General features: G+C 38.0%; 89 protein-coding genes. 61 read left to right on the plus strand and 28 right to left on the minus strand.

Annotated elements, in window-relative coordinates; all coding sequences use genetic code 11:
- The first annotated feature begins 570 nt into the window (after nucleotides 1–570).
- The gene (lon, locus tag ACFSQ0_RS00010; RefSeq protein WP_379042336.1) at nucleotides 571–3,021 is read left to right on the plus strand and encodes an endopeptidase La; all 2,451 of its coding nucleotides are present in this window, start codon (nucleotides 571–573) and stop codon (nucleotides 3,019–3,021) included.
- A 76-nt stretch (nucleotides 3,022–3,097) separates the two neighbouring features.
- Here the strand turns inward: lon and ACFSQ0_RS00015 are convergent, their stop codons facing one another.
- Both ACFSQ0_RS00015 and ACFSQ0_RS00020 read right to left on the minus strand, forming a co-directional pair.
- Nucleotides 3,098–3,400 (minus strand): hypothetical protein, encoded by a 303-nt coding sequence (locus tag ACFSQ0_RS00015; RefSeq protein WP_379042339.1) that lies wholly within the window; start codon nucleotides 3,398–3,400, stop codon nucleotides 3,098–3,100.
- A gap of 78 nt (nucleotides 3,401–3,478) precedes the next feature.
- Nucleotides 3,479–6,115 (minus strand): valine--tRNA ligase, encoded by a 2,637-nt coding sequence (locus tag ACFSQ0_RS00020; RefSeq protein ID WP_379042342.1) that lies wholly within the window; start codon nucleotides 6,113–6,115, stop codon nucleotides 3,479–3,481.
- A 133-nt stretch (nucleotides 6,116–6,248) separates the two neighbouring features.
- On the opposite strand from ACFSQ0_RS00020, the gene ACFSQ0_RS00025 reads away from it, so the two are divergent.
- The 3 genes from ACFSQ0_RS00025 to murB all read left to right on the plus strand — a co-directional run bounded on the left by ACFSQ0_RS00025 (nucleotide 6,249) and on the right by murB (nucleotide 8,971).
- Nucleotides 6,249–6,641 (plus strand): DUF1573 domain-containing protein, encoded by a 393-nt coding sequence (locus tag ACFSQ0_RS00025; RefSeq protein ID WP_379042345.1) that lies wholly within the window; start codon nucleotides 6,249–6,251, stop codon nucleotides 6,639–6,641.
- A 118-nt stretch (nucleotides 6,642–6,759) separates the two neighbouring features.
- On the plus strand, nucleotides 6,760–7,953 hold the full coding sequence (locus ACFSQ0_RS00030) for a pyridoxal phosphate-dependent aminotransferase (RefSeq protein ID WP_379042348.1): 1,194 nt from the start codon (nucleotides 6,760–6,762) through the stop codon (nucleotides 7,951–7,953).
- Between the two features lie 4 nt (nucleotides 7,954–7,957).
- Entirely contained in the window at nucleotides 7,958–8,971 is a 1,014-nt protein-coding gene (gene murB / locus ACFSQ0_RS00035) for a UDP-N-acetylmuramate dehydrogenase (RefSeq protein WP_379042351.1), read from the plus strand.
- Nucleotides 8,972–9,026: 55 nt separating this feature from the next.
- On the opposite strand, the gene ACFSQ0_RS00040 is transcribed toward murB, so the two are convergent.
- Nucleotides 9,027–9,623, minus strand: coding sequence for a fasciclin domain-containing protein (locus ACFSQ0_RS00040; RefSeq protein ID WP_379042354.1), 597 nt, complete (start codon nucleotides 9,621–9,623; stop codon nucleotides 9,027–9,029).
- A 150-nt stretch (nucleotides 9,624–9,773) separates the two neighbouring features.
- On the opposite strand from ACFSQ0_RS00040, the gene ACFSQ0_RS00045 reads away from it, so the two are divergent.
- The 6 genes from ACFSQ0_RS00045 to ACFSQ0_RS00070 all read left to right on the plus strand — a co-directional run bounded on the left by ACFSQ0_RS00045 (nucleotide 9,774) and on the right by ACFSQ0_RS00070 (nucleotide 15,500).
- Entirely contained in the window at nucleotides 9,774–9,971 is a 198-nt protein-coding gene (locus tag ACFSQ0_RS00045; RefSeq protein WP_147861279.1) for a membrane or secreted protein, read from the plus strand.
- A gap of 3 nt (nucleotides 9,972–9,974) precedes the next feature.
- Nucleotides 9,975–11,105, plus strand: coding sequence for a glycosyltransferase (locus tag ACFSQ0_RS00050; RefSeq protein ID WP_379042357.1), 1,131 nt, complete (start codon nucleotides 9,975–9,977; stop codon nucleotides 11,103–11,105).
- Between the two features lie 6 nt (nucleotides 11,106–11,111).
- The gene (locus ACFSQ0_RS00055; RefSeq protein WP_379042360.1) at nucleotides 11,112–11,666 is read left to right on the plus strand and encodes an RNA polymerase sigma factor; all 555 of its coding nucleotides are present in this window, start codon (nucleotides 11,112–11,114) and stop codon (nucleotides 11,664–11,666) included.
- 121 nt (nucleotides 11,667–11,787) lie between these two features.
- Entirely contained in the window at nucleotides 11,788–12,660 is an 873-nt protein-coding gene (lipA, locus tag ACFSQ0_RS00060; protein ID WP_379042363.1) for a lipoyl synthase, read from the plus strand.
- Between the two features lie 4 nt (nucleotides 12,661–12,664).
- Nucleotides 12,665–13,672, plus strand: a complete 1,008-nt coding sequence (gene gap / locus ACFSQ0_RS00065) for a type I glyceraldehyde-3-phosphate dehydrogenase (RefSeq protein ID WP_379042366.1) — start codon at nucleotides 12,665–12,667, stop codon at nucleotides 13,670–13,672.
- Nucleotides 13,673–13,742: 70 nt separating this feature from the next.
- The gene (locus tag ACFSQ0_RS00070; protein WP_379042369.1) at nucleotides 13,743–15,500 is read left to right on the plus strand and encodes an ATP-binding response regulator; all 1,758 of its coding nucleotides are present in this window, start codon (nucleotides 13,743–13,745) and stop codon (nucleotides 15,498–15,500) included.
- Here ACFSQ0_RS00070 and lpxK read toward each other — a convergent pair.
- A complete protein-coding gene (lpxK, locus tag ACFSQ0_RS00075) occupies nucleotides 15,470–16,501 on the minus strand; it encodes a tetraacyldisaccharide 4'-kinase (RefSeq protein ID WP_379042372.1) in 1,032 nt (343 codons plus the stop codon). The two genes, ACFSQ0_RS00070 and lpxK, sit on opposite strands and share 31 nt — an antisense overlap.
- Nucleotides 16,502–16,547: 46 nt before the next feature.
- Here lpxK and ACFSQ0_RS00080 point away from each other — a divergent pair, with 46 nt between their 5' ends.
- The 3 genes from ACFSQ0_RS00080 (at nucleotide 16,548) to msrA (ending at nucleotide 19,220) form a co-directional block, all read left to right on the plus strand.
- Nucleotides 16,548–17,642 (plus strand): Nif3-like dinuclear metal center hexameric protein, encoded by a 1,095-nt coding sequence (locus ACFSQ0_RS00080; RefSeq protein WP_379042375.1) that lies wholly within the window; start codon nucleotides 16,548–16,550, stop codon nucleotides 17,640–17,642.
- 2 nt (nucleotides 17,643–17,644) lie between these two features.
- Complete coding sequence (locus ACFSQ0_RS00085; protein ID WP_147861271.1) at nucleotides 17,645–18,424, plus strand: zinc ribbon domain-containing protein; 780 nt, start codon at nucleotides 17,645–17,647, stop codon at nucleotides 18,422–18,424.
- Between the two features lie 112 nt (nucleotides 18,425–18,536).
- On the plus strand, nucleotides 18,537–19,220 hold the full coding sequence (gene msrA, locus ACFSQ0_RS00090) for a peptide-methionine (S)-S-oxide reductase MsrA (protein ID WP_379042378.1): 684 nt from the start codon (nucleotides 18,537–18,539) through the stop codon (nucleotides 19,218–19,220).
- On the opposite strand, the gene ACFSQ0_RS00095 is transcribed toward msrA, so the two are convergent.
- Entirely contained in the window at nucleotides 19,210–19,563 is a 354-nt protein-coding gene (locus tag ACFSQ0_RS00095; protein WP_379042381.1) for a DUF4870 domain-containing protein, read from the minus strand. The two genes, msrA and ACFSQ0_RS00095, sit on opposite strands and share 11 nt — an antisense overlap.
- A gap of 89 nt (nucleotides 19,564–19,652) precedes the next feature.
- Between ACFSQ0_RS00095 and mnmE the strand changes: the two genes are divergently transcribed.
- The 8 genes from mnmE to ACFSQ0_RS00135 all read left to right on the plus strand — a co-directional run bounded on the left by mnmE (nucleotide 19,653) and on the right by ACFSQ0_RS00135 (nucleotide 27,129).
- Entirely contained in the window at nucleotides 19,653–21,050 is a 1,398-nt protein-coding gene (mnmE, locus tag ACFSQ0_RS00100; RefSeq protein WP_379042384.1) for a tRNA uridine-5-carboxymethylaminomethyl(34) synthesis GTPase MnmE, read from the plus strand.
- A gap of 165 nt (nucleotides 21,051–21,215) precedes the next feature.
- Nucleotides 21,216–21,638: a helix-turn-helix domain-containing protein gene (locus tag ACFSQ0_RS00105; RefSeq protein WP_379042387.1), complete on the plus strand. Its 423-nt coding sequence runs from the start codon at nucleotides 21,216–21,218 to the stop codon at nucleotides 21,636–21,638.
- 7 nt (nucleotides 21,639–21,645) lie between these two features.
- Nucleotides 21,646–22,740 (plus strand): phage integrase SAM-like domain-containing protein, encoded by a 1,095-nt coding sequence (locus ACFSQ0_RS00110; RefSeq protein WP_379042390.1) that lies wholly within the window; start codon nucleotides 21,646–21,648, stop codon nucleotides 22,738–22,740.
- Nucleotides 22,740–23,723, plus strand: a complete 984-nt coding sequence (locus ACFSQ0_RS00115; protein ID WP_379042393.1) for a DUF6617 family protein — start codon at nucleotides 22,740–22,742, stop codon at nucleotides 23,721–23,723. Before ACFSQ0_RS00110 ends, ACFSQ0_RS00115 begins: the two co-directional genes overlap by 1 nt.
- Before the next feature lie 185 nt (nucleotides 23,724–23,908).
- Entirely contained in the window at nucleotides 23,909–24,211 is a 303-nt protein-coding gene (locus ACFSQ0_RS00120) for a helix-turn-helix domain-containing protein (RefSeq protein ID WP_379042396.1), read from the plus strand.
- Nucleotides 24,208–24,504, plus strand: coding sequence for a helix-turn-helix domain-containing protein (locus tag ACFSQ0_RS00125; RefSeq protein WP_379042399.1), 297 nt, complete (start codon nucleotides 24,208–24,210; stop codon nucleotides 24,502–24,504). Before ACFSQ0_RS00120 ends, ACFSQ0_RS00125 begins: the two co-directional genes overlap by 4 nt.
- Nucleotides 24,505–24,673: 169 nt before the next feature.
- Nucleotides 24,674–25,399, plus strand: a complete 726-nt coding sequence (locus ACFSQ0_RS00130; RefSeq protein ID WP_379042402.1) for a BT4734/BF3469 family protein — start codon at nucleotides 24,674–24,676, stop codon at nucleotides 25,397–25,399.
- On the plus strand, nucleotides 25,396–27,129 hold the full coding sequence (locus ACFSQ0_RS00135; protein ID WP_379042405.1) for a DUF3987 domain-containing protein: 1,734 nt from the start codon (nucleotides 25,396–25,398) through the stop codon (nucleotides 27,127–27,129). The genes ACFSQ0_RS00130 and ACFSQ0_RS00135 overlap by 4 nt, the downstream gene beginning before the upstream one ends.
- A gap of 37 nt (nucleotides 27,130–27,166) precedes the next feature.
- On the opposite strand, the gene ACFSQ0_RS00140 is transcribed toward ACFSQ0_RS00135, so the two are convergent.
- Nucleotides 27,167–28,771, minus strand: coding sequence for a reverse transcriptase domain-containing protein (locus tag ACFSQ0_RS00140; protein WP_379042408.1), 1,605 nt, complete (start codon nucleotides 28,769–28,771; stop codon nucleotides 27,167–27,169).
- A gap of 490 nt (nucleotides 28,772–29,261) precedes the next feature.
- On the opposite strand from ACFSQ0_RS00140, the gene ACFSQ0_RS00145 reads away from it, so the two are divergent.
- The 10 genes from ACFSQ0_RS00145 to ACFSQ0_RS00190 all read left to right on the plus strand — a co-directional run bounded on the left by ACFSQ0_RS00145 (nucleotide 29,262) and on the right by ACFSQ0_RS00190 (nucleotide 44,803).
- The gene (locus tag ACFSQ0_RS00145) at nucleotides 29,262–29,558 is read left to right on the plus strand and encodes a helix-turn-helix domain-containing protein (RefSeq protein WP_379042411.1); all 297 of its coding nucleotides are present in this window, start codon (nucleotides 29,262–29,264) and stop codon (nucleotides 29,556–29,558) included.
- 18 nt (nucleotides 29,559–29,576) lie between these two features.
- The gene (locus ACFSQ0_RS00150) at nucleotides 29,577–31,652 is read left to right on the plus strand and encodes an N-6 DNA methylase (protein ID WP_379042414.1); all 2,076 of its coding nucleotides are present in this window, start codon (nucleotides 29,577–29,579) and stop codon (nucleotides 31,650–31,652) included.
- Between the two features lie 32 nt (nucleotides 31,653–31,684).
- On the plus strand, nucleotides 31,685–33,094 hold the full coding sequence (locus ACFSQ0_RS00155; protein ID WP_379042417.1) for a restriction endonuclease subunit S: 1,410 nt from the start codon (nucleotides 31,685–31,687) through the stop codon (nucleotides 33,092–33,094).
- Complete coding sequence (locus ACFSQ0_RS00160) at nucleotides 33,094–35,310, plus strand: restriction endonuclease subunit S (RefSeq protein ID WP_379042420.1); 2,217 nt, start codon at nucleotides 33,094–33,096, stop codon at nucleotides 35,308–35,310. Before ACFSQ0_RS00155 ends, ACFSQ0_RS00160 begins: the two co-directional genes overlap by 1 nt.
- Before the next feature lie 79 nt (nucleotides 35,311–35,389).
- The gene (locus ACFSQ0_RS00165) at nucleotides 35,390–36,418 is read left to right on the plus strand and encodes a virulence RhuM family protein (RefSeq protein WP_379042423.1); all 1,029 of its coding nucleotides are present in this window, start codon (nucleotides 35,390–35,392) and stop codon (nucleotides 36,416–36,418) included.
- A 64-nt stretch (nucleotides 36,419–36,482) separates the two neighbouring features.
- Complete coding sequence (locus tag ACFSQ0_RS00170) at nucleotides 36,483–38,570, plus strand: Piwi domain-containing protein (protein WP_379042426.1); 2,088 nt, start codon at nucleotides 36,483–36,485, stop codon at nucleotides 38,568–38,570.
- 2 nt (nucleotides 38,571–38,572) lie between these two features.
- Nucleotides 38,573–40,291, plus strand: coding sequence for a UvrD-helicase domain-containing protein (locus tag ACFSQ0_RS00175; RefSeq protein WP_379042429.1), 1,719 nt, complete (start codon nucleotides 38,573–38,575; stop codon nucleotides 40,289–40,291).
- Nucleotides 40,284–41,432, plus strand: coding sequence for a hypothetical protein (locus ACFSQ0_RS00180; RefSeq protein WP_379042432.1), 1,149 nt, complete (start codon nucleotides 40,284–40,286; stop codon nucleotides 41,430–41,432). The genes ACFSQ0_RS00175 and ACFSQ0_RS00180 overlap by 8 nt, the downstream gene beginning before the upstream one ends.
- Before the next feature lie 1,325 nt (nucleotides 41,433–42,757).
- On the plus strand, nucleotides 42,758–43,771 hold the full coding sequence (locus ACFSQ0_RS00185) for a hypothetical protein (RefSeq protein WP_379042434.1): 1,014 nt from the start codon (nucleotides 42,758–42,760) through the stop codon (nucleotides 43,769–43,771).
- Nucleotides 43,772–44,161: 390 nt separating this feature from the next.
- Nucleotides 44,162–44,803 (plus strand): DUF6266 family protein, encoded by a 642-nt coding sequence (locus tag ACFSQ0_RS00190; RefSeq protein WP_379042437.1) that lies wholly within the window; start codon nucleotides 44,162–44,164, stop codon nucleotides 44,801–44,803.
- Between the two features lie 373 nt (nucleotides 44,804–45,176).
- On the opposite strand, the gene ACFSQ0_RS00195 is transcribed toward ACFSQ0_RS00190, so the two are convergent.
- The 4 genes from ACFSQ0_RS00195 to ACFSQ0_RS00210 form a co-directional block, all read right to left on the minus strand.
- A complete protein-coding gene (locus ACFSQ0_RS00195) occupies nucleotides 45,177–45,980 on the minus strand; it encodes a DUF1206 domain-containing protein (protein WP_379042439.1) in 804 nt (267 codons plus the stop codon).
- A 135-nt stretch (nucleotides 45,981–46,115) separates the two neighbouring features.
- A complete protein-coding gene (locus ACFSQ0_RS00200; RefSeq protein ID WP_379042442.1) occupies nucleotides 46,116–48,017 on the minus strand; it encodes a cystathionine beta-synthase in 1,902 nt (633 codons plus the stop codon).
- A gap of 152 nt (nucleotides 48,018–48,169) precedes the next feature.
- A complete protein-coding gene (locus ACFSQ0_RS00205) occupies nucleotides 48,170–50,200 on the minus strand; it encodes a TonB-dependent receptor (RefSeq protein ID WP_379042445.1) in 2,031 nt (676 codons plus the stop codon).
- A 117-nt stretch (nucleotides 50,201–50,317) separates the two neighbouring features.
- The gene (locus tag ACFSQ0_RS00210; RefSeq protein WP_379042448.1) at nucleotides 50,318–51,556 is read right to left on the minus strand and encodes a PQQ-dependent sugar dehydrogenase; all 1,239 of its coding nucleotides are present in this window, start codon (nucleotides 51,554–51,556) and stop codon (nucleotides 50,318–50,320) included.
- A 387-nt stretch (nucleotides 51,557–51,943) separates the two neighbouring features.
- On the opposite strand from ACFSQ0_RS00210, the gene ACFSQ0_RS00215 reads away from it, so the two are divergent.
- On the plus strand, nucleotides 51,944–52,138 hold the full coding sequence (locus ACFSQ0_RS00215; protein WP_147861263.1) for a cold-shock protein: 195 nt from the start codon (nucleotides 51,944–51,946) through the stop codon (nucleotides 52,136–52,138).
- Between the two features lie 133 nt (nucleotides 52,139–52,271).
- Here the strand turns inward: ACFSQ0_RS00215 and ACFSQ0_RS00220 are convergent, their stop codons facing one another.
- From ACFSQ0_RS00220 to ACFSQ0_RS00230, 3 genes are all read right to left on the minus strand, one after another.
- The gene (locus tag ACFSQ0_RS00220) at nucleotides 52,272–52,814 is read right to left on the minus strand and encodes a hypothetical protein (RefSeq protein WP_379042451.1); all 543 of its coding nucleotides are present in this window, start codon (nucleotides 52,812–52,814) and stop codon (nucleotides 52,272–52,274) included.
- 88 nt (nucleotides 52,815–52,902) lie between these two features.
- The gene (locus ACFSQ0_RS00225; RefSeq protein ID WP_379042454.1) at nucleotides 52,903–54,186 is read right to left on the minus strand and encodes a MutS-related protein; all 1,284 of its coding nucleotides are present in this window, start codon (nucleotides 54,184–54,186) and stop codon (nucleotides 52,903–52,905) included.
- A gap of 50 nt (nucleotides 54,187–54,236) precedes the next feature.
- Entirely contained in the window at nucleotides 54,237–55,055 is an 819-nt protein-coding gene (locus ACFSQ0_RS00230; RefSeq protein ID WP_379042457.1) for a metallophosphoesterase, read from the minus strand.
- A 144-nt stretch (nucleotides 55,056–55,199) separates the two neighbouring features.
- Here ACFSQ0_RS00230 and ACFSQ0_RS00235 point away from each other — a divergent pair, with 144 nt between their 5' ends.
- On the plus strand, nucleotides 55,200–56,414 hold the full coding sequence (locus ACFSQ0_RS00235) for a serine hydrolase domain-containing protein (protein WP_379042460.1): 1,215 nt from the start codon (nucleotides 55,200–55,202) through the stop codon (nucleotides 56,412–56,414).
- On the opposite strand, the gene ACFSQ0_RS00240 is transcribed toward ACFSQ0_RS00235, so the two are convergent.
- Nucleotides 56,411–57,022, minus strand: coding sequence for a sigma factor-like helix-turn-helix DNA-binding protein (locus ACFSQ0_RS00240; RefSeq protein ID WP_379042463.1), 612 nt, complete (start codon nucleotides 57,020–57,022; stop codon nucleotides 56,411–56,413). The two genes, ACFSQ0_RS00235 and ACFSQ0_RS00240, sit on opposite strands and share 4 nt — an antisense overlap.
- Nucleotides 57,023–57,435: 413 nt before the next feature.
- On the opposite strand from ACFSQ0_RS00240, the gene ACFSQ0_RS00245 reads away from it, so the two are divergent.
- The 3 genes from ACFSQ0_RS00245 (at nucleotide 57,436) to ACFSQ0_RS00255 (ending at nucleotide 59,510) form a co-directional block, all read left to right on the plus strand.
- On the plus strand, nucleotides 57,436–57,981 hold the full coding sequence (locus ACFSQ0_RS00245) for a hypothetical protein (RefSeq protein ID WP_379042466.1): 546 nt from the start codon (nucleotides 57,436–57,438) through the stop codon (nucleotides 57,979–57,981).
- A 10-nt stretch (nucleotides 57,982–57,991) separates the two neighbouring features.
- Nucleotides 57,992–58,579, plus strand: a complete 588-nt coding sequence (locus ACFSQ0_RS00250; protein ID WP_379042468.1) for a hypothetical protein — start codon at nucleotides 57,992–57,994, stop codon at nucleotides 58,577–58,579.
- A gap of 520 nt (nucleotides 58,580–59,099) precedes the next feature.
- On the plus strand, nucleotides 59,100–59,510 hold the full coding sequence (locus ACFSQ0_RS00255; RefSeq protein WP_379042470.1) for an HU family DNA-binding protein: 411 nt from the start codon (nucleotides 59,100–59,102) through the stop codon (nucleotides 59,508–59,510).
- A gap of 47 nt (nucleotides 59,511–59,557) precedes the next feature.
- On the opposite strand, the gene ACFSQ0_RS00260 is transcribed toward ACFSQ0_RS00255, so the two are convergent.
- The gene (locus tag ACFSQ0_RS00260) at nucleotides 59,558–60,553 is read right to left on the minus strand and encodes an endonuclease/exonuclease/phosphatase family protein (RefSeq protein ID WP_379042473.1); all 996 of its coding nucleotides are present in this window, start codon (nucleotides 60,551–60,553) and stop codon (nucleotides 59,558–59,560) included.
- A 346-nt stretch (nucleotides 60,554–60,899) separates the two neighbouring features.
- On the opposite strand from ACFSQ0_RS00260, the gene ACFSQ0_RS00265 reads away from it, so the two are divergent.
- From ACFSQ0_RS00265 to ACFSQ0_RS00355, 19 genes are all read left to right on the plus strand, one after another.
- Entirely contained in the window at nucleotides 60,900–61,313 is a 414-nt protein-coding gene (locus tag ACFSQ0_RS00265) for an HYC_CC_PP family protein (RefSeq protein WP_379042476.1), read from the plus strand.
- A gap of 107 nt (nucleotides 61,314–61,420) precedes the next feature.
- Nucleotides 61,421–65,221 carry an efflux RND transporter permease subunit gene (locus ACFSQ0_RS00270; protein ID WP_379042479.1) on the plus strand — a complete coding sequence of 1,267 codons (3,801 nt, stop codon included), beginning with the start codon at nucleotides 61,421–61,423 and terminating at the stop codon, nucleotides 65,219–65,221.
- A gap of 18 nt (nucleotides 65,222–65,239) precedes the next feature.
- A complete protein-coding gene (locus tag ACFSQ0_RS00275) occupies nucleotides 65,240–66,526 on the plus strand; it encodes a TolC family protein (protein WP_379042482.1) in 1,287 nt (428 codons plus the stop codon).
- 5 nt (nucleotides 66,527–66,531) lie between these two features.
- Nucleotides 66,532–67,269, plus strand: a complete 738-nt coding sequence (locus ACFSQ0_RS00280; protein ID WP_379042485.1) for a heavy-metal-associated domain-containing protein — start codon at nucleotides 66,532–66,534, stop codon at nucleotides 67,267–67,269.
- An 18-nt stretch (nucleotides 67,270–67,287) separates the two neighbouring features.
- Entirely contained in the window at nucleotides 67,288–67,779 is a 492-nt protein-coding gene (locus ACFSQ0_RS00285) for a DUF305 domain-containing protein (protein ID WP_379042488.1), read from the plus strand.
- On the plus strand, nucleotides 67,769–69,529 hold the full coding sequence (locus tag ACFSQ0_RS00290; protein ID WP_379042491.1) for an efflux RND transporter periplasmic adaptor subunit: 1,761 nt from the start codon (nucleotides 67,769–67,771) through the stop codon (nucleotides 69,527–69,529). The genes ACFSQ0_RS00285 and ACFSQ0_RS00290 overlap by 11 nt, the downstream gene beginning before the upstream one ends.
- A gap of 22 nt (nucleotides 69,530–69,551) precedes the next feature.
- Nucleotides 69,552–69,992 carry a heavy-metal-associated domain-containing protein gene (locus tag ACFSQ0_RS00295; protein WP_379042494.1) on the plus strand — a complete coding sequence of 147 codons (441 nt, stop codon included), beginning with the start codon at nucleotides 69,552–69,554 and terminating at the stop codon, nucleotides 69,990–69,992.
- Nucleotides 69,993–70,369: 377 nt separating this feature from the next.
- Nucleotides 70,370–70,732 (plus strand): hypothetical protein, encoded by a 363-nt coding sequence (locus ACFSQ0_RS00300; RefSeq protein WP_379042497.1) that lies wholly within the window; start codon nucleotides 70,370–70,372, stop codon nucleotides 70,730–70,732.
- A 181-nt stretch (nucleotides 70,733–70,913) separates the two neighbouring features.
- On the plus strand, nucleotides 70,914–73,511 hold the full coding sequence (locus ACFSQ0_RS00305; RefSeq protein ID WP_379042499.1) for a type I restriction-modification system subunit M: 2,598 nt from the start codon (nucleotides 70,914–70,916) through the stop codon (nucleotides 73,509–73,511).
- The gene (locus ACFSQ0_RS00310; RefSeq protein ID WP_379042501.1) at nucleotides 73,504–74,778 is read left to right on the plus strand and encodes a restriction endonuclease subunit S; all 1,275 of its coding nucleotides are present in this window, start codon (nucleotides 73,504–73,506) and stop codon (nucleotides 74,776–74,778) included. The genes ACFSQ0_RS00305 and ACFSQ0_RS00310 overlap by 8 nt, the downstream gene beginning before the upstream one ends.
- A 181-nt stretch (nucleotides 74,779–74,959) precedes the next feature.
- On the plus strand, nucleotides 74,960–75,358 hold the full coding sequence (locus tag ACFSQ0_RS00315; protein ID WP_379042503.1) for a GxxExxY protein: 399 nt from the start codon (nucleotides 74,960–74,962) through the stop codon (nucleotides 75,356–75,358).
- Between the two features lie 113 nt (nucleotides 75,359–75,471).
- Nucleotides 75,472–77,316: a DUF262 domain-containing protein gene (locus ACFSQ0_RS00320; protein ID WP_379042506.1), complete on the plus strand. Its 1,845-nt coding sequence runs from the start codon at nucleotides 75,472–75,474 to the stop codon at nucleotides 77,314–77,316.
- Nucleotides 77,317–77,320: 4 nt separating this feature from the next.
- Complete coding sequence (locus ACFSQ0_RS00325) at nucleotides 77,321–80,665, plus strand: type I restriction endonuclease subunit R (RefSeq protein WP_379042509.1); 3,345 nt, start codon at nucleotides 77,321–77,323, stop codon at nucleotides 80,663–80,665.
- Entirely contained in the window at nucleotides 80,665–81,345 is a 681-nt protein-coding gene (locus ACFSQ0_RS00330) for a M48 family metallopeptidase (RefSeq protein ID WP_379042512.1), read from the plus strand. Before ACFSQ0_RS00325 ends, ACFSQ0_RS00330 begins: the two co-directional genes overlap by 1 nt.
- Nucleotides 81,346–81,368: 23 nt before the next feature.
- A complete protein-coding gene (locus ACFSQ0_RS00335) occupies nucleotides 81,369–82,046 on the plus strand; it encodes a methyltransferase domain-containing protein (RefSeq protein ID WP_379042515.1) in 678 nt (225 codons plus the stop codon).
- A gap of 29 nt (nucleotides 82,047–82,075) precedes the next feature.
- Nucleotides 82,076–82,981: an endonuclease/exonuclease/phosphatase family protein gene (locus ACFSQ0_RS00340; RefSeq protein WP_379042518.1), complete on the plus strand. Its 906-nt coding sequence runs from the start codon at nucleotides 82,076–82,078 to the stop codon at nucleotides 82,979–82,981.
- 48 nt (nucleotides 82,982–83,029) lie between these two features.
- Nucleotides 83,030–83,449 carry a PH domain-containing protein gene (locus ACFSQ0_RS00345; protein ID WP_379042521.1) on the plus strand — a complete coding sequence of 140 codons (420 nt, stop codon included), beginning with the start codon at nucleotides 83,030–83,032 and terminating at the stop codon, nucleotides 83,447–83,449.
- A 29-nt stretch (nucleotides 83,450–83,478) separates the two neighbouring features.
- Nucleotides 83,479–84,144 (plus strand): hypothetical protein, encoded by a 666-nt coding sequence (locus tag ACFSQ0_RS00350; RefSeq protein WP_379042524.1) that lies wholly within the window; start codon nucleotides 83,479–83,481, stop codon nucleotides 84,142–84,144.
- A 123-nt stretch (nucleotides 84,145–84,267) separates the two neighbouring features.
- Nucleotides 84,268–85,014 (plus strand): flavodoxin family protein, encoded by a 747-nt coding sequence (locus ACFSQ0_RS00355; RefSeq protein WP_379042527.1) that lies wholly within the window; start codon nucleotides 84,268–84,270, stop codon nucleotides 85,012–85,014.
- Nucleotides 85,015–85,051: 37 nt separating this feature from the next.
- On the opposite strand, the gene ACFSQ0_RS00360 is transcribed toward ACFSQ0_RS00355, so the two are convergent.
- The 3 genes from ACFSQ0_RS00360 to ACFSQ0_RS00370 form a co-directional block, all read right to left on the minus strand.
- Complete coding sequence (locus ACFSQ0_RS00360; RefSeq protein ID WP_379042530.1) at nucleotides 85,052–85,636, minus strand: DUF1989 domain-containing protein; 585 nt, start codon at nucleotides 85,634–85,636, stop codon at nucleotides 85,052–85,054.
- A gap of 17 nt (nucleotides 85,637–85,653) precedes the next feature.
- Nucleotides 85,654–86,328, minus strand: coding sequence for a guanitoxin biosynthesis heme-dependent pre-guanitoxin N-hydroxylase GntA (gntA, locus tag ACFSQ0_RS00365; protein WP_379042533.1), 675 nt, complete (start codon nucleotides 86,326–86,328; stop codon nucleotides 85,654–85,656).
- A gap of 96 nt (nucleotides 86,329–86,424) precedes the next feature.
- A complete protein-coding gene (locus ACFSQ0_RS00370; RefSeq protein WP_379042536.1) occupies nucleotides 86,425–86,688 on the minus strand; it encodes a SemiSWEET family sugar transporter in 264 nt (87 codons plus the stop codon).
- Nucleotides 86,689–86,857: 169 nt separating this feature from the next.
- Between ACFSQ0_RS00370 and ACFSQ0_RS00375 the strand changes: the two genes are divergently transcribed.
- Together ACFSQ0_RS00375 and ACFSQ0_RS00380 are read left to right on the plus strand one after the other, a co-directional pair.
- Nucleotides 86,858–87,001 (plus strand): hypothetical protein, encoded by a 144-nt coding sequence (locus ACFSQ0_RS00375; protein ID WP_379042539.1) that lies wholly within the window; start codon nucleotides 86,858–86,860, stop codon nucleotides 86,999–87,001.
- A 25-nt stretch (nucleotides 87,002–87,026) separates the two neighbouring features.
- Entirely contained in the window at nucleotides 87,027–87,485 is a 459-nt protein-coding gene (locus ACFSQ0_RS00380; RefSeq protein WP_379042542.1) for an MgtC/SapB family protein, read from the plus strand.
- A 12-nt stretch (nucleotides 87,486–87,497) separates the two neighbouring features.
- Here the strand turns inward: ACFSQ0_RS00380 and ACFSQ0_RS00385 are convergent, their stop codons facing one another.
- The 5 genes from ACFSQ0_RS00385 to ACFSQ0_RS00405 form a co-directional block, all read right to left on the minus strand.
- Nucleotides 87,498–88,052, minus strand: a complete 555-nt coding sequence (locus ACFSQ0_RS00385) for a hypothetical protein (protein WP_379042545.1) — start codon at nucleotides 88,050–88,052, stop codon at nucleotides 87,498–87,500.
- 6 nt (nucleotides 88,053–88,058) lie between these two features.
- Entirely contained in the window at nucleotides 88,059–88,670 is a 612-nt protein-coding gene (locus ACFSQ0_RS00390; RefSeq protein ID WP_379042548.1) for an FMN-binding negative transcriptional regulator, read from the minus strand.
- A gap of 2 nt (nucleotides 88,671–88,672) precedes the next feature.
- Nucleotides 88,673–89,197 (minus strand): DUF421 domain-containing protein, encoded by a 525-nt coding sequence (locus ACFSQ0_RS00395; RefSeq protein ID WP_379042551.1) that lies wholly within the window; start codon nucleotides 89,195–89,197, stop codon nucleotides 88,673–88,675.
- A 108-nt stretch (nucleotides 89,198–89,305) separates the two neighbouring features.
- On the minus strand, nucleotides 89,306–90,148 hold the full coding sequence (locus ACFSQ0_RS00400; protein WP_379042554.1) for a YqiA/YcfP family alpha/beta fold hydrolase: 843 nt from the start codon (nucleotides 90,146–90,148) through the stop codon (nucleotides 89,306–89,308).
- On the minus strand, nucleotides 90,145–91,059 hold the full coding sequence (locus ACFSQ0_RS00405; RefSeq protein ID WP_379042557.1) for a helix-turn-helix transcriptional regulator: 915 nt from the start codon (nucleotides 91,057–91,059) through the stop codon (nucleotides 90,145–90,147). Before ACFSQ0_RS00405 ends, ACFSQ0_RS00400 begins: the two co-directional genes overlap by 4 nt.
- Nucleotides 91,060–91,238: 179 nt before the next feature.
- Here ACFSQ0_RS00405 and ACFSQ0_RS00410 point away from each other — a divergent pair, with 179 nt between their 5' ends.
- Nucleotides 91,239–91,391: a YqaE/Pmp3 family membrane protein gene (locus ACFSQ0_RS00410; RefSeq protein ID WP_147861234.1), complete on the plus strand. Its 153-nt coding sequence runs from the start codon at nucleotides 91,239–91,241 to the stop codon at nucleotides 91,389–91,391.
- 397 nt (nucleotides 91,392–91,788) lie between these two features.
- Here ACFSQ0_RS00410 and ACFSQ0_RS00415 read toward each other — a convergent pair whose 3' ends face one another.
- The 3 genes from ACFSQ0_RS00415 to ACFSQ0_RS00425 form a co-directional block, all read right to left on the minus strand.
- Nucleotides 91,789–92,253 carry a hypothetical protein gene (locus tag ACFSQ0_RS00415; protein WP_379042560.1) on the minus strand — a complete coding sequence of 155 codons (465 nt, stop codon included), beginning with the start codon at nucleotides 92,251–92,253 and terminating at the stop codon, nucleotides 91,789–91,791.
- 27 nt (nucleotides 92,254–92,280) lie between these two features.
- Nucleotides 92,281–92,511, minus strand: coding sequence for a hypothetical protein (locus ACFSQ0_RS00420; RefSeq protein WP_379042563.1), 231 nt, complete (start codon nucleotides 92,509–92,511; stop codon nucleotides 92,281–92,283).
- Between the two features lie 61 nt (nucleotides 92,512–92,572).
- Nucleotides 92,573–93,049, minus strand: a complete 477-nt coding sequence (locus ACFSQ0_RS00425; protein WP_379042565.1) for an Hsp20/alpha crystallin family protein — start codon at nucleotides 93,047–93,049, stop codon at nucleotides 92,573–92,575.
- 525 nt (nucleotides 93,050–93,574) lie between these two features.
- Between ACFSQ0_RS00425 and ACFSQ0_RS00430 the strand changes: the two genes are divergently transcribed.
- Both ACFSQ0_RS00430 and ACFSQ0_RS00435 read left to right on the plus strand, forming a co-directional pair.
- A complete protein-coding gene (locus ACFSQ0_RS00430) occupies nucleotides 93,575–94,072 on the plus strand; it encodes a hypothetical protein (RefSeq protein ID WP_379042567.1) in 498 nt (165 codons plus the stop codon).
- Between the two features lie 25 nt (nucleotides 94,073–94,097).
- The gene (locus tag ACFSQ0_RS00435) at nucleotides 94,098–94,643 is read left to right on the plus strand and encodes a DUF1697 domain-containing protein (RefSeq protein WP_379042570.1); all 546 of its coding nucleotides are present in this window, start codon (nucleotides 94,098–94,100) and stop codon (nucleotides 94,641–94,643) included.
- A gap of 56 nt (nucleotides 94,644–94,699) precedes the next feature.
- On the opposite strand, the gene ACFSQ0_RS00440 is transcribed toward ACFSQ0_RS00435, so the two are convergent.
- The gene (locus ACFSQ0_RS00440) at nucleotides 94,700–95,089 is read right to left on the minus strand and encodes a winged helix-turn-helix transcriptional regulator (RefSeq protein ID WP_379042573.1); all 390 of its coding nucleotides are present in this window, start codon (nucleotides 95,087–95,089) and stop codon (nucleotides 94,700–94,702) included.
- A gap of 87 nt (nucleotides 95,090–95,176) precedes the next feature.
- On the opposite strand from ACFSQ0_RS00440, the gene nfsB reads away from it, so the two are divergent.
- Nucleotides 95,177–95,842 (plus strand): oxygen-insensitive NAD(P)H nitroreductase, encoded by a 666-nt coding sequence (nfsB, locus tag ACFSQ0_RS00445; RefSeq protein WP_379042576.1) that lies wholly within the window; start codon nucleotides 95,177–95,179, stop codon nucleotides 95,840–95,842.
- A gap of 71 nt (nucleotides 95,843–95,913) precedes the next feature.
- On the opposite strand, the gene ACFSQ0_RS00450 is transcribed toward nfsB, so the two are convergent.
- The gene (locus ACFSQ0_RS00450) at nucleotides 95,914–96,831 is read right to left on the minus strand and encodes a DsbA family protein (RefSeq protein WP_379042579.1); all 918 of its coding nucleotides are present in this window, start codon (nucleotides 96,829–96,831) and stop codon (nucleotides 95,914–95,916) included.
- Between the last annotated feature and the right edge of the window lie 755 nt (nucleotides 96,832–97,586).

The raw sequence follows: 97,586 nt of genomic DNA on the forward strand, positions 1-97,586 counted from the left end.
CGCAGATGGTACTGCTATTTTGTGGGAGAGTATGTCGCCGCCTTTTTTTAAAGCACTTATCGAAAGATAGGTGCTTTTTTTTTGTTTATAAAAGTAAGTAGTTCCCGAATCGTTTTAAGCTCTTGGGGCTCATATCCACTGGTTTTTCATACTACGTCTTAGTGGCTTGTGCTTAAAGGAGGTTATAGAATAAATGACCAGCTTTTTTTAAGTGCTAAAGGATCATTAGCTTTAGCCCAGCTTAGGCTTAATACTTAATAAACCGATAACAATAACGCAGCTGTTGTGTATGGCTTATAAAAACCGACTAGGTTGAATGATGCGTTTGTAATTTTTGCGTTAGGGATAGAGCGGCTTGTTTAAGCTCTTGCGGGGCCTATGCCCGCAAAGCGAGTAGCGATAGCCCGACCTTTTTTCTATAAAAAGGGAACGCCATTATAAGAATTACCTCAATTTTATAAGCTGGCATAACAATTGAATATTATAGGTATAAAAGCTATAAAGCTTTTCTTAAGAGAAATTTTTGTACAATTCGAACTGCAATACTGACAGTTTGACCAAATATATACTATGGGAAAATCAAATATTTTTAGTTTAGACAATTTGTCACTACAAGATATTAATGAAGATGCAGAATTAATACCGCTTATGACCTCTGAGGATGAGGATGAAATTGAGCGTGAAAGTTTGCCTGAATTTTTACCAATTTTACCTTTAAAAAATACTGTATTGTTTCCAGGTGTGGTGATTCCTATTACCGCTGGACGCGATAAAAGTATTCAACTTATAAATGATGCGAATAATGGGGATAAAGTGATTGGGGTTGTTGCCCAAAAGGATTTGAATACTGAAAACCCGGGAAGTAAAGACATTTATAACTTGGGGGTGGTAGCAAAGATTTTGAGGGTGTTAAAGATGCCCGATGGTAACACAACTGTAATCATACAAGGTAAAAAACGTTTTGAAATTGAAAAGGTTGTAAAAGAAGATCCCTATCTTATTGCACAAGTGAGCCCGGTTGTAGAGGCTAAACCAGCCGATGGTAATGCCGAATTTAAAGCTATCGTAGATGCTATAAAAGAATTAAGTTTAAAAATTATTAAGAATAGCCCTGCCATACCTTCAGAAGCTTCATTTGCCATCAAAAATATTGAAACACCTTCTTTTTTAATCAACTTTGTTTCTTCAAATATGAATTTGAGGGTGAAGGAAAAACAAGAGTTGTTAGCTACAAATGATTTGAAGGAAAGGGCCTTGTCTACTTTGAAATTCATGAATATTGAATATCAAAAATTAGAATTGCAGAATGATATTCAATCTAAGGTGCAAAGTGACATGAGTCAGCAACAGCGTGAATACTTTTTGCACCAACAAATGAAAACCATTCAGGAAGAGCTTGGTGGTGTTTCTGCAGAAACCGAAATTGAGGAGATGCGTCAGCAGGCCAAGGCTAAAAAATGGGAAGATAAAATTGCCAAGCATTTTGAAAAGGAACTGGGTAAACTTCAGCGAATGAATCCGCAAGTTGCAGAGTATTCTATTCAACGTAATTATTTAGAGCTTTTTCTTGAGTTGCCTTGGAATGAGTTTAGTAAAGATAAGTTCGATTTAAAACGAGCTCAGAAAATTTTGAATAGGGATCATTATGGCTTAGAAGAAGTGAAGAAACGTATCATCGAATATTTAGCCGTTCTAAAACTACGCAATGATATGAAATCGCCCATTTTGTGTTTATATGGTCCTCCTGGAGTTGGTAAAACTTCTTTAGGTAAGTCGGTAGCCGAAGCTTTAGGGAGAGAATATGTACGCATTTCGCTTGGAGGCTTGCGCGATGAAGCTGAGATCCGCGGTCATAGAAAAACCTATATTGGTGCTATGCCGGGAAGAATTATTCAAAGTTTAAAAAAAGCGGGAACCAGCAATCCAGTGTTTGTATTGGATGAAATTGATAAACTGGGGCAAAGCCATCAAGGTGATCCTTCCTCGGCACTTTTAGAAGTGCTAGACCCCGAACAGAATAATGAGTTTTATGATAATTTCTTGGAAATGGGTTTTGATTTGTCAAAGATCATGTTCATTGCAACAGCAAACAGTCTAAACACTATTCAGCCGGCACTAAGGGATCGAATGGAGATTATTAATATGACTGGGTATACCATTGAAGAAAAAGTTGAAATTGCAAAAAGGCACTTAGTACCAAAACAGATAAAGGAACATGGGTTAAAACCAGATCAAATAAAATTGGGAAAAGCACAAATAACTAAAATTGTTGAAGGATATACACGGGAATCGGGTGTGCGTGGTCTTGAAAAACAGATTGCTAAGGTAGTTCGCTATGTTGCTAAAAGTATTGCGCTTGAAGAAGAATATAATGTGAAGTTGAGTCAAGCTGATATAGCGTCTATTTTAGGAGTAGCTAAACTCGAGCGTGACAAATATGAAAATAATGATGTTGCTGGTGTAGTTACTGGCCTAGCTTGGACTAGCGTAGGAGGTGATATTCTTTTTATAGAGTCTATTTTATCAAAAGGCAAAGGTAATTTATCGATTACTGGAAACCTCGGTAAGGTGATGAAAGAATCTGCTACTATTGCCATGGAATATATCAAGGCTAATGCCGAAGAATTTGGTATAGATGCAGGTATGTTTGAAAAGTATAATGTACATATTCACGTTCCTGAAGGGGCTACTCCAAAAGACGGACCAAGTGCTGGTATTACTATGTTAACTTCCTTGGTTTCTCTTTTTACTCAGCGTAAGGTGAAAAAGAATCTAGCTATGACGGGCGAAATAACACTACGAGGTAAAGTATTACCGGTAGGCGGAATTAAAGAAAAGATTTTAGCGGCCAAGAGGGCGCATATTAAAGAAATTATTTTATGTGAAGATAATCGCAAGCATATTGAAGAGATAGATGATACTTATTTAAAAGGATTAACCTTTCATTATGTAAGCGATATGAAAGAAGTGCTACAAAAAGCTATTACCAAGCAGAAGGTAAAGAATGCCAAGACTTTATAAATGCTTATGAAATTTATAAGTATAAAAAAAGCCTCGCAATCGCGAGGCTTTTTTGTTCTTAAAGGGGAGAAATAGCTTATTCTTGGTCCACTTTTCTTTTAACTACTTCGCCATCTTCCATTTTTACTTTTACTTCTTTTTCTTCAGTCTCAATTTTCTTTTTTTCGATGTTGCCATCTTCATCTTTTTTAATTTTCACTTCAGTATCACCGTCTTCAATTTCAATTTTTTCACCATCATCGCTAACTTCAATTTCGGCATCATCGCTAACTTCAACGCCTTCAATTGTTTTGGTGTCTTTCTCTTCTTGATCGCGGCAGCTATATAAGCTACAGATTAAAACTAAACCTAATCCTAAATGTTTAAAAGATACTTTCATAATACTTATTGTTTTAATCAAATATCATAAATGTTTCAGATATTGCAAATAATTTAAGATTTTAATAAGATACAATTATTATTTTTTTAGACTTTCAAGACTTTGCTTAAGGGTTTCTATTTTAGCCATAGCATCGACTTGTTTTTGCTTTTCCATTGCAACAACTTTTTCTGGTGCATTATTAACGAATCGTTCGTTGCTTAACTTTTTTTGTACAGCTTTTAAAAAGCCTTCGTTATATTTTAATTCATCCTGTAGCTTAGCAATTTCGGCATCTACATCGATAGCACCCTGCATAGGAATAAAATATTCATTGGATTTTACACGGAACGATAAGGCATTATCCAGTTGCTGTTTTACATAAGAAAGCTCTTTTATATTTCCTAACTTTTTTATGATACTGTCGTAAGTATCGCTAAGTTGCTCAGAGTTTATTAGACTTAAATCTATGGTTTCTTTAAATGATATATTTTTATCTTTACGGATATTTCTTATTCCTGAAACGACTTCTCTAACCATTTCAAAATCCGCAATAAGCGACTCATCAAAAGTTTTTTGTTCAGGCCATTTTGCAACAATCAAAGCCTCATCCTTTGATCTTGTTGCCATACTTTGCCAAATTTCTTCGGTTAAGAAGGGCATAAATGGATGAAGAATCTTTAAGTTTTCTTCTAATAAGTGCAGTACATCTTGTTTGGTTTGCTGGTCAATAGGCATTTGATATCCTGGCTTAACCATTTCTAACAACCAAGAACAAAATTCATCCCAAATTAATTTATAGGTGGTCATTAATGCATCTGAAATACGATATTTGCTAAAATGATCTTCAATTTGGGCTAAACTTACCTGAAATTGATTTTTATACCAATGTATTGCTTTTTGAGCATACTCTGGTTGTTCTAATTGTGCATCGACCTCCCAGCCATCAATCAGTCTGAAAGCGTTCCATATTTTGTTACCAAATCCTTTTCCTTGTTGGCAAAGGCTTTCATCAAACATTAAATCGTTACCTGCAGCGCTACTAAGCAATAACCCTACTCGCACTCCGTCTGCGCTATAATCTTCTATCAATTGCAAAGCGTCAGGTGAATTGCCTAAAGATTTAGACATTTTTCTTCGTTGCTTATCACGCACCAATCCAGTTAGATAAACATTGTTAAATGGTTTTTTACCGGTATACTCATATCCTGCAATTATCATACGTGCAACCCAGAAGAATAAAATATCTGGACCAGTAACCAAATCGTTGGTAGGATAGTAGTAGTTAAATTCCTTGTTATCGGGTTGACAGATACCATCAAAAACACTCATCGGCCATAGCCAAGAAGAAAACCAAGTGTCTAATACATCTTCATCTTGTCTTAGGTCTTCTAATTTCAAATCTATTTGTCCAGATTTCTCTTGCGCTAGTTTTAAAGCTTCTTCTTTAGTTTCGGCAACCACAAAGTCATTTTTCTTGTCACCAAAATAATATGCAGGTATGCGATGTCCCCACCAAAGTTGTCTAGAAATATTCCAGTCCCTAATGTTATTCATCCAATGGGCATAGGTATTTTTAAATTTTTCAGGAAACAACTTTATTTCTTCGGTTTCTAAAACGGCTTTGATAGCGGGCTGAGCAATTTCTTTCATTTTAAGAAACCACTGGTCAGATAGTCGAGGCTCGATTACCGCTTTAGTACGCTCAGAAGTACCTACTTTATGAATGTGGTCTTCTATTTTTACTAAAAAGCCTTTTTCTTCAAGTTCTTTACGGAATTGTTTTCTTACTTCAAACCTGTCTTGGCCTTGGTAGTGTAAACCTTGCTTATTTAAACTTCCATCTAGGTCAAAAATATCTATCATTTCTAGGTTATGCTTTTGTCCCAAAGCATAATCATTCTCATCGTGGGCTGGGGTAATTTTTAAACAACCCGTACCAAACTCTAAATCTACGTATTCGTCAGCTATGATAGGAATTTCTCTATTTACTACAGGCACAATAACTTTTTTACCATGTAAATGCTGGTAACGCTCATCATCGGGATGTACACAAATTGCGGTATCTCCAAATATAGTTTCAGGTCTAGTTGTAGCTATAATCAAATGATCATCGCTTCCTACAATAGGGTAAGCCACATGATAAAGATGGCCTTGTTTTTCTTCATAAATCACCTCTTCATCAGAAAGGGTTGTTTTGGCTTCGGGATCCCAATTGACCATTCGGTAACCTCTGTAAATATGACCTTTTTTATATAAATCTATAAAAGACTTAATTACCGAAGCCGAAAGCTGCTCATCTAGCGTAAACTTGGTTCGATCCCAATCGCAAGAAGCACCTAATTTTTGAAGTTGATTGAGAATAACTCCACCGTAATTTCGGGTCCAGTCCCAAGCGTGTTCCATAAATTCTTCGCGAGACAAACTCTTTTTGTCTATACCTTCTTCTTTTAATTTAGCTACCACTTTGGCTTCGGTTGCAATTGAGGCGTGATCGGTTCCTGGTACCCAGCAGGCGTTATATCCCTGTAGTCGAGCCCTACGAATAAGCACGTCTTGTATAGTATTGTTGAGCATGTGCCCCATATGTAAAACTCCGGTTACGTTAGGCGGGGGAATAACAATAGTGTAAGGCTCTTTTTCGTTGACTTCAGAGTGAAAATAACGGTTCTCTAACCAGTATTTATACCATTTTTCTTCTATTTCTTTAGGGTTATAATTGGCAGCGATGGGCATTTTGGTCTGTTTTTTGATTTACAAGAGACAAAAGTAGTTATTAAGGCTTGATTTTAAAAGATTATAAAATGTTATTCTTATTTTTTTGCAATCAAGCGATTAAAGTTTAATTTAGTAACCAAATTTTTATACAATGAAAAAAATATTTTTAGTAGCCGTTGTCTTAATGACCAGTTTTGCAATGCAAGCACAAGCAGAAATTGCTTTTGAGCAAGAAACTATAGATTATGGTAATGTTGCCTACAATAGTGATGGTTTAAGAACCTTTGTTTTTACCAATACCGGTGATGAACCCTTAGTTATAAGTAGAGTTTCCTCTACTTGTGGGTGCACGGTTCCAGAAAAACCTAAAGAGCCTATTTTACCAGGAAATAAAGGGGAGATTAAGGTTAAATACGATACGAAAAGACCAGGGCCTATCCGTAAAACGGTAACGGTATATTCGAATGCACAAAATTCTCCCACGCCATTAAAAATTAAAGGCTACGTGGCAAAAAAAGACACAAAAAGTGTTTTAGAAAAATAGAGTTTAACCACACTTATTTGGTATAAAACCTCTTTCTGAATAAGAAAGAGGTTTTTTGTTGGATCAAAATTGAATTGCCCCATTTATTTTTCGCATTTTTGCACAAAAATTTTGTAGTATGCCAAATATTTCAGCCAAGGGGCAAGCTATGCCCGAATCGCCTATACGTAAGTTGGTTCCTTATGCAGAGAAAGCAACTGAGCAAGGAAAAGAAATCTTTTACTTGAATATAGGTCAACCCGACATTAAAACCCCTCAAGTAGCTTTAGATGCTGTTAAAAATAATGATTTAGAGATTATCTCTTACAGCCATTCGGCTGGTTTTGCTAGCTATAGAGAAAAACTTGCTGGTTATTATCAAAGGGTAAACCTGCCTATTGAATCAGAAGATATTATTATTACTACCGGAGGTTCCGAAGCCCTGCTTTTTGCCATGGGTAGCATTACAGATCCAGGAGATGAAGTGATTATTCCAGAACCATTTTATGCTAATTATAATGGTTTCGCAACCTCTGCAGGGGTAGAAGTGGTGCCGGTGCAGGCAAAATTTGAAAACGGTTTCGCTTTACCTCCAATTGCCGAGTTTGAAAAGCTGATTACCGATAGAACCAAAGCCATTTTAATTTGTAATCCAGGTAACCCAACAGGTTACTTGTATACTCAAGAAGAAATTGAGCAATTGAGTGCCTTAGTAAAAAAATACGATTTATTTCTCGTAGCCGATGAAGTATACCGTGAGTTTGCCTATGAGGGTTTAAAACACTTTTCTGTAATGGCTCAGGAAGGCTTAGATGAACATGCAATTATGATTGATAGTGTATCTAAGCGTTACAGCATGTGTGGTGCCAGAATAGGATGTTTGGTTTCTAAAAATAAAGCGGTGATGCAAACAGCTATGAAATTTGCACAAGCTAGATTAAGTCCGCCAACCTTTGCACAAATTGCTAGTGAAGCGGCTTTAGAAACCCCTCAGTCTTATTTTAACGAAGTAATTGAAGAATACGTTCAAAGAAGAGATACCTTAATCCAAGGCTTAGAGAGTATACCTGGAGTAAAAGTAGCAAAACCAAACGGTGCCTTTTATTGTATTGCAGAATTACCTGTAAGCGATGCAGAAGATTTTGCAAAATGGATGCTAGAAGATTTTGATTATAATGGTCAAACCATTATGGTTGCTCCTGCTCAGGGCTTTTACTCGACTCCTAATACAGGGAATAATCAAGTGAGAATTGCCTATGTTCTAGAACAAGATAATTTAAAAAAGGCAGTAGAAATATTACGAAAAGGATTAGAGAAATATCAAGCCAAATAAAATAATGGAGATACATGCCAACTTCTCTTTAAAGACTTTGAATACTTTTGGGATAGATGTGCCGGCTAAGCAATTTGTTAAGGTGCAAACCAATTCAGAGTTGCAAGCCGTATTACAACAGTTTTATGCCGACGAAATTTTGATTTTGGGAGGAGGTAGTAATATTTTACTTACACAACCCATCAATAAAACGGTGGTTCAACTATCTACTAAAGGAATTGAACTAGTTAAGGAAGATCAGGATTTTGTGTGGGTAAAAGCCCAAGCTGGCGAGAATTGGCACGAATTTGTGTCTTGGTGTATTAGTCAAGGTTTTGGCGGACTAGAAAATCTTTCGCTCATTCCTGGTAATGTAGGTACAAGTCCTATTCAAAATATCGGCGCTTACGGGGTAGAGCTAAAAGATGTATTTGTTTCTTGTGATGCGATTCATAGGCAGAGTCTTTCAAAAAAAACCTTTTTAAAAGCAGATTGTAATTTTGGTTATCGTGACTCAGTTTTTAAAAACAAATATAAAGGCACTTATATCATTACAAGTGTGCTTTTTAAATTAACAAAGCGCAAGCATAGGCTAAAAACCGATTATGGCGCCATTCAAAATCAATTGGATAAAGCGGGAATAATAAATCCTGGTATAGCCGATGTTGCAGCGGCGGTAATCGCTATACGCTCTTCAAAACTTCCCAATCCTAAGGAGATCGGGAATAGCGGTAGCTTTTTCAAAAACCCTGTGATCAAAAAACAATTGTTTGATGCATTACGTGGCGAATTTAAAGAAATGCCTTTTTATCCTGTTTCAATTGATAGCATTAAAATACCAGCAGGATGGCTTATCGAGCAATTAGGCTTTAAAGGAGTGCGCCGTGGCGATGCGGGCGTGCATCACAAACAAGCATTGGTATTAGTGAATTATGGAGAAGCAAGCGGGGCAGAAATTTTGGCTCTAGCCAAAGAAATTCAGCAAACCGTACATCAGAAATTCAATATAATGTTAGAGATGGAAGTGAATATTCTATAAATAAAAAAGGGCTTTAATTTATTTGAAGCCCTTTTTTATTGTTGATGTCTAAAATTTATTCGCGCATTAAAACACCATCTATAACGTGTATATAACCATTTGACCCTTCGCGATCTACATCGGTAACTTTTATTTCGGTTCCGGTATTATCGGTTAATACCACAGCATTATCTTTAATGGATGCTTTTAATTTACCATCATTTGCCGTTACCAATTCATAACTGCCCGATCCGCTTTCTTGAATTAAACTCGTTAACTTATCGGCAGAAATCTCACCCGGTACCACATGGTAACTCAAAATACCCTCTAAGGTTTCTTTTTGCTCGGGTTGCATAAGTTCATCTAGCTTCTCTTTAGGTATTTTATTAAACGCTTCATTAGTTGGAGCAAAAATAGTATAGGGTCCTTCAGATTTTAAAACAGCTACCAATCCTGCACTTTCTAATGCCGAAGCCAGCGTAGTGTGTTGATTCGATTGACCAATTACTGCTACGAGATCTTCTTCTTTTTTGTCAGATTGTTCATCTGTAGTTATTACTTCTTCTTTATCAATACTAATTTCTTTCTCCTTTTCCTTTTCATTTTCGTTTTTGCATGCGGTTAAACCGATTAGGGCAAAGGCCGCTAGAGCAATTGTTTTTGTGATTTTCATAAAATTTAATTTTGGTTTTATAAAGCTAATATACTATGCAAAAGCTGATATAAATCAGTAAATAAAATAAAATATCGTTAAATTATGTAAACGAAATATTAATTCTAAAAAAAGCTTTTTTCTACCCGTGCTTAATTGTATTTTTGCAGTATGAAATTACTATTTATATCTCTTATATTACTAGGATTAGCGGTTGCCGGTATTGCGATAAAAATATGGGCAAAAAAAGATGGTAAATTTGCAGGAACTTGCGCCAGTCAAAGTCCGTTTTTAAATAAAGAAGGCGAGGCTTGCAGTATGTGTGGTAAGTTGCCAGAAGAAGCAGAATGTAAGTCAGAAACGGCTTAAATTATGCTAAACCTATCTCTGTGGTTGTTTGTTGGTTTCGCACTGATAAACCTATTCTTTTATGCTTTTTTTGCAGGGTTTTTATGGCGGCGTAAGTTGATTAAGCCTAGCGGAAAAACTTTAACGCAACCACTTTCTGTTATTGTTTGTGCTAAAAACGAAGCGCAAAACCTAGAGAAGAATATCCCTCATATTCTAAGTCAAGATTATCCGAATTTTGAACTCATTCTGGTCAACGACTCCTCTAAAGATAATACATTGGAGGTAATGGAGGAGTTTGAAAAAGCCGATTCTAGAGTGAAAATTGTAAACGTACTCCCCAACGAGCATTTCTGGGGAAACAAAAAATACGCTTTGACGCTGGGTATTAAGAAAGCTAAAAATGATTTTTTAGTTTTTACCGATGCAGACTGTCACCCAGAGAGCAACTTGTGGTTACAATATTTAGCTACTGCTTTTAATTCGCAAAAGCAATTGGTGCTGGGCTATGGAAAATACAAGACCCAAAAAGGACTTCTCAATAAATTTATACGCTTTGAAACATTGTTAACGGCAATTCAGTATTTTGCTTACGCCCATTATAAATCTGCCTATATGGGGGTTGGCAGAAATTTAGCCTATACCGCAAAGTTGTTTTACGAACATAATGGATTTGTTAACCATATGAACGTCCTATCGGGTGATGACGATTTATTTGTTAATGAAAGTGCTAATAGAGAAAATACCATTTATTGTACAAATAAGGAATCTTTTACCTTAAGTGATCCAAAAAATACTTGGCAAGATTGGATGTTTCAAAAGAAAAGACATATAAGCACGGCCAAACATTACAAAGTCCGACATAAATTTCTCTTAGGTCTTTTTTATACTAGTCAATTGGGTATGGGGCTTTTTTTTCTGCTCACCAACATTTTATTGATTTTTAAATTTGAAATGGATATACTCCAAGTGCTTTGGTTGGTGATGTTGGTGCGTTACCTCGTGGTTATGCTTGTTTTTGCCAAAGCCACAAGTGTTTTTAATGAAAAAAGGCTTTTGCCCATACTTCCGTTACTAGAATGGGGGCTGGTTACGATACAAATGCTTATATTCGTTAGTAACCAAAACAAAAAGCCTACTACCTGGGCGCGATAAGTAAGTTTGCCAGATTATACCAAGTACATACAAGAAGCGAAAGCTGGCCAAGAGCAAGCTTTTAAATACTTACTCGATCTTTTTTGGCGAGATGTTTATCGGTTCCAATTAAAAAGAACAGGTAACGAGTATGAGGCCGAAGAGATAACTATACAAACTTTTAGTAAAGCTTTTGAGAAAATAAACACTTTTAAAGAATCGTATAGTTTCAAGACTTGGCTTATCGCCATATCAAAAAACATTCAAATTGATCTGAGTAGGATTAAATCGGCAACGACCGCTAGCATGATTGATTTAGAAGAATACGAGGCGCTAGTAGATGAAAACGATACCGCCGAGGATCAAATCATAAAAGAGCAAAACCTAAATATTTTATTGCATTATCTCAAGCAACTTAAACCTCATTATGAGCAGGTTATTCGGTTGCGTTACTTTCGTGAAATGAGTTATAAAGAGATTGCACAGCAGTTAGATGAGCCGCTAGTCAACGTCAAAGTAAAGCTTTTACGAGCCAAAAAAATGCTAGCCGATAAAATTAAAAATACACCAAAATCGGTATAACTTCTTTTAAACAAGCTTTTCTAAAAAGTTAAAAATAAAAGCAGTGGTTAATATACTATTCTAAAAATAGGGTAGCGCATTGCAATTTTTTATATTTGTTTTTGAAAAAAATACTTTATTGATGACTCCTCAAGTTCTTGAAAATAAAACAACCATAAAAAAACCAAAGTGGTTGCGCGTAAAGCTACCTACTGGTAAAAAATACACCAATTTAAGAAAATTAGTAGATCGCTACGATTTGCATACCATTTGTACTTCGGGCAGCTGTCCTAATATGGGTGAGTGTTGGAGTGAAGGCACAGCAACTTTTATGATTTTAGGAAATATATGTACCCGTAGTTGTGGATTTTGTGGTGTAAAAACCGGGCGTCCAGAAACTTTAGATTGGGATGAGCCCGAAAAAGTGGCGCGTTCTATAAAGTTAATGGATATCAAACACGCTGTGCTAACGAGTGTAGATCGAGATGATTTAAAAGATATGGGATCTATAATGTGGGCCGAAACTGTTAAAGCAGTAAGGCGCATGAATAAAAACACCACCTTAGAGACTTTAATACCAGATTTTCAGGGTATAGAAAAACATCTCGACCGTATAATTGCGGTTAAACCGGAAGTAGTTTCGCATAATATGGAAACTGTTCGGCGACTAACGCGCGAAGTGCGCATACAAGCCAAATATGATCGAAGTTTAGCTGTGCTTAAATATTTAAAAGAACAAGGCATTAGCAGAACCAAATCGGGTATAATGTTAGGCTTGGGAGAAAAAGAAGAAGAGGTAATACAAACGCTTAAAGATTTACGTGCCGTAAACCTTGATATCGTTACCATTGGACAATATTTACAACCTAGTAAAAAGCATTTGCCAGTAAAACAATTCATTACTCCAGATCAATTTAAAAAATACGAAGAAATTGGATTAGATTTAGGTTTTAGGCATGTTGAAAGCGGCGCTTTGGTACGCTCTTCATACAAAGCACAAAAACACCTAACCTAGCATAATGGCAAATAAGATAAAAATAGGAATAAACGGTTTTGGCAGAATAGGGCGAAGCTTGTTCAGACTTTTAGATGCGCATCCACACATAGAGGTGGTAGCCGTAAATGATTTAGCAGATTTAAAAACCTTAGCCCACCTGTTGAAATATGACAGTATTCACGGTAATTTCTTGACCAATTTTGAGATTCGGAACAATACTTTAGTTGCCGAGAATCAGCAAGTGGTTTTTTCACAAGAGGCCAAAATTGAAAATATAAAGTGGCCCCAAGAAGTGCAACTGGTGGTAGAAGCAACGGGTAAATTCAAGACCCGTGAAGAAGTAGAGCAACATCTCAGCAAACACGTAAAAAAAGTAGTGTTAAGTGTGCCACCGATTTCAGAAGATATTCCTATGGTAGTTTTAGGCGTAAACGATCATATCATTCAAGAAAGCGATACTATCATTTCTAATGCTAGTTGTACCACCAATAATGCCGCACCTATGCTACAAGTAATGCATCAGCATTTTGGGGTTAAACAAGCCTATATTTCTACGGTACATTCGTTTACTAGCGATCAAAACTTACACGATTCGCCACACCGCGATTTGCGCAGAGCGCGTGCCGCCACACAATCTATTATTCCTACCACTACAGGAGCAGCCAAGGCGCTTACCAAAATTTTCCCAGATCTTGCTCAGGTTATTGGGGGTTGTGGTATTCGAGTACCGGTACCCAATGGTTCTTTAACCGATATGACCTTGCATCTAGAAAAAGAAGCCAGTATAAACCAAATTAATGATCTATTTAAGAAGGCCGCAGCAGGTCACTTAAAAGGAGTTTTAGCATATACCGAAGATCCTATTGTATCTATAGATATTGTTGGTAATTCGCATTCCTGCGTTTTTGATGGTTTAATGACTTCGGTTATCGACGGGCATTTGGTTAAACTTATAGGCTGGTATGACAATGAGCGCGGTTATAGTAGCAGAATTATCGATTTGATTATAAAACTATGTGATATTAAATAGTATATTTATACCATCAGTACGGGCTTCTATGAAAATACACATTTTTTTTCTGGCTTTTAAATGCTGCTTTTTGCTTTTTGTAGAAAGCAGTCAAGCTGAAGTAAGCCAGCAAAAAGATTGGATTCCTAAGCAACACGAACAAGCTGCGCCATCAAATCAGGCTGCAATAAAGCAAGAAAAAAAAGAAGACTCCCTTCATAACGCTTTACTGGTTAAATTTAATAAAGCCTTGTTTAATTTTAACCAAGGTAATATAGCCAATGCAGTAGAGTATAGTCTCAAATTAAAAGGCTATGCACGCGATAATGCCAATTTAGATTATGAGATAAAGGCCTTAAAACTGCTCAGTGAAATTCACGCCAGTCAAAATAACTATAAAAAAGCCCTTCGGTACCGTCAAGAGGCAGATTCGATATTAAACAATACGGTAAACCTTGATATATCGCAACATTGGGCATCAAATGCAGCTTTTAATACAGCTTACAATAAATTACAAGAGGAAAAAACTGCCCAGGAAAAAAAGTTGAAATTCAATCAATTAGCAGTTGTGTTAAGTGTATTGTTAATATCGATTTTATCATTGTTTACTTTGGCCTTATATAAAAACAACCGTCTACGCGCAGGCGTAAATAATTTATTGAAAACTAAAAACAATGAGTTATTAGCGGCTAAAATGAAGGCCGAAAAAGCCAATGAAGTAAAAGATCAATTTCTTTCTACCATAACCCACGAATTAAGAACCCCTATATACGCTATTAATGGTTTTGCCTATTTGCTCAAACAAGAAAATCCTAGGCCTGAGCAACTAGAGCATATCAAAGCGCTTAACTACAGCGGTGAACATTTACTTTCTTTGGTCAACAATATTCTTGACTTAAATAAATTGGCGGCAGGAAAGGTGACCAAAACAGAGAGCTTTTTTGAGGTAAAATCGGTAATGGAAGAACTAACCTATTCCTTTAAAAATGCGGCAGAGGCAAATGCGGTAACTTTACATCTGGAAATAGATGAAAAAGTACCTTCAAAATTATTTGGCGATATCCTTAAGCTTAAGCAAATTTTAATTAATTTACTTTCTAATGCCATAAAATTTACTGAAAACGGGGAGGTATGGTTGAGCATTACTTGCTTAAATTTAGAAACAAACCGCAGTAAGATTCGTTTTAGCATTCGGGATACCGGTAGAGGAATTAAAGAAGAATTTCAACAAAAAATATTTGATAATTTTCATCAAGGAGAGAGTTCTACTTCTTCCAATTATAGAGGAACCGGTCTAGGGCTTCCTATCGTGAAAAGTTTATTGGAGTTTTTTGATTCAGAAATAAATTTAGAGAGTACTTTCGGTGAAGGAAGTACCTTCTATTTTGATATTGTTTTTCATCAGCCAAAAGAGGAGAATGGTAAAAACCAAATTCAAGTGGCTTTAGATGATCCGCGGAGCATGGATGAATTTTTTAAAGGTAAAAAAGTACTTATTGCCGAAGATAACATCATCAACCTAAAATTAACCAATAAAATTCTATTGCGTCGTGGCTTTGAAACCGATTTGGTCAAAAACGGCTTAGAGGCGATTAATAAAGCAGTTGAAAAAGATTACGACTTAATCTTGATGGATATTAATATGCCAATCCTAGATGGCATACAGGCTACAATAGAAATTAAAAGCCATAAACCTAAATTACCCATTATCGCATTAACCGCAGTTAGTCTAGACGAATCTTCAGAAAAGTACATAAAGCAAGGATTTGTGGCGGTGATCCCTAAACCTTATAAAACTGAAATGTTTTACCAAAAGATTTATGAGGTACTACTTCGGTCGCAGGCATAAGCTTGCACATGCTTTTTGATGCGCTGGTCAAAAGAAGCTGCATCGGCTATAAACTCCATTTTTATTGGTAAATAAAATAATTTTTCGGGAGAAATATAATCGCGTAAGCGCACAAAATCTTTTTCTGTAGTGATAATAAAAGGCTCTGCTTCTAATGTCTCAATTTCTTGCCGACTAAAATTATGATGGTCTTGATATTGTTTGTGATTTACGCTAAAACCTTTAGCTTTTAAAAATTCAACCAAAGGTTTGGGCTTAGCAATACCGGTAACTAGGGTAAAGGTATCCTGAAGTACCTGTAGGGGTATGTGTTGTTTCCCATTGGTTACTTGATCTGCATAGGTTATAGAACTAAAAAAAACCAGCTGATCGGGGTTTGGTTGTATTGCCCGAATAATGTTTTGACGCTCCGCTTTACTCAAATCTACCGGGCATTTGGTCACCACAATAAGTTGAGCTCTTCTTGCTCCGACTTTAGGTTCGCGAAGGTTACCGGCAGGTAAAACGCAATCCTGGGTGTATAAGTCGTTATAGGCACTTAGCAATATAGATAAATTTGGTTGCACGCGGCGATGTTGAAAAGCGTCATCTAATAAAATTACTTCAGGGGTTTTTTGTCGCTTTCGCATTTGTTCAATTCCCTTTCGTCTATCTTCGCAAACCGCTACCAATAAGGATTCAAATTTGCGCTTGAATTGCAAGGGTTCGTCACCCACTTCGAGTGCGGTATGAGCTGTGCTTACTTCTACAAAACCCTTGGTTTTTCTTTTATAACCGCGCGATAGAGTACCCAAGCGGTAATGCGTAGCTAATAAACGTACCAGATATTCTATCATTGGCGATTTACCTGTGCCACCCATACTCAAGTTTCCTACGCAAATCACGGGGAAATCGTAAACCCTTGATTCTAATATTTGTTGATTATATAAATAATTTCTTAACCGCAAAATACCTCCGTAAAGCAAAGAAAACGGGTATAGAATTTTTCGTAATTGACGCATTCCACAAAAGTATAATTTTTATATTTACCTTTTAAGGATTCAAGTTATGAAAATAAAAGAAGTAATCAAGCAAATAGAAGAAAGTGTACCCCTAAGTTACGCCGAAGATTTTGACAATGTAGGCTTATTGGTAGGAGATGATACGCGAGAACTCACCGGTATTTTAGTGGCATTAGATACGCTAGAAGATACCGTTGACGAGGCTATAGCACAAGATTGTAACCTAATAGTAGCTTTTCACCCTATTATTTTTAGCGGACTAAAAGCACTAACGGGTAAAACCTACGTAGAGCGTGTGGTGCAGAAAGCAATTAAGCATGACGTGCAAATATATGCTATTCATACAGCCTTAGACAATCACCTTCATGGGGTGAATTTTAAAATGGCTGAGGTGTTAGGTTTAACCCAAACCCAAATATTAATTCCGCAAAAAAACACCTTGATGCAGTTGAATACCTACGTGCCTTTAGATCATTATTCGGCTGTACAGCAAGCCTTATTTAATGCCGGAGCAGGAAGTGTAGGTAATTATGATTCTTGCAGTTTTGGCTTACTGGGAGAAGGGAGTTTTAAGCCCAACGATCAAGCACAACCCCATACTGGCAAAGCTAACCAGTGGCATGTGGGACAAGAAAAAATGCTGCACGTGGTGTTCGAAAAACACAAGCAGCAAAAAGTATTGCACGCAATGTTTGAATCGCATCCTTACGAAGAAGTGGCTTATGAGCTTATACCCATAGCCAATGAGAACCAGCAAATAGGTATTGGTATGCTAGGTGAATTACCCCAAGCCAAAACTGAGAAAGAGTTTATAAATCAATTAAAAAATGTGTTTGGTACTCCGGTAATTCGGCATTCTGCTTTAAGGCAAAAACCTGTAAAAAAGGTAGCTGTATTGGGAGGAAGTGGTGCATTTGCCATTTCGGCTGCAATGGCTAAAGGAGCCGATGTTTTGGTCACCGCCGATTTGAAATACCACGATTTTTTTAAGGCAGAAGACAAAATTCTATTAACCGATATAGGGCATTATGAAAGTGAGCAGTTCACAAAAAACTTATTACATGCGTTACTTACAAAAAAATTCCCTAATTTTGCCATCGTTTTATCAGAGAAAAGTACCAACCCCATTCAATATAGTTGATTATGGCCAAGAAAAAAGAAATTAGCGTAGAAGAAAAGCTAAGAACATTATTTGATTTACAATTAATAGACGCCCGCATCGATGAGATTCGCAATGTACGTGGAGAATTGCCTTTAGAGGTAGAAGATTTGAAGGATGAGGTAGCTGGTTTGAACAAGCGTTTAGAAAAATTAAATATTGATTTAGAAGGGCTTAACCAAAATATAGCCGATAAGAAAAATGCTATAGAAGAATCAAAAGCGCTGATTAAGAAATACAACGAACAGCAAAAAAATGTGCGTAACAATCGCGAATTTAATGCTATTTCAAAAGAGATTGAATTTCAGGAATTAGAAATTGAATTGGCCGAAAAGCATATTCGAGAATTTAAAGCACAGATAGAGCATAAAAATGAGGTGATTACGGCCACTCAAGAAAAAATTGAAGCTAGACAAGAGCACTTAAAGCATAAGCAAGACGAGTTGGATGAAATTTTAAGCGAAACCGAACGCGAAGAAAAAGCGCTAATAGAAAAGTCTGAAGATTTTAAGAAAGATATTGAAACTCGTTTGGTTACCGCATACGAACGTATCCGCGGAAGCGTAAAGAATGGTTTGGCTGTTGTACCGGTTGAACGTGGTGCTTCTGGAGGTTCGTTTTTTACCATCCCGCCACAAGTACAGATGGAAATCGCTTCGCGTAAGAAAATAATCACCGATGAGCACAGTGGACGTATTCTAGTTGATTCACAGCTGGCCGAAGAGGAACGCGAAAAGATGAATGAATTGTTCAAAAAATTCTAAGACAACAAGACGTAATATTCAAACCCTTTAGAACATTTGTTTTAAAGGGTTTTTTTATGATTTGTTTAAAAATTTTTGCGGCATAAAAGTTTACCTTTATCATAAAAAAACGATGAAGAACTGGGGATTTTTATTAGGGCTTATCTTTTTTTGCTATAGTTGTGAAAATAAAGCCCAAGAAAAATCAAATCAGCTGCCAAAGGCGAATAAAGCAAATAATCAAAAAGTCAATACTTTTAGTTTAAATGAAGCTCAAGATCGATATGCTACCGCATATTTTGCAGGTGGTTGCTTTTGGTGTGTAGAGGCCATTTATGAAGATGTTATTGGGGTAGAGGCGGCAATTTCGGGTTACGCAGGTGGGCATACCGCAAATCCTACTTATCAACAAACCAATACAGGTGCAACTGGTCACGCCGAGGCGGTAAAAATTATTTACGATCCTAACTTTATTGATTTTTCTACGCTGCTAGATATTTACTTTAAAACCCTTAATTGGTCTCAAGAAAACGGTCAAGGACCAGATTTTGGAAGCCAGTACAGGTCGATTGCCTTTTACAATAACCCCCAAGAAAAAAAGCTCATAGAGAATTATATTAAACGCCTAGAGCAAACTACCAATCAACCGGTAGCCGTTGAGGTGGAAGAATTTGATAAATTCTGGGTGGCAGAAGATTATCATCAAGATTACGAAGCCAATAACCCCAACAATCCATATATTCAAAACGTATCTAAAAAGCGCTATGAAATGTTTAAGCGGCAGTTCCCTGATTTAGTAAAACCAACTAACGAATAAATCTTATGGTTAATGGGTAACGAACTTCCTCGCCGGCTTTTGACTTGTTGGCCTGCAATATAGGCGTTACAATCGCAACAATTGCTACAAAGCCAATGAACACGAATCCTACTAAAAATACAATCATTATCGCGCTAAGTATGAAATAAAGAAATATGCTTATTTGAAAATTTAATATTTCTTTGCCTTCATAATCTAAATTTTCAATTTCGTCTCGTTTTAAAAGCCAAATAATAAGCGGAACAATAAAGCCACCCATACCGGTAACCAAGTTGAGTAATTGAGAGAGGTGCATTAAATATAGCAACTGACTGTCTTGCTTTTTTTCGCTGATAACTTCCATAGTATTCGTATTAAAAATGCAAAAATACATCAAGTTTTTATAAGCCGCTAGATTTAGGCAAAATTTGATTACTTTCTTACCTTTGTGCTATGATTTTAGATGATACCATAGTAGCCTTGGCCAGTGCCCCAGGAGCGGGAGCAATAGCGGTCATCAGAGTGTCGGGACCCGATGCCATTGAAAAAACAAATCCGGTTTTCAAAGCTAAAAATAAGGTTCCGCTCACTCAACAACCTACGCATACCCTGCAATTGGGTCATATAGTAGATCAAGAACGGGTAATTGATGAAAGTTTGGTGAGTGTTTTTCACGGTAAACGCTCCTATACGGGCGAACCTACCGTAGAAATATCCTGCCATGGAAGTCCATACATTCAGCAAGAAATCATTAATCTGATGCTTAAACAAGGCTGCCGAATGGCGAAACCTGGAGAGTTTACGATGCGTGCCTTTCTCAATGGAAAAATGGATTTGAGTCAAGCCGAAGCTGTAGCCGATTTAATTGCCAGTGATAATGCGGCCAGTCACCAAATTGCTATGCAGCAAATGCGAGGAGGCTTCGCTTCAGAACTGCAACAATTAAGAGATGAGTTACTCAATTTTGCCTCCTTGATTGAGTTGGAACTCGATTTCTCGGAAGAAGATGTAGAGTTTGCCGATCGTGCAGAATTCCAGCGCTTGGTCAACCGAATCCAAAAAGTATTGAATAAATTAATCGATTCTTTCGCAGTGGGTAATGTATTAAAAAACGGTATCCCGGTAGCCATTGTTGGAGAACCTAACGTAGGAAAATCAACTTTGTTAAATGCACTGTTGAATGAAGATCGAGCCATTGTGAGCGATATTGCGGGTACAACTCGAGACACCATCGAAGATGAAATCGCTATTGGCGGAGTAGGATTCAGGTTTATAGATACTGCAGGTATCCGAGAAACCACCGATACTATTGAAGGCTTGGGTATTCAAAAAACCTTTCAAAAAATCGAACAAGCTCAAGTGGTATTGTATTTATTTGATGCCAGTAAAATCAAAAACGATCAACTGAGTATTAAGCAAGTAAAAACCGAAATTGAAAAGATTAAAAATAGATTTCCAGGTAAACCCTTACTAATAATCGCCAATAAAAAAGATAGTCTTACCCAAGAAGAGCAAACTGCTTATAAAAAGGCGATAACCGATTTGCATTTGATTTCGGCCAAAGAAAAACTGGGCGTAGAAACCATACAAAACCGATTGTTAGATTTTGTAAATACAGGCGCTTTAAAGAGTAATGATACTATTGTAACCAATTCAAGACACTATGAGGCTTTGCTAAAAGCCCAGGAAGAAATCAATAAAGTTCAAGAAGGGATGCAAATGGGATTAACAGGCGATTTGTTGGCAATAGATATTCGTCAAGCCTTATATCATTTTGGGGAGATCACGGGGCAGGTGTCAAATGACGATATACTCGGTAATATTTTTGCAAACTTCTGTATCGGAAAGTAATTACTTTTCCTTTTATTAGCTTTTTCTTGTTATACAAGGGTTTATACGTTAGTTATTACTTCTTTTTTGTTGCCTTTTTGCTTTTTTAAAGCTATATTTGTTGTGTATCTGTTGCCTGTTAGAGGTATTTGTTGCCTAATTATCAGGTTTAGGAAACAAGGCGAAATGATGCACCATATTGCCCCACGTTGCACCATAACGCTACATAATGTACCATTTATGAGCAGTAATCTTTACATCCCAAAAACCTGTCAGCATTGTGGTAATCTCTTTACAGCACGTACAACCGTTACCAAATACTGTGGCGACAGTTGTGCTAAGAAAGCTTACAAGGCACGAAAGAGAAAAGAGAAAATTGATGCTGCGCTTCAAGAAACTAAAGCAAATCAAGAAGCACAAGATTCGGTAACGATTTCAACAGACAGTTTATCCAACAAGGATTTTTTAAGCATCACCGATGCATCTAAACTGATAGGTGTTAGCAGATGGACCATTCAAAGAATGATTAAGCGTGGCCAGCTTAAAGCTGTGCCATTTGGCAGAAAACATATTATTGCCCGTCACCAGATAGAAAACCTTTTTAATTAGTAGCCTTATGAAAGTCACACTCAGAGAACGCAAGAAAAACGGAAAAATAGCCTTATACCTCGACTACTACAACAAAGGCAAACGCAAGACTGAGTACCTCAGCTTGTATCTCATTCCAAATCCGAAAACGAAAAATGAGCGCACCGTTAATAAGAAAACACGCGCGTTAGCGGAAACTATCTGGGCGCAACGCCAAGTTGAAATTCAGCAAGGTCAATATGGCTTTAATGACATTGAGAAGCTTAAAGGCAGTTTTACAACCTACATCACCGCTTTGGCAGAAAAGAAAAACACAAGTTCAGGTAATTATGGTAATTGGTACAGTATGCTTAAACACTTCAAGGCGTATCGACCAACAGACATTACGTTTCAAGACCTCGATAAAGAGTTTGTAGAGGGCTTTAAAGACTATCTGGATAAAAAAGCAATCGGTAGAGCAAACAAACCGCTATCCCAAAATTCCAAGTATTCTTATTATGGTAAGTTTAATGCAGCTTTAAAGCAAGCCGTAGCAGATGGCATCTTAAAATCCAATCCTGCAAATGGTGTTTCTAATTTCAAACAAGGTGAACCACAGCGAGAGTTCCTTACGCTGGAAGAACTTCAAAAAGCAGTAAATACTGAATGTGAATTGCCACAACTCAAAAAGGCATTCATTTTCTCTGCTCTTACTGGCTTACGCTGGTCTGATATTGAAAAGATGAAATGGTCAGAAATACAGCATTCCAAAGAAAGAGGTTACTATGTGCGATTCAGACAGAAAAAAACCAAAGGAGCAGAAACCCTTCCTATCTCAGACCAAGCTGTTGAATTATTAGGCGAGCGCGGTAATGATGATGATTTAGTATTGCCTGGCTTACATTATAGTGCGTGGACAAATCTAAAGCTACAACAATGGATGATGAATGCAGGAATAAGTAAAACGATAACGTTCCATTGCGCTCGTCATACGTATGCAACCTTACAACTCACTTTAGGAACAGATATTTATACAGTTTCCAAGCTATTAGGGCATAAAGAATTGCGCACCACGCAGATTTATGCTAAAGTTATCGATGATAAAAAGCGTGAAGCGTCTAACCGTATTAAACTCGATTTATAATGATAAAAGACATTTTTGCATCACTAATATCGATCACCAAAGGTCTTCATAGGGATAAACGAACTGATAGAGAGTTCAGGGGTTTAGTCTGCAACCAAAATGTAAAGATGCAGTACAAGGAAGCGCCACTTTTTATGATTGAGTTTCCAGAAAGAGCTTTAGGCGACAAACGCAAATACTACAAGAACTTAATCGACCAGGAAGCCAATAAAAAATTTAATGAGATCATTTCAAGCTTTCCTGCGAGTGCCACCGAACCAGAACACATCTTTAATTATAAAAGGCTGTTCAATCAGCATCATTCAAACCTTGAACGGGTAAAAAGCTACATAGATAAATACGAGCATTCGCGGGAGTCCATCCGCAACGAGGATACGTTTATAATTCAGTATTTAAAGGCTAATATGATTTGGCTCTATTTAGAACTTCAGGAACGTTTTGGAAAATATGGCGATGAAGATATTTTAACTACTGAGGAAATCTACCAATATCATTTTAATGAAGTTTTGGATGAACTCGAAATTAAGCCTTCGGAAATCGGCAAAACTGCAATCAAAGAAAGAACAGTTGAGCCAGCATTCAATGCAATCGAAAGCGACTTGCCTCACAGACAACCAAAAGATAAGGTAATTGCCTATAAAGATATTGTGCAGCATTCAAAGAGTCTAGCAAGAGCGGAAGAAATGATGTTCGAAGCCGACATTATCGACAAGGATTATAATTTCATATCCAATACTAAGCGTAAAAACAAATCGGTATTGGGTGTGCTCTATTTCCTGTTTATAGAGAAAGACTACTTCAACAAGGTAAAAACTGATCCTTTTAAACGGATTAAATCGACTGATATAGTACGATTCCTAAACCATCGCTACAATACCGATGCTCGCAAGCAATTTAAAACTTTTGAGAACAATGATGCAGAGCGCAATGACTTAATAAGTACCGAATACATCCTAAAAAACCTACCAAATAAAATTCGGTAATTCATTGGTTTAGTTCCAATTATCATTTCCATTTTAAATTGTAAGCCGTTGTTTTTCAACGGTTTATTTGTATTTCCATTTCCGCAATTCATATCCGTTTCTATTTGAATTACCTATGTACTGTCCTTGACGAGCAAGGGCGACATTAGCGCTGATGTCCTTTTTCAATTTAATCCATAAAGAAGATGGACACGAATATTAAAGAACAATTAAACCGCATTGAAAAACTGTTGACGGAACAACAGACAATGCAAAAAACGGTACTCAATTTTAATGAAGCTTGTGCTTATTTAGAATTATCGCAATCGCACTTGTACAAACTCACAAGTACGAGCGCAGTACCTCATTACAAGCCTAACGGCAAAAAAATTTATTTCCAACGAGAAGAACTTGACCAATGGTTGCTACGCAACCGTATGGACTCAAGGGATGAAATCGAGCAGCAAGCTGCCGATTATCTAATAAAGAAAGGAAAGGTGCAGTTATGAAAGAGATAATCGACCTCATCCTGGCGCTCTCACAGGAAATAAAGTACATAAAAGCCTATATCCAGCTTTTAAAGCAATCACGAGCAGAGCGATTAAAAGACTCGTGGATTGACAACCAAGATGTTTTGCAAACCTTGCACATAAGCAAGAGAACGTTGCAAACATTTCGCAAAAACGGCACCTTGCCTTACAGCAAGATACAAGGTAAATTCTACTACAAAGTTTCCGATATAGAGAAACTACTTCAAAGCAATTACTATAACCCAAATTTTAAGTGTGATGGAGTTAAGTAGAAAGAACATTTTGGCAAAAACACATTATGGCATAAAGATATATGCCTATGTGTTGAGACAATTCTATCCCGATACAACCGTCCTTTCCCTTTCGGGAAGGACGTGCGGGATAACGCGTAACCCTTTTAATGCAGATAAGGAAACCTTATCGATTCGTATTGAGGACGGTATGGCTCTTCATAGTGATACAGAATACAAAAGTTTCTCAGGCGATGCCTTCGACTTTGCACAGTTCTATTTTGAAACCAAAACAGAAGACGAATTACTGAACAAGATTAACGATGCCTTGCATCTCAATCTTTCAGTTGAGGAAGAAGATGAACTAAGCTGGTTGGATGAACCGGATAACACTTGGTACACAGACTGTAGCTTTTTCAAAGCGCCAGTACGCAATGTATTTCCTTCGAAAACCTTGCGTTTGGGCAAAATTCATCAACTGATTGTTAGCGATAAGTACAAAGCCATAACCGAGGAACTTAGGGCAATCGAGGATAGTAAGGAAAAACGGAAATTCAAAGCTAATCGCTTTGATTACGTCACATTCTCAGGAGTATTTGAACGCAGAAATGATAAGTTTCTGCAAAAGCATTCCAACCTTATCACACTTGATTTTGACCATTTGCAAGACATAGAAAAAGTCAGGCAACAACTACTTGATGATGAATATTTCGAAACCGAAATGCTTTTCATTTCACCATCTGGCAATGGCTTAAAATGGATTGTTCGCATTGAGCTGGGAGAATTCACGCATCAAGAGAACTTCTTGGCAATTACAAATTACATCAAACATACCTATAACCTTGAGGTTGACGCATCGGGAAAAGACGTTTCCAGAGCCTGTTTTTTACCGCACGATGCCAATGCCTACTTACATAAAAGACATAGACTACTATGAAAAAGAACTTCAATCCTAAAGACTGGTTGCATCAACCTAAGATTGCAGAGCAACCTATAGCAACCCCAAAAGCAACCCCTGCGGTTGGCATTGATAACAATGACATTGAAACCTACATCACGGCCATTGAACAATCTGGAATAGATATTACTGGCGATTATGCGCGCTGGCGTGATATTGGTTTTGCTTTTGCGGAAGCGTACAATGAACAAGGCAGAGAGTACTATCACAGAGTCAGTCGCCACTATACTGGTTATGACCAAAAGGAATGTGACGAACAGTACACAAAATGCCTGAATGCCAAAGGGCACGGCATCACGATTGCAACATTCTTTCATTATGCACATCAGGCAGGAATAAAACCGCAACGATCACAACCACAGGTTGCAACCTTGCCAGTTGCAGAAGCAACCAAAGAGCAACTACCTACCTTTCCAGATAGTCTCTACGACACGATACCTGATTTTCTAAAGCAGGTAATTGTGCCAGCAAACAGTAATGAAGAAAGAGACATTATGCTTTTGGGTGCGCTTACCGCTTTTAGTGCCTGTTTCCCTAATCTGTTTGGGATTTATGATGAACGCAAGGTGTACAGCAATCTGTACCTATTCGTAACCGCACCAGCAAGCGCAGGAAAGGGAAAGCTTAACCAAATCAAAAAGCTGGTTTCACCCATCCACAAGCTACATCGGGAACAAGCCAAAACACTGAAACAACAATTTGAAAGTGAAATGGCTACATACAATATGAATAAGGGTAAAAATGAAAACCTTGAGAAACCGGGCAAACCGCCAGAACGTATGCTTTTTATTCCTGCAAACAATAGTGTGACTGGGGTTTATCAATTAATTTCAGATAACAAGGGAAAGGGCTTAATGTTTGAAACCGAAGGAGACACTTTAGCGCAAGCCTTTAAAAGTGATTACGGTAATTATAGCGATGGATTTAGAAAAGCATTTCATCACGAAACAATTAGCTATTACCGCAGAACAGATCGCGAGTATGTAGATATTGAAAACCCTTGTTTATCTACGGTGTTATCAGGTACACCTAAACAAATAGCAGCATTAGTTCCTAATGCAGAAAACGGCTTATTCAGCAGGTTTATATTCTACTATATGAACATCAAACCAGTCTGGAAAGATGTATTTGCCAAACGTGCCAAAGTCGGTTTGGAAGAACATTATGAGCAACTGGGCAAGGTTTTTTTAGGACTATACAGAACCCTCAAAAACAATCCGCCTATTGAAGTGACGCTTTCGCGGAAGCAACAGCAGCAATTCAATGAGTTTTTTGCAGCCTTGCAAACTAAATATATCAACTTGCAACCTGAAGAATATATTGCAACGGTAAGACGCTTAGGCCTAACCGCGTTTCGCTTCACAATGCTTTTTACAGCCTTGCGAATTATGGAAGATGGCGATGTAAATAAAATTAAGAAGTGTGAAGATGTAGATTTTGAAAACGCTATTGCGATGATTGAAATACTAGTAAAACATAGCAGTAAGGTATTTAATGATTTACCTATAGAGCCTAAAACACAAAAGCGACTTAACAAAAAAGAAAGGTTTCTAGAGCAATTAGCCATAAAATTTACGAGGCAAGATTATTTAAAAGTAGCGAGCAAGCTTAAAATTCCGCATAAAACAGCTGAGGGCTACATTACAAATTTTGTAAAAACAGGACTTGTACATAGGGATGCTCACGGCAAATATGAAAAGCCATCTTAAAACAAAACCGAGGGAATACCTCGGTTTTACTTTGTAATTATCTGCGCTTAGTCGGTTTCAATTTAGTTTTTTTATTTCTAATCAACCTGTGAAAATTACTTTCAAATTTTCTAGTTTGCTTGTTTATCGTATCTTCATTTTCATTCAAATCTTTCATTACAGAATTAGCTTTCATTAAATAGCTAAAGTAATTCCCCCAATTATAAGTCTTCTCAGGATCTGGAAGATATTTATTAGGACGTTTAGGATCAGGTATTCGTTTTAAAACTCGCTTACCACCTAGTATGGTAAAACGTTTAAAAAGTTTATTCTTAAAAAGCCCTTTGTGTTTATGATGTTTTTTATTGGCATAAAATTTACCGCGTTTGATACTGCGTATCATACTACGGTAATATTTTGAAATCCCTTGTGCTTTAACATAAACCCTTTTACCTGTATATTCAAAACCAAGATACTCTAGTTGATGGTAGGTATTAACCTTATCTTCAGGACATACTAATCCGCCTTTATAATAACCGTCAATAAAAGAATACCTGTAGAGTTTAGTTTTATCTGGGTGAATATTAAGATTACAACTATTCGTATCCCTAATAGCATCAAGCATAGTTTGATGAATAAAATTTTCAGACTCTCTCGGACAAATCAATATCAAATCATCACTATAACGCTGATAAAAGCCACCTACAGATGTAATAGCATTATACATAGCTTCATCAAAACTAAGCATATAGATGTTCGCTAAAGTAGCACTCATAGGGCTACCTTGTGGTATCCCTTTTTTAGAAAAAGAATTTTTGTGTTGTTTTAGCCCTTTCTCACCACGTCGCTCAGAGTATACCAACTGACTGTGATATTTATAAAAATCTTTCTTTTTACAAAATGCTATAACACGTTCTCTTTTAAAGTTCACACGTTTAGATACTTTTTTCTGCTTCCAGATAATCTTTTTAGGGTTATTAGGTTTATTGCGTTCAACCCACAATCTATCATAAAAAGTATTATGCAGTTCATTAATTTTTACATAACGTTTTTTAGTGAGTGCTTTAAATACATTGTAATGGTCGTCAGGCATCGTTAGCCTATTCTTATCATCATATTTATTTAAAACCAACTTCCAATGATGATGTAAAATTTTATGGTCTAACTCATCAAAGAAATTAGATACATCTGCCACAATAATACTTACAGGTTTACCCTTAAAATTATTTATAGCAGAAAATGCATCGTGAGCAAACTCAATGTTAGATTTATTACCTTTTGCTTTATTCCCTTTTCTTATTTTTCTATAAGCTACAGGGCAATCTTTATAAGTTTTTCTTCTCAAATAACATTCATACATAACACTCAAATAGTAACTGTAATAACTGAATATTAGAGAATCTAAATGGGATGCATAAAGTATAGGACGTTTTTTGGGTGGGTCTTTAGGTTTACGTATACGCTTTCCATATACATTTTTATCTGAGTTTTCAGGTCGAAACTTACGTTGTATTATTTCACGTTTTATAAATGGTGTAAACCTGTGTTTTTTTATTCTATCTGGATCTTTTACGTACTCAACTAACCAAGATTTATCTCTAGGTTTAAAAGGAAGACCAATATGTGGATATTGTTTTAGTTTGTACCAATCTTTTACAGCCATAATAAAAAAATGAGCTGACCGGGACTATATTTTCGCCTATATGTGGTAGTACATCCATTGCTATTTTATTGCAGAATTAAATCCGCTCATAGATAGCGTCCCTACGCTAATTAGAATACTTATTGCTGTATTAATTATTATTATAAATATATCAAACAATATGACACATTTACTCATTAACAGCTTATTACAGTTCCTTGTAAGGTTACTGCTCTCTTTCCTACTAAAGGGAAGAGATACAATGCCTCACTTTGGAATGTTCAATCAAACTATGGACAACCCATAGTTGGGTGTATTCCAACTCTTCAGCTAGAATACCATAAGAAAACGTACATACCGGCTAGCCAGCTCTTTTCCCAAATATATTAATATTTATATTCCTACAATATTTTATTTTTCAAATTGTTAAAAATTGTTCTCTTCTTTTTATCAGTTCTTTATTTCTTTTTCTTACATTAGACAAATATTGACAAGTCAAACTTCCCCTATAATGACCTTTGGTGAACATATAAGAAATTTACGAGAACAAAAGCAATTATTGTTGCGTGAGGTCGCATCGCAAATGAATATCGACACAGCCTTACTAAGCAAAATTGAACGCAACACACGAATAGCAAGAAAAGAGCAAGTACAAGCTTTAGCAGTAGCTCTCAATGAAAATGAAACGGAGTTATTAAAAATCTGGATGGCAGATAAAATAACAGAAATGCTAAAAGACGAAAAGAATAGTACGGAAATCCTCAAAATTGCTGAAGAAAAAATTAAGAACTTTAAAGATTTAGAATAAAATAACATCATCATATAAATGACACTTACCGAAATATTAAAAGATTCCAACTACAAGTTAACCCAATTTCAACCTGAACAAATAGAGCGTTTAGAGGCTACTATTTTTACCAAAGATGTAAGAGGAAAAGAAACCCCATATATTAAATGTTTAGTACGCAATAAGGATATAAAGTTAACCCCAGAAGAAGCGGTTAGACAACTATACTTAATGGTACTAAATGAAGTATACGATTATCCATTTGATCGTATGGAGTTAGAATATGCAGTAAGTTTTGGTCGCGAAAAAAAACGTGCTGATATTGTCGTTTTCGACAAAAAAGATACAAGGGCTATTTATTTAATGGTAGAGCTTAAAAAGCCAAAGTTAAAAGATGGTAAAGAGCAATTAAAATCCTATTGTAATGCCACAGGCGCACCCATTGGAGTGTGGAGTAACGGAGATTCTATTTCTTACTATCACAGAAAAGACCCTAACTATTTCGAAGATATTTCAGCAATACCAAACGCCAATGAAAAATTATCAGACATACTTTCTGAGCGTTGGACGATAGATGATCTTATCAAAAAAGACAAACTTGTTACAGAGAAAAAATCTCTAAAAGATTTGATTCTCGAAATGGAAGATGAGGTATTAGCAAATGCAGGTGTAGATGTATTTGAAGAACTCTTTAAACTCATTTTTACCAAGTTGTATGATGAAATGGAAAGTGGTAGAGATAAAACCAGGCATTTAGTATTCCGTAATTATGGAGATACAGAATCTGAATTAAAAGAGAAAATTCAAAAGCTCTTTGAAAAAGCCAATAGCAAATGGGAAGGCGTATTTTCTGAAGATGCTAAGCTAATGTTGACACCCTCGCACTTATCGGTTTGTGTGTCATCCTTACAGGATGTAAAACTATTCAATTCAAACTTAGATGTAGTAGATGAAGCGTTTGAATACTTGATTAATAAAAGTAGTAAAGGCGAAAAAGGACAATACTTTACACCGCGCTATGTTATTGATATGTGTGTAAAAATGATGAATCCACAAGAACACGAAACTATTATTGATACGGCAGCTGGGAGTTGTGGGTTTCCTGTACATTCCTTTTTTCACGTAAAAAATCAAATTCACAAGGAGGAAGGTATTGTTGATGATGAATTAATGACAACCAAGCCACCGATACCAAGAGTTCAAGATTATGTACAAAACAATGTGTTTGCTATAGATTTTGATGAAAAAGCGGTACGTGTAGCCAGAACATTAAATTTAATTGCTGGTGATGGTCAAACCAATGTATTGCATCTAAATACATTAGATTATGAGCGTTGGGATGAAAAAACAGATGATGAAAACTGGCAAGATACCTATTACACAGGCTGGAAAAACTTAAGAAAGCAAAGAGCTAGTAGTAGCTCTAACAGAGATTTCAATTTCGATGTATTAATGGCAAATCCACCATTTGCCGGAGATATTAAAGAAAGTAGAATATTAGCTAAGTATGAATTAGGGAAAAAACCAAACGGCAAATACCAAACTAAAGTAGGTAGAGACATTCTGTTTATAGAGCGCAATCTCGATTTCTTAAAACCTGGTGGGCGTATGGCAGTAGTATTGCCACAAGGTAGGTTTAACAATAGTAGTGATAAAAACATACGCGATTACATTGCAGAGCATTGCCGCATATTAGCAGTAGTAGGTTTACACGGTAACGTATTTAAACCACATACAGGTACTAAAACATCCGTGTTATTTGTACAAAAATGGGATGATACATTATGCCCTAAGGTAGACGATTATCCTATTTTCTTTGCAACAATGCAAGAGCCAAGTAAAGATAATAGTGGCGAAAAAATCTTTGTCAAGAAAAGTGAATTTCCAAAGGCTACAATAGCTAACAAAGATGCAGATGATGATGCTGTTGCAGAGCCAGTAGATCATTATGATGAAAATCCTTTAAATCTTGATGAGTATTTATTAGATACCCACGGTCACCTTATTGTAAAACACGACTTATACAATCACGATGGATTAACTAAAGACGGTATAGCAGAAGCCTTTATAGAGTTTGCTAAAAAAGAAAAACTGTCTTTTGTGGGAAAGCTTTAAGCCCTTTTAACGAAACCCGTTATAGGGAACTGTTGGAAGGGCTGGAAATAAGGGAGAAATTGTTGTCTAATTCTTATGAAAATAAAGACTTCAGAATTGATAGTCAGTTTTTCACTCAAGAGCCTTATCATAATCCTAAATTAAAATATGATAGTATAGGGAACTTAATAAAAAGGGCACAGTATGGTATTTCTATTGCAATGAATGAAGAAGGTATTGGTTATCCTATTTACAGAATGAATGAAATACATAATATGTTATGTGATTCAGATGTATCAAAATCTGCTGACATCTCTAAAGAAGAATTAGAAACATTTACTTTAAATGACAGAGACGTTGTTTTTAATAGGACTAATTCATTCGAATGGGTAGGAAGAACAGGATTATATAAAAAGAAAAATTCAAAGAATTATGTGTTTGCATCTTATTTAGTGAGGTTTATACCAGATGAAGATGTATTACTTCCTGAGTATTTAACTGCTTTTCTTAACTCAAAGTATGGTGTGCAAGATATTAAAAGAAGAGCTAGGCAATCTATAAATCAAACCAATGTTAATCCAGAGGAAGTAAAAGCGATTGATATTCCATTATTATCTAAACCTTTTCAAAATCATTTAAAGAGCGCTTTTGATATCTCTCATAATTGTATAATTAAATCTGAAGAAAAATATAGACAAGCAGAAAAACTTTTAATTCAAGAAATAGACTTAGAAAACTTTACACCAAGTACAGAAGGTGTGAATATAAAGGTACTAACAAATAGTTTTGGTAATTCAGGTAGATTAGATGCAGAGTATTACCAACCTAAATATGATGATTATTTATCAAAAGTTTATACATATGAAAATGGCTATGATAATATAATATCTGCTTGTAGTATCAAATTAAAAAATTTCAAACCAGAGGATAATAAGAGTTATAAGTATATAGAGTTATCAAATATTGGTAAAACGGGAGACATAACGGGTTGTACTATTGATTTAGGTAAAGAATTACCATCTAGGGCTAGACGTAAAGTTAATCTTGGAGATGTAATTGTAAGTTCTATTGAAGGTAGTTTAGATTCCTGTGCTTTGGTAACCGAAGAATATAATAATGCATTATGTTCTACAGGGTTTTATGTAATAAATTCCAAAAATATTAATTCAGAAACTTTATTAGTATTATTCAAGTCAGAACTAATGCAAAACTTGTTAAAACAGAATTGTTCCGGTACAATATTAACATCACTCAATAAAGATGATTTTTTAAACATTCCAATCCCATTGATTGACAATGAAGTCCAAAAAAATATTAAAAACTCAATAAAAGAAAGCTTTGCACTAAAAAAACAAAGTGAACATTTATTAGAAGTAGCCAAAAGAGCAGTAGAGATAGCTATTGAAGAAGGGGAAGATAAAGGGTTAGAATATATTAATGTGAATACTAAAAACCTTAATTAATGAATTACATTCACAACAGGGATTTTACATCGGGTTTAGAACACTACGCTACAGTACTAGAGGAACTAACAAAATCTAACAATGAAGATTATAGAGAATCCTTCTTTGAAAATATCAAAGAAGATAGGCAATTGTATATGCACTATACACCCAATCAATTCTCTTCTTTAATTACAAATTCTGTATCAAAAACACCTAATACCGTTTTAGATCCTTGTTGTGGCTTAGGTAATATCTTGTATTTTCTTCATAATAAATTTGATGAAGCCAAACTTACAGGTATAGAAATTAATACTACTATCGCCAAAATAACGCAATTACTCATTCCTGATGCAGAAATTAACAGTGCAGATGCTTTAACATATACAGGTTATAGCACATACGACCTTATAGTAGCGAACATACCTTTGGGGTTACGGCTAAATTATCAAGGTAAAAAAATGTCTTCGGAAGAAGCGTTTACACTTAAAACACTAGAGTTACTTAATGAGACAGGCGAAGCTTTTCTCTTTTCTAGTAATGCATTCCTTACTACAACTTCATCGGCAAATGTTAGAGAAAGTATTATGCCAAACATAAATGCTATAGTAGCCTTACCTGTTGCTAATCCTTCATATTCAAGTGTCAAACGCTATCTAGTGCATCTTACAAAAACATATACAGAAAATATGCACTTTGGGGTAATAGATAAAATGAAAGATATTAAAAATACTATTACAGATCATTTGTCATTAACATTACCCAAAAAAGACCTTGAAAACCGCCTTAACCCTGAATATTACTTAAGTCTTAATTCAGGTAAATATGATTTTATAGATGAATTTGAAACTAAAAACTTAGAAGACCTTGCTGAAATTATAAGAGGGGCATACATAAAGCAGGATAGAAAAAAAGCTCAAGGTAATTATCTGTTAATTAGACCAATTGATATAAAAGATAATACCGTTCTTGTGAGCGAAAAGTCAAGGTATATAAATGTGCTTGATAGTAAAGCTGAAGAAAGAGCGTTAGCACAACCAGGTGATATACTTATTTCAACTGTTTTTAACCAAGGTAAAATATATAGAGTAAAGCAAAATGATCCACCAATCGTAGTATCTAATAATATGGTCATTTTAAGAGGTACAGATAATGATTACCTCAAAGTATATTTTGATACAGAAAAAGGGAGAGAAATATTCAAAACCCAAACAGAAGATTTACAAACAGGAGCGGTAATTCCCCAAATTTCTATTTCAAGTTTAAAAAGAATTAAAATTCCAATATTTCCAATTGAGGATATTAGTAGTTGGGGTGATGATGCTATAGAACACGCAGACAAAGAAGAGCTAGAACAACTTAAAGAGCAAGTAGAGTATTATAAAGCAAAGCTAGAAGAGCATAAACGTAATGCCATTTCAATAGATGGGTTCAAGCAAATACTAGAGAATAGAGACAAAAAGATTTTAGACGAATTACAAAAAATAGGTACTAAGCTCGATTCTATTTTAGAAGTACTAAATACATTACAGGATGATTTTACAAGAATCAAGTCCAACAACAGAGATGATGAAGAAAAAATTTTCTTACTGCTATCATCTTTAGATAGGCGCATTAAATCGGTTTTAGATGAAAAGCGCGAAACCATTGAAGAATATGAATTGCTTACACAACGCTGGCTTCATTTATGGGAAGAACTGCATCCATCATCAAAGAAATTCTTACCCTTAGCAGAATTTTTATATGATGAATTAGTCAATCTCAAAGAACCTGACTTTTCCCCTTTTGTATTACAATATTGCCGAACATTAGAAAATGAGATATTAATAAAACTATTTCAAAAATATCATTCAGAAGGTTTAGCTAATGTAAATATTGAAGAGCTTGTAACCTATGACATAGAAAATCGTACAAAAGCAGCAAAATTTGCTCTATATGTTAAAAGAAACAATACACATTATCCTTTAGGAGATATGCATTGGATTTTAAACTTAATGAAGCCAAAAGGGAGTACCTATAAAAAAAGTCTGTTACTACAACATTTCAGAGCATTTTGCACAACCTATTTTCAAGAAGAAATTACAAGTGAAGACTTTTTGAACCAAATTCAGACAATTCAAAAAGAATATAGGAATAAAGCGGCACACGTCAGCACTTTAGATTTAAAATCAGCTGAAGAATGTAGAGATTTATTAAGAAAAAGTTTGAATCAATTTTTAGAAATGAAAATTTCTTAAATAACAGAATAAATGATTAACATTATAACGTACAAAAGCAGGTTAATAATTCGTAAAATAAATTGAAATAACTAGTAGTATGGCAAACCAATTACCACAAGAAAGCGAGTTTTTACTCTACACAACACCGCAAGGCGAGGTAAACTTGCAAGTACTTATTTTAGACGAAACCGTTTGGCTCACCCAAGAAGGGATGCAAGAATTGTTTGGCAGAGCAAAATCTACCATTAGCGAGCATATTTCTAATGTATTTCAAGAAGGTGAACTCATAGAAGAAGAGGTTGTTCGGAATTTCCGAACAACCACAAAACACGGTGCTATAAAGGGTAAAACACAAACACATACCACCAAATTTTACAATCTAGACGTTATTATTTCTGTGGGCTATCGTGTAAAATCGCTTCAGGGTACACAATTCCGTATTTGGGCTACAAAAACCTTACGCGAGTATATTATCAAAGGCTTTGCTATAGACGATAACCGTTTAAAACAAGCACAAAGCACATTCGGAAAAGACTATTTTAGAGAGTTACTCGATAGAGTACGCTCTATACGGGCTAGTGAGCAACGCATTTACCACCAAGTAACACAAATATTTGCAGAGTGTAGTATAGATTATAATCCTAAAAGCGAGATTACAAAAAACTTTTATGCAATGGTGCAAAACAAGTTTCATTTCGCTATAACAGGACAAACAGCAGCCGAAATTATTCATAAAAGAGCAGACAGCAAAAAACCAAAAATGGGCTTAACCACCTATAAAAATGCACCAGACGGCAGAGTCTTAAAAACCGATGCTAAAATCGCAAAAAACTATCTCGAAGAAGACGAAATTAAAGAACTAGAGCGCAACGTTTCTGGCTACTTCGATTATATAGAAAACCTAATCAAAAGACGTAACACCTTTACTATGCAAGGTCTTGCAGAAAGCGTAGACAAGTTTTTAAACTTTAACGAATATCAAATATTAGAAGGTAAAGGACGTATTTCAAACAAACAGGCAGTTGCAAAAGCAGCTAAAGAATATGATACATTTAATAAAACCCAAAAAATCATTTCAGATTTTGACAAACATCTAAAACAAGCAAAAAACTCAGGAAATAATTAATAACGAAGTATAATAATTATAAAAAACCCCAAGCCCAATATGTAAACTAAAAAAATAATATGTTATGAAAGAACACATCAAATTCAACATACTTAACTTCAATTGGCCTCGTAAGCTTTTAACTTTTTACGTGTCACTCAATAAAGAAGAAGGTGTAGACACCATTCATTACAGAAAGTTTCCGTATAACATTACCGATGTGTTCAGTAAGGAAGAATTAGAGGGGAAAGAAGAAATTTATACCACTTTTACAACACCCAAAAAAGACTTCAAAGCTTTAAAAGTAGATTGTAACAATGCCAATCTAGACCTGTACAAGCAGTTTCTTAACACTCAAATAAGAAAGTATTTTGATAGCCTAAACATCATTAATCGCAAAAACGGTGTGCTTAAAGATAGACAAGTTTGGATAGTAGATAAAGATAACTATCATAAAGATTTTCACTATTACGATAGATATACGCTTAAAATTCAAATAGGCCAAGTTTCAAAACACCCCGAGTTGGTCGTGTCTTACAATGGTACATCAAAAATTTTAAAAAAATCAATACTAGAACTAGAAGATTCACATCTGGCAACCAAGGCTATTTACAGAAATAGAGTAGTAAATCTACAAGTTGATAAAGATACACCTGAAAAACAAGAATTCTACAACAGTTTGATTTTAGAAGAAGTGTTCCCGCGTTTAAATCCTAAACTTCAAAGAGCGCTCAACATTCCTTTTAAATTTGAAAAAACTGAAAACAGATATACCCAATATCTTGAGAAAATTGAAAAATTCACCAAAGAATACCTTTATACCGAAGATTTTAAAAAGATATGCGATTTTAGAAGTCAAGAATTTATAGATGCTCCATTAAGCCGCATAGGTCATATACCTAAAGACAAAGGTCTATTAGAATATGGTAAAAATGCTCAGGGTAATAAGCAAACTGGCATCACACCAAAATTAGAACTCAATAGATACAGACCTTATTTTAGGCCACCCAATCCAAACATCAAATTCTTTTTTATTTATCACAAAGAACACGAGGCAACCATAAAAAAACTATGGGGGTATCTTAAAAAAGGGACAGGTAAATACTACCAAGGTTTAAAAAAATTCATCGATATTCCTGTCAATTCAGCACCAAAGCACTTCATAGAATTTGAAAATAAGAAAAACCCAATTCCTGAAATAGAAGAAAAACTTGGCGATTTAAAATGGGATCCATCTGTTGCATACCTCGCATTTTACATTAGCCCATACACCCGTTTTGAATCCGACCCCGAACTAAAGAATATTTATTATCAGTTAAAAGAATTATGTCTTAAAGAAGACATTATGACCCAAGCTATAGATTTTGAAGATTTACAACGCAACATCAATAACTATCAATGGCACTTAAACAACATTTCACTGGCCATTCACGCTAAATTAGGCGGTAAACCTTGGAAACTCGCGCTTACTGAAAAGAAAGAATTGGTTATTGGTGTAGGCGCATTTACTAATCAAGAAAAAAATCACCGTTATGTAGCAAGTGCATTTAGCTTTCAAAACAATGGTATTTTCAATAGGTTCAATTGTTTTTCAAAAACAGAAACTGAGGTATTAGCAGGAAGCATCGTTACAGCAATCCGAACATTTTTTAACCAGACCGAAGCAGATAAGATTGTGATTCACTTTTATAAGGAAATGAGTAAAAAAGAAATGCAACCCATTCTTGAAGGTATGCATAACCTTAACTTGGAAAACAAGCCTATTTACATTCTTAATATCAATAAAACTGAAACTAAAGACATCATAGCATACGACACAGATTTTGTAGATAATCTGATGCCTTATAGCGGTACATTCATACGCTTAGGCGAGCGTAAATTTTTATTATTTAACAACGGTAGATTTGAAGGCGAACGCTTTTATGATTCTGATGGCTTTCCATTTCCAATTAAAGTCAGTATGAGTAGCCCTAATGAAGATGCTTTTGAAGATGAGAATGTAATTACTGAGTTGCTAACACAAGTATTTCAGTTTAGTAGATTGTACTGGAAATCTTTAAAACCTCAAAATGTACCTATAACAATTAAATACCCTGAAATGGTTGCACAATTAGTACCACGTTTTAAAAACGATATTGATGAGGAAGCAAAAAATAAACTTTGGTTTTTATAGCTATGAAATTAACTAAAGAACAAAAAGCTATAATCAATTCTGAAGGCAACATTCGTATTAACGCTATTGCTGGTTCGGGCAAAACGACTACAGTAATTGAATATGCTGCAAGCAGACCCAAAACAGCTAAAATTCTATACTTGGTATTTAATAAATCTGTTAAAACAGAAGCAATACACAAGTTTAAACAAAAGGGCTTATCCAACGTCAAGGTAGAAACTGCTCACTCTCTGGCACATCGTTACATAGTTAGGAAACACAATTATAGAGTCTGCCAAGGATACAAGTCACACGAGTTAGTACCAATATTAGGTTTATTCGAAGATTCACAACGTCACGGTGCGTACATATTAGCAAATCACATCAACAAGTTAGCATCATATTACTGTAATAGTGATGCTGAAAGAGTAAGCGATTTAAAATATTTGGAAACACTAACAGACCCAAAGGCAAAAGGTTTTGTTTCAAAGTATTTAGACACCATAGTTGAAAAAACAGAATACTTCATCGAACGAATGGATAAAGGTGAAATAGATATCATACACGATTTCTACCTCAAAAAGTACCAACTCTCTTTTCCTAAATTAAAGTATGATTACATACTATTTGATGAAGGTCAAGATGCCTCAGCAGCTATGCTCGATATTTTTATGAGCCAAGAGGCAACCAAGGTAATTGTAGGTGATACGCATCAACAAATATATTCTTGGCGATATGCGGTAAACTCTTTAGAAAAAACACAGTTTAAGACATATAACTTATCTACCAGCTTTAGGTTTAATCAAGATATTGCAGATTTAGCAAAAAGCACATTAGACTTAAAACGAAATGTAGTGGAGTACAATGCGGTTTCAATTCAAGGCAAGGGAAATTGTGATACAATTCAAACAAAAGCAATATTAGCACGAACAAATTTAGGCTTATTAGTCAATGCAATAGAATATGTTGTTGAAGAAAATAAAGCATCTAAAATTTACTTTGAAGGCAATATCAATTCTTATACTTATGCTGAAGATGGGGCATCACTTTACGATATTTTAAACCTACATCAAGACAAAAAACATCTGATTAGAGATACACTGATTAAGGGGATGAAGGATTTAGAGGATTTAGAGGATTATATTAAGAAAACCGAAGATGTTCAATTGGGCCTAATGGTAGAGGTAGTAAAAAAATACGGCGATAAAATTCCTACCATTATTAAGGAAATTAAAACAAAGCACATCAATAGCGATAGAAAGGATGAAGCAGAAATCATCTTTTCAACCGTGCACCGCAGTAAAGGTATGGAATATGATGCGGTAAAGTTGGCAGCAGATTTTATTGATAAAGATAGAATACAGCACCTACAAGACGAATACGAAGGTTTATTAGCAGATAGAATAAATGAAGAAATAAATCTCTTATATGTAGCCATAACAAGAGTGAAGAATACATTGGTAATTCCAGAAAATTACATTCCCGATTATTTTAAATCATCCCCCAATATAAAACCTATTGCCGTCCCGGTAGAAGAAGATCAACAGATCGATGGAAATTCCCCTATTGCAAAAGAAATTCAAAAAAAGTACCCAAATGCCTTTACACCTTGGACGTTTGAACAAGACCAAATACTAAAACAGGGGTTACGTGATGGTATTACTATCAAAGGGATCGCAACAACCCTAGAACGCTCAACCAAATCAATTAGAGCAAGAATGAAAGTTTTATCAATTGAATAAGTCTATAATGTCAAATAAGTCTTTAACCAGAAAACAATTATATGATTTAGTTTGGAGTAAACCAGTTACCCATATTGCTAAGGAATATGGGTTTTCTGATAATGGTATACGTAAGATTTGCAAAAAGTATAACATTCCATTACCTAAAAATGGGTATTGGTCTAAAATTAAATTCAATAAAAAAGTAACTAAAACAAAACTGCCTAAGCAAGACGATAATCCCCAAATCACTTTAGAGAAGTCTATCTCTGTCGTTTCTGGTGGCAACCATATCAATTCTCAGATGGCTTTAAGGAAAAAGGAACTTAAGGAAATAGAGGATTTGACGTTTACAGTTCCAGATCGCATATCAAAACCGCATAAGTATGTAACGGCCACCAAAGAGTATCACAAACAGTTGAAGATAATACGAAAACGAGGTGGCTGGAGTAGCGATGTGGATTCATCAGATGCTTTGAATATAAATGTGTCAGAAAGCTTAGTCCCAAGAGCCCTCAGAATATTTGATACGTTACTTAAAGTTTTTGACAAAAGAGGTTACAAGATTTCCTCAAATAAAAAGACAGAAGTAACCATAAATGGGCAATCCTACTCAATACGCATCACGGAGAAATCAAAGAGAGTAAAACGAGAAGACAATCGAAGTTGGGACTCTTACGTTTTTGTTCCCACGGGTAGATTATGCTTAAAAATTGATGATTACTCACCTATAAAAGAATGGGCAGATTCAAAAACTAAACAATTAGAAGAAAGAGTTCTTGATATTCTTTCTTGGTTAGAAATCAGGGCCAAAAAAGATGAGGAACAAGCAATCCAAAGCGCTCTATGGCGTAAAAAATTTGAGGAAGAAAGAGAAAGAGAAAAGCAACTACAAGCCTTAAAGGATAATGAATTGAATCGTTTTCAACAATTATTTGATACCGCATCTAGATGGCATAAATCCCAATATCTGAGAAACTACATCAATGAGTTTGAAAAATATGCACTTGATTCAAAAACGCTTGATTCCGATAAACAAGAGTGGGTTAAATGGGCAAAGGAAAAAGCAGATTGGTACGACCCCTTTATAGAAAAAGAAGTCGATCTGCTAAAGGATATTGATAGAGATACGTTAAAACCTAAAAAGAGAAACTATTGGTAGTAAAGAAACACACTAAAAGCCCCACCTTCGGCACTTACTCGTTCATTCGTTCCGCGCGCTTCACTCATTCAGTCGCAAAAGCCTACGGTTCCGCGCAGCACCAGCAATAGTTTTATTAGGCATAGGATTTTTTAAAGAAACGAAGTTCAAAACTATTGCTCGTGCTTCTTGCCTTTGCCCTCGGGTTTTCTCTTTCAATTAAACAGCAGTACAAACAATAAACATTCGGGAAGGCAGGTAATAAGGTGTTCGTCAGTTGTTCCATTTAGTTCCATAAAACATATCTGCAAGCCAGCATCGATTTTCCATTGTCACCTCGAGCGCAGTCGAGAGGTCTTAAATACAAATAACACTTTTACAGGTATGGCTTGCATATACCATAAATAGCCCCACTGCGGCGACACGTCCTCGCTGGCACTATTTATTTGTTTTATTACACACACTTCACGCCTTCCTCACCCGTAGCTACTCTTGTCCCTTAAAATCCCAATAAAGTCAGCGCGATGCGCTGTCATAATAATTAAGGGTCAACCGCTACTTAATGCTTTGCGAGCCTGCGGGTCGCTTCGGGCTACGACCTAAACCCCATAGCAGAATTTCGTTATGAGAAGGTCAAAACGCTAAGAAATCAATCTTTAAGATACAAGAGCATAGTGATAACTACGCTTGCAGGATTTTAAAGAAGCAAAGCGATTGAGTTCGACGCGTTTTTTGACTTAAGAATAGGTAGTCTGCTATGAGGTTTAGGTCTACAGGCTGTCACAGTTTTTGAGTACATCCAAGTCACAATATGAAATCACCGCAACCATTTCAAAAAGCTGTATTGCAATCATAAACCAACCACCTTTAAACGACATTTAAACCATAATTAAACAGCGGATGATTACATATTGCAACCGCTCACAAGAGCAGCTCATTACGTCAGCAATTTAAGCCAACGCACCACGGCAGGTTATACATCTCATATAGGAATGTCAATCACAAATCATCTATTTCCTCAAAATCCGCAATTCCTTAAATCACCTTTTTAAGAAAGATGATAACCTACCGCCACCGAAATAAATTGCTTCCTACAATCACTGCCCTTGCCTTTCCCACCGCATCAAAAAACTGCGCCAGCCTTGTGTATAAACATAGCCGTGAGAGCCTTCCGCTCGAATTTAACAAACAGCCGTAATATACTCAAACAGTAGAAACCCAATTGAACAAACTCGCTACAGGCTATCACTCACAGCACCCTCGCTCATCTCGCAGTCGGCTCGCGCCTTTTGATTACCTGCTCAACAAATATTTTGAACTACCAGTTATTTAAGTAACTTTATAGAATGAATAAAATATTCCGTACTTATAACACATTAAACGCTTCCATATTTGACCTTATAAGCGGTACAACCGAGGTAAAGCAAACATTAGGTTTAGCATTTCTACTATCACAAGACAAAAAAACTCTACAAGCATTCCTAAAGTTAGACGAGATAAAAAGAGTTACAGGAAACATTAATCTAAGCAAGTTCAGCAAAGTAATCGTCCATTCTGAACTTATTTCAGAATCAGGTAAAAGAGCAGATATTGTAATTCAACTCTATAAAAACAATGAACCCGCAATAGCTTTAATAATTGAAGCAAAGACAGCTTCTAAAAGCGTTAAGGGTAAAATGGTCATAGACCAATTACAAGCCTATTTAAAGCCAGAAGAATTTCCTTTACTATCTCAATTTAACACTTACGGTTGCACCTTGACGAAGAACGATGTAGTAATAAACCATCAGAGTATCACGGCAGTTTCTTGGCATCGAATCTTCGAGTTCTTAAACAAACAAAAAGGGCTTGCTCAACAATTTTTATCTTTCATTTCAAACATCAAAGGAACTATGAAATTTTACGAAAAAGAAGTTTATTCAATTCCAGCAGGAGGTAGCTTTAAATATCAATATGATCATCCATTTATTTATGAATGTCCAAATGAAGGACACCAATATACCTCAATGAAAAAACCACTGTATTTAGCTTTTAGAAAAAGTCCTGGTGGGATTATGGAAAAACTTTTTGGAGTTGACGACGTTATCATTATGAATCCTCACACAGATTTTGAAGCCTTTTGGAATAATAAAGCCTACACTAAAGAAGTTAAAGACCGTGTGAAGTACTATTGTGATAATGTATGGAAAGGCCGTTACTATGATAATAATGAAAAGCAATTTTTCATTCTTTCAAAAACAAATCAAATAGAATTACCACACCATCCAAAACCATTGAAGAACAATTCTTTCAGGGCATATTACAAGTTGTCAGACATTCTTGATAGAAGTACTAATATCGTTGAGAAAGATAGAGATTAGCGAAAGAGTAAAAAGAAGGCAAATATAGATGGCTTCCACCGCCTACCGCTATATTCCAGTAAAGCTCAAGCCACAAGGGTTTTGAAAAAAATAGTACGCTACAAAATGGCGTACTTTTTTTAAAACCCTATCCAAGCGCACGATTTTTTCCAAAAAGCTTGACAGAAATGCCACGCCATCAGCAAAACGGCTTTCTTTTTTCTCTTTTTCTTTTAAAAAAATGTGTTCATTTTCTTAGTTTAATGCAAAACACAGCAAAAGTCTGCAACCGAAACTGATAACATCTATTTGCACAGAAGTTGCCATATATTACGCAGAACTGGTATTGCTTCAGGCCAAAGCCGTACCAAGTCCGAATCAAATTTTGTTTAACCCCAAAAAATCAGAACAATGGGTAAAATAGCACAAGGAATCTTAGGTGGGCTTTCAGGTAAGGTTGGAAACGTTATCGGTGGAAGCTGGAAAGGAATTGACTACATCAGAATTAAACCTTCAAGTGTAGCCAATCCTCGAACTGAAGGTCAGGTAAACCAACGAAACAGGTTTACTGTGACTTTGGAATTTTTACAGGCAATTAAGCCGTTTATCAAACAAGGATACAAATCGCTTGCGATTAAGAAAACCGAGTTTAATGCGGCTATGTCTTACATCTTGAATAATGCAGTAATCGGTACTGCACCAAACTTTAACATCAATTACAATGATGCTTTAGTTAGCCGTGGAGGACTTTCAGGCGTTCTAAATGGAACAACTGATTTAACCAACCCTGGCGAAGTAACTTTCGACTGGGATGATAACTCAGGAGAAGGAAATGCCAATACGACCGATAAGGCAATGCTATTGGTTTACAATCCTGCAAAGAAAGAATCTATTTCTGTGATTGATGGTAACCTCAGAACTTCAGGAAGTCAAACCGTAGTCATACCGGCTACTTATGCAGGAGATACTGTAGAGCTGTTTGCAGCCTTCATTACCGCAGATGGCAGTCAAGTATCTAACAGTACTTATTTAGGCTCTGGAACCGCTCAATAAGTCTTAGGATTGAAGTTAGGAAACCGCTCTTTGTGAGCGGTTTTTTTATGCTCTATTCATTAAATTTTCTATCTTAGTGACCTAATAATGATAGTTTACCGTTTGTGTTTATTTGCTGTGAATTATCCCTTTTCTGAATTATTTTGTATGCTATTTGTTGCCCAAATGCTCTAACCCTAATAAATATAAGGTAAGTTACATATTGTATCGGGAAGTAAAACCCCTTAAAGAATTTTTAAGTTAACTTTTGTTTTTTTGCATTTATAATACGCCTTTATTTAACGGCTAATGAAGCATTAGCGAGGTACTTCATAATATGAATTCGAGCAAACTATAGCTAAAAGCCTGTGGGCGGTTGCCCCATGCTGGGCTATTAGCTAGGTTGTTCTGATGGCTTAGCTTGTTCTGATTGAAAACGCCTGTATTTCGATAAAAATATAAAAAATGCTCCGTAGGCTATAAACCCCACTGCGGTAAGAATCATTAACAAACGGCTCCAAGAAGTTTGTTCTAAAAAAGCAAAGGCATCCTGAATTCCTTTAATTTCTCGGTTGCCCGAATAAAAGCCGGCACGCAAAAAGAAATAGGCAATGATTAAAACCACAAAGGCACGGGCATAAAAACCAAATTTTCCCATCGCTCTGATGAGCCTATAGTGTTTTTGGCCTTCTAAATTAAATTGATCGAGTAGTCCGCCACGAAAAGCGCCGCGAATGAGCACTATGCCTTGCACCGCTAAGATTATACCAATCAAGATAAAGCCGTAAGTCAGAGCGGTAGAACCGATAAATTGCGCATAAGAAGTGCTTTGATCTCCTGTATAATCTTGGGTGAATAAATGATAAAAGGCCAATGCGGCCACTCCGGTGTACACTAGACCAGTGGTAAATAATCCGAACCGCTTTAATATGGCTTGGCGTTCTTTGCCCTTTTGTTCAGGATCATAAATACTTTGAATAAACATCCAAACCGAGTAGCACACCAAACCGCTGCCCAATAAAAAGAGGAGCGTACGTCCAAAGGCTTGTTGCTTTAAAAAAGATAAAGCTTGATTGGTACCCGAGCTTTGTCCGCCTAATTCTAGCGCTGCCAAAAGTGATAAGACACCAATAATAACGTAGATTAATCCTTTCGATACAAAACCAATAGCGGCTAAAACTTTAAAAGATTTTTTCAAGATAATTATAGCTAAGGCCTAATAAAAGTTTCCTGTTTACTACAAATGTAATCAAATTTTGACTGGCGTTTAGCATTCTAACCCACACAAATGCTAAAGCTTGAGATTAAAAAAAGAGGCTTTCGCCTCTTTTATTTAAATATGTTTTTGCACAAAATCGCTAAAAACCGATTGGTGGCGTTCCAAATCCAATTCGGGAGCTAAGGAAACACGTACAATATAATCTTTATCGGTTTCTTTGGTAGTTCCTTGGGTTGAGGTGGCTGGGATAGTCCAATAACAACCTTTCAACTGCCCATAACTCACACAATATTTGCTTTCCTCAGGAATTTGCGTGATCATCATTTGTATCAGCTTATGGTTTAATGCTCTTTTATGGGTTTCACGTTCTTGATGCGTATCGCCTTTGGTAGGCAGATCTAATGAAAATACCGATGGGGTAAATCCGCGTTGCGCTAAATCCTCAGAAACAAAATTAATTTTGGCTTCGGGTAACTCTTTTTCAATAAACGCAACAAATGCACGGGTATTTTTATAAGCTTTCTCAATACGCTCAAGCATACTGGGTAGCTGTTCGGCTAACTTGGCATATTGTCTGGCGGTAGCCTCATTGTCGCACAGTGTCAAATGCGTGGCTATTTTACTCATCATCGCTTGAGACTGCTGGTTGCCCACACAATAACCGGCTGTACATTTTCCTCCACTAGGGAATTTAGATCCGCTGGCATAAGCCAAGGCATAGCCTTCTGCTAGAATATTATTGTTATTTTCATCGCTTTGCTGACTTAAAAAGGGAACATTCGGACAAAACGTTTGGTCCAATATAAAAACGGGAGCGATGGCAGCCGTGCCGCTTGGGGTTTGTCTAGATTTTCGTAAAGCTGCGGCTAAACCTTCTAAATTAGGTACTTCTACTCTTGGATTGGTAGGAATTTCGGCAATGATATAAGGTACTGCGTCTTCTTTCGATAGTTGACTCAAAACCTGTTCTACACTGCTTACCATGTCATTATCTCCATCAACGGGTAAATCTACAATACTAACCTGATCTAAACTTTGGGCTAACCTGCGCGCTTGATCATTGGTGCCGCCATAGCAATTTGGGGGTACGATAAATTTTATCGGTTTGCCCGGATGTTGTTCTTGAGCATAATCCACCAATCCCATCATAATGGCGTATTGCATCGATAATCCAGATGAGGCAACCAGAACTTCTCCCTTTGTACCCGTTATTGACCGAATGTTATCGGCTACCTCTTTTTGATTAGAAGCTTGGTGAATTTCGGCTTGTTCTAAAGGTTCATTTGCCAATCGTTGTAGTCCGCGGTAAGCGTTTAACGGAGTAATGGCTACAGTTTCGCGTCTTCTAACATGCTGTATTGCCCCTATGCTCGACTCTTCTTGATTAGGCCCAATATATAGAACGCTACCTAGTGCGGCATCTAATCCTACCAGGTAATCTATCGGGCTATCAGTAGCGGTTAAAACCGACTGTTGTGCCGTCCAATCAAAATTGCTTTCAACATAAACCAAACTTGCTGATGCTTGATAACCAGGGGTGTCTTGAATTTGGCTGGGGTCTTTTACCGGCAACCACTCTATTTGGTAATCGTAAACTTTTTTTATTAAGTCTTGATCCAGTGCGGGGGGTAAGGCTCCACTATAAGCGATTTGGGTAACTTTACCGGCCAGACTGTTGGTGCGGGCTATAGCTAAAAGCGGCATACTTAAAGATTGAAAACAAATCACTCGATCTGCCGATAGTCCTTGTAACTGTGCCAAACTCCACTCCAATACACTAGACAACGGATGCCCCAAGCGAATGTAATCATAAGCCGTTGGCAATTGCGCCAGCCTTTCGGTAAATGCTGCTCCACTAATTTCTGAGTTCATTAATTCTTCAAAGGCTTGCAAAAACTGTGTTTTAGCCTGATTTTCTTGATAAATATCTAGCCGATGCGTAGTTAATTTTAACCAATCTTCGGGTGTATGGGTCAGTATGTGTTTTAATTGTTGTTGTATATTTTTTTGCTCCATTTTGTGCTGCTTTTCTTTGTGCTGCAATTTACAATAATTGCCTTGTTCTATAAAACCATTGCACTGTAGATAGGCTTAACAACTTGTTAAAGTGCCTTAATATGTTAAAGGGAATTTTGCTAAATCTAGTAGTTTTTGCTTACTGGGTTGCCTTAAAACCTCCAATGTAGCCCTGCATAGAAGTTGCGCTCGGGGGCTGGATTGAAATAGCGTTTTCCAAAAGCATTGATGTCGTTTCCTAAGCTATAGCGCTCATTTAATAGATTATCTACCCCTGCAAATAAGCGAAAACGCATTGCGTATCCTAAGCTTTGTTGCCAATTCAGTTGTAATTGAACCAAATGAAAGGCCTCGCTAAAAACGGTATTGGCATCGTTTAACGGGTAGCTCGAAGTGTATCTATGGTTAAGCGCCATACTCCAAGGTTTTCCCATCGCTAAGTTTAAGCTGTTGGCGAGCATCCAGTCGGGTACAGAAGTTACGGGATTACCGCTATAATTGTTTTCTTTAACGATGTAACGCTCAAATTCATGTTGATTATAGGTAAGCGCCGTATGCCATTGCAAATTATGCAATAACCGAGAGCTGTCTTCAGCCAAGAGCCTAAACTCACCCGTTAATTCAATTCCGTTTTGCTTTAATTCGCCTGCATTGACAAAATACTCATTTCCAGCGGCATTGAGCTGCCTTACAATTCCCGATTGAATAGGGTAGGTGTAGGCGCTTAAGTCTAGCACCAACCATTGTTTAGGGTGTTGAAACCTAAAACCTAACTCATAATTTACACCTTCTTCGGCCTTTAGATCGGTGTTGATTTTATTGGTAGAAGAACGAACTTCGGCCAGTGTGGGCGCAGAAAATCCTTTGGCTACAGACGCACGCATACTCCATTGCCGATCAAAGGTATAACGACCCGCAATTCTGGGCATCCAAATAGCATCATACTTTACTTCGCCTTGGGCACGAGCGCTAGCAGGAAAATACGTGGTATAGCCCAAAGTAAAGTTATGGTAACCCAGAGAAGTTTCTAGGCTGAGCTTTTCTTTCCAGCCGATTTGTGTACGTAAAAAATAGTTTTGCCTGCTATTGGTTAGATCATCTTGTGCCTGTAAGCCTTGTGGCTCTCCTTGGTTGTTGTCAAAATTTTCAAGCGCATACCAACCTTTTTGCCCTTCGTAACCTAGTTGTGCCTCAAAATGCCAAGTAGTAGCGATTTGATTTTGGTAAGAAAGATAAGTGCGCAAGCCAATATTTTCTTCTTTACGGAATTCATAATTGGTGATAAACGGATTTTCGAAGTCGGTAGAAGAACCAAATAAACTGACTTGATGTTGCCAATGTTTGCTGATGGTGATCTGATGGGTGATGCCGCCAAGCAGACTTCGGTTTTGAATGCCGGCTTCCTGAGCTTCGGCTGATGGAAATCGGCTCGATGCGGGCCGGGCCATACGCCGTTGTTCCTCTAGTTGCTCCCGCGTCAAGCCTCCAGGCGTTTCATAATGCAAATCGGTATACAAAAGTAAAAAACGCAACTCACTATTGATCGCATATTGGTAGCGATGGGCGGTTTGTATACTTTTTTTACTTAGCGCAGTATGGTCTCGGTAACCGTCTGATTGTTGATACATTTGATCGATAGAAAAAGAATACCGCTCATAACTTCTTTGCAGACTAAAGTGCTCTCGAAACAAGCCATATGCTCCACCACCCAAACTTAATTGTTGTTTGTTTTCGCGAACATTAAAGCCTTTGGGCTCAAGGCGAATCACCCCACCCGAATTGGCTCCATATAAAGAGGCATTAGGACCTTTTAATACTTGCAATTGAGCGAGTGCCGCAGCGTCAATTAAATTGATATAGGTGTTTCCACTGGCATCGGTAAGCGGAAAATCACCGAGATAAACCTGTAAATTACGCACCCCAAAAGGCGAACGGATTAAATTTCCGCGTAAAGCGATGCGATAACTGCCTGGTGAACGCTCTTCCATTCGCAAACCGGCAACCTGGTTCAAAGCGGGTACCAAACTACCGGTATAAGTAGCCGAAAGCTGAGGTTGCCCAACGATCTGTGCCGTAGCATTTAACTGCTGCAGCGGCTGTTGTGGGTTATGGGCAATAATATGCACGCTATTAAGAGCATCAACGGCGGTGCTGTCTTGATTTTGGGCGCTCGCGCTCTCCAATCCTAAAACGTTTAATCCGCCGAGAAGAACGAAAAATTGTATCGATGGTACAGAACGAGAAGTAAAATAGCTTGCTAGACGCTTTACTAACAGATTAGAAGAGACGGTATACAAGATTTATTTCTTTTGAATAACAAATAACTTTCCGCTTTGGCTTATCGCGTATAATTTACCATCCTTAGCTTCGGTAATCGCTCTAAACCGTTCGCCTTTGTCGGCTAACAGACGTTCTTCGCCCACCACGCGATTGTCTTCTAGTACCAAACGCGCAATGTGTTGGCTGCTTAAACCGGCCAGAAAAAGGTTGTTTTTCCACTCCGGAATTGCATCGCCAGAATAAAAGCTCATGCCACTAGGAGAGAGCACAGGATCCCAGTAATATACGGGTTGTTCCATGCCTTCTTTTTGTTGTATCGGCGGATCGCCAATTTCGGCGCCACTGTATTCTACCCCGTAGGTAATTACGGGCCAACCGTAGTTTTTTCCGGGCTCAATAAGATTGAGTTCATCACCACCACGGGGTCCAAATTCATTGCTCCACAGCGCTCGAGTCTCTGGGTGAATGGCTAAGCCTTGCGGGTTGCGGTGCCCGTAGCTGTAAATTTCGGGTAAAGCTTCAGGTTGATCCACAAACGGATTGCTAGCTACTGCCTGCCCATCTCTTGTAATGCGAATGATTTTTCCGAATGAAGTGCTTAAATCCTGAGCTTTTACTCGGGTTTGTTTATCGGAACGTTCTCCGATGCTCACCAATAAATTTCCCGCATCGTCAAATAGTATTCGTCCGCCATAATGCAAACGCCCATCGTAGGTAGGGCTGGCACGGTAAATAACTTGTACTTGTTCTATTTTATCGGCGCCTTGAGGCAGTTTTCCTTTGGCTACGGCCGTATGATTACCATCGGCTACCCGCTCGGTAAAGGTCCAAAAAACCATACGGTCTTGTTCAAATTCCGGAGAAAGACATAGGCCTAGCATTCCGCCTTGAGCGCGATCATCTACGTCGGGAAATCCTTTAATATCTTGAAGTATTTCACCCGTTTCCGGATTTAGCAAGCGCATAAAACCTTTATTTTCGGTAAGCAGTAAGTTACCATCGGGCATGGGCGTGATACCCCAAGGCTCTTGCAACTTATCGCTGCGTAAAATCACCTCATAATCGGTTTGGGTTTGCACTTGCGGTGCGCGGGTTTGGCCTTCAAAAGCCGGAGCATAATGCGCATTGTCGGGTTTAGGAGGGGTGTTTTTATGTGTTAAACTGTCTTGTGCAGCAGCAGTGGGTGTAGCTTGTTGGTTTTTAGGTTTACAGGCCAATAAACTTAAAGCGGAAAGGGCCAAGGCAAAAAACATTTTCATAGGTTGGACTTTAGTGGGTTGAAATACAAACTTAAATAATAATCGGCAGTAAATCCGCCAAAGCCTTGTATATTAACAGCTTGTTAGGATTGCTTTGGCTGCTATGTTTTTTATTTTTAAAACTTTAACATATTAAAAGCTTGTGGGAGATATAAAGGTGGTATGTTTGCTTAACATTAGAAACCACTTCAAATTCTAAGTAGTAGTTTATATTATTATTTGTTTTTCGAGTTCAACTCGCATTCTTATCGATTTTATTTCCTTTTTACTTTTTAATATTTGTTTTTATCTAATTGAAGGATGTTTAACATTCTGAGAGCTGATGAGCTGGTAGTTTGAAAAATAGGTTGCTGATGTATTTATAATAACAAATTAATATTTAGTAAAATGCAAGAAGGTACAGTAAAATTCTTTAACAACACAAAAGGATTTGGATTCATTAAATCAAACGAAACAGGTGAGGATATTTTTGTTCACAGTACAGGTTTAATCGATGAAATTAGAGAAGATGACAAAGTTCAATTCAACACCGAAAACGGTAGAAAAGGATTGAACGCGGTAAACGTTGAGGTAATCGACTAATCCCGCTTATAAGTTAAGTGCTTTTTCCAGCAATTGTAAGAAGTACTTCACAAAGCTTCAAGTACAAGAAACCCCAAATTATTTGGGGTTTCTTTATGGCTAAAAAGTAAGCATAAGGCTTGATGTGCTAAGGCTAAATGCCTAATATTTTTGCGTCTACAAAAAACTCGGTATCTACCAATATTTCATGATTGCGGGTAATCACCTCGTCGGTACGGGTGGCCAAACGCAATTTAAAATGGTCTTCTTTGATGTACTTCATTAAATTCTTGCGTACGGTGTTTAACTTTAATTTTTGTCGGCCATCGGCAGGAATATCTTCTAAATAAGCAATTTTCACCTCTTCGTGTTGCTCAGAATAAATATACACCTCGATGCTGTTTAAGAAATTGAAATTACCATCTTCTGGCGATTTTATACGCAACTCCATTTTGGTGAGTTCAATTTTTTCAACCAAATCCTTACGGGTATGGTTGCTTTCAAATTCGGTTTCGGCATTCGATTCAATCTCGGGCGACTGCACATTAAAGGGTAAATCAACAACCGCCGACGAGGGTATGGTAACGGTTTTTTGGTATTCGAGTTTAAAATGTGTTAACTCATCTATTTTATCGCAGGCTACAAAGGTGGCGATAAGCGCAAAACATAAAAGAACAATGCCTTGTGTTTTTTTCATATACGTCTGATTAAAAAAATAAATTTGGGGCAAAGTAATGGTTTGTACTGAATTAGCCTAATTTTTTAACACTTTGGCCGCCCAGGTACTAGGTGGTGTTTTGTACTAATAATTGTTCTAGACCTTCCTGCTTAAAAAGCAATTGCCCCACTTGCAGCGTAGACCAGCCTGGCACTAAGCGATAGGTAAACGCTGGCCGCTGCTCTTTAATTTGGCACGCCAGATGATAAGTCCCAACAGTGCTGAGGCAGCTTTGGGATAAGTCTAAAAGGTGCGTCGCAATAAAACAGTAGCCTTGTTGCCACTGATTGAGCCCAGTGATGCTTTTTTGCGTTAGCACTCGCGCATCCTCTGCATTGGTAGCATTAAAAAACTCGTCAAAAACCACCCAACAAGAATTGCCGCGTTGGGCTTGTAGCAAGGCTTGCTTAAAGTACATTAACTCTTGCATAAAATGACTGTAGCCTTGCTGTAGTGCATCGCGTTTGTGCAGGTGAATGCCAAAATAATCGATAAAGGGGAGCGATGCCTTTTTTGCGGGGACCGCCCATCCTAAATGCGCTAAATACACACATAAACTGATGCTTTTTAAAAAAGTAGATTTGCCCGACATATTGGCGCCATTGATTAAATTGACACGTTGATTACTGCTAAAATCATTTTTTACAGGTTCGGTTAAAGCGGGATGATAAAAGCCTTGGAGTAGCAGTTTTGTTGCGCCTAATTCAGGAAAAACAAAATCATTTTTGCTAATCGCTATACTTACCGATAATAAGGCCTCAAATTCAAATAAATCTTCCCAGAAAGCTTTTACCAGTCCTTTTTCTTTTAATTGGTGTACATGCTGACTCAAAGCAATACTATGCGAGAGCTTGAAAGCATCGGCTTGAATGGCTGCCTGATAACCCGATAGTTTAAATCCGGCTAAAAAAAACTGAATACCTTGTATTTTTCGTTTATAGGCTTCAGGAAAATCCGTTAATGACAATCGAGAAAAGTAGTTGAATTCTAATTTATGTAAAAACAAAACCAATAATTTATATTGACTTTGCTGTTGGTGCTTTTGCTTTCGCGTACTGAATAAGCGATAATGCCAAGTGCGTGCAGATAGGTCTTCTATATGTTCTTGTTGTAAAAAAGCAAATACTTCATTGAAATAAAGCGGACTGTAAGTATAGCTTCCCAATACCTTGTGCTGAGCAATCAAAGCTTTTAAAGTATTTTGCTGCGCTTCTACGGCTGTTGCGTTGGGTAAAGTTTGCTGCAAGAGTGCTTTTAAGCGTTGCTTAGTCTGCGCTTGTAAGGTAAAATCAAACAGCGGTAAAACTTCACTTTCTAAGGCTAAATCCTGTATTTCATTTGCTACTGACATAGTTTACTCGCTATTGTTCCTAATAAGTCATTAAATGTAATTCATTAGTATTAAACCTGCAATTCTACTACTTCGGCTCGAGCACCAAAACGCAGGGGTAAGATGCTGGTGCCAATTCCTTTCGAAACATACATAGGGTAACCGCCTTGGGTGTACCAACCGCTTAAATACTTACCGCTTCCTCTAGGCTTAAAGGGGGTGCACCCAAAAAAATTCAATTGACCCCCGTGGGTATGGCCGGCTAGCAATGCGTGCAAAGTAAAATTGGGTGGCTGTGCCATTACTTGATCGCGAAAAGCAGGGCAGTGACATAAAAGCAAGTTAACCTCTTGCGGAACGTAGTCCTTTGTGGTTGTGGTCCAATCGGGCGAACCGGCCACCCAATCGTCTACACCCAAAATACCAATGCGGCGTCCTTTTAGGGTAAATTGAGTGTGCGAATTGACCAACAATTGCACACCGTAGGCGGAATATAAATTTTTAAGCTGACTTAAATTCACTTTCCCCCAATATTCCCAATTGCCTAGAATCGCTACTTTAGGCAAGCTTTTGGGTAGTAAAGCTAGAAATTCTTCTAAGGCGGTTAAGCCTTTTTGCTCATCGATAACATCGCCCGTAAGCACCAATAAATCGGGGGGTTGAGCTTTAATTTTTCTAGCTATTTTACGCTGACGGCGGCCGAGTTGCTGCATATGTAAATCACTGATTTGCAACACGCGAATAGGGTGTTTTGGTGCGCTAGGCAGCACATGAACACTCCAATCAAGAACATAGCGTTCAAACCAACACATATCCCATACCAAGACGCCCGCAAGTGCTAAAAGCGAACCGCTAATGAATTTTCTTCGGCTAAGTTTTGACTTTTTCATAAACCAGCTCCAAGTTATTCTTTTTTTATCAATTAGCCTGCCGGTTAAACTAATTTTTCATCTACAAACCGGTCTAAAGAGTATAAATTATAAGTGCTCTAGAGGTGGCTCTGCCCTAAGTAGATTATCTTTGTCAAAAAAAAGATGCGTAATTTACCGCTTTCGGCTTTAAGCCTGATTTTATTATTATGGGTTTCTCCCATTTATGCACAGCATTGTGAGGGTGTGGCAACCCAAGACTTGTCTGCAGATCGCGATCAGATTCCCGGCAAGACCATGGGCCAAAAACTAGAGAGTTTATTGTTTTGGAACAATGAAGAAAAGTTAAACCGCTTTGGTAACATGCATCGGTTGTTTCCTAGTATAGCTATACCCGCTTCCGCGGAAGCGAAACCTCTTACCAAAGCCGATGTATGGTTTCAAGATGAGACGCAACAGCAAGCGATAAGCAGTTATATGCAAGACAACCAGCTTACGGGTTTGTTGGTTTGGCAAGACGGCCACATTCGGTTAGAGCGTTATGCAGCGCCCTTAAAAGCTGATGGAGTATGGACCAGCTTTTCGGTGGCAAAATCAATTACTTCTATGCTGCTGGGCGTGGCGCTAAAACAAGGCGATATTCAACATCTAGAGGATAAGCTTAAAACCTATGTACCAGAGTTGGCGGGTTATGACTATGGTGAGGTGAGTTTGCGCCAATTGGCAAGCATGACTTCGGGCATTGCTTGGAACGAAGATTACCAAGATCCCGAATCTGATGTTGCCCGTATGTATCAAGGCGAATGCCAAGGTGGGGAAGCGCATATATTAAGCTATATGAAACAATTGAAGAAAGCGCATGAACCTGGAGAGGTATGGAATTATAATACGGGTGAAACCGATTTGCTGGGTATTGTTTTACAAAAAGCCACGGGACAAAGTTTGGCGAGCTATCTCGCTGAACACATTTGGCAAAAATACGGCATGCAAGATTGTGCCTTTTGGCTTACCGACGAGTGTAGCGGTTTAAATTTAGGGGGCAGTGGGCTATCGGCGAGCTTGCGTGATTTTGCACGTTTGGGTCTTGTTATGATGCAAGAAGAAAGAGAAAGCACCGGCTTACTTGCAGATGCCTACCGCCAAAATGCAAGTAAGGCGCTGTACCAAACCCAAAGCGATGGGAGTGGTTATGGTTATTTGTGGTGGCGTACCAAGCATAGTGCCTATGCAGCCGCCGGAATTTTTGGTCAGTTTCTTTATTTGAATCCGAGTAAAAACTTGGTAGTGGTGCAATTGGGAGCCTGGCCAAAAGCCAGTACTAAAGAATTGGTGCAACGACGTATGAATTTCATTAAACAAATCGAAGCACAAATCGATTAAATTCCAGGAGCGCAACGCGCACAATGCGATTCGCCGCTAAGTGTTCCATTTTCATCTAGGGTATATCCGCAACAGTTTACCAAAGCCTCTTGCAACCAAGCCTTGGCTCGGCGAATACGTGCTTTTACATTGGCTAAACTAAGCCCTAGTAGAGCAGCGGCTTCTTGTTGTTTTTTACCGGCAATAAAACATAATTTTACCACCTCTTGGTAAGATGGGGGTAGCTCGCTTAAAAAGCGTTCCCAACAGCATGGGGTAAAGGCAGCGTTGTTTTCGACTACAGCCTCGTTTTCCAATAAAGGTAGATGCGTTTTTTGCTGAGCGAAATAGGTATAAACTTCATTACGGGCAATTTGAAACAACCAAGCTTTAGCTTTTTTATCGTCTCGCAGTTGGTGTTTTTTTAGGTGGGCCCGTAAAAAGGTATTTTGTAAGATATCTTTACTGGTCTCGGGCTGCTTTACCCATTTTAAGATAAAGTAGTAAATTGGTTTTTTGTATTCTTTCCAAAGTTCTTTTGTAAGCATAAAACAATATAAAAAAGCTTGGTTAAAAAACCAAGCTTTTGGTTTAACAACAAGTGCATTGGCTGCATTCACAACGATCACAAAGACAGTTATTTTGCGCGCAGTTCACGCAGTTACATTTTTTACATTCGCATTGTGTACATGTGCAAGTATTCATAATTTTTTGTTTTTAGGGTTCATGAAGTAGATAGAAAAGTGACCAAAAAGATACACTGAAATCCATTTTTTTTTAATCATACCGTTTTGTTCTTTTCTGGTTCTAGATTAAAGGCTAGGGCACTAATAGTTTAAATGTATTTCTGGGGATGGCAGTTGGCAACAAGCTTTTCAGTCTATGCGAGAGCTGTCAATTAATAATTTGCAGATACATAGTATTCAATTCATAATTTTTTGTTAATTTAGTAGGATAGGTAGAAGCCAAATGTGTGTGAATTAGGGGGTAAGGTGCCTATTGCAGTTTTTGTTTACCTTATATCTTATAACCAACAGTAAAAATGAAAAACTTTATAGTCTTATTTTTATTATGCTTTGCCTTGGGCTGTAATACCGTTGAGAAAAACAAGCTTGCCGTATTAACCGGCAACAACTTACAGGCGGTGGGGTTTTTAAACCAATCGGTATATTTACCTGCTGGTTTCCAGCCCGTGCACAAGGAGGATAATGAGGCTGCAGCCGAATATTTGGCTAATTTTGATGCTAATAGTGTACTCTTTGTAGATCGGCAAAATGGGGTGAATAGCATTACTTTTATGCCGGCCGATTATACCAAATTGTCTAAACCCTTAATCAATTACTATGTAAACGATCTCGAAAGGCATTTTTCTAAAGAAGGATTGGCGATGCAACGCTTAGAGGCCAAAATGTTGCGTTATGGTAGCGCCGAAATCATTAAAATAAAATACCTTCAAGCGCTTGAAGAGGCGCAGGCTTATATCACCCAGTATGTGGTGAGCCACGATTTGGAGACCTATATTATTTTGGTTCGCCACCAAGAAAATCAGGATTTCCTAGCAATTTTAAAAAGCAATTTTAACGTGTAAAATCAGGACTATGGCTACGCGACCAAAATACCTAAGCGGAAAATATGTTTTTATCATTTCACTTTTAGTCTTAGGGCTCAGTGTGGTTTTGGTTTACAGTATAGGACTTTCGTTTGATAAAAGACTTGAGGTGAAAATCTACACAGCCCTAAGTCTAATAGCTTCTTGCTTGTTTTTATTTATGACCTATGGGCTTTATACGGGTATAGGACTTATAGACGACTTCCCTAAATTTAAGCATTTTAAACGCGGCCATTTTTTTGAGCATATCACACCCGAAAAGTATGAAATGCCACAGATTGATACTGGCGATGGCATTGCAGGCCTGTTTTTATCGGTTATTTTATGGATTGCCATGACCATTCTTTGTCTGGTCATGTTACTTTTTTTAGAAGTCTTTTTTTGGTTCTCTCTATTTGTTTTACTCACCATGTTATATTGGGTGTTTTTTAGAGCAATGCGCATGGTTTTTAGAAAATCTAAAGACACCCAAAAAGATTTAGGTTTGTCGCTGCTGTACGCGAGCATCTATACCTTCTTATATGTGGGCTGGTTGTATGGCGTAGTTTATCTTTACGAGTTCTGGGCGGTAAACTAAGTATCGTAATCCACATAGTTTGGTTGTTTTTAATGTCGCTTACGCGGATGGAAATAATCGCCCGCAAATAAAGAAAACCATAGTTGGTTTTAGCGATAGCTCATTTTGCCTTGCTCGGTTATTATCCATTTAAATTTACCTTCTTTTTTTCTCTATTCTTTGGGTCGATGAACAACTTTTATCTAGCCCACTACCAGCATTTTTTAAAAACGATTTAAAGGCGATTTCTATTTAATATGCCTTGTGAAAAATAGAAGGATAAGCATATTTTTTAAAAAACTACCGCTACTTTTTATCCTATCTTCAAAGCCTTTTAAACAAAAGCCTTTGAAGAGGTAATAAAATATTGTACAATTTTTACTCAAAAATTGTACAATATTTATATAAAAGTTGTACAATATTTTTTTGAAAATTGTATAACTTTTGTAAATTAGTTACTGATCAAAAGATTAATTGTACAGCAACTTTTAATTAATTGTACCGTAACTTTATTTTGTTTTACCCTTTAATACTAAAAAATATGCCCGTACAGTACCGCATTGGAAAACGAAAAAACAATTTAAATCCGTCTGAGTCTTTGCGCTATATGATGCAAGCCGTACATACGGGAGAAATAGATTCGGAGCGCTTGGCTTATGAAATCAGTAATGAATCTACGCTAAGTCAAGCTGATGTGGTAGCGGTTTTAAAAGCTTTGGGTCAGAAAGTGCAGTTTCATCTGTCTGAAGGCCGAGTGGTTGAACTCGATAATTTGGGTCGGTTTAAGGTGGGTTTTAAATCGGAGTCCGCGACTACAATTCGAGAATTATCGCCCAAAAAGGTTAAAAAATTTCATATCAATTACCAACCCAGTCGGGCTTTAAAAAAATGGCTTAGAGGTAAGCCTACGCTGGTTAAGGAGCCGAAATCAAAAGCTAAGCCCAAAGTTTAGTGGCTAGGCAGATTAAATTTGGTGAGTGAGGTTTTTTAGCTAAGCGGCTAAAGTACCAATTCCGCGTAAAGCGGGAAATGATCGGAGCCTATGCTGGGTAAGCGTTCTAAGGTTTTTACTCGAAAGCCTTCGGTCGTAAAAATATGATCTAAAGGCCAACGCATATACCATTTTTGGGTATGAAAACTAGGAAAAACCCCACGACCTACCCTTACATCTTTTAAAAGATCTTTGGTTTTGGTTAGGGGGTCAACATGCGACCAGACCACATCGTTCATATCGCCCATCACCAAACAAGCCTGTTGGTTTTGCTTAATCATTCGGCCCATTTTAATCAATTCTTTTTCTTGTTGGCCTTTGTTATCGGGGAGGTGTTCAAAATGCTTAGGCGGAACGGGATGCATATTGTACAAGGTAAAGCGCTTGCCAGATGCTAATTCCATTTCGGTAATGATTGAGGGTACATGCTCATTATTCAGGTAATGCACCTGGGCATTTTTCCAGGGTATTTTACTGTAAAGCGCCATACCGTAGGCTTTTTCATTGATCGCTTTTTTAACATAAGGGTAATCCTTGGCTAATGATTTTACCGCTTGATCCCAGCGGGCATTGACTTCCATAAGTAAAACCAAATCGGGTTCTTTTTCTTTAATCAAATCCAGTAGGGCTTGGTGTTGATTGTTTTTCATTTTTACATTGCTCAAAAAAACAGAAAACACCTGGTCTTTAGCCGATATATTTTCGGCTTGGGGTACGTCTTTCGGACTTATTATGGTATAAGGTAAGAGGTACCTCAGGTTAAGACCTAAGCCCACTATAAGGCAAGCCATAATCACATATTGCGTTAATTTATGCTTATGCGGAATCAAAGCGATGAGTACAAAACCAACTAGGGCAGTAAAAAAAAGTTGTATGCGCGGAAAGTCTAAAAATTTAAGGTACCGCCATTCGGTATTTCTAAAAACCGAAAGTATACTGGCCAAGGCGATGAGTATGGCCAAAATATCGAAAACAATTTGTAGTACTTTTTTCCAATTCCCCATTTACTTATTTTAAAGGTGATAAAAAGGTTATTAAGCCGCTGCGCTGCAAAGCCTTTTGTGTTTTGCTCCTTAAAGCTAAAGATTTATTTTGCTTTTAAAATTGGTATTAAGAAAAATTTATCAGCTTAAAGCTAAACAACTTAGGTTTTTAAATAGGCATGCTTTACACCGAAAGCGGTCATAATACTCTCTTGTATCAAGGCTGTGAGTTAAACATCTGCTAGGTAGATAGTATTATAACCTATTGATTGGCTGCGTATTATTAAGCTTGGTAGGATTAGCCAAAATTAAAAAAATAGTTAAGCCTTGCGTTTATACCAAAAGCATTGTATATCTTTGTAGCGCAATGAACAGCTTTTTTTATAAAATAACGGCTTGGGTGATGAGTGTGGTGCTTTTAGCATCTACCTTTTCTTTAACGGTAAATATGCATTACTGTGGAGACACCTTGGTTGAAAAAGTGGTTTGGGCAAAAGCAGCGGGCTGCGGTATGGAAATGAATCAACCTACTACCGATGGCTGCTCTATCGATAAACCGAATTGCTGCGATAATACCCAAGAAACCATTGCCGGCCAAGATGAATTACCGCAGCAAAGCGACCAGCTAAGCTGGAACAAGCAGGTGTTTGTTGCTACACTGGTTTACACTTATAGTCAGTTATTCGCTGAGCCTACTAAAAAGGTGGTCTCATTTAGAACCTATAAACCGCCGCTGGTCGTCAAGCCTATTTATAAGCTAGACGAGACTTACCTCATTTGATTTATTAAACAGTTTTTTAACGCGCCCTGTGCTTTTGCACCTTGGGCTAGCTGCTTTTTTATGCCTTTAGGGCAACAGCATTGTCTCACTGTTTAATAAATCTATCTATGCTAAACAAGAGCATTAAATTTGTAATCGAAAACAAAATCGTAGCGGTTTTGCTCCTCCTATTGTTAGTAGGTTGGGGACTTATGCACGCACCTTTTAATTGGAATACCGGCTTTTTACCCCAACATCCCGTTGCGGTAGATGCCATTCCTGATATCGGTGAAAACCAACAAATAGTATATACGCCTTGGGAAGGGCGTTCGCCTCAAGATATCGAGGACCAGATCAGCTACCCCTTAACTACCGCCTTGTTGGGAATTCCGGGGGTTAAGACCATTCGTAGTTCTTCTATGTTTGGTTTTTCTAGTATTTACATCATTTTTGAAGAAGAGGTTGACTTTTATTGGAGTCGCAGTCGCATACTAGAGAAACTCAATGCGCTGCCCAGCAAGTTATTGCCCGAAGGGGTTCAGCCTAGTCTTGGTCCCGATGCTACAGGCTTAGGGCAAATATTTTGGTACACCTTAGAAGGTCGCGATGAAAACGGCGAGGTTACAGGCGGTTGGGATTTGCACGAACTGCGCAGTATACAGGATTATTATGTGAAATACGGTCTTTCATCTGTGCCAGGAGTGGCAGAAGTTGCCTCAATAGGGGGTTATGTGCAAGAATACCAAATCGATGTGGACCCCGAGAAGATGCGTCAATATAATATAGGTCTAAACCAAGTGGTGCAGGCGGTGAAAGAGAGCAATCGCGATATTGGTGCCCAAACTCTAGAAATCAACCAAGCCGAGTACTTGGTACGTGGCTTAGGCTATATTAAAAGTATTACCGATTTAGAGCAGGCGGTAGTCGGTTCAACCGATTTCACTTCGATACGGCTCAGAGATATTGCAAAAGTGGGCTTGGGTCCGGCAGCACGTCGAGGCATCCTCGATAAAGAAGGCGCCGAGGTAGTAGGCGGAGTGGTAGCAGCGCGATATGGCGCCAACCCTATGCAGGTAATCAACGACGTAAAAGATAAAATAGCAGCCATTAGTCCGGGGCTACCCAGTAAAACCTTATCTGATGGACGCACCTCACAGTTGCATTTGGTACCCTTTTATGACCGTAGTCAGTTGATTGGCGAAACCATAGGAACCCTTGAGGAAGCGCTGAGTTTAGAAGTGCTCATTACCGTTTTGGTGATTGTTTTAATGCTGTTTAATCTACGCGCTTCGGTATTGATTTCGGGCTTGTTGCCTGTAGCGGTGCTTATGGTATTTATCGGTATGAAGTATTTTGGGGTCGATGCCAATATTGTTGCCCTATCGGGTATTGCCATTGCTATTGGTACCATGGTAGATGTTGGGGTGATTCTCAGTGAAAACATTATACGCCATATCGATCAAAATAAGAAAAACCTCCCCCTCAATACGGTGGTTTATCAGGCTACAGCCGAAGTATCAGGTGCTATTCTTACAGCTGTAATGACTACCATCATCAGTTTTTTACCGGTTTTTACTTTGTTGGGAGCAGAGGGTAAACTGTTTCGTCCCTTGGCTTTTACCAAAACCTTTGCTTTGGTAGCGGCCATTGCGGTGGCCTTATTCTTGATTCCGCCTTTTGCCGCTTTGTTCTTTCGTAAAAGTCAGCCTAGAAAATGGACACAATTGTTGCTGCATAGCGTATTAGTACTTATGGGTATCTTTGCTTTATTTGCAGGCTATACCTTGGGCTTAGCGCTAGTCGCTTGGGGTAGCTTAGGCCTTTATCAGCTAAAGTACCCGCAAAAAAAATGGCGTTTACACTTGTTTAGACGTGACTTTTACCTGAATTATAACAAGCTTCATACGCTACTTATCGGCGTGGTGATGCTTAGTTTGCTGGCCAGTTATTGGCGTCCGTTAGGGGTACAGACATCCTTTACTTATAATCTGTTTTTTGTTGCGCTTATTTGCTTGGGTATACTCGGCTTTTTTAGGCTCTTTATGCATTATTACACGCGCATTTTGCGGTGGTGTTTGGCCCATAAACTGCTATTTTTAAGCTTGCCCTTGCTTTTGGTAGGCGCTGGTGGCTACATCATGCAAACCACAGGAAAGGAGTTTATGCCGGCTCTAGATGAGGGCTCGTTTTTGCTCATGCCTACTTCTATGCCGCATTCGGGCGTATCCGAAAACAAACGCGTTTTACAGCAATTGGATATGGCCGTGGCCAACATTCCCGAAATCGAGACGGTAGTAGGCAAGGCCGGTCGTACCGAATCGGCTTTAGACCCGGCGCCTTTGTCGATGTATGAAAACATTATACAGTACAAGCCCGAGTATATGCTCAATGATGAGGGAGAACGCCAAGGCTACCGCACCAATGAGGAAGGCTTGTTTGTGATGCAAGATGGGAGCTTGTTATACAATGCCAACACCCCAACTTCGCTCGAAACCGCACAAGCGGCGAATGCGCGAATGGCGTTTCAATACCCGGTAATGCGCACCGATTTGATTCCCGATGAGGAAGGCGCTTTTTACCGCAATTGGCGCCCCGAAATTAAATCTCCCGAGGATATTTGGGAAGCCATTGTGCAAGCTACACGTTTGCCAGGGGTTACCTCGGCACCCAAATTGCAACCCATAGAAACTCGCTTGGTGATGTTACAAACCGGTATGCGTGCGCCTATGGGTATAAAAATTAAAGGACAAGATTTAAAACAAATAGAAGCCTTTGGCTTGGAGTTGGAGCAATTGCTCAAAGAGGTAGAAGGCGTTAAAGCCGAAGCCGTTTTTGCCGATCGGATCGTGGGCAAACCATATGTGCTCATCGATATCAATCGGGAGCAACTTGCCCGTTATGGACTTAGCATTGAGACAGTACAAGAAATCTTGCAAGTGGCAGTAGGCGGTATGCCGCTTACTCAAACTGTAGAAGGTCGAGAACGGTATAGTGTGCGCGTGCGTTATCCGCGTGAATTACGCGACCACCCCAACGATTTAGAAGAGATTTATGTGCCGGTAGCCAATGGGCAACCCGTACCATTAAGCAGTTTGGCAAAGATCCGCTACGAAAAGGGTCCGCAGGTGATTAAAAGCGAAGACACCTTTTTGGTGGGCTATGTGTTGTTTGACAAGCAAGACGGGTTTGCAGAAGTAAGCGTAGTGGAAGCTGCTCAAGATTATCTTGCCGCTAAAATCGCCGAAGGCCAGTTAAAAGTGCCACCGGGAATTAGTTATGCCTTTACAGGTAATTACGAAAACCAAGTCAGAGCCGAGAAGACCTTGTCGTTGGTGGTACCCTTGGCGTTGGCGATTATCTTTTTGATTTTGTATTTTCAATTCCGTTCGGTGGCCACCAGTTTAATGGTATTTAGCGGTATTGCCGTAGCCTTTGCTGGCGGATTTATAATGATGGCTTTGTATGGTCAAGATTGGTTCTTAAACTTTAGTTTATTTGGCGTCAATTTACGGGAGTTGTTTCAGCTGCAGCCCATCAACTTGAGTGTGGCGGTCTGGGTAGGTTTCATCGCACTCTTTGGTATTGCTACCGATGATGGGGTGGTAATGGCTACCTACCTCACCCAAAGTTTTAAACGCAATGCGCCTGCCAGCAGACAAAGCATTCGAGAATCGGTGGTAGAAGCTGGAGAAAAGCGCATCAGACCGTGTTTGATGACTACCGCCACTACTTTATTGGCTTTATTGCCGATACTTACTTCTACCGGAAGGGGGAGCGACATTATGATACCCATGGCCATACCCAGTTTTGGCGGTATGCTCGTGGCTTTAATCAGTTTGTTTGTGGTGCCGGTGCTGTACAGTTGGCATGCCGAGCGCAAACTTGCCAAGCAAAAAGGAAGCAATCCAGTAAAACCGCATCAAGCCTAATGCTTAAACGATAAAAAAATGAAACATTTACAGAAATTTATACGCATAGCAGCAGCCAATAGACACAGGTCTTGCTTATCGGCTGTTTTTATTCGCAACAAGCGCTTGTGGCTGATTGTTTTTTTGTTGCTCTACGCGCTAGGACAAGCCCAAGAGCTCAACCAACTCATCAAAGAGGCGTGGACGAATAATCCTGAGATTCAACAAATGGAATACCAATACCAAGGCACAGCCGAAAAGATAAATGAAGCCAACAGCTTGCCTTCAACCGAATTTAATGTGGGGGTGATGGCGGTTAAACCGGAAATGAATATGCCTATGGCCAACTTTCGCGTTTCGGCGATGCAAATGCTGCCTTGGTTTGGTACACGCGATGCCCGAAAAGCTTACGCCAGCAGTTTAGCAGATGCATCATCCATTTCAATTGCGATCGCCAAACGAAAATTGGCGTTGAGTGTGCGTAGTCTATACTATCAACTTTACGCGCTACAAGCCCAACAAAAGGTGCTCAACAATCATATTGATTTGTTAGGCACTTACGAAGAGATGGCGCTTACCGGCGTTGAAGTGGGTAAAGCCTCGGCAGTAGAAGTGTTGCGTCTGCAGATAAGACAAAATGAACTGGAGCAACAAAAAGCCATTTTACAACAAGAATATCAAGGTATGCAAGCCGGCTTAAACGCTCAGTTGAACAGAGCGGCCAATACGTCTATTTTAATCGTCGATACCTTAGCTTTACCTGAGCAAGATACCACTTATGCTATTGATGGATTGGCGGTGAACCCGGAATTGTTGCAATATGATAAATGGTATGCATCGGTGAATCAAGCTGAGACGCTGAATCAACAAGAGCGCAAACCAAAATGGGGTATTGGTTTAGAATATATCAACCAAGAGGACAGCCCTATGATTACCAGCAAACATAAAGATATGCTGATGCTGATGTTGTCTTTAAAAGTACCTTTGTTCAATGCGCCACACGCTTCTAAGACCAAGCAAAACCAACTGCAGCAGCAAGCTTTGGCATCGGAAAAGCAAGTGCGACACAATAGACTTAAATCGCTTTGGGCACAAGCCCTAGCCAAACGAGAACAAGCCCGCATAAGCTATACTACTCAACAAAAAAACTTGGCACAGGCAGAGCGAGCGATGCAAATATTACTGAAATCTTATGAAACCGGACGTATCGATTTTAATGATGTCTTAGACATTCAAGCTTTACAACTGGATTTTGAAATGCAACAAATTGAATCGGTAAAGAACTATTACCTAGAACAAGCACAACTTAACTATTTAATACCATAAAAACCATGAAACATACTTATAGCATTCAAGGCATGACTTGCCAAAACTGTAAAGCCGCAGTCGAGAAACATTTATCGGCTGTAGAGGGCGTGACCCAGGTGAAGGTAAACTTGGCAGCTGGCGAGGCCGAAATCAGTATGCAGCAGCATATACCCACCCAACGTCTACAAGCAGCCTTACCTAGTAAATACAGCTTAAGCGAAAAGGAGCAACAAGATGTTTTTGCCGCCACTGCTGCTAGCGCCACAACAACGGAGGATGCCAATAAAAAAAGCAAATTTCAGCAATTAAAGCCCTTGTTTATCATCTTGTTTTATATCACTACGGCTAGTGTTGGGTTGCATTACCAAAGTGCCGATTGGGAGGCGATGATGCTCGATTTTATGGGCTTGTTTTATATTGTGTTTAGCTTTTTTAAAATGCTTGACCTCAAAGGTTTTCCCACTTCGTTTAGTATGTACGATCCGCTTGCCCAACGGGTTCCGTTGTACGGAAAAGTCTATCCGTTTATAGAAACCGCTTTGGGACTTATGTTCCTGCTGCGTTTTCAAATAGAGGTGGCGCTGGTGATCACTCTAATTGTGTTGGGCATTACCACTGTGGGGGTGACCAAAACGCTGCTCGACAAAAAAGCCATTCGTTGCGCTTGCCTGGGTACAGCGCTAAAATTACCCATGACCGAAGCTACATTTATAGAAAACGCCATTATGCTGGTCATGGCCGTTTTAATGTTAATTTATTAATCCTAAAAAACTAAAATTATGAAAAGTGAAACCAAAACCACGAATCAGTCGGCCACTGGAGCCTATACTAAATTCTTTTTGATGCTAGGCGCCTCGTTTGTCGCGATGTACATCACTATGTATTTGAACACCTATGCGATAGACCATGTATTTTTTAGCCTGACCCGTTTTTATATGACTTGCTTGGGTATAGCTGCGATGGCGGTAATAATGTGGGCGTTTATGCGCAATATGTATAAGGATAAAAAGAAGAATATCGCTATATTATTAGGCAGTGTATTGCTATTTGCATCGGCTTTAAGCTTGGTGCGGATGCAAAAACCCATCATAGGTGATGTATTGTGGATGAAAGCCATGATTCCGCATCATTCTATTGCTATTTTAACCAGTGAACGTGCCGATTTGCAAGATCCCGAAGTAAAGCAATTGGCCAAGGAGATTATTGAAGCGCAGCGTAAAGAAATCAAAGAAATGAAAGCCATGATAAAACGATTAGAAAATGAAAACTAGCAGCTTACTTACTTATGCTGGCCTTTTGCTACTAGGTCTTGGTTTAGGATGGTGGCTTTTTGGCGGAAACCAAGAAGCATCTGATACAGCCGAGCCTGCATCCGCGCAAGCACAGATGTGGACCTGCAGTATGCATCCGCAAATTATGCAACCCGAACCTGGCGACTGTCCGCTTTGTGGTATGGATTTAATTAAGGCCGATACCGGTGCCGAGGGCTTGAGACCCGAGCAGTTTAAGCTCACCCCTCGCGCCATGGCACTGGCCAATATACAAACCCAAGTGGTGGGTGAACCCGGCAGTACACCACAGCGCTTACAATTATCGGGGAAAATTGCCGAAAATGAAAAGGCTAATGCGGTGCAGGTGAGCTATTTTGCTGGGCGTATTGAACGCCTGTATGTGAATGCTACCGGCGAAAGGGTGAAAAAAGGACAGCTACTGGCGCAGGTTTATGCACCCGAATTATATGCTGCCCAGCAAGAGCTCATTACCGCCAGTAAGATGAAAGAACAACAACCGGCTTTGTATAATGCGGTGCGTAAAAAGTTGCGTTTATGGAAGATAAGCGATGCTCAAATTGCACGCATTGAAAAAAGCGGTGAAGTACAAGCGGCTTTTCCTATTTATGCGACCGTAACCGGAACGCTAACCCAAAAGTTGGTAGAGCAAGGGGACTATGTAGCACAAGGAGAACCCCTATTTAAAATTGCCAACTTGAATACGGTTTGGGCAAATTTTGATGTGTATGAACATCAAATTAGTCAGTTAGAGCCGGGGCAAAGTATAAGGGTGCGAGCAGCCAGTTATCCCGACAAAAGTTTTGAGGCGAAGGTCGATTTTATTGACCCCTTGTTGAATGCCGATACCCGAACGCTTAATTTACGGGTGGTACTTGACAATACCGAGGGTTTATTTAAACCGGGTATGTTTGTAACGGCCGAGCTAGAACAAGCCTCAAATGCCACAGCACAGATGCAAATACCTGCTTCGGCTGTGTTATGGACGGGTGAACGCTCGGTGGTGTACTTGAAAGCTCAACCCGATGCGCCCGTATTTGAAATGCAAGAAGTGCAATTGGGTACAAAAATAGGCGATTCCTATACGCTGCTTGACGGATTAAAACCCGGTGATGAGTTGGTGACTCACGGAACTTTTACCCTAGATGCGGCTGCACAATTGCAAGCCAAACCCTCGATGATGAATCGCCAGGATAATGAGCAAGCTCATCACCAGCAAACCGACGAAGGCTTGAGTTTGTCTTTTAATCCGAATACCCCCAATTTGGAAGCGCCCGAGACTTTCACCAATAAGTTGCAGCAAGCCTATACCGCCTACCTGGATTTAAAAGATGCATTGGTGGAAAGTGAACAAACAAAGGCCCAGCAAGCCGCCCTACAACTTTACAAAGAAACCCAAAACTTAGATCGCCCAGCGCTAAGCGATTCCGCGCAAGCTACTTGGCAAAAACTATATCCTGGTATGCTCGAAAAAACGAAGGCCATAAGCCAAGTTGAAAGTTTGGAGAATCAGCGAAAAGATTTTATAGCGCTGTCTTTGTACTGGATACAAGCATTGCAAGCCTTTGCATTGCCCACGCCCACTTATGTTGCCTATTGCCCAATGGCCGATAGCGACCAGGGAGCCTATTGGCTAAGCGCCGAGCCCGGCATTCGCAATCCGTATTTTGGAGAGGCTATGCTAAAATGCGGTGAAGTAAAACAAACTTTAAACTCAAATAACACGCCTTAACCGGCATTAAAACCCAAGAAACATGAAGAAAACAATGATTTTAGGAGCCGCCATGCTCCTCGCCTTAAACCTTAGCAGTTGTAAAGACCAGGCACCAACAAAGGAAAACCAAGCGGAAACACAAGCAACGACTGAGGTGAGTCAAAGTGAAATGGCTTTTGGCGTACGTGGAAACTGCGGAATGTGTAAAAAGACCATCGAAAAAGCGGCGCGTAGTGTAGACGGAGTGGCTTCTGCCGAATGGAACCGGACCCAAAAACGCATTGCCATTCAATACGATGCACAAAAAGCCGATGTTATGGGCGTGCAAGAAGCCATCGCTGCGGCCGGTTATGATACCGAGCAAATAGCAGCCGATGAAAATGCTTATAAGAATTTACCCGATTGCTGCCAGTACGATCGCAGCATGGCGATGAATCAAACCGATGCGAGCGAAGACGCTCACGAGGAACACGCCCACTAAGTGGAGCCACCAAGAGCCTGTTCGCAGGCTCTTTTTTTTGTTTAAACTTCGGGCTGGTTTTAGCCTAACTTACTTTTCTTTTTTTCTGTTTATTATTCTTATTGCTTAGCATAACTTGTTTTTCCGTCAAGCGGAATGGATTTATTCTAGCACTAGCGTATTTCTTATTGCTATTTTAGGGGGCTTCGACAGCAAATGACGAAGTGCTGACCTAAGTTTGTGCTAGCTTTTTGCTGCTTGCAAACCCAACAGCTTCGCCTGGCTTTATGCTATTACGTGAAGACTAGGCTAGCGGCTCGAAGTTTTGAGAAGAAATTGCAAGCAGATAAAGGAGATAAGGAAATAACAAAATGAAAATAAACTAAAACCAAAGTAAGATGAAAAAAATATGGATGAGTGTACTAGGCTGTCTAATGGGTTTTATGCTGCAAGCACAAGACTGCGATGAACTTATGGATTATGTGAAAACGCAAGATTACGGAACCACTTATAGCAGTCCGTTGAGCGATGCTGTGACCAAAGTCACTTTTTATGAAGTGACGATTGATTACCGTACGCATTACTTTGCTATTGTTTGCTTTAAATCGGGTTATATTGGCTGCGATGAGTATATTTATAAGGTAGGCTCAACCACTCAAACGCATTATGCGGTACATTATTTAAACAGTGCAGGCAAGGCCTTTTGGAAGTACATCAGGCCGTATCATAAAAACCTAAAATGCAGTCCGAGTTTTGAATAAGGTGGGGACTAAGCAGGGCTGGGGGGGTATTAATACAGAACAAAGTTATATTTTTAAGATTCATGATTAATTCCCTGAGCAAGGCGGAGTAAAATCGAGCAATTTATTATCTTTAACGATTCTTTTAGGTGGATACCTTTAGCGAAACAGCTTCAAATACTAAATGACAAAAAAATAATACATGTCAAATAAAAAACTAACCCTATCCTGGCTAGAAGGCTTCCTTATGGATGCCTGCGATATTTTGAGAGGTAATATGGATGCCTCTGAATTTAAAGAATACATTTTTGGGATGCTATTCTTAAAACGCCTAAGCGATAAATACGAACAAGATCGCGCAAAACGCTACAATGAATTGCACGCACGCGGTTTTGATACCCAGAAAATAGAGGCGGCTTTAAATAGACCCAACGCTTATGAGTATTTTGTGCCGCCACGTGCACGTTGGAACTACAAAACCACCAACGATGCCGGAGTACAAGTAAACGACGGGATTCTGCATCTTAAAAAAGATGTGGGCGATCATCTTAACAAAGCTCTGGAAGCCTTAGAAGAAGCCAATCCAGATAAACTAACCGGGGTGCTCACCAATGTTAACTTTAACCGTACCATTGGTAAAAATAAGAATGCATTGAGCGATGAAAAGCTCATCGAATTTATCACGCATTTTGATAAAGTAGTTCTAACCGACGATCGTTTTGAATTTCCAGATCTTTTGGGGGCGGCTTATGAATATCTTATCAAATATTTTGCCGATAGCGCCGGTAAAAAAGGAGGCGAATTTTATACGCCTAATGAAGTGGTGAAACTTTTGGTATCAATTTTAGAACCCGGCGAAGATGCCGAAATCTACGACCCAACTTGTGGTTCGGGTGGGATGCTTATAGAAAATAAAAACTATGTTGAAGCCCGCTATGGCGATGCTTCGCGCTTGAGCTATTACGGACAAGAACTAAGCGGTACCACCTGGTCTTTGTGTAAGATGAATATGCTCTTTCACGATATATTTGATGCCACCATTTTACAAGGCGATACCATTGCCAACCCGCAGCATATAGAAAATGGAGAGCTCAAACGTTTTGATATCGTAATCGCCAATCCGCCGTTTTCGGCCAATTATAGCGATATTAAAAACCATCGCGACCGCTTCCATTACTGGATGCCGAAAAAGAAAAAAGCCGACTTTATGTTTGTGCAACATATGATAAGTGTGTTGAAAGATAACGGACGTATGGCAGTGGTAATGCCCCACGGTGTTCTCTTCCGCGGAAGCGAAGAAAAAAATATGCGTCAATGGCTGGTAGAGCGTGGCTATCTTGAAGCAGTGATTGGCTTACCATCGGGCTTGTTTTATGGTACGGGTATTCCGGCTTCGGTATTGGTGATTAATAAAAAAGATGCCGGTAAACGCAAGGAGGTCTTGTTTATTAATGCCGATAGAGAATATAAAGAAGGCAAAAACCAAAACAAACTGCGCCCAGAAGATATTGCCAAAATTACCTACATCTACAAAGCCAAAGAAAATTTAGAAGGCTATGCCAAAAAGGTGACCAAAGCCGATTTAGAAAAAGAAGACTACAACTTTAACATCCGTAGGTATGTAGATAACAGTCCGCCGGCACAAGCCCAAGATGTACACGCGCATTTGTACGGAGGCATTCCTGTTGCCGAGGTAAACGAACTGCAAAATTATTGGGATAATTACCCGCAGTTGCGCCAAGACCTTTTTAGTGCGACCAACAAGGCCGATTATCTTCAGTTTTCAGAAGAAATTGAACGCAAAGAAGATTTAAAAAATAAGGTACTTGAACACCCAGACGTGCTACAAAAACGCGAAGCTTATACCAAGAGTATCAAAGATTGGTGGCAAAACAATGTGGCTAAATTAGAAGGCTTGCCTCAAAACCAAAATGTGTATGCGGTACGCCAGGACTTTGCCGTGAGTATTGCCAATACCTTTAACCAATTGGGTATTTTAGATTTACACAAAAGCCGGGGTGCCTTTGCTGCTTATTGGGATGCTTTGGAAACCGATATAAAAAGTATTGCAGCCAGCGGGTGGAATGCCGAATTGATTCCTGCCGATGCCATTTTGAAATCGCAGTATCCCGAAGTATTGGCCGAACTCGCTAATAACGAAGCCCGCCGTGACGAACTGGAGGCCTTGTTTAATGAAGTTAACGAGCTGGACGAAGACGAGTACGAAGAAGAAAACTATGAGGTTTTCCCCAAAGAAGTTTTAAAAGAGCTTAAAGCCAATGTAAAACAAACCAATACCAACATACGCCAGTGTAAAAAGGAAATAAAAGCTTTAAAAATTAGAATAAAAGCTGTCACTTCGAGTGAATCGTATCGAGAAGAAGACAGCGGCGAAGAACCGCTTAATAGCCAACTCGAAAAACTACAAACCCAACAAACCCAAGCCGAAACCCAAAAAGCCAAGATAGAACAAAAATTAGCACGCCACACCGAGCTTACCAACGAACTAAAAACCTGTCGCGCCACCATTAAAGAAATAAAAAACGACCAGGAAAACTTAGTAGCAAAAGCCAGACAAGAAATAAAGCCGGAAGAAGCCAAAGTGCTTATCTTGCAACGTTTTAAAGCAACCTTGCAGACCACGGTGATGGACTATGTGCACCGCTACGAACGCGCTTTGCTAAGCGAACTTGAAACCCGCTTTACCAAATACCAACATACGTTGGTGAATATATTAGACGAGCGCGAACAAGCCGCAGACCAATTACAGAACTTTTTAAAGGAATTGGGTTATGAATAAATATTATTTAAATGATCTGGTTCTTTCTAATAGACCAATTACTTATGGTATAGTACAACCTGGTCCAAATGTAAATCCAAATGGAATCCCATTGATAAGAGGAAAGGATTATAGTTCCGGGAAAGTTTCAACAGTGGGACTTTATCACGTATTACCAGAAATAGATAAACCTTACTCTCGTTCCAAAGTTATCACTGACGATATATTGTTATCGATTGCTGGATATGTGGGTCAGGTTGCAATTGTGCCTGAACAACTTGAAGGAGCTAATCTGACACAGACAACTGCTAGGCTATCTTGCAATCCCAAATTAGTGATACCTAAATATTTATATTATTATTTACAGTCTGAAAAATTTTATAAAACTCAAGTAAAAAAGTTTGAAAAAGGTTCTGCTCAAAGCGGACTTAACTTATCAGATGTCGGAATCTTTGAAATCAACCTACCACCCCTCCCACAGCAGCGCAAAATCGCCAAGATATTAAGCACGGTCGATGCGGTGATAGAAAAAACCGAGGCCGCCATTGCCAAATACCAGCAGCTCAAACAAGGCTTGATGCAAGATGTATTTACCCGTGGTATTGATGTAACTACCGGAAAGTTACGCCCCAAACCAGAAGACGCCCCAGACTTGTACCAAGCAAGCGAGTTGGGATTGATCCCTAAGGAGTGGGAGGTGGAAACTGTAGATTCAGTAGCTTTTTTAAGACACGGTTATCAATTTAGAGATTATGACTTCGTAAAAGAAGGAATTGATGTTGTAAAAATTGGACAGATAGGTAAAAAAGGTAATGTCAATTTGGAGAACTCTTCAAAAATAGCGTCATCTAGATTAGATGAATTCAATTCAATACAACTGTTTGAAGGTGATATATTGATGGCTTTGACTGGTGCAACTTTGGGTAAAACCGCTATAATTAGAAATATTGACAAACCAATGTTACAAAACTATCGCGTTGGTTATTTTACACCAAGAGATGAAAATAAACTTAATAAGTTATTTCTCTATTATCTTTTAATAGGTGACTCCGTTCAAAACGAAATTTTAGGTTTTGTGAACGCAGGAGCACAAGGTAATATTGGAAAGGCAGATTTTGAAAAAATTAAGATTATAGTGCCTAATTCTATTCAAGAGCAAAAGTTAAGTTCATTAAAACTCCAATCCATCGACCAAAAAATCCACACCGAGCAGCAAGCATTGGCAAAATACCAGCAGCTAAAAGCAGGTTTAATGCAAGATTTGTTAACGGGGGAGGTGAGTGTCTGAATTGGGATTTTTTGGATTGAGGGATTTTTGGATTCTTTGAAACTTTAAATTGATGATTGTTGGAAAATTGATTGTTTTGGATTGAGGTTTTTTTGGATTGCTTAAAACTTTAAATTGATGGTTGTGATAAGTGGATTTTTTGGATGTGTGGATGCTTGGATTATGCAAAGAATAAAAAGAAATGAAAGAAGAAATAAAAGATGAGTTAACTTATAAGATTATAGGTTGTGCAATGCAGGTGCATTCCACTTTGGGTAATGGTTTTCAAGAAGTTATTTATCAACGTGCATTGGCCATAGAAATGCAAAAACAAGGTTTGACTTTCAACAGAGAGTTAGAAATGCCACTTTATTATGATGGGCATCGAGTTGGAGGAAGACGTGTAGATTTTTTAGTTGAAGATAAAGTAATAGTAGAGTTAAAAGCCCTAGTAAAATTGGAAGATGTGCATTTGGCGCAAGGCTTAAACTACCTTGTTGCTTATAAAGTAGATTTAGGCTTATTACTAAATTTCGGTGCGCAAAGTTTAGAAGTGAAAAGGTTGCGACATCCGAAGAATAAACAGAATCCAAGAATCTAAAAATCGTGCAAATCCAAATTCAGACAATTGAGAGTGTGTAATGAAACACAATCAAAGTCAATCACAAAATCAGAAAAAATCATAGTTCGAGACAAATAATAAACAGAATTAAAATGAGCAAAATTACTAATCACAAATACAGCATAGAAGAGGCGTTTAGAGATTGTTTTTATATTGTACCAGATTACCAACGCGAGTATGTTTGGAGTGATAAGGAAGTAAATAAATTATTAGAGGATTTAAATAATGAATTAGAAATCGGCTCTAACAGCGAATATTTTATTGGTACTATTTTAGTATCACCAACACAAGATAAAAAACAGTTTGATGTAATTGACGGGCAACAACGTTTAACAACATTTTTTCTTATACTTTGTGCATTAAAATCTTTGTTTAAAGGCGAACCTCAAGAAGGTATTATTAATAATTTAATTTCTACCAGCTATACTAATAGAGATGGTGATATTGAAAAGAGCTTAAAGCTTAACCCTAAATATGAAAATGCCGAAGAGGTTATAAAAGCCATTTTAAAAAGCGATAACCAACCAGAAAATATAAAATCCTTATTAAACGCTGCCGGTGTATCGCAATTTGGGGCCTTAGAAAATATTATAAATGCCTATACTACCATTTATCAATATTTAAAATCTAATTATCAAAAAACAGCTACGCTTAAAAAATATTGGGGAAACTTGTCCAACAATATTGTGTTTATTCAAATCTCCACAGATGTAAGTAGTGCACTAAAAATCTTTGAAACCATAAATGAGCGTGGGGTGGGGTTAAATCCGATGGATTTACTTAAAAACCTGCTGTTTACTAACGTTAAAGTAGAAGAATTTAATAAGTTAAAAAACGAGTGGAAGAAAATAACTAATCCCCTAGAAACCAATAAGGAAAAACCCTTACGTTTTTTGCGATATTTTTTAATGGCAAACTATAAAATCACCAACCATAGAAGCGATGGTATTGTTAGAGAAGACGAGATTTATGATTGGTTTTCTAAAAAAGAAAATATTGCAGCAAGCAACTACAAACAAGAGCCTTTTGTATTTGTTCGTAAAATTATTAAAACAGTAGAGAACTTTATTGAACTTACCGAAGGTAAAGGAAATGACGGAACAGATAATGTGTATATGAATAACATCCGTAAGTTAACAGGTGGTGGTTTCAGTTTGCATTATGTGTTATTGTTAGCTGCTTATAATTTACCTAAAGACTTGTTTGATTATTTATTAAAACAATTAGAAACCTTTTTATTTTACTTCATCATTACAAGAACGTCTACCAAAATATTAGAACGTAATTTTTCGGCTTGGGCAGATGAGTTAAGGACTATTAGCTTATTAACCAATTATGATGCACAAAAGGAACAACTTAATACTTTTGTGCTAAAACGTTTTAAAGAAAGCACTACACAAAAACAACCTGAACTAACAGATGCTTTAAAGCGATACGATTTTTATTCATTGCAACAATATCGTACACGTTATATATTAGCAAAGTTTACACAGTTCGTAAATATGGCTTATAAAGGTTTAACCAAGCCATATAGCTTAAACGATTATACCAATTTAGAAATAGAGCATATTTTACCTGACAAACCTAAAGATGAGTTATTAAGTGCCTTTAATATGCATACTAACAATGTAGATAAAGACTATCATCAATATAAAATGAAGTTGGGTAATTTAACTTTGTTAGAAAAGCCTATAAATATAGTGGCAGGCAGGGATTTTTTCAAACAAAAAAAAGAACAATACAAAATGAGTAAGTATTACTTAACTAGCAGTTTAACCGAGTTAAGTAATGTGGGTAAAAACACATCTATCACCAGAATCAATGCAAGATTAAGAACTTTTGGAGATGAATGGACCGCTAAAGAGATTGATGAACGTCAGCAAATGCTAATAAGTTTAGCTTCAGAAATCTGGACTATCCAACCTTTAAATGACTAACAAAATGGCAGAATTCGATAACGTAGAAAAACCTTTTTTAGACAAGTTACAAGCCTTAGGTTGGCGCATTGTAAACCAAGGCAGCTTTGGTATTCCTAAAAATCCCGCTGCCAGTTTGCGTAACTCCTTTAAAGAAGTGACTTTAAAAGAAGAGTTTATTAAAGCGGTGAAGCGAATTAATACTGTAAACAATAAACCTTGGTTAACCAATAAACAGTTGGAAGATATTTACAGCGAGTTAATAGGTATAGAGCGAGCCAACTTATCGTTACTGGAAGCCAACAAACAAATCTTCGAGAAATTAATTGGAGTCACTAAAACCACGGTGGCTAAAAATGAAGTGACTGGCGAAGATAATCCACTGGTTAAACTCATCGATTTTAAAAATTGGGAGAATAATGAGTTTGTGGCTATTAACCAATTTAGAGTCGTTACCCCAGGAGGACCGCGCGAAGGCATTATTCCAGACATCGTTTTATTTGTAAACGGATTGCCTATTGCAGTGGTAGAGTGCAAAGAAGTAGATGTTGCCGACCCAATTTCGAATGCGGTTGAACAAATTATGCGCTATGCAAACACCAGGGAAGATGAGTTTGGTACCAAAGAGGGTGAAGAACGTTTATTTCACTACAATTTGTTTAGCATTGCCACGCACGGAGAGGAAGCAAGAGTGGGTTCTATAACCGGAGATTACGAATATTACGCCAACTGGAAAGATATCTTCCCAGAGGGCTATAAAGATATTGATACTTTAAGCTATGCTGCCGAAGAGGAGGCACGATATAAGATAAATGGCTTGCAAAATGATCCGCGCGTTCGTCAAGAAGTGCTTATTAAAGGGATTTTAAATAAAGAGATACTTTTAGATATCCTGCAACACTTCACCTTGTTTATGGAAGTAAAAGAAGGAGTTGAAGTGAAAATTGTTTGTCGTTACCAGCAATACCGTGCCGTGGGTAAAATTTTAGATCGTTTGCGCACTCAACCTACAGGGCAAAAACGATCTGGCGTGGTGTGGCATACCCAAGGTTCGGGTAAATCGTTAACCATGGTGTTTTTTGTTCGGAAACTTCGTTCACAAAATGACTTGAAAGACTATAAAGTTATTATGATGGTTGACCGTAAAGATTTGCAAAAGCAACTTTCTGCCACAGCGCGATTAACCAATGAGTTTAAAGAGGCCAATATTGTAAGTGCTCGCAAAGAATTAAAACCTAAATTAAGAGGTACCGCCTCAAACCTCAATATGGTCATGGTGCACAAATTTGTGCAAGAAGAACTAAAACATTCTAAAGCTTTATTAAAAGCATACGAAGAAAAAGGAGAAGTACCAGAATTTAAGCCTTTTGAGGTGGTCAATACTTCAGACAGAATTGTCATTCTTATCGATGAAGCACACCGTACCCAAGGCGGCGATATGGGCGACAACTTGTTTACTGCTTTTCCTAATGCCGCAAAAATCGCCTTTACCGGAACACCATTATTGACCGATAGGCATAAACAAAAAACCCACGAACGATTTGGCGGTACCGGTGAGTTTATCGATACTTACAAGATTCGGGAAGCGGTAGACGATAGAGCCACGTTGGATATTCGCTATATAGGCAAAACCACGAACGACAATATTACTTCAAAAGAAGCCTTTGATGCCGAATTTGAAGATGTATTTAAAAAACAAACCAAAGAGGAAAAGGAAGAAATTCAAAAGCGTTATGGAACTATGCAAGCCTATTTGGAAAATAAAGACCGCTTGCGTAAAATAGCCAAAGATATTGTTAAGCACTATGTAAAAGATATCTTACCTAATGGTTTTAAAGCTATGGTGGTTGGAAGTTCGGTTTTAGCAGCTGCCCGTTACCAATACTATATTCAGGAATATATCAATGAATACATTGAAGAGGAGAAGCAAAAAGTTGCTCCTGATGTTGAGTTAATAGAAAAACTAGAATTCCTTAAAATTGGGACCATTGTCACTAAACAAGACAATAATGAGTTAGGCTTTATAAGTGCTGCTAGAAAACAAGCCAAAGAACTCAAAGCTGTCGATAACTTTAAAAAAGACTTTGATTTTTCTAAAGACGAAGACGGGAACTACCGGAAGCCAGAAACCGGAGTTGCTTTTCTTTGTGTTTGCGATAAGCTACTCACTGGCTTTGATGCGCCCATTGCACAAGTGATGTATTTAGATAAAAACATTCGGGAACACGATTTATTGCAAGCCATAGCACGAGTAAACCGAACCAAAAAAGATAAAAAGCACGGTATTTTAGTCGATTATTATGGGGTGTCCAACCATTTAAAAGATGCTTTAAACATTTGGGGTGCGGAAGATGAAGAAGATATTAAAGAATTGTTGGAGTATTTTAAAGATATCGATAAAGAAATACCTGTTTTAGAAGCACGTTACAATAGAATGATTCAGTTGTTTACAGACAAAGGTATTATCAATTTTAAAAAGTTTGCAGAACAAGGCTTTACAGATAAAGACAAAGAATTTCAGCTAGCCGAAGATTGTATTGCTCTTGCAGAATCGGTTGCTTTTAGAGCGCAATTTGACACCTATTTAAAAGCCTTTTTTGATAGCTTAGACCTATTGTTTAATTCAAAAGTAGCCCAAGATTATTACATCCCTGCCAAGCGCTTTGGATATTTACTGGTACGTATCAAAAATAGATACAAAGACCCTAGTATGGACCTAAAGTGGGCAAAACCCAAAGTGCGTAAAATGATTGATTCCTATTTGGAAACGCTAGGGATAGATAGTAAGATTCCTCCAGTAGACTTACTGTCAGACGATTTTACCAAGGAAGTGGATAAGCTTGGAAAAAATACAAAAGCAAAAGCTTCGGAGATGGAGCACGCGATGAGAAGGCATATCAAGGTAAATATGCAAAAAGATCCTGCGCTATATAAACGTTTTTTAAGAAGAATTGAGGAGTTGCTCGAGCGCTATGCCGATAATTGGGAAATGATCGTGCAAGAGTTCCATAAAGTTCGTGAGGATATGGATAAAGGTAGAGAAGATGAGGCTCAGGAATTTGGCTTAAGTCAGCAAGAATTACCTTTTTATGATTTTATCGTTTTTACCACTTTAAAAGAAGAAAACTTAACCGATGATGAGAAAGAGGAGTTGAAAACTTTGGTCAAGAATTTAGTGAACTTATTACAAGATGCGATTAATAAACCCAATTTCTGGAAAGGTCGTCCTTCTGAAATACGCAAACTGCAAGGAGTAATTGAAGATGAAATTTCGTTTGTTTCCATAGAAAAAGTAGCGAATCAATATGCTAAATTAAGCGTAGAGATTATGAATTTAGCCAAAAGAAGAAATGATGAATTGCTAAGCTAATGGAGATTTCAGGCATAGACATAAAAATAATCAAGAGTAAACGCAAAACCTCTAGTATATATATTGAGCGCGACGGTTCGGTATCGGCCCGTGTTCCTGAAACCTTGTCAGATAATGAAATTGTCGATTTATTAAAAGCTAAGGAATATCAAATTTTCAAACACTTGGCCGAATGGCAAGAACTCAACGAAAATGCAGTAGAAAGGGAATATGTGAGCGGACAGTCTTTTTTATATTTAGGAAGAAATTATCGCTTGAAATATGATGAGGTTGAGAGTGGAAAATTATATTTTAAAAGAAATACCTTTTATTTAAATCCAACAGACCAGCCAAAGGCCAAGGACTTGTTTGTAAAATTCTACAAGCAGAAACTCAATCAAAAATTGCCAAAAATTGTAAAAAGCTACCAAGAACAATTGGGAGTTTATCCAAATGCCATCAAAGTAATGGAATTACAAAACCGATGGGCATCCTGCACCCCCAATGCTAATGTGAATTTTCATTGGAAATGCGCAATGGCCCCCATAGATGTTTTACATTATATCGTGGTGCACGAGTTGGTTCATTTAATTCATCCTAATCACTCCAAAGCTTTCTGGAATGAGGTCGATAAAATCTTACCCAAGTACGATGAACAAATTTACTGGTTAAAATTAAATGGTGCCGGGATGGATTTATAATTTTATTTATAAGGACTTATTGAATGATTAAAAAAAATATGCCCAAAAACCCCAACAAAAAACCTTGGCCTACCAAAGATGCGATGGCGCAGGTATATGAACAAAACCTGTGGGGTGGGGAGCAGGAGCAGTTTTATTCGGGATTGGGCTCGCATCATCCAGCGGTGGTACAACCTTATATCTCGGCGGTGCAAGATTTTTTAAAGCAACTACCCGAAGCGCCAGTGGTTGGCGATTGGGGTTGTGGCGATTTTAATATCGGGAAAAAATTGTTGCCTCACGCCAAATACTACCAGGCCATAGATATTGTACCCAATTTAATTGCCTACAACCAAAAGCAGTTTAAGCAGGCTAACTTAAGTTTTCATTGTTTAGACCTTGCCAAAGATGAGCTGCCGGCTGCGGATTGCGTTTTGTTGCGGCAGGTTTTGCAACACCTCTCGAATGCCGAAATACTCGCCATCTGCAAAAAACTATCGGCTTATAAGTATGTGATAATTACCGAACATCTTCCTGAAGGTAGATTTGAACCGAACCGAGATATTATTTCGGGACAGGGTATTCGTTTAAAAAAGGGCAGCGGAGTAGATTTGCTCGCGCCGCCGTTTAATTTAGCAGTACAAGAGGTTAGGGAGTTACTGCGAATAGCCTCGCCAGGCTATTCGGGAATCATTGCGACTTGGGTATATACCATGTTTTAAAATACTTTTGCCATTTAACCATAAACATTATGCGTTCTTTTTTGCCTCTCTTCCTATTTATATTCCTTAGCCTCAGTCTAGGCTGCAAGGCTTTTGCTCAGCAGCCGACTCCTGTATTGGCATCTGCGCAAAGCATAAGCCTAGCCGATTTGAAAGCTTACCCAAACAAGAAAGAGGAATTACAGATCATCACTTGGAACATTCAAAATCTAGGTCGATCAAAGTCAGACGCAGAGATTGCCCAAATGGCGGCGGTCTTACGCCACGCCGATGTGGTTGCCGTGCAGGAGGTGGTGGCCAAAGATCCGGCGGGTGCTCAAGCGGTAGCTCGCTTAGCCGATGAACTCAACAGAACCGGAGCAAAATGGGATTATCAGGTGAGTTTGCCTACAAAGAGTCCGTCGCCTTACATCAGCGAACGCTATGCTTTTTTATGGAAAACCCATCGTGTCCGCTTAAAGCGAAAAGCCTACTTAGACCAAACTTTACAAGATCGGGTTTATCGCGAACCCTTTATCGGGCAATTTGAAGATAAGATATCGGCGAAAGCATTTTATGTAATCAATTTTCACGCTCGTAAATACAACGACCAGCCCGAACGAGAAATCAAAACTATGGGTGATTATAGCGAGCGATTAAACACACAAGCCTTAATACTGGCGGGGGATTTTAATCTGACCGAGCGGCATACGGTATGGAATCCGTTTTATAAAAAGGGTTTTAATGCGGCCCTGAATAAAAATCCGACTACGCTAAAACGCAAATGCCAAGATGGGGTTTACCGAAATCATGCGATTGATAATATGTTTTTCCCTTCGGGCATACAAAAAATTAAAGCGGCTAGCATCGATTGGGTAGGCAGTTGTGATCGTTTAGAACAAGCCAGAACAGTATCTGACCACCTGCCGGTGTGGATGCATTTTAAATTGGAATGATGAGAAGTTTAAAAAAACTTGTATTTTTAAGCTTTAATTGTGTTTAATATGCAGCAGGTTTTTCATGCCAAAGTTTCTTATGGGTTGCTAGCCTTAGTAGTATTATCAATACTTACTTGTATCGCGCCATTACTCACCGAAGCTTGGGAAGATTGGTTTTGGGTCTTATTGATATTTACGCTTTTACTAGAAGCTTTTATATTGCATTTGTTTTTGTTTACGCGGTATACAATAGTAGGCGATAGCTTGCAGGTGCGCAGCGGTTTGATACGTTACCCCGCTATACCCATTGCGCAAATTACTTTAGTAAAACCCACCAAAAGCATATTATCGGCACCAGCGCCATCTTTTAAACGCTTGGCGGTGTGTTATAACCGCTACGATGAGTTGATTGTATCGCCTAAGCAAGCCAAAGCCTTCGTAGCCACTTTACAAGCGATTAATCCGAAAATAAAAAGTGAAATTTAACCAACAATAATTTAAGTACTATAGCTAAAATGAGTACTAAAGAATATCAATCTATGAATTTTGACAAAGAGCGTTATAAGGTTTACACATGGAAACATTGGTCGATGCTGCATTGGTGTATCAATCCTGGACTTGTGATCAATGAGTTGATTTTAGGGCAGCGCGTACCCAAAGTCAGTTTGGTAGACAAAACCCAAGACAAGCCACTGGTAGAGCGTTCTTATGTTCCTTGTCCGCATTGCCACAGCCTACATGATTCCCGCACTTGGGCGGCCCCGAATGCTACCCTATTCAAAAACTGGTTTGGCTTATACTGTCCTAATTGTCAGCAAATCATTCCTTGCCTAATGAATGTATTTACCTTTTTGATTTTAGCTATTAGTTTCCCGCTCTGGGGCGGATTTAAAAAGCGCTTAAAAGCCAAATGGTTGGCACAACAACCTGCGCGTTATGAAAATTTAAATTTAGAGCAGGTCTCTCAAAAATTTAAAAGCCAGAATTGGGTAAAGACGGGTTTGACTTGGGGTGCGTTTATGTTTGTTTTTATGAGTGTGTTGTATCCTTATTTTACCGACCAAAAAATAACAGCAGTTAGCTTAGGGGTGGGTGTTGTAATCTGGACGTTGGGCGGATTGCTTTTCGGTTATTTTATGAAGGCCTATTTAAATAAAAAACCAACTACTAAAACCAAATGAATAAATCGTTTATAGACTGAATTTTGGTGAATATGCTCATTTAAAATGCTTATATTTAAGACTTTAAAGCCTTGCATAGATATGTAGGCGTTATTATTTGTTCATCTTTTTAAATATAAACTTATGCAGTCTGCTCAAAAATTCCCGGATTTTACCAAGCTAAAAGCCATTTTTATCAATTGCACCTTAAAGAAATCGCCTCTAGCCAGCCATACCGAAACCTTGATGCGTCAATCTATGGATATTATGACAAAAGAAGGTGTACAGCTGCGCTATATACGCTTGGTAGACCATCAAGTACCGCCAGGAGTTTATCCCGATATGACCGAACACGGTTGGGAACAAGACGAGTGGCCACAAATAAAAGAACAAATACTTGCCGCCGATATTTTGGTAATTGGTACTCCTATTTGGTTAGGTGAAAAATCATCGGTAGCTCAAAAATTAATCGAACGCTTGTATGCGTTAAGTGGTCAGACCAATGATCGCGGGCAATATATTTATTACAACAAAGTAGGTGGCTGCCTGGTTACCGGCAATGAAGACGGTTTAAAACATTGTGCGCGTGATATATTGTATGCTTTACAACATATAGGGTACAGCATTCCGCCCCAAGCCGATGCGGGTTGGATTGGCGAAGTGGGACCCGGCCCAAGTTATGGCGATACCGAGTGGCAGGACCAAAGCCTCAATCAGCCTGCTGGTTTTGATAGCGATTTTACCCAGCGCAATACTACGTTTATGACCTATAATTTATTACATCTAGCGCAAATGATTCAAGCTCAAGGCGGATACAGCAACTATGGCAACAATAAAAAAGCTTGGGATGAAGGCAAACGCTGGAATTTTGATAATCCTGAATACCGTTAAACGGATTGCATCACTTTAATTTTAATGCATTGGATTTTTATGCCGTTATAATTTCAAAATGTATGGGTTTAAAAGTACCTCCATTGCTGTCTTCGGCAGAGCAGGCTGTCAGCCCCACAATCAAGTCCATTTGCGCTTCAAAGAGAATATAATCTCCCGCCTTACTTAATGGGGGTTCCACGCTTATTTTCCCATCTTCTTTCACTTGAACATTCATAAAGATATTAAAAGCGTTCGGAATTTGATCAGGCTCTATGCCAAATGGCGCTAAGTTGGTATAAAGATTTTCAAAACAGCTGGGGTGGTAGCCCTCATATTCATACATAATCTCAAAGGTTTCTGGACTACAGGGCGCCAACAAGAAATCGTTACGTCCATTGGTGTCTTCTACTATTTTCATCATCGGCTGACTTCGATTGGACCACAGTTGATTGCCTGTAGTTAAGAATATATTTTCTTCAAAGTCTAGACTCTTACCAGATGATAATTTTTCGCGCGGGTCATTTGCATTAAAAAGTACCATATCGCTTACTTGCTGGCCTTTGGGGTCGATCACTTTTAAATATTCTCCTTTTTTCAATTGAAAAGCTGTTCCCGACTGTTCAGGTATTTTTTTTGTCATTTGGTCTAAATTTTTATTTAAGCTTTATGGAAAGGACATTTCCAATTTTTTTCTGTTTTTCTACCGCTGTATTGACGCGCTTCGCTAGCATCACCAAAATCGGCTAAGACCGGGTTGATTGACCCCTGTAATGCCTTATCTCTTTTCCGAATTCGTTTTTTGACCACTTCATAACTTCCCATTTCGCGCAGTTTTTCAAATTGAGCGTGCAGGTTAAAAGCAATACTCACATAGGGTGCCTGTCTGGCCTTTCTTGAACTACGCGTGTGCATTCCAACTATATAAAATGCCCTACCGGCAATACTGAAACTAAAGTTGTTACTCGCCGGATCTGCAGAAACGCTTGAATCCCAATTGGCATTATCAACTTGGTGTATTTGGTTGAGCAATTGCCAAAGCGCTTGCTCAAAAGATTTTTCGTCTTTAAAACTAACTTCTGGAAAAACCGCAATAAAACTAGCAAATTTATTATCACCAAAATCGTATTGTTGGATGTATTCTTTTATATCGGTCACCAATTGGCGTGCGGTGCTCTGTGTATCGAAATCTGGATAACTTCTAAGAAACAAACCTTGAGTTTGATGAACACTATGCGCCATTATACAAGGGTGATTTTTGTCTACTATAAACCTACGGAAAGCTTTTTCATAGATTTTATTTGAATTTTGGTCGGTTTGGTTCGTCGGTTTCATAAGCTTTTTTTCTAAAATTACCCATTTCATCATTCTTTAGTTAACGGATTAACAGATATTTAAACAAAGCTTAAACTAGTTTAACAAACTCATGTTTTAATTCTTAGTTTTGTATCGAAAATACAATACCAGCATAGTAGCGTTGAGGGAGAACGAAATTCCATTGGTGAGTATAATAGCAAGGTCATCACGTAATACACCATAAACGGTCCATAAACCTACTCCCATTGTTAAAATAAAAAACATCTTAGGAGAGAGATCGGCTACTTTTTTACTTCGCCATGCTTTATATAATTGGGGTATTATCGCTGAGGTGGTACACACACCGGCAACCAATCCTAGAACAGTTAGCCAATTCATAGCATTTGTGGATTAAAGGTTAAACGTTAGAGATCAACAATTTCAATTAAATTGCTGATATAGTAGTAATTAAGGCTATTAAATTCTAGTTAAACAGCTCTTAAGGAATTCTAAAATACCGGTGATTTTGTCTTGCTATCCTATAATTTAGTAATCAATTTAAAACGAAATGATGATGGAACAAGATGAAAAACATGCGGTAAATGAAGATAATTTGCAAGAAAAGTACGAAGGAGAAACACATGCTAAAGGCGAGGATACTCATGCTAATAAATCGCTTTGGGAACAGATGAAGAATCTGTTTGGTTTTTAAAATAAGTTTTTAAATTAGAATGCCTATGCCTATAGAATTAGAATTAGATGTGCTACTATTTTTAAAAAATGGCTTAGCGGCTATTTTAGCTGGCTTTTTAATGGGCTTAGAACGTCAGTTAAAGGGGAAACATGCAGGCTTAAAGACCAATGTTTTAGTGGCATTAGGCGCTAATGTTTTTATAATGGCCTCTTTGGTATTTGCCGATTTCTCTGGCACCGATCTTACCCGGGTCCTGGGACAAATTATTGTTGGCGTAGGATTTCTAGGTGCTGGTGTTATTTTGCCTAAAAATGGAGAGGATAAAGTAGCAGGATTGGCTACAGCCGCTACCATTTGGTGCAGTGCGGCTGCAGGATGTTTAGCAGGACTTGGCTTGTATGCGGTATTAGGAGTTTTTACCTGTATGGTGGTATTGGTAAATCTTGTTTTTGGCTTGTTGAATAGAAAAATAGATAAAAAGAAGTCGGCTCACAAAGAGTAGTAATTCTATAGCTTAAGCATCCTCATTCGTATTTTCAATATCTTCTTGTTCTTCATCTGATAATAAGTAATGATCTTTTCCTAATCCAACAATTTTAATGATGTTGGTTACGGTTTTATACAAGAGAAGGATTACCGTGATTAAGGTACCGCTTAGCAACGAAGAAAAAAACAAACTAATCCAATAAATATAGCTAAACCAAGCCGTTGGTAAATTTTCTGCTTCGGTTATGGGGATATTGAACAACTGAAAAACAATTAGAGTGACCACAAACAATACCGTTACCAACTTAGCAATATTTAAAACTTGCACATAATGTTGATTCTTTAAGCGCGATTTAGTACCCGTACTTATACCAAGAAGGGTAAGCAATAAAGCCAAAATAGTTGCTGATGCTAAAATAATGGTATTGCACAACATATTAATACCAGACATCGAGGTATTCAACAGCTGCTTAGCCTCGTAGCCCGATAGGTTTCCTAGTACAAATACCGCCAAGCCAATAAAGATAAAAGCAACTAAGCCGCCACTTATGGGTCCTTTATTTTTACTGATAAAATCCTGCATAATCGTTTATTTTAATCGGTTTTCATTGCTAATGGCTTCGGCTACTTCCTTTGTGTTTTTCTTTTTTGAAAGATGTTTACAGACCTCTATCTGAGTCTCTTGCGATTGTTTTTGATGGTATTTAGCTATCGCCTGTATTTTAAGCGGAATAGCTTGAAAGCCTAAAATCAATGGCAAATGTTCTTCGATTAAATTCCTTGGTAAATCTTGATAGTACAAAGGGTTTTCCTGTCGACTTTCAAAATGGTTTACCAGTATTTTTAAATCTTTTTCAAGCTGCCTTTGACTACGAGGAATAAGTTTAGCGTTGATGTGAACTGCACTATAATCCCAAGTACTGATGTCTTTATGCGGGTACCAAGAAGAAGAGACATAGGCTTGTGGACCTTGAAAAATAAATAGAGCCTCTGTGCCCGATTTTAAATATTCAAACTGCGGATTGCTTTTGGCAATATGCCCTATTAGCTTGAATTCGTCGGCATTACCTTCTAGCATAATGGGAATGTGGGTGGCCAGTAATTCTTCGCCTTGAATAACCATACTGGAGAAAGGATAAGCTTTTATAAAGTCAAAAATGTAGGATTTGTCTTTTTTTTGATAAGCTTTAGGATAATACATATTTATTGATTTTTGACATCTTTAAGTAACCAATCTTCTAATTCTAAATCCTTTTGATTGGTATGCAATACAGAAATATCGCCAGTAGTTTCAAAAACAACCGCCCGAACTTGGCTCAGCCGGCAAACGTTCGCCTCTCTTAATTTGGCGCGTAAGTCACTTTTGGTTACTCTTGCTTTTTTTAAGTTGTTATCTAAAATTTTTTGCTTATCCATCAACAATAACGGCGTATTGTCTATAGCCGTTTGCACGGATTGGTAGCGCCGTAGTTGTGCGATAAGAAATTGAAAAAGGAAAATAAAGAAACATCCAAAAACACCTTCGAGTAAACTTACCGATTGGGAGAGTAGCGTAGAGGCAATAATCGAACCCACGGCGATGGTCATAGCAAAATCAAAACCCGACATTTTAGAAAAGCTGCGTTTACCAAAAATTCTTGTGAAGGCAATTACGACCAAATAAATTACTAAAGTGCTAATGCCGATGGCGATTAGGGTTTTAATATCGGTGGCGAACCAGCTTTTCATAGGATTATCTTTTTTGATTTTTATTTGTTGAAAGTTAACCAGAAAAGGAGTTCACCCTATACTTATTAATAATAAATTAATACTTATGTGTTGTTATTTAGCAATAATTTATAATTTTTGCTTGTTTTTGATAAAAGTTAAATAATTGTCTAGTAAGCCCTGAATTTGTTCGGCAGCAATGGGGTTAGCCGAGTGTACTGCAAACTGTAATTCGCTTAGGTCTATACCCGATTCATAAACCAACCATTTGGCCGCGGCATAGCCATCGGGAGCCACTTGGCCGTTATCGGCTAGGCCTAAATCGTTATCAAAACTGATAAATTCGGGTAAACCAAACCGAAGCAGGTGTTGCTTAAAAGCTTCAACACTACGTACCACGGCAAAATCTTTACAAAGCGGCGCGGGATAAACATGTTGCGGGTCGCGTATATCATCTAAAAACAAATGCTTTTTGGGAGTAAAACGCAAATCCGTAAAGAAATGATGAACAGAATTTTGAAATACTTTTAATGGGATACGATGAGCTAAGTCGGCTATAAGCTGCAGTCTAAAATAGGTCTTATTAGGAAGTTTTTGAGCGATGAATTGTAAACTTTCTTGAGCCGACACTACAGTATCGGCGGCACCTAAAGTAAAATGTAATAAGGATTCGTGCTTTGGGATTTCTTGCGGAATTTCTTGATTTAGACTTCTTCTTACCAAGGCCGGATTAAATAATAGGCCGGGCCTATTAAGCATTGCACTTAAATGATAGGCTACAAAACCGCCCATACTGCTACCTACTACAAGATCTATATTTTGATCACGATATTGGTGGTACAAGTGGTTAATTACGGTTGCATTTTCACGGTAATCGATGCTAGGAGCAATTACTTCTGCATATTTTTCTAAAAAAGCACGTTTAGGCGCGCTTAATTTACTTTCGAGTCCGTGGAGATATAAAAGTTTCATTGATCCTGGTATTTTTTATAGATTTTTTCAATTTCGTTCTGTATATGTTGGCGGTAGCTTTTGGGGGCAATGACCTCTGTGTACATACTCATTTTTAGTATTTGACCATCTAACTCATGCGTGGGCACCAGTGTTAGGTTAACAAATTGGTAACCCAATTCTGTTGCCGGTAGAATACGTTGGGAATGATGAAGCGGCAAACTGGCAAGATATTGAGCGTGCTTATTGGTTACCTTGAGTTTTATTTCTTGAGGTTGCTCATCGGTGGCAAACAACCCAACCACCCGATCATACTTTTGCAATTGATCTTGATATTGGCTTCTCGGGGTAGTGCTTAACTTACCCACACGTGGGTTTTGCATACGTTCTACCCCATAGGTGCGCACTTGGTTTTTACCCTGAGGAACCCCGATGAGGTACCAACGGTTAAGGTATTCTTTAAGCAATAAGGGTCTGATGTGTTTTTGACTCGACTGTTCTTGGCTGAATTTTTTGTAGGTAAAATGCAGATCGCAATCGAGTTTAAAAGCTTGCAATATAGGCGCTAGATTCTCGATGTTTTTAAGTTGGCTCGAATCATCAAAAACTACATAATCCAACAGTTCGTGATGGTTTTGCAAGCCATCTCTAAAAACGTCACCCAAATTAAGCAATTCGAGAAATTTAAAAAAAGAATCGGCTTTAACACTTTTTTCGGTATCTATATAGTACCCCTGTTGATGGTTGTTATAACAAAGTTCTAGGCCAAAATCTGTTTTAATCTTTTCAAAGTCGCGTTCTAAGGTACGCGCCGAAATTTCGAAATCGCGCTGCGCCAAGTATTCTAAAATAGTCTCTTTGCTAGGATAGTGACGGTCTCGAATAAATTGCATAATATATTGTATGCGCCGGGATATAATGTATTTACTCATAGGCGTAAAACTAGTGCAAGAGAACGACATTTGATGTCGAAGCTCTTTTGAAATTTCAAATTTATCCTCATTAGAAAATGCTAATATAATCTTAATAGGCTAAATTTTAACGTATTATGCTTTATTCTTTTTATAATTTGGTGAAAATTACTAATCCTTTATACTAAATAGAAACGATTATGTCTTTATTAACCATTATTTTAAATATTTTACTTCCGCCATTAGCCGTATTTTTAAAACATGGCTTAAGCGGCACTTTTTTCTTGAATTTAGTCTTAACCTTGATTGGTTGGTTGCCAGGGGTGATTCATGCCTTTATTGTAAACGATTAGTTAGAAGGCACTGCTCAGTTATGAACCATTAGGTTGAGAGTTTAGGCAAAGTAGGTCCTGCGTTTGATATGCTATTTGGCTAAAGCGGATTGGAATTCTGACAAAAATTCCGCTTTAAGCGAAAAAATAAAACCACAAGTTAAAGGTGTTGCCTAGACCTTTTTTATAGGTTTAGGCTTGAAGCTGTATACTCTTGATCTTTTACGATAGCCGATGCAAGTCGGCTAGGCAATTGAAAGAACAGGCGGTAAGCATAACTTTTATGAAAAATGTATGCGTTGCCCATTCTTAGGTGGCCTGAGACTGAGGCAAACGAGGAACTATCGCTAAAGTATAAATCTACTTAATTTATAGCATTTGTTGTTTAGCCGAAGCAATATTAATCTGTTGCAATTAGCTAGATAGTACTATGAGGGGCTTTTTCTGGTTCATCTGATTCTTGTAAAAGCAGGCGTCGCTGTTGTTGCATCCATAATTGTAGTGCCTTGAAAGCCTCTGGGAAAACCTCTGGAGTTGACTGCAACCATGCCTCTGGGCGACTTGAGTTTAAAAAGGTTGTATCGGCAGTAAACCACTTAAAAAGCGAATTTGTAGCGGGTATATCGTGTTTAAAATTAGCTTCCCAACTTTTTAAGAGGCTATCTAGGGCCCTAGGTAACTCATCTACCGAGGTTGTAGAGTAGGTGTATAAACTATCGTAACGAATAAGCTTACCAGAAGAATCGTATTCTTTTTCTACCTGCCATGTACCTTGAATTGGCTGATGGTTATGCTGGCTTTCTAGCTTTTTATTGTGCTCTTGTGCTTGGGTCAACTGGAAGGCTCCCAGTAATAACACAAGCAATAAATTTTGTATTTTCATAACGTCTTAGTTTAATACAGCAGGGGACTATGCTTTAAATAGTCCCCCACCGTTTAAAATTTTGATTAATTGATTTTGGTTAAAAACACCTAGGTGTCGTTTAGCTTGGTTGTACCAAACGCATTCTACCAAGGTATCAGCATAGCTTTTTTGAGAAAAGGGTAGCTTTTTAGGAACATATTTTAACACCTTCATTTGCGGACTCGTTTCTTCTCCCTTAATGCGTACCCAATCACCTGGTTTAAACTTTCTGAACATTTTTAACAACTTTAAGATTTTACAAGTTATTGCGTCTGCACAAGGCTAACCTGGCTAAGGTTTAGCTAATTTTTATACGTCGTGGAGGTTGCTGTTTCGCCTCATCTTTCTTGGGCAGCACAATAGATAAAATACCTTCGCTGTATTGTGCTTTAATTTTATCCTCGGCTATGGTTTCGGGTAGATTAAAGCTGCGTTTAAAAGAGGTGTAGGCGAATTCTTTACGCGTGTATTTTTCGTTATCCTCTTCTTTTTTCTTTTCTTGATTAGCCGAAATGCTAAGCACTTGATGTTCAATATCAATCTCGAAATCAGATTTTTTTAAGCCGGGAGCGGCCATCTCTACTGTATAAGCATCTGCGGTTTCCTTAATATTTACTTGAGGAATAAATGATTGAGCCTCATTTGAAGTAGACCACAATTGATTTAAATCACGATCAAATAGCTCATTGATCCAAGAGGATAAGGTAGGGAAGTTAGATTTTGATTGCTTAGAAACTAAACTTCCGTTTTCTGGTACATGAATTAACTGACTCATAATCACAAAATTTTAGATTAAACAATAAGTGTAAATACTAAAACAAATTGCATACCTTATTACTATGCTAATTTAATTTTCAACTTTTTTTTTACTAATATGATTCTTTCTTGCGGTTACTATTTATAATGGCTGACAAAAAATTATCATATCCTGTCAAAATGACAATTTTGACATGCTGCATTGGCCGGTAGACTTGTATTCAAATTAAGCGTTTACTGCATTTTCCGCAGGATAGCTTATGTCACATTTATGCTTGGCAGTCAAAATCATCTTTTGTTGCATTTATTTTTGCTTTTGTAATTCAGGTTCAAATGGGGTGTATTTGCAAGGGAAAGCATCAAAAAATTAATCGAACTACGCCTAGCATTTTGTTTTTTGGAAAATTAAGTAGACACATTCCAAATAATAGAATTATTATGAGGTTTTATGCTGATTATAGCTTTAATTAAACCAAAATTTAGCAAAGCCATTTTGACTAAAAGTTGTATTTTGCTAGCCAAATGCTTGTTGAAAACTATAATTATGTGGAAATGCACCTACACCTTGAGCATACTATTGGTACTCACTTTAGGACTATCGGCTCAAGCTCAAAACCAATCTGAAAAGCTATGGTTAGATGCGCTTTGCGATACAGAATGGCAGGGAACTGGAAAACTCATGGGAAGACCAGCAGTTTTTAAGATGAAATGGAAAAAGCATTGGGAAGGTAAATTCTATAGTTTAGCATTTGAAAATAAAATGAATGAGGTTGAAAACGGCATGGCAGCTCAGGCGTTTTACCAGTGGGATGATTCGGGTAAAATAAACGGACAGTGGTTTGATAGTAGAGGCAAGCAATTAGAACTCACTGGGCATTTGCATGAAAACGAACTTTTAGTTTATTGGAAAGAAAAAGGCGGAGAACAGGGGAAAAGCCATTACCGCTACCAGCCAGAGGATGACACTTGGGTAGTGAAAGATTATATCAAAATAAAAGAAGCCTATCAGCTCTTTGCCGAGGCTAGTTACCGAAGAAAATAAAGAATTTTAAAAATTTGAACTTGCTATGAGTAGGGTAGAAGATAAAAAGATTGCGCTGTTGCGCGGTATCAATGTGGGAGGTCACCGCCCGGTGCGTATGTTAGATTTAAAGCAAATTGCTTTAGATTTAGGATATTTTAACATTAAAACCTACTTGCAAAGCGGAAATTTGCTATTTCAGTCCGATGCCTCTAACGCTCAAATTGAGCAAGACTTAAGTGCCAGTCTAGCCGCTCACTACCCATTTGATATACCGGTGATTGTGCGTGATGCCGCTATGTGGAATCAAGTCGTGGCCGAAAATCCTTTTAAGGGTGAGGATTTTGATCACAAGCAATTGCACGTGTGTTTTGTTCAAAAATCTGTTCCGCTACAAGCGCTTTTAAATCCGTTTAAAGAAAAATTTGCACCTGATCGGTTGGGGTGTGGTAATCGTGCCCTTTACATCCGCTACGACGGCGTCTCGCATCGCTCTAAATTGAATCTTCAATTTTTAGAAAAACAATTGGGCAGTAAATGCACCGCCCGAAACTGGCGAAGCCTACTTAAAATACAATCCATGTTAACTTAAATCATAGGTGATTTAACGTATTTTTTAAATTTTAAAATATAGGCGGTATAAGTAATTTATTTCTCTGTTTGGGCTTGAGCCATTGAGATTTGGTTTTGCATGACCAACTCACCCCATTGGGCCAGCTGCAAAATGAGGGGTTCAAGTGTTTTTCCTAAATCGGTTAAGCTGTAGCTCACTTTTAAAGGTGGCTTTTGGTGGTATACTTTACGTTTGATTAATTGGTCTTTTTCTAGGGCTTTAAGCTGTAAGCTTAATGTACGCTCAGTTACCTGTGGCATTTGTTGGCGCAATTCGCTATAACGTAAAGGGCCTTGTAGTAAATGGTAAAGAATTACGGTTTTCCATTTTCCTCCAATAAGGCCCATGGTTAAACTAGTGCAGCAGGGGTATGATTTACCCTGATAAACAAAATCCTGTAACTGTTGATTTTTTTCGTGTTCCATACTATACTTTTTGCCCGGTATTGCAAATGTAGTTGACTATATTTAGTTTTGCAACTATAAAAATTATAGTAAAGATAAAAAATTGTTATGCAAAAAGAAATGAGTTTAGAAGCCCTGTTAAATTGGCGTTACACCACCAAATCATTCGATGAAAATAAAAAGATAAGTGCCGAAGATGAAGAGCAGTTAAAGAATTTACTGCGTATGAGTGCTTCGTCTATCAATTCGCAGCCCTGGCATTTTGTTATCGCCAAGACCGATGCCGGGAAGGAGCGTATGGCTAAAGGTACTGCAGGGTTTTTTAGTTTTAATGCTGCCAAGGTGAAGCAAGCTTCGCATGTGATTTTATTCTGTGCTAAAACCGATATTGATCACGGGTACTTAGAGCAAGTGACTGAAAAAGAAGATACCGATGGCCGATTTGCCAATAGCGATTTAAAAGCTCAAAACTTAGGCGCCAAAAAACTATTTACCGATATTCACCGGTTTGACTTAAAGGATGCTCAGCATTGGATGGAAAAACAAGTGTATCTCAATTTAGGTAGCTTTTTATTGGGAGCCGCCAGTTTAGGGATAGACGCCGTGCCTATGGAAGGAATAGATATGAAGGCCTTAGACGAGGAGTTTGGTTTACGTGAGCAAGGTTATACGGCTTTGGTTATGGTTGGATTAGGATACCGAGCACAAGACGATTTTAACGCTGCTTTACCCAAATCTAGATTATGCGAAGGCACTTTGTTTGATATAGTTTAAAGATTAAAATCTTCAAAAAAAAAAGCTGCTTTTGTGATGAAAGCAGCTTTTTTTTATAGCTGTAGTGCGGCTTATTTTTTAGCATACCAATTGCCATTTTTTGTAATATAGCGATGCATCTTTTCTTGTTGATAAGCCTGGTCTAGTTCGTCCTGAGCTTGGGCTAAACTAATGTTGGCCAAAACTGCATATTCTTTAGGGCAAAGCGAGTTGAATATTGCGCTTAAACTTGCCAGATCTTTGGGGTAATTTTGTGCTTTAGCTTGAGGAACTAAAGTTTTAATGCTATTTTCAAGAACAGTAAAATCTTGTGCCCCATAAATCATTTTTTGTTGCTGCTGTTGGTTGAGGAAGAGCAAACTAGGGAATCCGCGAATACCCAATTGTTGTGCCAAGGTCAAATCTTCTTGAAATGCTTTTTCGGCTTGACCGGAATGAATTAAGGCTTTTAATTTAAGCTCATCTAAATTTGCTTTTTGTGCAGCTTGGTGCCAAGTTTTCTCTAATGTTATATTTTGTTTTTTTAGAAATACTGCTTCCCTTAAATAGCGCAAGAAGGCAATTGCCTTATCTGGATCTATGGCTTGTGCAGCTTTGAAAGCAATAGAAGGAGGGTAAGATGAGTTTAAAGGTTGCTCTAGCCATACATCACCATCTATTGGCATTTGATAGTGAAGGCTTGCTTCATCCCAATGCTTGGCAACATCGACCGGACCGCTAATTTCTCCCGCATTATAGTTCCAATTGGGTAACAATCCGCCCATTTTATAATTGATATTGATTAGGTGAGGATAGGTTAATTTTAATTTACGCAATTGAGGTTCTATGCCCCAGCAGCTCGAACAAATAGGATCTGTAAAATAGATCACCTTGATTTTTTTATCCGCTTTAAGCGGAAGGATAGGAGTGGGGTAAGATTTTTCATCTGATTGTATGGAACAGACCCCCGTATGCGGATCGCAAATAAGTTGGTTTTTTGCCTCTCTCATTGTTAAAATTTTTCTTTTTATTAAAAATTAAAAATAGTCATTTTTTTAATGAAGCTCACCTTTGGCTTAAACTATGATTCACCTGTAATATAGATTTGTTTTCATCTTATAATTTTTAATAGTATTTAAGGAAAACACGTGTTAAGCTATAGGCTGAATAAACAATTAAAACAGTTGACTTTTGGGGTACAGCTTCATTATATCATTTTGGGTTTATTGATTTATGTTCATCATTAGGGTTTCCAATCGGCTTGCTCATTATACTATAGAGTAGATGGTTTATAAAACTGTTTCTGCCAAGACGAACAAATTCAACTCGACTTGTGCTTATCGTTTTTTTAAACTTTATAAGATTAAAGGCTTTGTTTACGCGGTTTTTACGGATTGGTTTGACTATAATAATATTGGAATGAAGTAAAATAATTAAGATATTTATAATACTAAATTTAAATCGAAGGGCAGGAGGAAGGATTAGAAAAGTAAGGCCTGACTATTGACAAGGGTTGATTAAGCAAGGTAAAGCAGTTTGTACTAATTTTTTGATTGATAATTATAAATTTAAATTGTTTTACTACTCTTATATTAATTATTAAAAAGTATCTTTATCCGGAAATATTAACCTATAAAAGTGTATATTTGACTCGATATAACCAGTTGGCAAAAATACCTCGGAATGAAAAGCAAAGCGGAAAAATAATGAATCTGACTGCTTGAAAAGATGAAGTAAAAAACAAAAATTAGTTCTTAAAAGAAAT

It is taken from the genome of Mesonia sediminis (assembly GCF_042684705.1).
Lineage (GTDB): Bacteria > Bacteroidota > Bacteroidia > Flavobacteriales > Flavobacteriaceae > Mesonia > Mesonia sediminis.

Coding starts and splice junctions, on each gene's coding strand:
- ACFSQ0_RS00410 (WP_147861234.1), top strand. CDS start 91,239: ATGTCTTTATTAACCATTATTTTAAATATTTTACTTCCGCCATTAGCC.
- ACFSQ0_RS00325 (WP_379042509.1), top strand. CDS start 77,321: ATGGCAGAATTCGATAACGTAGAAAAACCTTTTTTAGACAAGTTACAA.
- ACFSQ0_RS00105 (WP_379042387.1), top strand. CDS start 21,216: ATGATGCACCATATTGCCCCACGTTGCACCATAACGCTACATAATGTA.
- nfsB (WP_379042576.1), top strand. CDS start 95,177: ATGCAAAAAGAAATGAGTTTAGAAGCCCTGTTAAATTGGCGTTACACC.
- ACFSQ0_RS00175 (WP_379042429.1), top strand. CDS start 38,573: ATGAAATTAACTAAAGAACAAAAAGCTATAATCAATTCTGAAGGCAAC.
- ACFSQ0_RS00355 (WP_379042527.1), top strand. CDS start 84,268: ATGCAGTCTGCTCAAAAATTCCCGGATTTTACCAAGCTAAAAGCCATT.
- ACFSQ0_RS00020 (WP_379042342.1), bottom strand. CDS start 6,115: ATGCCCATCGCTGCCAATTATAACCCTAAAGAAATAGAAGAAAAATGG.
- ACFSQ0_RS00435 (WP_379042570.1), top strand. CDS start 94,098: ATGAGTAGGGTAGAAGATAAAAAGATTGCGCTGTTGCGCGGTATCAAT.
- ACFSQ0_RS00285 (WP_379042488.1), top strand. CDS start 67,288: ATGAAAAGTGAAACCAAAACCACGAATCAGTCGGCCACTGGAGCCTAT.
- ACFSQ0_RS00125 (WP_379042399.1), top strand. CDS start 24,208: ATGAAAGAGATAATCGACCTCATCCTGGCGCTCTCACAGGAAATAAAG.
- ACFSQ0_RS00385 (WP_379042545.1), bottom strand. CDS start 88,052: ATGCAGGATTTTATCAGTAAAAATAAAGGACCCATAAGTGGCGGCTTA.
- ACFSQ0_RS00400 (WP_379042554.1), bottom strand. CDS start 90,148: ATGAAACTTTTATATCTCCACGGACTCGAAAGTAAATTAAGCGCGCCT.
- ACFSQ0_RS00030 (WP_379042348.1), top strand. CDS start 6,760: ATGCCAAATATTTCAGCCAAGGGGCAAGCTATGCCCGAATCGCCTATA.
- ACFSQ0_RS00440 (WP_379042573.1), bottom strand. CDS start 95,089: ATGGAACACGAAAAAAATCAACAGTTACAGGATTTTGTTTATCAGGGT.
- ACFSQ0_RS00315 (WP_379042503.1), top strand. CDS start 74,960: ATGAAAGAAGAAATAAAAGATGAGTTAACTTATAAGATTATAGGTTGT.
- ACFSQ0_RS00140 (WP_379042408.1), bottom strand. CDS start 28,771: ATGGCTGTAAAAGATTGGTACAAACTAAAACAATATCCACATATTGGT.
- mnmE (WP_379042384.1), top strand. CDS start 19,653: ATGATTTTAGATGATACCATAGTAGCCTTGGCCAGTGCCCCAGGAGCG.
- lpxK (WP_379042372.1), bottom strand. CDS start 16,501: ATGCGTCAATTACGAAAAATTCTATACCCGTTTTCTTTGCTTTACGGA.
- ACFSQ0_RS00185 (WP_379042434.1), top strand. CDS start 42,758: ATGAATAAAATATTCCGTACTTATAACACATTAAACGCTTCCATATTT.
- ACFSQ0_RS00380 (WP_379042542.1), top strand. CDS start 87,027: ATGCCTATAGAATTAGAATTAGATGTGCTACTATTTTTAAAAAATGGC.
- ACFSQ0_RS00255 (WP_379042470.1), top strand. CDS start 59,100: ATGCCCGTACAGTACCGCATTGGAAAACGAAAAAACAATTTAAATCCG.
- ACFSQ0_RS00025 (WP_379042345.1), top strand. CDS start 6,249: ATGAAAAAAATATTTTTAGTAGCCGTTGTCTTAATGACCAGTTTTGCA.
- ACFSQ0_RS00375 (WP_379042539.1), top strand. CDS start 86,858: ATGATGATGGAACAAGATGAAAAACATGCGGTAAATGAAGATAATTTG.
- ACFSQ0_RS00085 (WP_147861271.1), top strand. CDS start 17,645: ATGGCCAAGAAAAAAGAAATTAGCGTAGAAGAAAAGCTAAGAACATTA.
- ACFSQ0_RS00270 (WP_379042479.1), top strand. CDS start 61,421: ATGCTAAACAAGAGCATTAAATTTGTAATCGAAAACAAAATCGTAGCG.
- ACFSQ0_RS00370 (WP_379042536.1), bottom strand. CDS start 86,688: ATGAATTGGCTAACTGTTCTAGGATTGGTTGCCGGTGTGTGTACCACC.
- ACFSQ0_RS00045 (WP_147861279.1), top strand. CDS start 9,774: ATGAAATTACTATTTATATCTCTTATATTACTAGGATTAGCGGTTGCC.
- ACFSQ0_RS00425 (WP_379042565.1), bottom strand. CDS start 93,049: ATGAGTCAGTTAATTCATGTACCAGAAAACGGAAGTTTAGTTTCTAAG.
- ACFSQ0_RS00335 (WP_379042515.1), top strand. CDS start 81,369: ATGATTAAAAAAAATATGCCCAAAAACCCCAACAAAAAACCTTGGCCT.
- ACFSQ0_RS00225 (WP_379042454.1), bottom strand. CDS start 54,186: ATGTCAGTAGCAAATGAAATACAGGATTTAGCCTTAGAAAGTGAAGTT.
- ACFSQ0_RS00330 (WP_379042512.1), top strand. CDS start 80,665: ATGGAGATTTCAGGCATAGACATAAAAATAATCAAGAGTAAACGCAAA.
- ACFSQ0_RS00040 (WP_379042354.1), bottom strand. CDS start 9,623: ATGAAAATCACAAAAACAATTGCTCTAGCGGCCTTTGCCCTAATCGGT.
- ACFSQ0_RS00390 (WP_379042548.1), bottom strand. CDS start 88,670: ATGTATTATCCTAAAGCTTATCAAAAAAAAGACAAATCCTACATTTTT.
- ACFSQ0_RS00170 (WP_379042426.1), top strand. CDS start 36,483: ATGAAAGAACACATCAAATTCAACATACTTAACTTCAATTGGCCTCGT.
- ACFSQ0_RS00200 (WP_379042442.1), bottom strand. CDS start 48,017: ATGGAGCAAAAAAATATACAACAACAATTAAAACACATACTGACCCAT.
- ACFSQ0_RS00050 (WP_379042357.1), top strand. CDS start 9,975: ATGCTAAACCTATCTCTGTGGTTGTTTGTTGGTTTCGCACTGATAAAC.
- ACFSQ0_RS00340 (WP_379042518.1), top strand. CDS start 82,076: ATGCGTTCTTTTTTGCCTCTCTTCCTATTTATATTCCTTAGCCTCAGT.
- ACFSQ0_RS00095 (WP_379042381.1), bottom strand. CDS start 19,563: ATGGAAGTTATCAGCGAAAAAAAGCAAGACAGTCAGTTGCTATATTTA.
- ACFSQ0_RS00165 (WP_379042423.1), top strand. CDS start 35,390: ATGGCAAACCAATTACCACAAGAAAGCGAGTTTTTACTCTACACAACA.
- ACFSQ0_RS00350 (WP_379042524.1), top strand. CDS start 83,479: ATGAGTACTAAAGAATATCAATCTATGAATTTTGACAAAGAGCGTTAT.
- ACFSQ0_RS00265 (WP_379042476.1), top strand. CDS start 60,900: ATGAACAGCTTTTTTTATAAAATAACGGCTTGGGTGATGAGTGTGGTG.
- ACFSQ0_RS00360 (WP_379042530.1), bottom strand. CDS start 85,636: ATGACAAAAAAAATACCTGAACAGTCGGGAACAGCTTTTCAATTGAAA.
- ACFSQ0_RS00345 (WP_379042521.1), top strand. CDS start 83,030: ATGCAGCAGGTTTTTCATGCCAAAGTTTCTTATGGGTTGCTAGCCTTA.
- ACFSQ0_RS00245 (WP_379042466.1), top strand. CDS start 57,436: ATGAAAAACTTTATAGTCTTATTTTTATTATGCTTTGCCTTGGGCTGT.
- ACFSQ0_RS00015 (WP_379042339.1), bottom strand. CDS start 3,400: ATGAAAGTATCTTTTAAACATTTAGGATTAGGTTTAGTTTTAATCTGT.
- ACFSQ0_RS00220 (WP_379042451.1), bottom strand. CDS start 52,814: ATGAAAAAAACACAAGGCATTGTTCTTTTATGTTTTGCGCTTATCGCC.
- murB (WP_379042351.1), top strand. CDS start 7,958: ATGGAGATACATGCCAACTTCTCTTTAAAGACTTTGAATACTTTTGGG.
- ACFSQ0_RS00300 (WP_379042497.1), top strand. CDS start 70,370: ATGAAAAAAATATGGATGAGTGTACTAGGCTGTCTAATGGGTTTTATG.
- ACFSQ0_RS00120 (WP_379042396.1), top strand. CDS start 23,909: ATGGACACGAATATTAAAGAACAATTAAACCGCATTGAAAAACTGTTG.
- ACFSQ0_RS00215 (WP_147861263.1), top strand. CDS start 51,944: ATGCAAGAAGGTACAGTAAAATTCTTTAACAACACAAAAGGATTTGGA.
- ACFSQ0_RS00295 (WP_379042494.1), top strand. CDS start 69,552: ATGAAGAAAACAATGATTTTAGGAGCCGCCATGCTCCTCGCCTTAAAC.
- ACFSQ0_RS00405 (WP_379042557.1), bottom strand. CDS start 91,059: ATGAGTAAATACATTATATCCCGGCGCATACAATATATTATGCAATTT.
- ACFSQ0_RS00110 (WP_379042390.1), top strand. CDS start 21,646: ATGAAAGTCACACTCAGAGAACGCAAGAAAAACGGAAAAATAGCCTTA.
- ACFSQ0_RS00395 (WP_379042551.1), bottom strand. CDS start 89,197: ATGAAAAGCTGGTTCGCCACCGATATTAAAACCCTAATCGCCATCGGC.
- ACFSQ0_RS00415 (WP_379042560.1), bottom strand. CDS start 92,253: ATGAAAATACAAAATTTATTGCTTGTGTTATTACTGGGAGCCTTCCAG.
- ACFSQ0_RS00290 (WP_379042491.1), top strand. CDS start 67,769: ATGAAAACTAGCAGCTTACTTACTTATGCTGGCCTTTTGCTACTAGGT.
- ACFSQ0_RS00310 (WP_379042501.1), top strand. CDS start 73,504: ATGAATAAATATTATTTAAATGATCTGGTTCTTTCTAATAGACCAATT.
- ACFSQ0_RS00115 (WP_379042393.1), top strand. CDS start 22,740: ATGATAAAAGACATTTTTGCATCACTAATATCGATCACCAAAGGTCTT.
- ACFSQ0_RS00275 (WP_379042482.1), top strand. CDS start 65,240: ATGAAACATTTACAGAAATTTATACGCATAGCAGCAGCCAATAGACAC.
- ACFSQ0_RS00235 (WP_379042460.1), top strand. CDS start 55,200: ATGCGTAATTTACCGCTTTCGGCTTTAAGCCTGATTTTATTATTATGG.
- ACFSQ0_RS00135 (WP_379042405.1), top strand. CDS start 25,396: ATGAAAAAGAACTTCAATCCTAAAGACTGGTTGCATCAACCTAAGATT.
- lipA (WP_379042363.1), top strand. CDS start 11,788: ATGACTCCTCAAGTTCTTGAAAATAAAACAACCATAAAAAAACCAAAG.
- gntA (WP_379042533.1), bottom strand. CDS start 86,328: ATGAAACCGACGAACCAAACCGACCAAAATTCAAATAAAATCTATGAA.
- gap (WP_379042366.1), top strand. CDS start 12,665: ATGGCAAATAAGATAAAAATAGGAATAAACGGTTTTGGCAGAATAGGG.
- ACFSQ0_RS00280 (WP_379042485.1), top strand. CDS start 66,532: ATGAAACATACTTATAGCATTCAAGGCATGACTTGCCAAAACTGTAAA.
- ACFSQ0_RS00160 (WP_379042420.1), top strand. CDS start 33,094: ATGAATTACATTCACAACAGGGATTTTACATCGGGTTTAGAACACTAC.
- lon (WP_379042336.1), top strand. CDS start 571: ATGGGAAAATCAAATATTTTTAGTTTAGACAATTTGTCACTACAAGAT.
- ACFSQ0_RS00430 (WP_379042567.1), top strand. CDS start 93,575: ATGTGGAAATGCACCTACACCTTGAGCATACTATTGGTACTCACTTTA.
- ACFSQ0_RS00210 (WP_379042448.1), bottom strand. CDS start 51,556: ATGAAAATGTTTTTTGCCTTGGCCCTTTCCGCTTTAAGTTTATTGGCC.
- ACFSQ0_RS00260 (WP_379042473.1), bottom strand. CDS start 60,553: ATGGGGAATTGGAAAAAAGTACTACAAATTGTTTTCGATATTTTGGCC.
- msrA (WP_379042378.1), top strand. CDS start 18,537: ATGAAGAACTGGGGATTTTTATTAGGGCTTATCTTTTTTTGCTATAGT.
- ACFSQ0_RS00150 (WP_379042414.1), top strand. CDS start 29,577: ATGACACTTACCGAAATATTAAAAGATTCCAACTACAAGTTAACCCAA.
- ACFSQ0_RS00145 (WP_379042411.1), top strand. CDS start 29,262: ATGACCTTTGGTGAACATATAAGAAATTTACGAGAACAAAAGCAATTA.
- ACFSQ0_RS00420 (WP_379042563.1), bottom strand. CDS start 92,511: ATGTTCAGAAAGTTTAAACCAGGTGATTGGGTACGCATTAAGGGAGAA.
- ACFSQ0_RS00305 (WP_379042499.1), top strand. CDS start 70,914: ATGTCAAATAAAAAACTAACCCTATCCTGGCTAGAAGGCTTCCTTATG.
- ACFSQ0_RS00190 (WP_379042437.1), top strand. CDS start 44,162: ATGGGTAAAATAGCACAAGGAATCTTAGGTGGGCTTTCAGGTAAGGTT.
- ACFSQ0_RS00230 (WP_379042457.1), bottom strand. CDS start 55,055: ATGAAAAAGTCAAAACTTAGCCGAAGAAAATTCATTAGCGGTTCGCTT.
- ACFSQ0_RS00450 (WP_379042579.1), bottom strand. CDS start 96,831: ATGAGAGAGGCAAAAAACCAACTTATTTGCGATCCGCATACGGGGGTC.
- ACFSQ0_RS00250 (WP_379042468.1), top strand. CDS start 57,992: ATGGCTACGCGACCAAAATACCTAAGCGGAAAATATGTTTTTATCATT.
- ACFSQ0_RS00080 (WP_379042375.1), top strand. CDS start 16,548: ATGAAAATAAAAGAAGTAATCAAGCAAATAGAAGAAAGTGTACCCCTA.
- ACFSQ0_RS00130 (WP_379042402.1), top strand. CDS start 24,674: ATGGCTCTTCATAGTGATACAGAATACAAAAGTTTCTCAGGCGATGCC.
- ACFSQ0_RS00320 (WP_379042506.1), top strand. CDS start 75,472: ATGAGCAAAATTACTAATCACAAATACAGCATAGAAGAGGCGTTTAGA.